General features: G+C 62.8%; 102 protein-coding genes and 2 pseudogenes (2 of these 104 running past the window's edge). 52 read left to right on the top strand and 52 right to left on the bottom strand.

Annotated features, from left to right (window positions below):
• The 8 genes from rnd to AC3IYG_RS15925 form a co-directional block, all read left to right on the top strand.
• A protein-coding gene (gene rnd / locus AC3IYG_RS15960; RefSeq protein ID WP_489309997.1) for a ribonuclease D crosses the window boundary here: on the top strand, positions 1–595 show its 3' portion. The gene continues 545 nt to the left of window position 1, outside the view; only the last 595 of its 1140 coding nucleotides appear in the window; the start codon falls outside the window, past its left edge; it ends in the stop codon at positions 593–595.
• Positions 592–885: a YcgL domain-containing protein gene (locus AC3IYG_RS15955; protein ID WP_489309995.1), complete on the top strand. Its 294-nt coding sequence runs from the start codon at positions 592–594 to the stop codon at positions 883–885. The genes rnd and AC3IYG_RS15955 overlap by 4 nt, the downstream gene beginning before the upstream one ends.
• A gap of 135 nt (positions 886–1020) precedes the next feature.
• Entirely contained in the window at positions 1021–1953 is a 933-nt protein-coding gene (locus AC3IYG_RS15950) for a D-2-hydroxyacid dehydrogenase (protein ID WP_489309993.1), read from the top strand.
• 116 nt (positions 1954–2069) lie between these two features.
• Complete coding sequence (locus AC3IYG_RS15945) at positions 2070–2519, top strand: YcgN family cysteine cluster protein (RefSeq protein WP_489309991.1); 450 nt, start codon at positions 2070–2072, stop codon at positions 2517–2519.
• A gap of 72 nt (positions 2520–2591) precedes the next feature.
• Positions 2592–3815 carry a hypothetical protein gene (locus AC3IYG_RS15940; protein WP_489309989.1) on the top strand — a complete coding sequence of 408 codons (1224 nt, stop codon included), beginning with the start codon at positions 2592–2594 and terminating at the stop codon, positions 3813–3815.
• Positions 3816–3889: 74 nt separating this feature from the next.
• The gene (locus AC3IYG_RS15935) at positions 3890–4777 is read left to right on the top strand and encodes a LysR substrate-binding domain-containing protein (RefSeq protein WP_489309987.1); all 888 of its coding nucleotides are present in this window, start codon (positions 3890–3892) and stop codon (positions 4775–4777) included.
• A 96-nt stretch (positions 4778–4873) separates the two neighbouring features.
• Positions 4874–6001, top strand: a complete 1128-nt coding sequence (gene aguA, locus AC3IYG_RS15930; protein ID WP_489309985.1) for an agmatine deiminase — start codon at positions 4874–4876, stop codon at positions 5999–6001.
• Between the two features lie 12 nt (positions 6002–6013).
• The gene (locus AC3IYG_RS15925) at positions 6014–7108 is read left to right on the top strand and encodes an extracellular solute-binding protein (RefSeq protein WP_489309983.1); all 1095 of its coding nucleotides are present in this window, start codon (positions 6014–6016) and stop codon (positions 7106–7108) included.
• Between the two features lie 359 nt (positions 7109–7467).
• On the opposite strand, the gene AC3IYG_RS15920 is transcribed toward AC3IYG_RS15925, so the two are convergent.
• The 3 genes from AC3IYG_RS15920 to AC3IYG_RS15910 all read right to left on the bottom strand — a co-directional run bounded on the left by AC3IYG_RS15920 (position 7468) and on the right by AC3IYG_RS15910 (position 9791).
• Positions 7468–7941: an RNA methyltransferase gene (locus AC3IYG_RS15920; protein WP_137818418.1), complete on the bottom strand. Its 474-nt coding sequence runs from the start codon at positions 7939–7941 to the stop codon at positions 7468–7470.
• A 131-nt stretch (positions 7942–8072) separates the two neighbouring features.
• Positions 8073–8444: a YajD family HNH nuclease gene (locus AC3IYG_RS15915; protein ID WP_489309981.1), complete on the bottom strand. Its 372-nt coding sequence runs from the start codon at positions 8442–8444 to the stop codon at positions 8073–8075.
• A gap of 172 nt (positions 8445–8616) precedes the next feature.
• Positions 8617–9791 (bottom strand): IS3 family transposase gene (locus AC3IYG_RS15910; RefSeq protein WP_489309979.1). Its coding sequence is split into 2 segments (ribosomal slippage): positions 8617–9524 and positions 9524–9791, totalling 1176 coding nucleotides; the frame shifts between segments, so codons are not numbered across the junction.
• A gap of 588 nt (positions 9792–10379) precedes the next feature.
• Here AC3IYG_RS15910 and AC3IYG_RS15905 point away from each other — a divergent pair.
• Positions 10380–11554 (top strand): IS3 family transposase gene (locus tag AC3IYG_RS15905; RefSeq protein ID WP_489309979.1). Its coding sequence is split into 2 segments (ribosomal slippage): positions 10380–10647 and positions 10647–11554, totalling 1176 coding nucleotides; the frame shifts between segments, so codons are not numbered across the junction.
• 294 nt (positions 11555–11848) lie between these two features.
• Here the strand turns inward: AC3IYG_RS15905 and AC3IYG_RS15900 are convergent.
• Positions 11849–12565, bottom strand: a complete 717-nt coding sequence (locus AC3IYG_RS15900) for a spermidine synthase (protein ID WP_489309977.1) — start codon at positions 12563–12565, stop codon at positions 11849–11851.
• A gap of 182 nt (positions 12566–12747) precedes the next feature.
• On the opposite strand from AC3IYG_RS15900, the gene AC3IYG_RS15895 reads away from it, so the two are divergent.
• Positions 12748–13062, top strand: a complete 315-nt coding sequence (locus tag AC3IYG_RS15895; protein WP_489309975.1) for a hypothetical protein — start codon at positions 12748–12750, stop codon at positions 13060–13062.
• A 150-nt stretch (positions 13063–13212) separates the two neighbouring features.
• Here AC3IYG_RS15895 and rpoS read toward each other — a convergent pair.
• Both rpoS and AC3IYG_RS15885 read right to left on the bottom strand, forming a co-directional pair.
• A pseudogene (gene rpoS / locus AC3IYG_RS15890) lies at positions 13213–14097 on the bottom strand (RNA polymerase sigma factor RpoS); the annotation flags it as partial.
• Positions 14098–14330: 233 nt separating this feature from the next.
• On the bottom strand, positions 14331–16364 hold the full coding sequence (locus tag AC3IYG_RS15885) for a S9 family peptidase (RefSeq protein WP_489309973.1): 2034 nt from the start codon (positions 16362–16364) through the stop codon (positions 14331–14333).
• 99 nt (positions 16365–16463) lie between these two features.
• Between AC3IYG_RS15885 and AC3IYG_RS15880 the strand changes: the two genes are divergently transcribed.
• The 4 genes from AC3IYG_RS15880 (at position 16464) to AC3IYG_RS15865 (ending at position 18810) form a co-directional block, all read left to right on the top strand.
• Positions 16464–16940: an MFS transporter gene (locus AC3IYG_RS15880; protein ID WP_489309971.1), complete on the top strand. Its 477-nt coding sequence runs from the start codon at positions 16464–16466 to the stop codon at positions 16938–16940.
• A gap of 76 nt (positions 16941–17016) precedes the next feature.
• Positions 17017–17490 (top strand): HIT family protein, encoded by a 474-nt coding sequence (locus AC3IYG_RS15875; protein ID WP_489309969.1) that lies wholly within the window; start codon positions 17017–17019, stop codon positions 17488–17490.
• 3 nt (positions 17491–17493) lie between these two features.
• Entirely contained in the window at positions 17494–18267 is a 774-nt protein-coding gene (locus AC3IYG_RS15870) for a class II glutamine amidotransferase (protein WP_489309967.1), read from the top strand.
• 9 nt (positions 18268–18276) lie between these two features.
• The gene (locus tag AC3IYG_RS15865) at positions 18277–18810 is read left to right on the top strand and encodes a DUF2937 family protein (protein ID WP_489309965.1); all 534 of its coding nucleotides are present in this window, start codon (positions 18277–18279) and stop codon (positions 18808–18810) included.
• A gap of 125 nt (positions 18811–18935) precedes the next feature.
• On the opposite strand, the gene AC3IYG_RS15860 is transcribed toward AC3IYG_RS15865, so the two are convergent.
• Both AC3IYG_RS15860 and AC3IYG_RS15855 read right to left on the bottom strand, forming a co-directional pair.
• Entirely contained in the window at positions 18936–20114 is a 1179-nt protein-coding gene (locus AC3IYG_RS15860) for a vWA domain-containing protein (protein WP_489309963.1), read from the bottom strand.
• Positions 20115–20294: 180 nt separating this feature from the next.
• Positions 20295–21140 (bottom strand): AAA family ATPase, encoded by an 846-nt coding sequence (locus AC3IYG_RS15855; protein ID WP_489309961.1) that lies wholly within the window; start codon positions 21138–21140, stop codon positions 20295–20297.
• A 276-nt stretch (positions 21141–21416) separates the two neighbouring features.
• Between AC3IYG_RS15855 and cysK the strand changes: the two genes are divergently transcribed.
• Positions 21417–22391 (top strand): cysteine synthase A, encoded by a 975-nt coding sequence (gene cysK / locus AC3IYG_RS15850; RefSeq protein WP_489309959.1) that lies wholly within the window; start codon positions 21417–21419, stop codon positions 22389–22391.
• Positions 22392–22427: 36 nt separating this feature from the next.
• Here cysK and AC3IYG_RS15845 read toward each other — a convergent pair whose 3' ends face one another.
• The 4 genes from AC3IYG_RS15845 to AC3IYG_RS15830 all read right to left on the bottom strand — a co-directional run bounded on the left by AC3IYG_RS15845 (position 22428) and on the right by AC3IYG_RS15830 (position 27844).
• The gene (locus AC3IYG_RS15845) at positions 22428–23336 is read right to left on the bottom strand and encodes a DMT family transporter (RefSeq protein WP_489309957.1); all 909 of its coding nucleotides are present in this window, start codon (positions 23334–23336) and stop codon (positions 22428–22430) included.
• A gap of 228 nt (positions 23337–23564) precedes the next feature.
• Positions 23565–24977: a purine-cytosine permease family protein gene (locus tag AC3IYG_RS15840; protein ID WP_489309955.1), complete on the bottom strand. Its 1413-nt coding sequence runs from the start codon at positions 24975–24977 to the stop codon at positions 23565–23567.
• Positions 24978–25215: 238 nt separating this feature from the next.
• On the bottom strand, positions 25216–25992 hold the full coding sequence (locus AC3IYG_RS15835) for a TorF family putative porin (RefSeq protein ID WP_489309953.1): 777 nt from the start codon (positions 25990–25992) through the stop codon (positions 25216–25218).
• A 109-nt stretch (positions 25993–26101) separates the two neighbouring features.
• Positions 26102–27844 carry an amidohydrolase gene (locus AC3IYG_RS15830; protein ID WP_489309951.1) on the bottom strand — a complete coding sequence of 581 codons (1743 nt, stop codon included), beginning with the start codon at positions 27842–27844 and terminating at the stop codon, positions 26102–26104.
• A gap of 108 nt (positions 27845–27952) precedes the next feature.
• On the opposite strand from AC3IYG_RS15830, the gene AC3IYG_RS15825 reads away from it, so the two are divergent.
• The 7 genes from AC3IYG_RS15825 (at position 27953) to AC3IYG_RS15795 (ending at position 35977) form a co-directional block, all read left to right on the top strand.
• Positions 27953–28867, top strand: coding sequence for a LysR family transcriptional regulator (locus tag AC3IYG_RS15825; RefSeq protein WP_489309949.1), 915 nt, complete (start codon positions 27953–27955; stop codon positions 28865–28867).
• A 60-nt stretch (positions 28868–28927) separates the two neighbouring features.
• On the top strand, positions 28928–30649 hold the full coding sequence (gene aceK / locus AC3IYG_RS15820; protein WP_489309947.1) for a bifunctional isocitrate dehydrogenase kinase/phosphatase: 1722 nt from the start codon (positions 28928–28930) through the stop codon (positions 30647–30649).
• Positions 30650–30691: 42 nt separating this feature from the next.
• The gene (locus tag AC3IYG_RS15815; RefSeq protein WP_489309945.1) at positions 30692–31711 is read left to right on the top strand and encodes an AraC family transcriptional regulator; all 1020 of its coding nucleotides are present in this window, start codon (positions 30692–30694) and stop codon (positions 31709–31711) included.
• Between the two features lie 472 nt (positions 31712–32183).
• Positions 32184–33254 carry a histone deacetylase family protein gene (locus AC3IYG_RS15810; protein ID WP_489309943.1) on the top strand — a complete coding sequence of 357 codons (1071 nt, stop codon included), beginning with the start codon at positions 32184–32186 and terminating at the stop codon, positions 33252–33254.
• Positions 33247–34344, top strand: a complete 1098-nt coding sequence (locus AC3IYG_RS15805; protein ID WP_489309941.1) for an extracellular solute-binding protein — start codon at positions 33247–33249, stop codon at positions 34342–34344. The genes AC3IYG_RS15810 and AC3IYG_RS15805 overlap by 8 nt, the downstream gene beginning before the upstream one ends.
• Before the next feature lie 274 nt (positions 34345–34618).
• Positions 34619–35533 (top strand): DMT family transporter, encoded by a 915-nt coding sequence (locus AC3IYG_RS15800; RefSeq protein WP_489309939.1) that lies wholly within the window; start codon positions 34619–34621, stop codon positions 35531–35533.
• A gap of 312 nt (positions 35534–35845) precedes the next feature.
• Positions 35846–35977 carry a PA1414 family protein gene (locus tag AC3IYG_RS15795; RefSeq protein ID WP_489309937.1) on the top strand — a complete coding sequence of 44 codons (132 nt, stop codon included), beginning with the start codon at positions 35846–35848 and terminating at the stop codon, positions 35975–35977.
• A gap of 98 nt (positions 35978–36075) precedes the next feature.
• Here AC3IYG_RS15795 and AC3IYG_RS15790 read toward each other — a convergent pair whose 3' ends face one another.
• From AC3IYG_RS15790 to speB, 8 genes are all read right to left on the bottom strand, one after another.
• Complete coding sequence (locus tag AC3IYG_RS15790; RefSeq protein WP_489309935.1) at positions 36076–37677, bottom strand: 5-guanidino-2-oxopentanoate decarboxylase; 1602 nt, start codon at positions 37675–37677, stop codon at positions 36076–36078.
• Positions 37678–37728: 51 nt separating this feature from the next.
• The gene (locus tag AC3IYG_RS15785) at positions 37729–38451 is read right to left on the bottom strand and encodes a class II aldolase/adducin family protein (protein ID WP_489309933.1); all 723 of its coding nucleotides are present in this window, start codon (positions 38449–38451) and stop codon (positions 37729–37731) included.
• 9 nt (positions 38452–38460) lie between these two features.
• Positions 38461–39192: an amino acid ABC transporter ATP-binding protein gene (locus AC3IYG_RS15780; protein ID WP_489309931.1), complete on the bottom strand. Its 732-nt coding sequence runs from the start codon at positions 39190–39192 to the stop codon at positions 38461–38463.
• Positions 39193–39202: 10 nt separating this feature from the next.
• Complete coding sequence (locus AC3IYG_RS15775; protein ID WP_489309929.1) at positions 39203–39943, bottom strand: amino acid ABC transporter permease; 741 nt, start codon at positions 39941–39943, stop codon at positions 39203–39205.
• A gap of 131 nt (positions 39944–40074) precedes the next feature.
• Entirely contained in the window at positions 40075–40899 is an 825-nt protein-coding gene (locus tag AC3IYG_RS15770; RefSeq protein ID WP_489309928.1) for an ABC transporter substrate-binding protein, read from the bottom strand.
• A 62-nt stretch (positions 40900–40961) separates the two neighbouring features.
• On the bottom strand, positions 40962–42485 hold the full coding sequence (locus AC3IYG_RS15765) for a purine-cytosine permease family protein (RefSeq protein WP_489309926.1): 1524 nt from the start codon (positions 42483–42485) through the stop codon (positions 40962–40964).
• 29 nt (positions 42486–42514) lie between these two features.
• Positions 42515–42922 carry a YybH family protein gene (locus tag AC3IYG_RS15760; RefSeq protein ID WP_489309924.1) on the bottom strand — a complete coding sequence of 136 codons (408 nt, stop codon included), beginning with the start codon at positions 42920–42922 and terminating at the stop codon, positions 42515–42517.
• On the bottom strand, positions 42919–43878 hold the full coding sequence (gene speB / locus AC3IYG_RS15755) for an agmatinase (protein WP_489309923.1): 960 nt from the start codon (positions 43876–43878) through the stop codon (positions 42919–42921). Before speB ends, AC3IYG_RS15760 begins: the two co-directional genes overlap by 4 nt.
• 222 nt (positions 43879–44100) lie before the next feature.
• Between speB and AC3IYG_RS15750 the strand changes: the two genes are divergently transcribed.
• A complete protein-coding gene (locus tag AC3IYG_RS15750; RefSeq protein ID WP_489309922.1) occupies positions 44101–44994 on the top strand; it encodes a LysR family transcriptional regulator in 894 nt (297 codons plus the stop codon).
• Positions 44995–45063: 69 nt separating this feature from the next.
• On the opposite strand, the gene AC3IYG_RS15745 is transcribed toward AC3IYG_RS15750, so the two are convergent.
• On the bottom strand, positions 45064–45735 hold the full coding sequence (locus tag AC3IYG_RS15745; RefSeq protein ID WP_489309921.1) for a glutathione S-transferase family protein: 672 nt from the start codon (positions 45733–45735) through the stop codon (positions 45064–45066).
• A 72-nt stretch (positions 45736–45807) separates the two neighbouring features.
• Positions 45808–46212 carry an SRPBCC family protein gene (locus tag AC3IYG_RS15740; protein ID WP_489309920.1) on the bottom strand — a complete coding sequence of 135 codons (405 nt, stop codon included), beginning with the start codon at positions 46210–46212 and terminating at the stop codon, positions 45808–45810.
• Between the two features lie 67 nt (positions 46213–46279).
• Between AC3IYG_RS15740 and AC3IYG_RS15735 the strand changes: the two genes are divergently transcribed.
• Positions 46280–46900: a tRNA-uridine aminocarboxypropyltransferase gene (locus AC3IYG_RS15735; RefSeq protein ID WP_489309918.1), complete on the top strand. Its 621-nt coding sequence runs from the start codon at positions 46280–46282 to the stop codon at positions 46898–46900.
• Here the strand turns inward: AC3IYG_RS15735 and AC3IYG_RS15730 are convergent.
• The 3 genes from AC3IYG_RS15730 to AC3IYG_RS15720 are packed head-to-tail and all read right to left on the bottom strand — an operon-like array spanning position 46897 to position 51822.
• Entirely contained in the window at positions 46897–48255 is a 1359-nt protein-coding gene (locus AC3IYG_RS15730; protein ID WP_489309916.1) for an HlyD family type I secretion periplasmic adaptor subunit, read from the bottom strand. The genes AC3IYG_RS15735 and AC3IYG_RS15730 overlap by 4 nt on opposite strands.
• Before the next feature lie 10 nt (positions 48256–48265).
• Positions 48266–50416: a type I secretion system permease/ATPase gene (locus AC3IYG_RS15725; protein ID WP_489313931.1), complete on the bottom strand. Its 2151-nt coding sequence runs from the start codon at positions 50414–50416 to the stop codon at positions 48266–48268.
• A 50-nt stretch (positions 50417–50466) separates the two neighbouring features.
• Positions 50467–51822 carry a TolC family outer membrane protein gene (locus AC3IYG_RS15720; RefSeq protein ID WP_489309915.1) on the bottom strand — a complete coding sequence of 452 codons (1356 nt, stop codon included), beginning with the start codon at positions 51820–51822 and terminating at the stop codon, positions 50467–50469.
• Between the two features lie 460 nt (positions 51823–52282).
• Here AC3IYG_RS15720 and AC3IYG_RS15715 point away from each other — a divergent pair, with 460 nt between their 5' ends.
• On the top strand, positions 52283–61702 hold the full coding sequence (locus AC3IYG_RS15715; protein ID WP_489309914.1) for a retention module-containing protein: 9420 nt from the start codon (positions 52283–52285) through the stop codon (positions 61700–61702).
• Between the two features lie 116 nt (positions 61703–61818).
• Here AC3IYG_RS15715 and lapD read toward each other — a convergent pair whose 3' ends face one another.
• The 4 genes from lapD to AC3IYG_RS15695 form a co-directional block, all read right to left on the bottom strand.
• Positions 61819–63768 carry a cyclic di-GMP receptor LapD gene (gene lapD, locus AC3IYG_RS15710; RefSeq protein WP_489309912.1) on the bottom strand — a complete coding sequence of 650 codons (1950 nt, stop codon included), beginning with the start codon at positions 63766–63768 and terminating at the stop codon, positions 61819–61821.
• A 9-nt stretch (positions 63769–63777) separates the two neighbouring features.
• Positions 63778–64479, bottom strand: a complete 702-nt coding sequence (gene lapG, locus AC3IYG_RS15705) for a cysteine protease LapG (RefSeq protein WP_489309910.1) — start codon at positions 64477–64479, stop codon at positions 63778–63780.
• A gap of 110 nt (positions 64480–64589) precedes the next feature.
• Positions 64590–64988, bottom strand: a complete 399-nt coding sequence (locus tag AC3IYG_RS15700) for a YbaN family protein (RefSeq protein ID WP_489309909.1) — start codon at positions 64986–64988, stop codon at positions 64590–64592.
• Between the two features lie 10 nt (positions 64989–64998).
• Entirely contained in the window at positions 64999–65586 is a 588-nt protein-coding gene (locus AC3IYG_RS15695; RefSeq protein WP_489309907.1) for a UPF0149 family protein, read from the bottom strand.
• Positions 65587–65907: 321 nt separating this feature from the next.
• Between AC3IYG_RS15695 and recQ the strand changes: the two genes are divergently transcribed.
• The 6 genes from recQ (at position 65908) to AC3IYG_RS15665 (ending at position 73915) form a co-directional block, all read left to right on the top strand.
• Positions 65908–68034, top strand: coding sequence for a DNA helicase RecQ (recQ, locus tag AC3IYG_RS15690; protein WP_489309905.1), 2127 nt, complete (start codon positions 65908–65910; stop codon positions 68032–68034).
• A gap of 127 nt (positions 68035–68161) precedes the next feature.
• On the top strand, positions 68162–69322 hold the full coding sequence (locus tag AC3IYG_RS15685) for a GGDEF domain-containing protein (protein ID WP_489309903.1): 1161 nt from the start codon (positions 68162–68164) through the stop codon (positions 69320–69322).
• 128 nt (positions 69323–69450) lie between these two features.
• Complete coding sequence (locus tag AC3IYG_RS15680) at positions 69451–70467, top strand: DUF2804 domain-containing protein (protein WP_489313930.1); 1017 nt, start codon at positions 69451–69453, stop codon at positions 70465–70467.
• 172 nt (positions 70468–70639) lie between these two features.
• Positions 70640–71074 (top strand): MarR family transcriptional regulator, encoded by a 435-nt coding sequence (locus AC3IYG_RS15675; RefSeq protein ID WP_489309901.1) that lies wholly within the window; start codon positions 70640–70642, stop codon positions 71072–71074.
• 294 nt (positions 71075–71368) lie between these two features.
• The gene (locus AC3IYG_RS15670) at positions 71369–73474 is read left to right on the top strand and encodes a motility hub landmark protein FimV (RefSeq protein WP_489309899.1); all 2106 of its coding nucleotides are present in this window, start codon (positions 71369–71371) and stop codon (positions 73472–73474) included.
• 141 nt (positions 73475–73615) lie between these two features.
• Positions 73616–73915: an Rdx family protein gene (locus AC3IYG_RS15665; protein WP_489309897.1), complete on the top strand. Its 300-nt coding sequence runs from the start codon at positions 73616–73618 to the stop codon at positions 73913–73915.
• A gap of 164 nt (positions 73916–74079) precedes the next feature.
• Here the strand turns inward: AC3IYG_RS15665 and AC3IYG_RS15660 are convergent, their stop codons facing one another.
• From AC3IYG_RS15660 to AC3IYG_RS15650, 3 genes are all read right to left on the bottom strand, one after another.
• A complete protein-coding gene (locus AC3IYG_RS15660) occupies positions 74080–74958 on the bottom strand; it encodes a DMT family transporter (protein WP_489309895.1) in 879 nt (292 codons plus the stop codon).
• A 13-nt stretch (positions 74959–74971) separates the two neighbouring features.
• Entirely contained in the window at positions 74972–75307 is a 336-nt protein-coding gene (locus AC3IYG_RS15655) for a tRNA-binding protein (protein ID WP_489309893.1), read from the bottom strand.
• A 69-nt stretch (positions 75308–75376) separates the two neighbouring features.
• Positions 75377–76141, bottom strand: a complete 765-nt coding sequence (locus AC3IYG_RS15650; RefSeq protein WP_489309891.1) for an AraC family transcriptional regulator — start codon at positions 76139–76141, stop codon at positions 75377–75379.
• A 136-nt stretch (positions 76142–76277) separates the two neighbouring features.
• Between AC3IYG_RS15650 and AC3IYG_RS15645 the strand changes: the two genes are divergently transcribed.
• Both AC3IYG_RS15645 and AC3IYG_RS15640 read left to right on the top strand, forming a co-directional pair.
• Positions 76278–77102: a UDP-2,3-diacylglucosamine diphosphatase gene (locus tag AC3IYG_RS15645; protein ID WP_489309889.1), complete on the top strand. Its 825-nt coding sequence runs from the start codon at positions 76278–76280 to the stop codon at positions 77100–77102.
• Positions 77099–78133: a glycosyltransferase family 4 protein gene (locus AC3IYG_RS15640; RefSeq protein ID WP_489309887.1), complete on the top strand. Its 1035-nt coding sequence runs from the start codon at positions 77099–77101 to the stop codon at positions 78131–78133. Before AC3IYG_RS15645 ends, AC3IYG_RS15640 begins: the two co-directional genes overlap by 4 nt.
• Positions 78134–78209: 76 nt before the next feature.
• Here the strand turns inward: AC3IYG_RS15640 and AC3IYG_RS15635 are convergent, their stop codons facing one another.
• From AC3IYG_RS15635 to AC3IYG_RS15620, 4 genes and pseudogenes are all read right to left on the bottom strand, one after another.
• The gene (locus tag AC3IYG_RS15635) at positions 78210–79601 is read right to left on the bottom strand and encodes an adenylate/guanylate cyclase domain-containing protein (protein WP_489309885.1); all 1392 of its coding nucleotides are present in this window, start codon (positions 79599–79601) and stop codon (positions 78210–78212) included.
• A 174-nt stretch (positions 79602–79775) separates the two neighbouring features.
• On the bottom strand, positions 79776–80357 hold the full coding sequence (locus AC3IYG_RS15630) for an HD domain-containing protein (protein WP_489309883.1): 582 nt from the start codon (positions 80355–80357) through the stop codon (positions 79776–79778).
• Between the two features lie 106 nt (positions 80358–80463).
• Positions 80464–80781, bottom strand: a complete 318-nt coding sequence (locus AC3IYG_RS15625; protein WP_489309881.1) for an Mpo1-like protein — start codon at positions 80779–80781, stop codon at positions 80464–80466.
• Between the two features lie 152 nt (positions 80782–80933).
• A pseudogene (locus tag AC3IYG_RS15620) lies at positions 80934–81245 on the bottom strand (site-specific integrase); the annotation flags it as partial.
• 281 nt (positions 81246–81526) lie between these two features.
• On the opposite strand from AC3IYG_RS15620, the gene AC3IYG_RS15615 reads away from it, so the two are divergent.
• Positions 81527–81760 (top strand): hypothetical protein, encoded by a 234-nt coding sequence (locus tag AC3IYG_RS15615; protein ID WP_489309879.1) that lies wholly within the window; start codon positions 81527–81529, stop codon positions 81758–81760.
• A 53-nt stretch (positions 81761–81813) separates the two neighbouring features.
• Here AC3IYG_RS15615 and AC3IYG_RS15610 read toward each other — a convergent pair whose 3' ends face one another.
• On the bottom strand, positions 81814–82182 hold the full coding sequence (locus AC3IYG_RS15610; RefSeq protein ID WP_489309877.1) for a hypothetical protein: 369 nt from the start codon (positions 82180–82182) through the stop codon (positions 81814–81816).
• 208 nt (positions 82183–82390) lie between these two features.
• Here AC3IYG_RS15610 and AC3IYG_RS15605 point away from each other — a divergent pair, with 208 nt between their 5' ends.
• The 3 genes from AC3IYG_RS15605 (at position 82391) to AC3IYG_RS15595 (ending at position 83940) form a co-directional block, all read left to right on the top strand.
• Complete coding sequence (locus AC3IYG_RS15605) at positions 82391–82825, top strand: anti-virulence regulator CigR family protein (protein ID WP_489313929.1); 435 nt, start codon at positions 82391–82393, stop codon at positions 82823–82825.
• 173 nt (positions 82826–82998) lie between these two features.
• Entirely contained in the window at positions 82999–83409 is a 411-nt protein-coding gene (locus tag AC3IYG_RS15600; protein ID WP_489309875.1) for a hypothetical protein, read from the top strand.
• Between the two features lie 75 nt (positions 83410–83484).
• Complete coding sequence (locus tag AC3IYG_RS15595) at positions 83485–83940, top strand: hypothetical protein (RefSeq protein WP_489332116.1); 456 nt, start codon at positions 83485–83487, stop codon at positions 83938–83940.
• Between the two features lie 348 nt (positions 83941–84288).
• Here AC3IYG_RS15595 and AC3IYG_RS15590 read toward each other — a convergent pair whose 3' ends face one another.
• The 3 genes from AC3IYG_RS15590 to AC3IYG_RS15580 all read right to left on the bottom strand — a co-directional run bounded on the left by AC3IYG_RS15590 (position 84289) and on the right by AC3IYG_RS15580 (position 85970).
• Positions 84289–84750 carry a MarR family winged helix-turn-helix transcriptional regulator gene (locus AC3IYG_RS15590; RefSeq protein WP_489309871.1) on the bottom strand — a complete coding sequence of 154 codons (462 nt, stop codon included), beginning with the start codon at positions 84748–84750 and terminating at the stop codon, positions 84289–84291.
• A gap of 151 nt (positions 84751–84901) precedes the next feature.
• Positions 84902–85354 carry an Ohr family peroxiredoxin gene (locus AC3IYG_RS15585; RefSeq protein ID WP_489309869.1) on the bottom strand — a complete coding sequence of 151 codons (453 nt, stop codon included), beginning with the start codon at positions 85352–85354 and terminating at the stop codon, positions 84902–84904.
• 463 nt (positions 85355–85817) lie between these two features.
• On the bottom strand, positions 85818–85970 hold the full coding sequence (locus AC3IYG_RS15580) for a hypothetical protein (protein ID WP_489309867.1): 153 nt from the start codon (positions 85968–85970) through the stop codon (positions 85818–85820).
• 150 nt (positions 85971–86120) lie between these two features.
• Here AC3IYG_RS15580 and AC3IYG_RS15575 point away from each other — a divergent pair, with 150 nt between their 5' ends.
• The 6 genes from AC3IYG_RS15575 (at position 86121) to AC3IYG_RS15550 (ending at position 93265) form a co-directional block, all read left to right on the top strand.
• Positions 86121–86471 (top strand): hypothetical protein, encoded by a 351-nt coding sequence (locus AC3IYG_RS15575; protein ID WP_489309865.1) that lies wholly within the window; start codon positions 86121–86123, stop codon positions 86469–86471.
• A gap of 21 nt (positions 86472–86492) precedes the next feature.
• Positions 86493–87674 carry an NO-inducible flavohemoprotein gene (gene hmpA / locus AC3IYG_RS15570; RefSeq protein WP_489309863.1) on the top strand — a complete coding sequence of 394 codons (1182 nt, stop codon included), beginning with the start codon at positions 86493–86495 and terminating at the stop codon, positions 87672–87674.
• A 161-nt stretch (positions 87675–87835) separates the two neighbouring features.
• A complete protein-coding gene (locus tag AC3IYG_RS15565; RefSeq protein ID WP_489309861.1) occupies positions 87836–88579 on the top strand; it encodes an SDR family NAD(P)-dependent oxidoreductase in 744 nt (247 codons plus the stop codon).
• Between the two features lie 466 nt (positions 88580–89045).
• Positions 89046–89714, top strand: coding sequence for an ABC transporter ATP-binding protein (locus tag AC3IYG_RS15560; RefSeq protein ID WP_489309859.1), 669 nt, complete (start codon positions 89046–89048; stop codon positions 89712–89714).
• Position 89715: 1 nt separating this feature from the next.
• Complete coding sequence (locus AC3IYG_RS15555) at positions 89716–92193, top strand: FtsX-like permease family protein (RefSeq protein ID WP_489309857.1); 2478 nt, start codon at positions 89716–89718, stop codon at positions 92191–92193.
• Positions 92183–93265 (top strand): lipocalin-like domain-containing protein, encoded by a 1083-nt coding sequence (locus tag AC3IYG_RS15550; RefSeq protein ID WP_489309855.1) that lies wholly within the window; start codon positions 92183–92185, stop codon positions 93263–93265. The genes AC3IYG_RS15555 and AC3IYG_RS15550 overlap by 11 nt, the downstream gene beginning before the upstream one ends.
• Positions 93266–93308: 43 nt before the next feature.
• Here the strand turns inward: AC3IYG_RS15550 and AC3IYG_RS15545 are convergent, their stop codons facing one another.
• From AC3IYG_RS15545 to norR, 3 genes are all read right to left on the bottom strand, one after another.
• A complete protein-coding gene (locus tag AC3IYG_RS15545; RefSeq protein ID WP_489309853.1) occupies positions 93309–95192 on the bottom strand; it encodes an ABCB family ABC transporter ATP-binding protein/permease in 1884 nt (627 codons plus the stop codon).
• Entirely contained in the window at positions 95189–95311 is a 123-nt protein-coding gene (locus AC3IYG_RS15540; protein ID WP_489309851.1) for a hypothetical protein, read from the bottom strand. Before AC3IYG_RS15540 ends, AC3IYG_RS15545 begins: the two co-directional genes overlap by 4 nt.
• A gap of 95 nt (positions 95312–95406) precedes the next feature.
• On the bottom strand, positions 95407–96957 hold the full coding sequence (gene norR / locus AC3IYG_RS15535) for a nitric oxide reductase transcriptional regulator NorR (RefSeq protein WP_489309849.1): 1551 nt from the start codon (positions 96955–96957) through the stop codon (positions 95407–95409).
• 150 nt (positions 96958–97107) lie between these two features.
• On the opposite strand from norR, the gene AC3IYG_RS15530 reads away from it, so the two are divergent.
• The 4 genes from AC3IYG_RS15530 to AC3IYG_RS15515 are packed head-to-tail and all read left to right on the top strand — an operon-like array spanning position 97108 to position 100136.
• Positions 97108–97470 (top strand): hypothetical protein, encoded by a 363-nt coding sequence (locus AC3IYG_RS15530; protein WP_489309847.1) that lies wholly within the window; start codon positions 97108–97110, stop codon positions 97468–97470.
• Positions 97471–97479: 9 nt separating this feature from the next.
• Positions 97480–98661, top strand: a complete 1182-nt coding sequence (gene hmpA / locus AC3IYG_RS15525) for an NO-inducible flavohemoprotein (protein ID WP_489309845.1) — start codon at positions 97480–97482, stop codon at positions 98659–98661.
• A 46-nt stretch (positions 98662–98707) separates the two neighbouring features.
• Positions 98708–98962 (top strand): transmembrane sensor/regulator PpyR, encoded by a 255-nt coding sequence (locus AC3IYG_RS15520; protein ID WP_489309843.1) that lies wholly within the window; start codon positions 98708–98710, stop codon positions 98960–98962.
• On the top strand, positions 98931–100136 hold the full coding sequence (locus AC3IYG_RS15515; RefSeq protein ID WP_489309841.1) for an NnrS family protein: 1206 nt from the start codon (positions 98931–98933) through the stop codon (positions 100134–100136). The genes AC3IYG_RS15520 and AC3IYG_RS15515 overlap by 32 nt, the downstream gene beginning before the upstream one ends.
• 199 nt (positions 100137–100335) lie before the next feature.
• On the opposite strand, the gene AC3IYG_RS15510 is transcribed toward AC3IYG_RS15515, so the two are convergent.
• Positions 100336–101262: a universal stress protein gene (locus AC3IYG_RS15510; protein ID WP_489309839.1), complete on the bottom strand. Its 927-nt coding sequence runs from the start codon at positions 101260–101262 to the stop codon at positions 100336–100338.
• A 984-nt stretch (positions 101263–102246) separates the two neighbouring features.
• On the opposite strand from AC3IYG_RS15510, the gene AC3IYG_RS15505 reads away from it, so the two are divergent.
• Complete coding sequence (locus AC3IYG_RS15505) at positions 102247–103278, top strand: AraC family transcriptional regulator (protein ID WP_489309837.1); 1032 nt, start codon at positions 102247–102249, stop codon at positions 103276–103278.
• Between the two features lie 68 nt (positions 103279–103346).
• Here the strand turns inward: AC3IYG_RS15505 and AC3IYG_RS15500 are convergent, their stop codons facing one another.
• Entirely contained in the window at positions 103347–104801 is a 1455-nt protein-coding gene (locus AC3IYG_RS15500) for a TrkH family potassium uptake protein (RefSeq protein WP_489309835.1), read from the bottom strand.
• 178 nt (positions 104802–104979) lie between these two features.
• On the bottom strand, positions 104980–106434 hold the full coding sequence (locus AC3IYG_RS15495) for a TrkH family potassium uptake protein (protein WP_489309833.1): 1455 nt from the start codon (positions 106432–106434) through the stop codon (positions 104980–104982).
• Positions 106435–106644: 210 nt separating this feature from the next.
• Between AC3IYG_RS15495 and AC3IYG_RS15490 the strand changes: the two genes are divergently transcribed.
• Entirely contained in the window at positions 106645–107202 is a 558-nt protein-coding gene (locus AC3IYG_RS15490) for a nitroreductase family protein (protein WP_489309831.1), read from the top strand.
• Positions 107203–107264: 62 nt separating this feature from the next.
• On the opposite strand, the gene AC3IYG_RS15485 is transcribed toward AC3IYG_RS15490, so the two are convergent.
• From AC3IYG_RS15485 to AC3IYG_RS15460, 6 genes are all read right to left on the bottom strand, one after another.
• Complete coding sequence (locus AC3IYG_RS15485; RefSeq protein WP_489309829.1) at positions 107265–108596, bottom strand: sensor histidine kinase; 1332 nt, start codon at positions 108594–108596, stop codon at positions 107265–107267.
• An 85-nt stretch (positions 108597–108681) separates the two neighbouring features.
• On the bottom strand, positions 108682–109095 hold the full coding sequence (locus AC3IYG_RS15480; RefSeq protein ID WP_489309827.1) for a Spy/CpxP family protein refolding chaperone: 414 nt from the start codon (positions 109093–109095) through the stop codon (positions 108682–108684).
• Positions 109096–109208: 113 nt separating this feature from the next.
• On the bottom strand, positions 109209–109886 hold the full coding sequence (locus tag AC3IYG_RS15475) for a response regulator transcription factor (RefSeq protein WP_489309825.1): 678 nt from the start codon (positions 109884–109886) through the stop codon (positions 109209–109211).
• 8 nt (positions 109887–109894) lie between these two features.
• Complete coding sequence (locus tag AC3IYG_RS15470; RefSeq protein WP_489309823.1) at positions 109895–110314, bottom strand: SH3 domain-containing protein; 420 nt, start codon at positions 110312–110314, stop codon at positions 109895–109897.
• A 37-nt stretch (positions 110315–110351) separates the two neighbouring features.
• Positions 110352–110651 (bottom strand): YciI family protein, encoded by a 300-nt coding sequence (locus tag AC3IYG_RS15465; protein WP_489309821.1) that lies wholly within the window; start codon positions 110649–110651, stop codon positions 110352–110354.
• Between the two features lies 1 nt (position 110652).
• Positions 110653–111255 (bottom strand): septation protein A, encoded by a 603-nt coding sequence (locus AC3IYG_RS15460; protein WP_489309819.1) that lies wholly within the window; start codon positions 111253–111255, stop codon positions 110653–110655.
• A 103-nt stretch (positions 111256–111358) separates the two neighbouring features.
• On the opposite strand from AC3IYG_RS15460, the gene AC3IYG_RS15455 reads away from it, so the two are divergent.
• The 3 genes in view from AC3IYG_RS15455 to AC3IYG_RS15445 are tightly spaced (at most 47 nt apart) and all read left to right on the top strand, a layout consistent with a single transcriptional unit that may run on beyond the window.
• Positions 111359–112222 carry a PHP domain-containing protein gene (locus AC3IYG_RS15455; RefSeq protein WP_489309818.1) on the top strand — a complete coding sequence of 288 codons (864 nt, stop codon included), beginning with the start codon at positions 111359–111361 and terminating at the stop codon, positions 112220–112222.
• Between the two features lie 13 nt (positions 112223–112235).
• On the top strand, positions 112236–112865 hold the full coding sequence (locus tag AC3IYG_RS15450) for an L-threonylcarbamoyladenylate synthase (protein WP_489309816.1): 630 nt from the start codon (positions 112236–112238) through the stop codon (positions 112863–112865).
• Positions 112866–112912: 47 nt separating this feature from the next.
• Positions 112913–112940: the start of a tryptophan--tRNA ligase gene (locus AC3IYG_RS15445; protein WP_489332112.1), read on the top strand. The gene runs 1187 nt beyond the window's last position; 28 of the gene's 1215 nt are visible here — the first part of the coding sequence; the start codon lies at positions 112913–112915; its stop codon lies beyond the right edge, outside the window.

Genomic DNA, 112940 nt, shown 5'->3' with positions numbered 1-112940 from the left:
GGACGGTGCCGAACTGGTGCTCAACCTGCGCCGCGAGATCGACCCGGACGAGGTCTACCGCGAAGCCAAGATGGCCTGGAAGCTGGCACCGGAAAAACTCGTGGTGCTGCGCGAGCTGTGCGCCTGGCGCGAGCGTGAGGCGTGGGCGCGCAATCAGCCGCGCAACCGGATCATCCGGGAAAACTCGCTGTGGCCGTTGGCCCGTACCCAGCCGGATAACCTGGTGGCGCTGGCGCGCATCGACGACATGCACCCCAAGACGGTGCGCCAGGATGGCGAGTTCATTCTCAAGCTGATCAAGCAAGCCGCCGCCACGCCAGCCGCCGAGTGGCCGCCGGCACTGCCCGAGCCATTGCCGATGGAAGCCGCGGCATTGCTCAAGGCACTGCGCGGCATTGGCCAGCGCGAAGCCGAGCGGCTGGACATGGCGCCGGAGCTGATGCTGCGTAAGAAAACCCTCGAAGCGCTGCTGAAAAGCGGCTACCCCAACGGCCCGTACCAGTTGCCCGACTCGTTGCGCGGCTGGCGGCGTGAATTGATGGGCCAGGCACTGCTCGACAGCCTGGCCGCGCAACCCCAGGAAGAACAGGCATGAAACGCATCTGCTCGATCTACAAGAGCCCGCGCAAGAACGAGATGTACCTCTATGTGCTCAAGGCGGATGCGCTGAAGCGGGTGCCGGAGTCGCTGCTGGTTGCGTTCGGCCCACCGAAGCACACCTTCGACCTGGTTTTGAGCCCTGATCGGCAATTGGCCCGCGAGGACATCCACAAGGTGCTGGAGAACCTCGAAAGCCAGGGCTATCACCTGCAAATGCCGCCGGCCGAAGACGAGTACATCGAGCATCTGCCGGAAGAGCTGCTGCGCCGCAACGACCCGATCTAGCGATACCGATACCGCGCGGGCAGCGCCAGCCAGCGCTGTTCGTCTGCCTGCGGGCCGCCCTCCAAGTACTGCAGCCACCGCCTGCCGGTTACCCGGCAGACGGTGGCTGGCTATTTTTTGCAAAGGTTTCAAGTCATGCGCGTTTTGATTGCCGAACACCAGCACGCCACCTATGCCGACCTGCTGCGTCGCACCATGCCTGCGCTGGAGGTGCGGGCCAGCGATGATCCCACCGAGCTGGCCAAGCTGGCCGCCGATTGCCCCCTCTGGCTGGGCCAGCCGGATCTGCTCGCGCCGTTGCTGCGCAAAGGCCACCAGCCGCAATGGCTGCAGTCGACCTGGGCCGGCATCACGCCGCTGTTGGCCGATGGCCTGCCGCGTGACTATCGCCTGACCCGCGCGGTCGGGATCTTCGGTCAGGTGATGGCCGAGTATGTACTCACCTATATGCTCGCCCACGAGCGCGAAGTGCTGGCGCGGCTGGCCAGTCAGATCGAGCGGCATTGGGACAGCCGCCCGCCGCACAGCCTCGCCGGGCGTCGCGTGCTGATCGTCGGCACCGGCGATATCGGCGTCAGCGTGGCGCAGTTCCTCGCACCGTTTGCCGTCGAGTTGTTCGGTGTGGCCCGCGAGCCCCGAGCCCTGGCGCCGTTCGTGGAAGTCGCCGGCCTGGATGAGCTCGGCCGGTTGGTGGAACAGGCCGACTACGTGATCAACCTGTTGCCGGATACTCCGGCCACTCAAGATATCTACACGGCCGCACTGTTCGCCCGATTCAAGCCCAGCGCGCTGTTCATCAATGCCGGGCGTGGCGCTGCGGTGGTCGATGCCGACCTCGTCGCGGCGCTGCGCGAGGGCCATCTGGCGGGCGCGGTGATCGATGTCTGCCGCCAGGAGCCGTTACCCAGTCGTCACCCGTTCTGGACCGCGTTCGGCCTGATCCTCACCGGCCATAGCTCGGCACCGACCCAGCCCGGCCTGATGGCGCAGCTGTTTGTCGATAACCTCGAACGCTACCAGGCCGACGCGGTTCTGCGCGGCGAAGTGGATTTCGTGCGCGGCTATTAAGAGTGGTTCGCAGTCAGCGGCGCAGCGCGCCAACCGTTCGGCATCGCGGCCTTGGCCGGCTCACGGGGCCACGCTAGACTGCCGGCCCTTTCGCCAGTCACCCCGTACCGATCGCCATGGCCGCCAAAGTCGAACCCTTCTGGAAACGCAAAACCCTCGACCAGCTCGATCAGGACGAGTGGGAGTCGCTGTGCGACGGCTGCGGTCTGTGCTGCCTGCAAAAGCTCGAGGACGAGGATGACGGTAGCGTTTACTACACGCGCATCGCCTGCAAGCTGCTCGACCTGAAAAGCTGCCGCTGCACCGATTACAGCAACCGGCGCCAGTTCGTGCCCGACTGCATCCAGCTCACGCCGGGGCAGGCCAACGAGTTCCAGTGGCTGCCGCCGACCTGCGGTTACCGCCTGGTGGCCGAAGGCAAGGATTTGCATCACTGGCATCCGCTGGTGTGTGGCGATCCGGAAATGGTCCACAACGCCGGCATCTCCCAGTCCGGTAACATGCTCAGCGAAAACAGCGTGGCTGAGGATGATTGGGAGGATTACATGATTTTCCGCTCCGGCTGAGTCAGGGCTGAATCAATCGGAGCCGGCCGAGTCATAGGGAATGAACCGCGCTGCGTTAGCCAAGGAACCGTGATGCCCATTCGCTTGAATCTGCTGTTGTCCGTCGTCTTGCTGGCCCTGAGTACGCCACTCTGGGCCGTGCAGAAGGTCGACCTGGATTACCATGTACGTTTTCTGCCCGCGAGCGATCAGGCCGAGGTGCGCCTGACCCTGGAAGAGGGGCAGGCAGTCAGAAGCCTGAGCTTCGACCTCGGTAAAAAGGGCTACTTCAGCGATTTCAAGGCCGACGGCAACTGGCAGCAGCAGGGTGCCGAGCGCGGCACCTGGCAGCCGGCGGCCGGCAAGGCCAGCTTGAGCTACCGCGTGCGCATCAGCCACCCGCGCAAGTCCGGCAGCTTCGATGCGCGGATGACCGAGGACTGGGCGTTGCTGCGTGGCGATGATCTGGTGCCCAGTGCGCGGTTGGAGCAGAAGCACGCCGTCGAATTGGTCTCGCGCCTCGAATTCGAACTGCCTGCAGGCTGGCAAAGCATCGAAACCGGCTGGCCGCGGATCGGCAAGAAGCGCTTTCGTATCGACAACCCCTCGCGGCATTTCGACCGCCCGACCGGCTGGATACTGGCCGGTAAAATCGGTACCCGGCGCAGCAAGCTGGGGGAGACCGAAGTCACCATCGCCGCGCCTATCGGCGCCGGCATGCGGCGGATGGACATCCTCACGCTGCTGACCTTCGTCTGGCCCGAAGTGCAGGCGGTGTTCCCGCGTGACCCGGCCAAGCTGCTGGTGGTCGGCGCCGCTAATCCGATGTGGCGCGGCGGCTTGTCGGCCTCCAACTCCTTATTCATGCACGCCGACCGGCCGCTGGTCAGCGAGAACGGCACCAGCTCCCTGGTGCATGAGCTGGTGCATGTGTTCAGCCGCATCCGCGACACCGACAGAAGCGACTGGATCAGCGAAGGCCTGGCCGAGTATTACGCCATCGAACTGGTGCGCCGTGCCGGTGGCATGAGCGAGGAGCGCTATCAGGCGGTGCGCGCCAACCTGAAGACATGGAGCAGCAAAGTCGGCAGCCTGCGCGGCGAGAGCGTCAGCGGCGCGACCACCGCCCGTGCGGTATTGCTGTTGCAGGAGCTGGACCGGGAAATCCGTCAGCGCACCGAGAACCAACGCTCGCTGGACGATGTCAGCCGTGGCCTGATGCGCCTGGACGTGGTCAGCACCAAGGACTTCATCGAAGTCACCAATGAGCTGATGGCCGAGCCCTCCGAGGTGCTGGATACTGCACTGCTACGTTAAGCGTCGCCGCTTAAGCCTGGACGTCAACGCCGCGCTGGGCGAGGATTCGGCGCACTCCGTCTTCGAGGCTTTCCATGCGTCGTCTACCCTCGCTCACCGCCCTGCGCACGTTCGAGTGCGCCGCCCGCCACGCGCATTTCGGTCGCGCTGCCGCTGAACTCTGCGTGACCGACAGCGCCGTCAGCCACCAGATTCGTCAGCTTGAGGAGCAACTGGGTACCAGCCTGTTCGTCCGCGATGGCCGTCAGGTCAACCCGACGCCGGCGGCACAGCGGTTGTTGCATAGCCTGCAGCAAGCCTTTGAGCTGATTGGCGAGGCCTGCGATGAGCTGCGCGACCCCGGTTCGCAAGCGCAACTGCGTGTCGCGGTTACCGCCGAGCTGGCGCAGAAATGGCTGGTCAGCCGCTTGGCCGACTTCAGCGCACGCTTCCCGCATATCACCCTGCACCTACATGAGCAGGCGCTGGAAGGGCGCGTGCCGGGTAACGATATCGACCTGGCGATCACCTATGGCACCGGCCCGGAAGATGCCAGTGCCTATTTCGTGCGGCCGCTGCCGACCCTGCAGTTCTTCCCCGTGTGCAGCCCCGGCCTGTTCAACCAGGGCGGCTTGAAACAGCCGCGCGACCTGGCGCGGCATTGCCTGCTGCATGACGACCAGGACGGCAAGACCTGGATGGCCTGGCTGACGACCCATGCCGGTGATATCCAGGCCAGTCGCCAGCTCTACTTCCCGCATGCCGGGCTGGCGCTGGAGGCCGCCGCGCAGGGGCAGGGCGTGGCCATGGGCGACAACCTGACGGCCACCGAAGACCTGGCCAGCGGTCGCCTGGTCAGGCCTTTCGCCGCCAGCGTGACCTCGCTTGGGCAGTACGCCCTGGTTTGCGAGCGCATTCGCCTGGAGAAACCGGCGGTATTGCAGTTCGTCGATTGGCTAAGCGATCACCTGGCAAACTCATGAATTGAATTCAAGAGTTCCGCGATAATCGTCATTGGCAGCCCGCCCTGAGCGGCGCGTACTGTCTGGGCATCTCTCCACAACAATAAGAGGTGTTCCATGGCGCGTTCCCTGGCTTCCACTCCCAAGGCCGATGGCTTCCGTCTACCCGGCGAGTTCGAGCGCAAGGCCGGTTGCTGGCTGGGTTGGCCGGAGCGCCCGGATGTCTGGCGCAATGGCGGCAAGCCGGCGCAGCAGGTCTGGGTGCAGATCGCCAGTGCGATTGCCGAGAGCGAGCCGGTGACCATCTGCGCTTCCAGCAGCCAGTACGCCAACGCCCGCCGCCTGCTGCCGGCGCACATCCGCGTGGTGGAAATGAGCTGCAACGACACCTGGTTCCGCGACAGCGGCCCGTGCTTCGTGGTCAACGACGCGACGGGCGAGGTGCGCGGCGTGGACTTCGAGTTCAACGCCTATGGTGGCCTCGACGGCGGCCTCTACTACCCGTGGGACAAGGACGACCAGATCGCGCAGAAGATCCTCGAAATCGAGCGCTTCGACCGCTACCGTGCACCGCTGATCGCCGAGCTCGGCGGCATCCAGGCGGATGGCCAGGGCAGCATCCTCACCACCGAGCAATGCCTGCTCAACCGCAACCGCAATGCCGAGCTGGGCAAGAGCGAGGTGACCAAGCGGCTGACCGACTACCTCGGCGCCGAACAGGTGATCTGGCTGCCGCGCGGCTGCAAGTTCGACGAGACCGACGGCCATGTCGACGACCTGGCCTGCTTCGTGCGCCCTGGCGAGGTGGTGCTGCAGTGGACCGACGAGCGCGACGACCCGCAGTGGGAAATCTACCAGGAGGCCTATGACATCCTGCGCAGTACCCGCGACGCCCGTGGTCGCGAATTGATCGTGCATAAACTGCCGCAACCGCGGGTGCTGGAGTGGACGGCCGAGGAGGCCGCCGGTCTGGACCAGAACGATGGCACCCACCTGCGCCAGGCCGGCACCAAAATTTGTGCCTCCTACATCAACTACTACGCCGGCAACTCGGTGATCGTGTTGCCGCTGTTCGGCGATGCCAACGATCGCGTGGCGCAGGCGACCCTGGCCGAGCTGTTCCCCAAGCACCGGATCGTCGGCATCGACAACTCGCGGGAAATCCTCCTCGGCGGCGGCAACGTCGCCTGCATCACCATGCCGCAGTACGCGGCGGCCACCCACGACTCTGCCACCAACAGCTAGAGGAGCACGGCGATGAACCTTCGTACTTTGCTCACCAGCGCCTGCCTCGGCCTTGCCGCGGCAGGCGCGCAGGCGGCCAGCGACAAGCCCCAGGTCAATCTGTACATCTGGAGTGAATACCTGGCGCCGGACACCCTGGCTACGTTCGAAGCCAAGACCGGCATCCATGTGGTGGCCGATCACTTCGACTCGCTGGAAACCGTCGAGACCAAGCTGCTCACCGGCCACAGTGGCTATGACCTGGTGCTGACCGCGGGCCAGCACCTGACCCGTGCCATCACCAGCGGCGCCCTGCAGCCGTTGGACAAGTCGCAGTTGCCGCACTTCTCCGGGCTCGATCCAGAGTTCGCCAGGCACATGGCGAGCTTCGATCCGGGCAACCGCTACGCCGGGCTGTACGTCTGGGGCACGACCGGCATCGGCTATCAGCAGCAGGCGATCCAGGCGCGGATGGCGGATGCACCCGTGGACAGCTGGTCGATGTTGTTGGACCCGCAAGTGGTGGCGCGTTTCGCCGACTGCGGGGTGAGCTACCTCAACGACCCGAATGAAGTATTCGCCGCCGCCATGCGTTACCTGGGCCTGGACATCAACCGGCAGAATCTGGACGACCTCAAAGCCGCCGAGGCGCATTTGGCGAAGATCCGCCCTTATATCCGCTATTTCGATAACGATCGCAACATCAACGACCTGGCTAACGGCAACACCTGTCTGGCGATGTCCTGGAACGGCAACGTCGCAATAGCCGCCTCCCAGGCCGAACAGGCCGGCAAGCCGTTCAACCTGAAATACCAGATCCCCAAGGAAGGCACCTTGCTCTGGTTCGATGCCATGGTCATTCCCAAGGATGCCCCGCACCCGGAAGCCGCCCTGGCGCTGATGGATCACCTGATGACTCCGGAAATCATCGGCGCTATCACCAACACCATCTATTACGCCAACGCCGTGCCGGCGGCGGCCAAGACGGTCGATGCGGCGATCCTCCACGACCCCGGCACTTACCCGCCACAAGCGGTGCGCGCCGCGCTCTATACCAAGAACGACAATGCTCGCGAGTTCAATCGCGCGCTGACCCGGGCTTTCAGCCGGTTGAAGTCGGGGCTATGAAGGCGGACGGGCGGGGCCGGGTGGGCTGCTCGCCCGTAGGGTGGATTAGCCGCGCAGCGGCGTAATCCAGCGTGTCGCGAAAAAACCAACAACCCGCACAAGGCGAGGGTTCAAGCAAAACCGGAGCATGTCGATCAGGCGGTTCGCGGTGGAAGCCCCTTCGGGGATTCCACCCTACGATCTGACCCGGGCTTTCAGTAGGGTGGATTAGCCGCGCAGCGGCGTAATCCAGCGTGTCGCGAAAAAACCAACAACCCGCACAAGGCGAGGGATTTAAGCAAAACCGGAGCATGTCGATCCGTCATACGGCCATCTTGAACGCTTCGCCAGCAAGCCGGCTCCTGCGGACCTGCGCCAACCTAGCGTGAAAACTGCGGGCCGGACTTGGTGTTCAGGCCCTTGGCCAGGCGGTCGTAGAGCACCACATTGACCGTCGCCGCGAGGTTCATGCAGCCGGTGGTGGGGATGTAGATCACTTCTTCGCACCAGGCCAGTACGTCCTTGCCCAGAGAGCCGTCTTCCGGGCCGAAGATGTAGATGGCGCGATCCGGGTGGGTGTATTCGGGTAAGGGTTTGGCCCCTTCGACCATCTCGACCGCGACCGGCGTGCAGCCGAGCGGGATGATCTTCTGCAGATCGTCGATGCCGATCAGCGGAATATCCTGGTGGATCTTCTTGGTGTCGGTGATGAAGTCTTGCGCGCGGGCATAGCGGGTGCCGGTGTAGAACACCGAATTGACCGCGTAGCAACCCGCCGCGCGCATCACCGAGCCAACGTTTTCCGGGGACTTGGGGTTGAATAACCCGATGCAGCTGTACCTTCTGTTCGCCACGTGCGCGTGCTCTTGAAGAAAGCCGCGATTATACGGGCTTTGACGCGACAACGCGGCGCGCGCGCAGGTCGGTAGCCGGGTGGTCGGGCAGGTGATGCGTGCAGGTGGGCGCGGCCTGCACGCAGCGGCAGCTATTCCTTGCTTTTCAGCAGGGCGGCGAGGTCGGCGAAGGCCTTGTGGGTCGATTTCGGCCCTTGCGGGCTGGCGGTGGAGCCTTCGGCGAAATACTGCTGGTCGGTGTAGCGCGAGTGCTCATTGTCGTGACAGAAGAGGCACAGCAACTCCCAGTTGGAGCCATCCTGCGGGTTGTTATCGTGGTTGTGGTCGCGGTGGTGAACGGTCAGTTCGCTCAGGCGCTTGCCGGAAAATTCACGGCTGCAGCGGCCGCAGACATGGGGGTACATTTTCAGGGCTTTGTCCCGGTAGCCGGCTTCACGGCTTCGCTGGGCTTCGGCGATGATGCGGTCGGTCTTGAGGGTTGCCGCCGATTTTTCTGTGCTCATACTGTCACCTGTTAAATCGTCTAATCGCTTGGGTAAAGCTTAACGCTTTCTTTCTTAACGCTGTAGCCCGTAGGGTGGATTAGCCGCGCAGCGGCGTAATCCACCGTTCCGCGAAAAAACCAACGTCCCGCACAGGGCGAGGGGTTCATTCAAAGCCGGAGCATTGTAGTGGTCAAATAATTTCGGACACTGCGATAGGTTGTTTTGCCTGTTCCTGCTCGTAAGCCGTTGGCGGCTGGTAGCCAAGACTCGAGTGCAGACGCACGTTGTTGTAAAAGCCGACGATGTAGTCGGCGATATCTGTCATCGCCTCGGCGTGATTGGCGTAGTCACGCTGCCAGATCCGCTCCATTTTCAGGTTCAGAAAGAAGCGCTCCATCACCGCATTGTCCCAACAGTTACCCTTGCGGCTCATGCTCATCACCAAGCCATGCCGCTCAAGCACGGCCCGATGGGCTGCGCTGGCGTACTGGCTGCCCCGATCCGAATGAACGACCAGTCCCGCAGCGGGCTGGCGTTGCGCAATCGCCATCTGTAACGCCGAGCAGACCAGTTCTGCTGGCATGTTCGGCGCCATCGCCCAACCGACGATCTTGCGCGAGTACAAGTCCATTACCGCGGCCAGATACAGCCAGCCGCTGCGTGTGCGGATATAGGTGATATCGGCGACCCAGGCCAGATTGACCGCTTCAGGATTGAACTGCCGATTCAGAATATTGCCCGCTATCGGCAGGTCATGCTTGCTGTCTGTTGTATGGACAAACTTGCGCTTCCAGGTTGGACGGAGTTGGTGTTGAGCCATCATTCGCCTGACCCGATAGCGCCCCACGTAGACGCCCTGGGCCTTGAGCGCTGCCTGCAAGCGACGGCTGCCGTAAGCCCTACCATTCGCCATGAACAGGGCTTTTAGGGATACGACCACCGGACACGCCTTGATCGGCCGCAGCTGGCGGCTCCGTGCGGCGTAATACCCCGAACGGCTGACCCCGAGCAGCCGGCAGAGCCTTGTGGTCATGGCCTTCTGTTGCTCCTGAGCGATCACGCGATGGATCACTTCATTTCCCGGGCAAAGAAGGCCGATGCTTTTTTTAACAGATCGTTATCCTGTTTCAGCTGACGATTCTCGGCTTCGAGCTGGCGGATCCGCTGCTGCTCGGGTGTCAGCGGTTTACCTATCCCAGGTTGCCCGGATAGCTCTGCTTCGTACTGTTGAACCCAACGACGAACTGCCGTCTCACCAAGATCCATATCCTGGCAGATCTGAGGAATGCTCAGGCCTTGTTCCTTAACCATCTGAACGACTTGCAGCTTGAAGCTGGCGTCGAACCCTCTGCGTTTACGGCTCATACATGACTCCTCTGTCGGTGGATTTTCCACCTATCGAGGTGTCCAGGGAAATTAGACCACCACACATGCCGATCAGGCGATTCGCGGTGGAAGCCCCTTCGGGGATTCCACCCTACAACCCTGGGTCGAGCCAGCCCGTAGGGTGGATTAGCCGCGCAGCGGCGTAATCCACCGTTCCGCGAAAAAACCAACGTCCCGCACAGGGCGAGGGGTTCATTCAAAGCCGGAGCATGCCGATCAGGCGATTCGCGGTGGAAGCCCCTTCGGGGATTCCACCCTACAACCCTGGGTCGAGCCAGCCCGTAGGGTGGATTAGCCGCGCGGCGGCGTAATCCACCGTTCCGCGAAAAAACCAACGTCCCGCACAGGGCGAGGGGTTCATTCAAAGCCGGAGCATGCCGATCAGGCGGTTCGCGGTGGAAGCCCCTTCGGGGATTCCACCCTACAACCCTGGGTCGAGCCAGCCCGTAGGGTGGATTAGCCGCGCAGCGGCGTAATCCACCGTTCCGCGAAAAAACCAACGTTGTGGTGGTCTAATTTCCCTGGACACCTCGATAGGTGGAAAATCCACCGACAGAGGAGTCATGTATGAGCCGTAAACGCAGAGGGTTCGACGCCAGCTTCAAGCTGCAAGTCGTTCAGATGGTTAAGGAACAAGGCCTGAGCATTCCTCAGATCTGCCAGGATATGGATCTTGGTGAGACGGCAGTTCGTCGTTGGGTTCAACAGTACGAAGCAGAGCTATCCGGGCAACCTGGGATAGGTAAACCGCTGACACCCGAGCAGCAGCGGATCCGCCAGCTCGAAGCCGAGAATCGTCAGCTGAAACAGGATAACGATCTGTTAAAAAAAGCATCGGCCTTCTTTGCCCGGGAAATGAAGTGATCCATCGCGTGATCGCTCAGGAGCAACAGAAGGCCATGACCACAAGGCTCTGCCGGCTGCTCGGGGTCAGCCGTTCGGGGTATTACGCCGCACGGAGCCGCCAGCTGCGGCCGATCAAGGCGTGTCCGGTGGTCGTATCCCTAAAAGCCCTGTTCATGGCGAATGGTAGGGCTTACGGCAGCCGTCGCTTGCAGGCAGCGCTCAAGGCCCAGGGCGTCTACGTGGGGCGCTATCGGGTCAGGCGAATGATGGCTCAACACCAACTCCGTCCAACCTGGAAGCGCAAGTTTGTCCATACAACAGACAGCAAGCATGACCTGCCGATAGCGGGCAATATTCTGAATCGGCAGTTCAATCCTGAAGCGGTCAATCTGGCCTGGGTCGCCGATATCACCTATATCCGCACACGCAGCGGCTGGCTGTATCTGGCCGCGGTAATGGACTTGTACTCGCGCAAGATCGTCGGTTGGGCGATGGCGCCGAACATGCCAGCAGAACTGGTCTGCTCGGCGTTACAGATGGCGATTGCGCAACGCCAGCCCGCTGCGGGACTGGTCGTTCATTCGGATCGGGGCAGCCAGTACGCCAGCGCAGCCCATCGGGCCGTGCTTGAGCGGCATGGCTTGGTGATGAGCATGAGCCGCAAGGGTAACTGTTGGGACAATGCGGTGATGGAGCGCTTCTTTCTGAACCTGAAAATGGAGCGGATCTGGCAGCGTGACTACGCCAATCACGCCGAGGCGATGACAGATATCGCCGACTACATCGTCGGCTTTTACAACAACGTGCGTCTGCACTCGAGTCTTGGCTACCAGCCGCCAACGGCTTACGAGCAGGAACAGGCAAAACAACCTATCGCAGTGTCCGAAATTATTTGACCACTACACGTCCCGCACGGGGCGAGGGGTTCATTCAAAGCCGGAGCATGCCGATCAGGCGATTCGCGGTGGAAGCCCCTTCGGGGATTCCACCCTACAACCCTGGGTCGAGCCAGCCCGTAGGGTGGATTAGCCGCGCAGCGGCGTAATCCACCGTTCCGCGAAAAAACCAACGTCCCGCACAGGGCGAGGGGTTCATTCAAAGCCGGAGCATGCCGATCAGGCGATTCGCGGTGGAAGCCCCTTCGGGGATTCCACCCTACAACCCTGGGTCGAGCCAGCCCGTAGGGGGGATTAGCCGCGCAGCGGCGTAATCCACCGTTCCGTGGTTTGGAGTTTTTCCGCAATCCAGATGGTATGTCGGGTGCCTTTATTGCCGTGGGCATAGACCTGGACTTCCTCGACCTTGAAGCCGGCCTTGCGCACTTTTTCCGAGAACTTGCGGTCGGCACTGGCCGACCACACTGCCAGGATGCCGGCAGGGCGCAGCGCTTTGTGGCAGGCATTCAGCCCGTCCAGCGAGTAGAGCCAGCTATTGCCCTTCTGGGTCAGGCCTTCGGGGCCGTTGTCGACATCCAGCATGATCGCATCGAAGCCCTGCGGCTCGGCCTGCAGCACCTGGGCTACGTCGATGGCGCGCACTTCGGCGCGTTTATCCAGAATCGGCAGGCCGGCCTTGGCGCCGAGCGGCCCGCGATTCCACTCGATCACCCCCGGCACCAGTTCGGCCACCAGCACCTGCGCGTTGTCGCCGAGGTGCTTGAGTGCCGAGGCGAGGGTGAAGCCCATGCCCAGCCCGCCGATCAGCACGCGTGGCGCGGGGCGGTGGGCGACTTTCTTGCAGGGGATCTCGGCCAGGGCATCTTCCGAGCCGTGCATGCGGGTGTTCATCAACTGGCCGCCGTCGCCACCCTTGATCTTGATCACGAAGTCCTCGCCGTATTCGAACAGGCACAGCGCGCCGCCGTTATTGGGGATCTCTGCGGTGTCGAGCAATACATAGCGCTTCATGGCGGTCTCGGGATTGGCGGTTGGTCGCTGGGGTGGAGCGAAGGGATGCGGGCAATGCGTCGCGGGTGCATAGTCTAACGTGCCTGCTCGGCCGGCGATGCAGGGCATCGTCGACGTCCGGCACTCTGTTGTTTGGCCACTGTCCAACGCCAGCGCCGCTTCGGCGCGTTAGGAGGCCCGTGATGCGAACCCGGATTCTCGCGACCGTCAGCTTCGCCATGGTCTGCATGACGGGCGCTTATGCCCAGGCGCCCCCGTGCAGTCCGGCACCCGGTTCACCGGGTACGGCCACGCCCAACCCGTACCAGCAAGTGGTACCGCGCAATGTGCCAAACATGGCGCCCAGTCGCCCGCCACTGCTGAACAACGACAGCCGTCGCCTGCCGCGAGCCGATTCGGTCAACCCGCGGGATAAGCCTATCCCGCTGTTGGAGGAGCAGGTGCAGCGCAATAGTAAGGGGGTACCGGTTGAGCGAAATCCTGAAAGGGACGACTGAGGCCCGGTATTGCAAAAAAGCGCGGCGGTGCCAAGGGTTGAACGGGCAGCGTACGCTCGCCGCGCGATCCCTGAGCGTTAAGCCGCGGTGCATTGTGGGTGGCGTAAATCGTGCCTACCCCTTCAGGTTCCCCATTGGTGCGTTGAGCGGTTACTTGAACAGGACGTGACTGGACAGACCCTGCTGTTCCAGAATCTTGCGCAGATGCTTGAGTGCCTTGACTTGGATCTGTCGTACTCGCTCACGGGTCAAGCCTATTCTCTGGCCGATCTGCTCCAGGGTGCAGCTTTCATGGCCGCGCAGGCCAAAGCGTTGCACCACCACCTCGCACTGTTTGTCAGTCAGCTCCGACAGCCACTGGTCGATGCTCTGCAATAGATCATCGTCCTGCAGAAGTTCGCAGGGATCCGTCGGTCGGTCGTAGGTCAGGGTGTCGAGCAGGGTGTCTTCGCTATCCGGGCCCAGGCACGCATCGGTGGAGGTTACCTGCTGATTCAGGCCTAGCATGTGCCTGACCTTGTCCACCGGCTTCTCCAGCAGCTTGGCGATCTCCTCGGCCGAGGGTGCGTGGTTGAGTGTGATGGTCAGTTCGCGGGCGGCATGCAGGTAGCGGTTGAGCTCTTTGACCCGATGAATGGGCAAACGGATGCTGCGGGTTTGCTTCATCAGCGCACACTCGATGGTTTGGCGAATCCACCAGACGGCATAAGTCGAGAAGCGGCGGCCAAACTCCGGGTCGAACTTCTCCACGGCATGGATCAGACCAAGGTTGCCCTCTTCGATCAGGTCGAGCAGGGGCAAGCCACGGTTGACATAGCGACGAGCGACCTTCACCACCAGGCGCAGGTTGCTTTCGATCAGGCGCCGGCGTCCGGCCGGATCACCCTTCTGTGCCAGGCGCGCGCAGCGCACTTCCTCTTCCGGGCTAAGCAAGGGCGAGAAACCGATCTCCTTGAGATACAGCTGAGTGGCGTCGAGCGCATGGGTACAATCCAGGCACTTGTGTTGCCGCACAGGGCCTAAGTGCTTGGTTTGGTCCTGGGTCCGTTTGTCCTTTTCGGTGAGGTTCGGCAGTAACAGGTGCATGACGACCACGCTTCGATAGCAGTTGGTAAGCGCAGCCTAAGTGGGCACCGGTATGCCGAGGTTGATTTGCGTCAAGGAAAGGTCTTTGATTTGATCAATTTTTGATCAGGTGGAAAGGCGTGGCGTCAGCCATGCAACCCGGGGGAGACCCGGATTACATGGATGGCAGCCCTGAGTTGCGTTCAGCTTAAGTCCAACACCTTCAGCAAGAACCCATACTCCAGCGCCACATCCTTCAAGCCCTGGTAGCGCCCGCTCATGCCACCATGCCCGGCGCCGAGGTCGGTCTTGAGCAGCAGCAGGTTGCGGTCGGTCTTGCTGGCGCGCAGTTTCGCCACCCACTTGGCCGCTTCCCAGTACTGCACGCGGCTGTCGTTGTAGCCGGCGACGGCGAGAATGGCCGGGTAGGGTTGGGTCGCGACGTTTTCGTAGGGCGCATAGCCTTTGATCCGCGCGTACACCGTGGGCTCGCGGGGGTCGCCCCATTCGTCGTATTCGGTGACGGTCAGCGGCAGGTCGGGGTTCTGCATGGTGTTGAGCACATCGACGAAGGGCACTTCGGCAATTGCCGCAGCGAACAGTTCCGGGCGCTGGTTGAGCACCGCACCGATCAGCAGGCCACCGGCGCTGCCGCCGCTGATCGCCAGCTGCTGCGGGCGGGTATAGCCCATGGCGATCAGGTGTTCGGCGCAGGCGATGAAGTCGCTGAAGGTGTTGGTTTTGTGTTCCAGTTTGCCGGCGCGGTACCAGGCTTCGCCCAGTTCGCCACCGCCGCGCACATGGGCGATGGCGAAGACGAAACCGCGCTCCAGCAGGCTCAGGCGGGCGTGGGAGAACCAGGGGTCGAGGCTTTCGCCGTAGGCGCCGTAGCCGTAGAGATACAGTGGCGCGGGTCGGCCGAGGACTTCACGCCGGGCCACCAGGCTGATGGGCACCTGGGTGCCGTCGGCGGCGGTGGCCCACAGGCGTTGGCTGACATAAGCATCGGCGTCGAACGGGCCTTCCACCGGGGTTTCTTTCAGTACTTTTTGTTCACCGCTGCGCAGGTGTAACTGGCGTACCTGGGCTGGGCGATTCAGCGCCTCGTAGCGCAGGCGGATGACCGCGCTGTCGAACTCCAGGCTGTCCTGCACATGCAGGCTGTAGGCGGCGTCCGGAAGTTGCACGCGTGCCGGTGCCTGGCCTTGGGCGTGGACTTCGATGATCGGCAGGCCGCCTTCGCGCAGGCTGAGGATGATGGCATTGGCGTTCAGGCTGACGCCTTCGAGCATCACCGCCTCGTCGTGGGCGATCAGCGCTTGCCAGTCGGCGCGCTGCGGCGTACTGGCGCTGCTGGCCCGGTACAGGGCGAAGTTGATGCCGGTCTGGTTGCTGCGGATCAGCCAGGCCCAGTCGCCCTCATGCTTGCCGTGGTCGACGTAATATTCGTGCCCCTCTTCGCGGGGGGCCAGGCAGCTGAAGTCGGCGTGTGGCGTATCGGCGTCGAGCACCCAGGTTTCGCTGGTGGTCTTGCTGTTGAGCAGCAGCACCAACTGGCGCTCGGAGCTGCTGCGGTAGCAGTTGAGGAAGAAGCGCCCGTCCGGCTCATCGAACACCAGTTCGGCGCTGACGTTGCCCAGGGTGTGTCGATAGAGCTTGTGCGGGCGATGGGTGTCGTCCAGTTCGCCGAAGAACAGGGTCTGGCTGTCGTTGGCCCAGGTCAGGCTGCCGTCGCAATCGGCGAAGGGCAGGGCGCTGATCTGGCCGCTGGCGAGTTCCTTGACGTACAACTGGTAGATTTCGTCGCCGCTGGTGTCCAGGCTGTAGGCCAGGCGCGCGTGATCCGGGCTGATGGCGAAAGCGCCGAGGGAGAGAAAGCCGCCATCGGCCAGCGCGTTGGGGTCGAGCAGCAGCTCTTCCTGGCTTTCGTCGACCTGATTCGAGTCGTCCGCCGGTCGCGGGCAGCGGTAATGCCGCGAATACTCGTCGCCGGCAGTGGTGCGGGTGTAATACAGGTAGGGACCCCAAGGCGAGGGCAGCGACAGGTCGGTTTCGCGGATGCGCCCTTTGATTTCCTGAAACAGCATCTCGCGCAGCTCGCTCTGATCCGCCAGTTGCGCGTCCAGGTAGGCGTTTTCGGCCTTGAGGTGCTCGAGCACTTGCTCCGTGTCGCGGTTTTCCAGCCAGCGGTAGGGGTCGTTGCCGTTCTCTATTCGGGCGATGGGGGCTTGCGACATGCTGTCACTCCAGAGCGGATGCGGCCGACGGCGAGCGCGCCTGGCCGGCGAAAAGCCGTTATCATAAGCGCCCCTTTGTCAGCCCCGCCACGAACACTCATGACCGAGAACGACTATCTGCTCGCTTGGGCCGCCTACGCAATCGCAGCGCTGGGCTGTCTGTTGGTCTGGTTCCGCCTGACCAGCTGGATGTGGCGCTACCTGCGCGAGCCGCTGCGGCTGGTGGTCGCGGTGCTGCTGCTGACGCCGACCATCATCGAGCCGACCAAGGAGCTGTTCGCTCCGGCCATCGCCATCACCGCCCTCGACCTGCTGTTCAAGGTCGGTAACAACGCCTGGCGGGCGGTGGCGGATCTGGCGATGTATGGCTTGATCGCCCTTACCCTCTACCTGCTGTTTGCGGCTGTGCGCTGGCCCATCGAACGCTGGTGGAAGGCGCGTAACAGCCAACCGGCGCCGATCGCCGAGGACGAGCCGACCCTGCGTGAGGTGATGGAGCACGATCAGGCGCCGCAAGTGGATACCCGTCTGGATCAGAGCGGCGCCCGCCGCTTTCGCATCGAGCCACGGCTGTAAGCTTGCGTAGGGCCGATAGCGTCTAGCGTTATCCGCCCTGCATTCGATCTTGCGCCTACCCGCCGAGCCGTTCAGCATGGCTCACCTGCGATTAGGAGAGCCCATGGATTGCGTGTTCTGCGCCATCGCGGCCGGTCAGCTACCGGCCCATCAGCTATTTGAGGACGAGCACTTTCTCGTCATCCTCGACATCTACCCCTTGCGCCCGGCCCATGTGCTGATCGTAAGCCGTGAGCACGCGCCTTATTTGAGCGATCTGTCTGGCGCCGCCCGCGAGCATTTACTGGCCCTGGCTGAGCGTATGACGCGTGCGTTGCGTGGCGCGGGCTATGGCAGTGAAGGGATTAATCTACTGATCAATGACGGACCGGCGGCCAATCAGCATGTGCCGCACCTGCATGTGCATTTGATTCCGCGCCGTTCGGGTGATCTGCCCGGCGGAGTCTGGCGAGCGCTGACCCGTTTTCTGCCGTTGGGGCGCCAGTCGCTGCAGGCCCGTTTGGATGCGGAAGCTGGGTTATTGCGTAACGCCTTGAAGCGGGAATTTTGAGCCATGTGTGAATTACTGGGCATGAGTGCCAATGTGCCTACCGATATCGTCTTCAGCTTTACCGGGCTGATGCAGCGTGGCGGCGGTACCGGCCCGCACCGCGACGGTTGGGGCATCGCTTTCTACGAAGGCCGTGGTTTGCGGCTGTTCCAGGACCCCGCGGCGAGCGTCGACTCGGAAGTGGCCAAGCTGGTGCAGCGCTACCCGATCAAGAGCGAAGTGGTGATCGGTCATATCCGCCAGGCCAATGTCGGCAAGGTCTGCTTGTCCAATACCCATCCGTTCGTCCGTGAGTTGTGGGGACGCAATTGGTGTTTTGCCCATAACGGCCAGCTGGCGGACTTTCGGCCGACCCCGAGCTTCTACCAGCCGGTTGGCGATACCGATAGCGAGGCGGCCTTTTGCGATCTGCTCAACCAGATCCGCACGGCCTTTCCGGTGCCGGTCGAGGTGGAGATGCTGTTGCCGGCCTTGGTGCGTGCCTGCGCCGACTACCGCAGCCAGGGGGTGTTCAACTGCCTGCTGAGCGACGGCGACTGGTTGTTCGCTTTCTGTTCGAGCAAGTTGGCGCAGATTACCCGGCGTGCGCCTTTCGGCCCGGCGCGGTTGAAAGATGTCGATGTGATCGTGGATTTTCAGGCGGAAACCACGCCAAATGATGTGGTTACGGTGCTGGCCACCGAGCCATTGACCGAAAACGAGAGCTGGACGCTGTACCAGCCGGGTGAGTGGAGCCTGTGGCGACGCGGCGAATGCGTGGCCCAGGGGCGCAGTTAAGGAGACGCAATGTTTAGAAGTTATCTGCGGTTGGTGGTGTTTGCCCTGGGTTTATTGGTGGGCGTGCAGGTACCGGGCTTTATCAACGCTTACGGCCAGCGCATCGAGGCCCATCGCCTGGAGTCGGAGCAGGGCCTGACCGGCTTTCGCGAGACCGCCAGGAACTTCTTCAAGGGCGATCTGGACGCGTTGGTGGCGCATTACCGTGCCAGCGACGACCCGGTTTTCGCCAGCGATGCCAACAGCCTGAGCCTGCTGCTCAGCCGCGCCCGCCTGCTCGATAATGAGTGGCTGGCCATGCAGGGCCCCTGGTACGCCAAGGCCTGGCATGTGGTCTTTGCCGCCAATCCCGAACTGTTCGATGAGACTTACCAGGGCTACAGCTACCAGGTGATGCTGGCGCCGGAGGTGATCGCCTGGGGCATCGCCTGCGCCTTGCTACTGGCCTGGCTGGTGGAATGCCTGGCGTTGGGCGCCGGCTGGACCCTGGGCGTCAATCGCAAGCACAAAATCATCCAGCATGAGCAGCGGCACTGGCGCTGAGCGCTCGACCGGCTCTTGTGGGAGCGGCTTCAGCCGCGATTGCCGATAGAAGTTTCGCGGCTGAAGTCGCTCCCACGAATAAAAAAACGGGCCTTTGAGGGGCCCGTTTTGGGTGCGGCGGGGGGTTACTTGGACAGAAACTTCATCCCGTCTTCCAGTCCGCGCAAGCTCAGGGGGTACATCTGGTCCTCCAGCAGGTCGCGGACGATGTTGGTCGAGGCGGTGTAGTTCCAGGTGTCCTTGGGGTAGGGGTTGATCCAGATAAGTTTCTTGTACTTCTCGCGAAAACGCTGCAGCCAGACGTAGCCCGGCTCCTCGTTCCAGTGCTCGACGCTGCCACCGGCCTGGGTGATCTCGTAGGGCGCCATGGCGGCGTCGCCGACGAACACCACCTTGTAGTCGGCACCGTACTTGTGCAGCAGGTCCTGGGTGGAGAAGCGCTCCGAGGTGCGCCGCAGGTTGTTCTTCCACACCGACTCGTAGACGAAGTTGTGGAAGTAGAAGTACTCCAAATGCTTGAACTCGGTCTTGCAGGCCGAGAACAGCTCTTCGCAGACTTTGACGTGGGCATCCATCGAGCCGCCGATGTCGAACAGGATCAGCAGCTTTACGTTGTTGCGCCGCTCCGGGCGCATCTGGATGTTCAGCAGGCCGCCATCGCGGGCGGTGAAGTCGATGGTGCCGTCCAGATCCAGCTCGTCCTGCGCGCCCTGGCGGGCGAACTTGCGCAGGCGGCGCAGGGCGACCTTGATATTGCGGGTGCCGAGCTCGACCTGGTCGTCGAGGTTCTTGTACTCGCGCTGATCCCAGACCTTGACCGCCTTGCCTTGGCGCTTGCCGGCGTCGCCGACGCGGATGCCTTCCGGGTTGAAACCGCCGGAGCCAAACGGGCTGGTGCCGCCGGTGCCGATCCATTTGTTGCCGCCTTCGTGGCGTTCCTTCTGTTCTTCGAGGCGTTTCTTGAATTCTTCGATCAGCTTGTCGAGGCCGCCGAGGGATTCGATCTTGGCGCGCTCCTCATCGGTCAGCGAGCGTTCGAATTCCTTGCGCAGCCACTCATCGGGGATCAGGGCCTCGATGTGCTGATTGAGGTTTTCCAGGCCTTTGAAGTAGGCGCCGAACGCCCGGTCGAACTTGTCGAAATGCCGCTCGTCCTTGACCAGGATGGTGCGCGACAGGAAGTAGAACTCGTCCATGTCGGCGAACACCACGTTGTGTTTCAACGCGTTGATCAGGTCCAGCAGCTCGCGCACCGAGACCGGAACCTTGGCGGCGCGCATTTCATTGAACAGGTTGAGCAGCATGGCGATGCTCCAATGGATATTCCGTAGGGTGGATTAGCGCAGCGTAATCCACCAATGCCGCCGCAGGCGGCACCTGGCGGTGCCTGGCGGTGCCGGTGGTGGATTACGCCGCTACGCGGCTAATCCACCCTACGGGTCTTGCGAATGACATGTCCTCTCCGAAGGGGAGAGGGGAGAAAATCAGCGACTGGCGCGGCGGCTCATGAAGGCCAGGCGCTCCAGCAACTGCACGTCCTGTTCGTTCTTCACCAGGGCGCCAGCCAGCGGCGGGATGGCTTTGGTCGGATCGCGTTCGCGCAGCACGGCTTCGCCGATGTTGTCGGCCATCAGCAGTTTCAGCCAGTCGACCAGTTCCGAGGTCGAGGGCTTTTTCTTCAGGCCCGGCACCTTGCGCACGTCGAAGAACACATCCAGCGCCTCGGCCACCAGGTCCTTCTTGATGTTCGGGTAATGCACGTCGACGATCTTCTGCAGCGTGGTGCGATCCGGGAAGGCGATGTAGTGGAAGAAGCAGCGACGCAAGAAGGCGTCCGGCAGCTCTTTTTCGTTGTTCGAGGTAATGATGATGATCGGGCGCTTTTTCGCCTTGATCGTCTCGTTGGTCTCGTAAACGTAGAACTCCATCTTGTCGAGTTCTTGCAGCAGGTCGTTGGGGAACTCGATGTCGGCCTTGTCGATTTCGTCGATCAGCAGGATCACCCGCTCCTCGCTCTCGAACGCTTCCCAGAGCTTGCCCTTCTTGATGTAGTTGCGAACGTCGTGAACCTTGTCGCTATCGAGCTGTGAATCACGCAAGCGACTGACCGCGTCGTACTCGTACAGACCCTGGTGCGCCTTGGTGGTGGACTTGATGTGCCAGGTGATCAGCTTGGCACCGAAGGATTCGGCCAGCTGCTCGGCGAGCATGGTCTTGCCGGTGCCGGGCTCACCCTTGACCAGCAGCGGGCGTTCCAGGGTGATGGCGGCATTCACCGCGAGTTTTAGATCGTCGGTGGCGACGTAAGCCTGGGTGCCTTCGAACTTCATCGGAAAATCCTCGAACGGTAACGCCTGGGCCGAAACCCGGCGGTTCAGTATTGGTAGATAGCGACTATAACGCGCAGGCCGCCTGACTGTGAACGCAGACGGGGCATTCAGTCACTGAATGGGCAGTCATCCGGTCGCTGCTCAGCGGGATCGGGGTGCTGCCGTGGCGCTGCGCTCGCAACGGCTATCGAACGCCTGGATGTGGCTTGCGGCTGGACGGTGATCGCCTCGCAGCTTAGGCTGGAGAGCTCGCGCACCGACAAGAGACACAGGATCATGAGCCGCATTTTCGCAGACAACGCCCAGTCAATCGGTAATACACCGTTGGTGCTGATCAACCGTCTCGGCCCGAAGGGCGTGACTATCCTGGCCAAGATCGAGGGCCGCAACCCGGCCTATTCGGTCAAGTGCCGGATTGGCGCCAGCATGGTCTGGGATGCCGAAGAGCGTGGCGTGCTCAAGCCGGGCATGACCATCGTCGAGCCCACCTCCGGCAACACCGGCATCGGCCTGGCCTTCGTCGCCGCGGCGCGGGGCTATAAGTTGCTGTTGACCATGCCGGCGTCCATGAGCCTGGAACGGCGCAAGGTATTGAAAGCCCTCGGCGCCGAGCTGGTCCTGACCGAGCCGGCCAAGGGCATGAAGGGCGCCATCGACAAGGCCGCGGAAATCGCCGCTTCCGATAGCGGCAAATACTTCCTGCCGCAGCAGTTCGAGAACCCGGCCAACCCCTCTATCCACGAGAAAACCACCGGTCCGGAAATCTGGAACGACACCGACGGCGCGATCGATGTGCTGGTGGCTGGCGTCGGCACCGGTGGCACCATCACCGGGGTGTCGCGCTATATCAAGAATACCTGCGGCAAACCGATCCTATCGGTGGCGGTGGAGCCGATCGGCTCTCCGGTGATCACCCAGGCGCTGGCGGGTGAAGAGATCAAGCCGAGCCCGCACAAGATCCAGGGCATTGGCGCCGGTTTCGTGCCGAAGAACCTCGATCTGGCGATGGTCGACCGGGTCGAGTTGGTCAGCGACGACGAGGCCAAGGCCATGGCGCTGCGGTTGATGCGCGAGGAAGGCATCCTCTGTGGCATTTCCTGCGGTGCGGCGATGGCGGCCGCGGTGCGCCTGGCCGAACGCCCGGAAATGCAGAGCAAGACCATCGTGGTGATCCTGCCCGACTCTGGCGAGCGTTACCTGACCAGCATGCTGTTCAGCGATATGTTCAGCGAGCAGGAACTGGTGCAGTAAGGCCGGGTGCGGGCTGGACCGCGCTCGCTGTTCGGCTCACGCCTTGGCGGGGTTCGCCTCCACCTTCGGCGTGCTCGGCCGCACGACCAGCCACAGCGCCAGCCCGATCAGTACGCCACCGTAGACGTAGGCCCAGGACAGTTGTTCGTCGAGCAATAGCACACCCCAGAACACCCCGAAAGGCGGAATCAGAAAGGTCACGGTGGTCGACTTGACCGGGCCGATGTCGCTGATCAGACGGAAATACAGCACATAGGCGTAAGCGGTGCAGACCAGCCCCAGGCCCGCCAGTGACAGCCACACCGTGCTGCCGCCCCAGCTGGCCGGCGGCTGGCTGATGCTGGAGTAGGCGAACAGCGGCAGCAGGCACAGGGTTGCGCCGAACATGCTGCCGCAGGCGGCCAGACGGTTATCCAGGCCATTCGGACCGAGCCAGCGACGGGTGAGAAAGCCGGCAAACCCGTAGCAGGTGGTGGCGATCAAGCAGGCCGCGGCGCCCCACAGCAGTTGCGCATCGAACGCCACGGGCCCGGTCCGGGTCAGCAGACCGACGCCCAGCAGCCCTAGCAACACGCCACCGGCTTTGCTCGGGGTCAGGCCCTCGGCGAAAAACAGCGCGCCGATCATCACGCCCATCAGTGGCGTGGTCGCGTTGAAAATCGCCGAGTAGCCGGCCGGTAGCACCTGGGCCGCGGCGCAATAGAGGGCGGCGGGAATTCCCGAGTTGATCACCCCGAGCAGCAGGCAGTATTTGAACTTGCCGCGGAAATCCCAGCTCACCCGCAGCACCAGCAGGATCGCCACCAGGCCGACAGCCGCCAGCGAGACACGGAAAAAGGCGCTCGGCAGTGGGCCGAGCACCGGCACGATGATCCGCATGAACAGGAAGCTGGCGCCCCAGATGGCGGCGAGTAGCAATAAGCGGACGTAATCGACGGGTCTCACGGCAATCTCCAGGCCTGCAACGGAGGCGAGAGTGTTGCCGGGTCACCGGGTTAAGGCAATCCGAAAAACGCTTTCAAACTCGCGGCCGATGCGGCTTATCAGAGGGCTGCTCCCCTCATCCGGCTTTACCCCAGGCATCGACGCCCACGCTGCTGGCGCTTATCGCCAGGCGCACGGCCTTCCTCGATGGTCCAGCAACGCCCGCCGGCTACGCCGGCGGAGTTTCACTCAGGCCTCTTGGGTACGTTCAGGCGGCACGGCAAGGGCGGAGGTCTTGGCCACCAGGTAATAGTGGATGCCTGGCACCAGCAGACCGACGATCCAGGAAATATCGATACCGCCGAATTGCGCGACCATCGGCCCGGTGTAGAAGTGGGTGTCGACGAAGGGCAGTTGGACCAATACACCGGTGACATACACGCTGATCCCCAGCACGTTCCAGCGCCCGTAGCGGCCATTGGGGTCCGACAGCGCCTGCACGTCATAACGCTCCTTGTTGATGAAGTAGTAGTCAACCAGGTTGATCGCACTCCAGGGCGTGAAGAAGGTCAGCAGGAACAGGATGAAGAACTTGAACGCACTCAGAAACGAGTTCTGGCCGAGCAGAGCGAGAGCGGTGGACGCGCCGACTATCGCCAGCACGAACAACATGCGCTGCACGGCGGAGATCTGCAGGCGGCCGCGGAAGCCACTGATGACGGTGGCCATGCACATGAAGCTGCCATAGGCGTTGAGGGTGGAAACCGTGACCTTGCCGAGCACCACGCTCAGATACAGCAGAGCGGCCATCACCCCGGTGCTGCCCAGCCCGACTATGGTGGCCACTTCATGGCCGCGAAAATTCGTGCCGGCCAACGCCGCCGCGAACACCCCCAGCACCATCGAGGCCTGGGCGCCCAGCACGGTGCCGAGGCCGACGGCGGTGAAGGTCTTCCAGGATGAGGTCTTGCTTGGCAGGTAACGCGAATAGTCGGCCACATAGGGGCCGAAGGCGATCTGCCAGGATGCCGAGAGGGACACCGCCAGCAGGAAGGAACGCCAGTCGAAGTGGCGGTTCTCCAGCAGCAGGCCGATATCGTTGAGCGTCATCAGGCGGGTGAACAGGTAAGCGAAGGCAAGGATGCCGAGCACACTGGTGACCTTGCCGACCAGATGGATGACCCGATAACCGAACATGGTCAGGAACGCGATGCAGGAGGCGAAGATCAGGATGCCGACGCTGTCGCTGACCTCGATCAACTGGGCGATGGCCTGTCCCGACAATACCGCGCCGGTGGCGCTGAAGCCGAGGTACATCAGGCACACCAGCACAATCGGGATGGCCGCGCCGTAGACCCCGAACTGCACGCGGCTGGAGATCATCTGCGGCAGCCCGAGCTTGGGCCCCTGCGCGGCATGCAGGGCCACCACCGCGCCGCCGAACAGCTGGCCGACCAGCAAGCCGATCAGCGACCAGAACACGTCGCCGCCCAGCACCACGGCCAGGGCGCCGGTGACTATCGCAGTGATCTGCAGGTTGGCGCCGAGCCAAAGGGTGAACTGGCTATAGAGGCTGCCATGGCGCTCGGCCTCGGGGATGTAATCGATCGAGCGGGTCTCGATCAGAGGGTTTCGCTGCGGACTGTCGTTGACCTGGGTCATTGCGGTGTGCTCCTCGGGAGGCAGGCTGATGTTCTTGTTTTTGTCGTGTGGGCTTGCGAACCACTGGCCAGTCGGCCTTGCGCGCCTGCCGCCGATGGCTACGCCTGCGCGATCCAACGTCGCCGCGCAACGGATCTCGAATGTGGCGCTGGCGCGCGGAGTGCTGGGGGGAATGCGTATCCGCGGCGGACTTCAACGCCGCCTGGCGCACGTCGCGCACAGTGGTGCTGTCGCCCGGTTAGAAGGTCTTGCTGGCGCTGGCCACCAACGTCGCGCCGCACAGGTCGTCGAAACCCATAAAGCTTTGGCACTCGGTTTTCGACAGGTCGGTGTCGATGTAGCTCAGGCCCCAGGTCACGCCGATCAGGTCGCGGCTCAGTTTGATTTCCCAGTTGCGATAGTCGGGGCGGCTGCTGCCGTCGTCGCTGAAAAATACGTCGTCCTTGTAGTCGACGTATTCGTAGCGGGCTTCGAAGCCGATGTCGGCCGGCAGCTGGGTGCGGTAGCCAATAAAGGCCGAGGCCAAGTCCTCGTCCTGATCGCCCGTGTGAAAATTGCCGTCCTCGTCCTCGTAGTCCGGGCCTTTTACGTTGCTGACGTATTTGCCGCCGAGCAGCACGCCGTAGATATCCAACGTGGCCTGCACATCGCTCTGGTTGAACTGGCTTTCGCGTGGGAATTCATACTGGGTGTAGAAGGTGTCGAGGCTGATGTCATCCGTCATTTGCCAGTAGTAACCGGCGTAGTACTCGATTTCCTGGCGGGTCTTGGACTCATAACCGAAGTCGACGTTGGAGGTCCACACGCCGGCATACAGACCGCTGACATGGCTGAGCACGATATTCAATTGGCCGGCCGGGTCGCCTTGGGTTTGCGAAAGGCCGCTGGCACGGTAATCGCTGATGATCGTGGGGGTGATGCTGAGGGTGAACTGATCATTCAGTTCGATCGCCTGGGTGCTGCACAGCGGTGCCAGAGCCAAAGTGGCAAGGGCGAGAGTCGGTAGCGCTTTCATGCAAATTTCCCTGTTGTTGTGAGTATGTGGGCAGATTCGGGCAAGGCTTTGCCGAGCCCCTCGCAGAGCGAGGAGCCGGGCTGTTCAGGCGCAGCGAGTGGGGTGATGGTCAGGACGCGGGGGCGTAGACCTGCTTGCCGGCGAAAAAGGTGCGCAGCACTTGGGTGTCGAACAGGTCCTTTTCGCTGACGTTGAAGACATCGCGGTCGAGGACGATCAGGTCGGCCTGTTTGCCGGGCGCCAGGGAGCCGATCTGCTGCTCCAGACGCAGGGCCTTGGCCGCGTTGAGGGTGTAGGCGTAGAACATGCTTTCGCGGTCAATGCTCTCGGCGCTATTGAGCACCCCGAGCGGGCCCTTGCGGGTGCTGGCCTGGGCGATGGCGTTCCACGGGTTGGGGCTGGACACCGGCCAGTCGCTGGCGCCGGCAATGATCGCACCGGCCTGGTGCAGCGAGCGCGCCGGATACTGGTACTGGTAGGCGAAGGCGCTGATATAGGGTTTGACCAACTCTTCCGTGTAGGTCTCGGCGGTGGCCCAGAGCAGTTGCATGGAGGCGATCACACCGAGCTGCTTGAAGCGTGGAAACTCCTTGGGGTTGACCAGTTGCAGGTGGCTGATGCTGTGCGCCACCGGGGTTGGGTTGAGCTTGCGGGCATACTCGAAGCCGTTCAGCGATTCACGCACCGCACGGTCACCAACCGCATGCATGTGCATGATCCAGCCCTGTTTTTCGGCGGCCACCACCAGTTCGCCAAAGTGCGCCGGGTCGATCAGCAGTTCCCCTTGCTTGAGGCTGTTTTTGAATGGGTCGATAACCGCGGCGGTCTGTCCTGGGAACTCCAGAATGCCGTCGGCGAACACCTTGATGCCGGGGAAGCTCAGGTTCGGCACGCCTTGAAACTGCTGCATGACCTTGGCCAGCACGGCTAGATCGGCTGGTTTGCTTTGTGGATGGGTGATCAGCAGGGCGGCGACGTGGGCGCTGAGTTCGCCATCTTCCGCGAGCTTGCGGTAGAGCGGCAGAACACCGAGATCCTGTTCGGTGGGGCGCAACTCGAACAGCGAGTCGCCGTTGCCTGCGTTGGCCGCCGCATCCATCCAGGCGGTGACGCCGTACTGGTTGTTGACCTTCACGGCCTCGCGGGCGGCGTTCAGCATGACCTCTTCGGTGGGCTCGGGGAGCTGGCTACGGACCCGATCCCAGCCGTTTTCAGCTAAATAACCATTGGGTGTGAAGTCGGCTGCGTGACCGATATAGTTGCGCTCTTTCTCCGGCAGGCTTTTTACCAGCGCGGCGTCGATCTTCACGCGCTTGAGCATGGCGTTATTGGCCCAGCCGGTATGGCCGTCAATGCCGTTCAGCACCACGGGTTGCTTGGCCCAGCGGCCCTGGTTGAAGACCTTGCCGAGTTCACGGCTTTGCTCCCAATAGGCTGAGCTGACCCCGGCAATGCTGATCACGTCGGCCCGGCGCGCGTGACCGGCCTGATCCTCGGCGAGGATCCATTGCTCAAGCTCGGGGAGCGGTTTTACTTCGTCATACAGGTTGGAGCCCAGGCTGTCGTAGGCGGCTATCACCGGATGGCTATGGGTATCGATCATGCCCGGCATGAGTACTTTGCCGGCGAGATCGATCTGTTGCGTATCGGCATCGGCCAGGGCCTTGATCTCGGCATCGCTACCGACCTTGAGGATCTTGCCGTTCTCCACGGCCACCGCTTGGGCCAATGGCTGGCCGGGTTCGGCGGTGAAGACCTTGCCGTTGAACAGCAGCAAATCGGCGGCGGCCATGGTTTCCATCGAGGAAAAAGCCAGTGCGACGGCCAACAGGTTTGGAATAAAGCGTTGCATCGGGGCACTCTCTTGTTTTTATTGAGATGTCCGCGAGACTAGCGCCTGGCGCAGGCTGGCAGAACACCGCTGCTGCGCAAAACTTTTTTGCCAAATAGGAAAAGCAACATGGACAAGCTCGGCGCCATGAGCATGTTTGTCGCCACCGCCGAACACGGCAGCTTCAGCCGTGCGGCCGAACAGCTGGGCAAGACACCCTCGGCCCTGACCAAGGCCGTCAGCCACTTGGAGGCCGACCTGGGTGCGCAACTGTTCGAACGCAGCACCCGGCATACGACACTGACCGAAGCTGGCCGGCTCTATCTGGAAACCGTGCGCCAGGTGCTGCAGCGCCTGCATGATGCCGGCGAGGAGATCGGCCAGTTGCAGCACAGCCTGCATGGCAATTTGAAGGTGACCGCACCGCTGGCCTTCGGGCGGGCATTTCTCGATGAGGCCTGTGCCGGTTTCCTCGCCGCCCATCCGCAGATCAAGCTGCGGGTGGACCTGTCCGATGCGTTCGTCGATCTGGTCGAGAGCGGTTATGACCTGGCCTTGCGCGAGGGTCGCAGCGACCTGCCGGGGCTGATCGCCAAGCCGTTGGGGCAGAACCGTATCGTGCTGTGCGCCAGCCCGGCATACCTGGCGGCAAATCCGGCAGCGGTCAGCCCGGAAAACTTCGACCGCCACCAATGGCTGATCTACCGCCATTCGGCACTCGACCAGAGCTACTGGTGGCTCTCCCAGGCCGGGGTGCGCCTGCGTGTGTCCCAGCCGGTGGCGCGCCTGCAGAGCGACAACTATGACCTGCTGCTGGCCAATACCCTGATGGGGGTTGGCCTGTACAGCTGCCCGTTATGGAGTGTGAAGCCTTATCTGGAGCGTGGTCAGTTGCTGCAGGTGATGACGGAGTACGACTTCGACCCGGACGCTTTCGGGCCGTTGATTCTGGCGGTTTACCCCAGCCATCGGCGGGCGACGCGCAAGGTGCAGGCCTTTATCGACTTTCTCGAGCATTTTCTGCGGGCGCAAGGCATCGCCTGACTTTCTCTTGGCGCGGCATCTGGCTAAGCTCGGCGTTCGTTTCCCTGCAGAGACTCTCCTATGCCACAGCAATGGCCAGCCGCCGATATCGCCCGTTTGATCCTCGACGGCTTCGACGACTATCGGGAGCACTTTCGCCAGATCACCGACGGCGCGCGGGCGCGTTTCGAGCAGGCGCAGTGGCAGGAAACCCAGAACGCCTCGGCCGCGCGGATCAATCTGTACGAGGAAAAGGTCAGCGAAGTCGGCGCGCGCCTGCACCAGGCGATCAACGCCGAGGTGCTGCTGGATGTACAGCTCTGGCCCCTGGTGAAAAGCGCCTATATCAACCTGATCGACAGCCGCTTCGACGACGAACTGGCGGAAACCTGGTTCAACTCGATCTTCTGCGGGCTGTTCAGCCACGACTGCATCAGCGATGGCTGCATGTTCATCCACACCACGCGGCCCTCGTTGCGCAGCCATGAGCGTGCCGCGCAAACCCGCAGTTACCAGCCGCAGGTCAACCTGAGCAGCATGCTCGAACAGGTGTTCGCCGATTACCGTTTCAGCGTGCCGTATGAAGACCTGCCGCGCGACCTGCGGCGTCTGGAAACGCAATTGCGCACCAACCTGCCGGACTGGGTGTGCAAGGACCCGGAGCTGTGCATCGAGTTGTTCTCCTCGGTGCTGTATCGCAACAAGGGCGCCTACCTGGTCGGACGCATCTACACCCGCGATGAACAGTGGCCGCTGGTGATCCCGCTGTTGCACCGCGAGGGGCAGGGCGTGCAGATCGATGCGCTGATCACCGACGAGGCGGAGGTGTCGATCATCTTCTCCTTCACCCGTTCCTATTTCATGGTCGATGTGGCGATTCCGGCGGAGTTCGTCGGCTTCCTCAAGCGTATCCTGCCGGGCAAGCACATTGCCGAGCTGTACACCTCGATCGGTTTCTACAAGCACGGCAAGTCGGAGTTCTACCGGGCGTTGATCAACCACCTGGCCAGCACCGACGACCGCTTCATCATGGCCCCCGGCGTACGTGGCATGGTGATGAGCGTGTTTACCCTGCCGGGCTTCAATACCGTGTTCAAGATCATCAAGGACCGTTTCTCGCCGTCGAAGAACGTCGACCGCGCCACGGTGATCGAGAAATACCGCATGGTCAAAAGCGTCGACCGCGTCGGACGCATGGCCGATACCCAGGAGTTCGCCGACTTCCGCTTCCCGAAAGCCAAGTTCGAGCCGGAATGCCTGGCCGAACTGCTGGAAGTGGCGCCGTCCACGGTGGTGCTGGAAGGCGACATCGTGCTGATTCGCCACTGCTGGACGGAGCGGCGCATGACCCCGCTGAACATCTACCTGGAACACGCCAACGAAGCGCAGGTGCTCGAGGCGCTGGAGGATTACGGGCTGGCGATCAAACAGCTGGCGGCGGCGAACATCTTCCCTGGCGACATGTTGCTGAAGAACTTCGGCGTCACCCGCCATGGCCGCGTGGTGTTCTACGACTACGACGAGATCTGCCACCTGACCGAGGCGAACTTCCGCCGTATTCCGCCACCGCGCTACCCGGAGGATGAAATGGCCTCCGAGCCCTGGTATTCGATCGGCCCGCTGGATGTGTTCCCGGAGGAGTTCCCGCCGTTCCTGTTCGCAGACAGTGGCCAGCGCCGGCTGTTCAGCCAGCTGCACGGCGATCTCTATCAGGCCGAATACTGGCAGGGGCTGCAGGAGGCGATCCGCGCCGGCAAGGTGATCGATGTATTCCCCTACCGGCGCAAGGAGCAGTTGAATTGAGTCGTCAGGACCAGGCGCCGTTTTCGCTGAGCTGAGCACACCATGCCCGATCCGCTTTTTTCCCGCTCGTCCTGGCTCAACTCGCTGCACATGTCGGCGCTGACCGTGGCGCTGCTGCAAGGCGAGGGCCAGTCGGCCGGGGCGCTGCTCGAGGGCAGCGGCATTTCCGAGGCCGACCTGCGCGGGCTGAAGCGGCTGATCAGCCCCCTGCAGGAGCAGCAGGTGTTCGCCAATGCCTTGCGCTTGAGCCCGCAGCCGGCGCTGGGCATGCGCCTCGGCCTGCGCACGCGGATCTCCGCCTATGGTCTGCTCGGCTATGCCTTGCTGTCCGCACCAACCCTTGGCGAGGCATTGCGCATCGGCCTGAGCTACCCGGTGTTGCTCGGCACCTATTTCCACTTGAGCCTGCAACTCGAAGGGGAGCGTGCCTGGCTGGTGGCCACCGGTTATGGCGAGGATGAGGCCTTGCGCCCGTTCAATACCGAGCTGTGCCTGGGCTCGCTGAAGGTGATTTGCGCCGACCTGCTCGGGCAGCCGCTGCCGCTGCTGGCCACACAACTGGACTACCCCGAATCCGCCGGTCTGCGCGAGGCGTATGGGCAAGGTTTTGCCTGCGCGTTGCAGTTCCGGCAGCCGCGCAGCGCCATCGGCTTCGCGGCGAGTTGGCTGCAGCAGCCCTTGCCATTGGCCGACCCGGTCACCCACCTGGAAATGCTCGAACAATGCCGCCGGCAGAATGTCGAGTTCGCCGCCAAGCGCGCCTGGCTCGAGCGTGTGCGTGGCTTGCTGGCGCAGCGCCTGCAGCAGCCACCGGGGCTGGAAGAGTTGGCGCGGCAAATGAACTGCTCGGCCCGCAGCCTGCGCCGCTACCTGCAACAGCAACAGACCAGCTACCAGCAACTGCTCGACGAGCTGCGCTTCACCCGCGCCAAGGAGCTGTTGCAACAGGGCGAACTGCCGATCTACCGCATCGCCGAAGAACTCGGCTTCAGCGAAACCGCCAGCCTGCGGCATGCCTTCCTGCGCTGGAGCGGGCAGCCGCCGAGTTATTTTCGGGTGTAGTGGCCAAGCACTGATTACGTACTAAGGTCAGCCACATCGCAGATCAGATCAATAGGGTGGGTTAGCCACATGTGTCCGGGCCAAACACACAGGCGTAACCCACCATCCGGAGCGCAAGCAGCGGTGCCTGTCGGCACCCTTGGCGGGTTACGTCGCTACGCGGCTAACCCACCCTACGGACCTGCCAATTTATCCCGGGTAGTAGTGCGCCTTCGCGGGAATGACGGGATGGATCAACAGTATCGGTTAAAACCTCCGTCATTCCGGCCGCGGAGCCGGAATCCAGGCGCGCGGACGCATGGCTCACGGAGATGGAAATGGTTTGTCAGGCGCATCATGCGGCCATAGATTTTGGCCGTATAGATCCCCTTTTGGCCATGCACAGCGTTCTGATCGCGGCCCCCGTGTGTACAGAATGTACCCAGGCCGGCAACTCCGGCAGCCCAACGACAAGCACAATGCGAGGTTTCCTATGTTGACCGTCTACAGCGACGATCACCGTCTCCACCATGGCCAGTCGGAACTGGTCGATGGTCAGCTGCAACCCTGTTTTGAAATGCCCAGTCGCGCCGATCAGGTGTTGGCGCGGGTGCGTCAACAAGCGTTGGGCGAAGTCATCGAGCCGCAAGACTTTGGCCTGGCGCCGATCCAACGTATTCACGACACGGCTTACCTTGAGTTTCTCCAGGGCGCCTGGGCGCGCTGGGCGGCGCAGGGGCATAGCGGCGATCTGCTGCCCTCGACCTTTCCCGCCCGCCGGCTGCGGCGTGACGGGCCGGTGCCGAGCGCCCTGATCGGCCAGTTGGGCCACTATTGCTTCGATACCGAGGCGCCGATCACCGCCGGCACCTGGCAGGCGATCTACAGCTCGGCGCAGGTCGCACTGACCGCCCAGGACCAGATGCGCCGGGGCGCCCAGACGGCGTTCGCCCTGTGCCGGCCACCGGGCCATCACGCCGGTAGCGACTTCATGGGCGGCTACTGCTTCCTCAATAACGTCGCCATCGCCGCCCAGGCCTTCCTCGATCAGGGCGCCAAGCGCGTGGCGATCCTCGATGTCGATTACCACCACGGCAATGGCACTCAGGAGTTGTTCTATCCGCGCAGCGACGTGCTGTTCGCGTCGATTCACGGCGATCCGCTGGAGGAGTACCCGTATTTCCTCGGCCACGCCGATGAGCGCGGCGAGGGTGCCGGCGCAGGCTGCAACCACAATTACCCGCTGCCGCTGGGCAGTGGCTGGCTCGCCTGGAGCGCCGCGCTGGACGACGCCTGCGGCAAGATCGCGGCGTATGCCCCGGATGCGTTGCTGATCTCCCTCGGTGTGGATACCTACAAGGACGATCCGATCTCCCAGTTCAAGCTCGATTCCCCCGACTACCTGGCGATGGGCGCGCGCATCGCCGCCTTGGGGCTGCCGACCCTGTTCATCATGGAAGGCGGTTATGCGGTCGAAGCCATCGGCATCAACGCGGTCAATGTGCTGCAAGGTTATGAGGCCGCTGCCCAGCAGGGCGGTGCCGGAGGAGCGAGAAATGCTTAAGAAAGACCTGATTCGCCATGCCCTGGCTGTCGCCTTGCTGGGGACGTCGCTGGGCGCCGCCGCCGAGCCGGTGGTGCGCATTTACAACTGGTTCGACTACATCGGCCCGGACACCCTGCAAAACTTCCAGAAGGAAGCCGGTATCCAGCCGAAATACGATGTCTACGACAGCAACGAAGTGCTGGAGGCCAAGCTGCTGTCCGGGCATTCCGGCTACGACCTGGTGGTACCGAGCGACAGCTTTCTGCCCAACTACATGAAGGCCGAAGTGTTCCAACCGCTGGACAAGAGCAAGCTGCCGAACTGGAAGAACCTCAACCCGGAACTACTCAAGGTGCTGGCGGCCAAGGACCCGGGCAACCAGTACGTGATGCCCTACATGTGGGGCACCAACGGCATCGCCTACAACGTCGACAAGGTCAAAGCGATTTTCGGTGAGGAGGCGCCGCTGGATTCCTGGGAACTGATCTTCAAACCGGAAAACCTGGCCAAGCTCAAGCAGTGCGGCGTGGCCTTCCTCGACTCGCCGACCGAAGTGATCCCGGAAGTGTTGCAGTACCTCGGTTTGTCGCCCAACAGCCGCAACCCGGAAGACTACAAAAAGGCCGAGGAGCATCTGAACAAACTGCGCCCCTACGTGACCTACTTCAGCTCGTCGAAGTTCGTCAGCGACCTGGCCAATGGCGAAATCTGCGTGGCCCTGGCCTGGTCCGGCGGCGCCATGCAGGCGGCCAATCGGGCGAAGGAAGCCGGCAACGGCGTGAAGGTCGAGTACCGCATCCCGAAGGAAGGCACCGCCGCCTGGTTCGATGTGCTGGCCATCCCGCGGGATGCGAAAAATATCGACGAGGCCCACGCCTTCCTCAACTACCTGCTGCGCCCGGAAGTGGTGGCGCCGATCTCCGACTATGTGGCCTATGCCAACCCCAATCAGGCGGCGGACCCACTGATCTCGGCGGATCTGCGCGATAACCCCAACGTTTACCCACCGGCCGAGATGCGCGCCAAGCTGTACTCGGTGGAAATGCTGCCGCCGAGCTTGGAGCGCCTGCGTACGCGAACCTGGACGCGGATCAAGACCGGCAAGTGACGGGCGTTGGCGGGGCGGGTTGCTCAGTGGACCTGCCCCGGTTGTTTCCCGTGCGGCGAGTCGGTGTTGACTGAGGCCGGCGCCTTTGTGGCCCTTGGTGTCGGTTTCTGCCTGGCAACCTCGGCCGGCTTGGGCGGATAATCGCGCCATCATTTTTTTTGCGCCGCTGCTGCCTGTGCAGCAGCTTGGCCTTTTCGCCAGCCTGCCGAGGCCCTTCAATGACGCGTTGTTTTTGCGCAGCAGTCCTGCAGCTATCCAGCCGTTGCGGCCAGCCATGATTGCCCCACGGCGCGGCGCCGATGCCTTCGCTTTCCAGTTGATGTTGGTCCTCTGCGTGATCTGGGGCATGCAGCAGGTGGCGATCAAGTCGGCGGCGGCGGACATAGTGCCGATCATGCAGGCCTCCAGCCGTTCCGGGATCGCCGCACTGCTGGTGGGCTTGCTGATGTATTGGCGCGGCCACTGGGCCGCGCTCACGCACGAAAACCTCGGTGCCGGCTCGCTGGCCGGCGGCTTGTTCGCCCTGGAGTTCCTGCTGATCGCCGTGGGCCTGGAATACACCACGGCCTCGCACATGGCGGTGTTCCTCTACACTGCACCGATTTTCTCGGCACTGGGCCTGCACTTCCTGCTGCCGAGCGAGCGTTTGCGCGGCTTGCAATGGCTGGGTATCGGTTTGTGCTTTATCGGCGTCGCCGTGGCTTTCGGAGCAGGCCTGTTGGCGGCTGAGTTCGACAGCCGAATCCTCATCGGCGATGCGCTCGGCGTGCTCGCCGGGATGGCCTGGGGCGCCACCACGGTGGTGGTGCGCACCTCGAAATTGTCCGAGGCGCCGCCGACCCTGACCTTGTTCTACCAGCTGTTCATTGGCTTCGTCGTGCTGCTGGCAATTGCTGCCGCCACCGGTCAGGTCGGGATGGTCAAGCTGACGCCGATCAGCCTCGGCAGCCTGCTGTTCCAGGCCGTGCTGGTGTCCTTCATCAGCTATTTCGCCTGGTTCTGGTTGTTGCGTCGTTACCACGCCTCGAACCTGGCGGTGTTCTCGTTCATGACCCCGCTGTTTGGCGTCACCTTCGGCGCGCTGCTGCTGGATGAGCCGCTGACCCCCAGCTTTCTGGTCGGCGCTGTGCTGGTGCTGCTTGGCATTCTCCTGGCCAGCGGCACGCCTTGGCTGCGGCGCTGGTTCTGAGTGGCAAGGCCAGGCAAGCCGCGCAGGTGACCGTATATCGGCTGCCAGGGCATTTGGCCAGTGCCGGGGCTTGGCGGATGTGGCGCAAGGGCGGGGTTGATGCCACTCTGAGGGTGTGGGTCGGGGTGCCGATCCGCGAATAAAGCTCTGGATTGCTCCAGATCAGCCTGAGGTGTCACTGCAGGACTACTCTTTCAATCGAGGGAAGATTCCTCAGCGACCCAGGTCAATGCACTGGATCAGTGGTTCCAAGGGGCGGGCGCAGCAACATTCGACGGCCCGGCCCGCTTGCTGTTTACAGAGGGACTCAAGATGAAAACCTGGCTACATACCTTGGCGTGGAAACTATCAGTCGCCCTTGGCCTGATCGAGGCGCCACGTCTGCAACCCATCCCGATTCCCAGTGACGAGCAGCGCCGTCTGGCCGAGCAGCGTCGGCGTTGAGCGCCTAGCGTCGATGACCACGCAAGTTGCCTGCAGGCATGTGCCGGCCTGCAGGGCTGCGTACAACTGAAATTCCCCGGTGCCAAGCCCGATGGCCTTCAGGGGTGGAAGGGCGCTTCCTCGCGCACTTCGATCAACAGCGGGCGATCGTTCGGCGCAGCTTGCAGCAGCTCTGCCAGGTGCGCCTGATCGCGCGCGTGTTCGGCCAGGCAGCCAAAGCCACGGGCGATGGCCAGGAAGTCCGGGGTGTAGATGTCGACGCCAAGCGGCGTGATGTCGCGGCGCTCCATGTAGCGCTTGATCTCGCCATAGCCATGGTTATTCCACAGTAAGACGACGATGCCGACTTTGGCCTCCACTGCGCTGGCCAGTTCCGGCAGGCTGAACTGCAGGCCGCCGTCGCCGATCAGGCAGATCACCGGCCGCGTCGGTTCTGCCAGCTTGGCACCGATGGCGGCTGGCAGGCCATAGCCCAGGGTGCCGTAGCCGGTGGAGGAGTTGAACCAGCGGCGTGGGCCGTCGAGGTCGACCAGGTGGTTGCCGCTGTACACGGTCTGGGTCGAGTCGCCGACAAAGCGCGCCTCGGGCAGTGCCGTCAACAGCGTGTCGAACAGCTGGCGGTAATGCTCCCAGCCGCTGAAGTCTTCCGCCAGTTGCCGGCGCACGGCCGCGGTGCGTTGGGCGCCGGGGCTGTTGGCATTCAGTTCGCCGGCCGGCAGTTCGGCCAGCAGTACGCGCATGGCCAGCCGCGCATCGCTGTGAATGGCCAGGCTGGGGAGGATATTGCGCACCAACTGCTGCGGGTCGATATCGATGCGGATCAGCTCGCCGTTGAGCGCGAAGCCGCCATCGAAGACCACGTCGTAATCGGTTTCACCCAACTCGGTGCCGATGGCCAGGATCACGTCGGCAGCCGCCGCCAGTTCGCGTACCGGCACCAGCGATTGATTACTGCCCAGTAGCAGCGGGTGTTCGGGCGGCAGCAGGCCTTTGGCGTTGATGGTCAGCGCTGTCGGTGCGTCCAGGGCGATGGCCAGGGCGCGGGCCTCTTGCTGGGTGTCCAGGCAACCACCGCCGAGCAGCAGTAACGGCCGTTTGGCGGCGCGCAGTTTGCTGGCCGCCTCGCGCAGTTGCGCCATGGCACCGGCCGGCCGGGCGATTTTCGGGCGCGGTTGCACGCGCATGTGCTCGGCCGAGGCGGTGATGATGTCCAGCGGCAGCTCGATGTGCACCGGCCGTGGTCGCTCGCTGTCGAACACCGCAAAGGCGCGTGCCAGTACCGCAGGCAACTGGTCGACGTCGAGCAGGGTGTGGCTGAAGGCCGTGACGCCGGCCGTCAGCGCGCGTTGGTCGGGCAGTTCGTGCAGGTAGCCGTTGCCACTGCCCAGGCGTGAGCGTTCGTTGACGCTGGAAATCACCAGCATCGGGATCGAGTCGGCGTAAGCCTGGGCCATGGCGGTGATGATATTGGTCATCCCCGGGCCGGTGATGATGAAGCAAACCCCCGGCTTGCCGCTGACCCGCGCATAACCATCGGCCATGAAGCCGGCACCTTGCTCGTGCCGTGGCGTGATGTGCCGGATCGAACTGTGCGGCAGGCCGCGATACAGCTCCACGGTATGCACGCCGGGAATGCCGAATACGGTATCGACGCCCCAGGCTTCGAGTTGCTTGACCAGAAATTCGCCGCAGGTCGTCATCGGCACTCCTTAACTGTTAGTGACAGGGTCGGCCGCCGGGGCGGCGGACCTTCAATTCTTGTAGTGCGGGTCGAGGCGGTCGAGTTTGCGCAGCCAGGCCTCCCAGAGCAGTTGGCGTTGCCATTCGCTGCCCTGGAATTGCTCGCAGGCATGTTGGCTGAGTTTACCGGGCATCTCGCGTATGCCTTGCAACGCGGCGGCGTGCAGCTGAATCTCGCAGGCCTTGTTCAGGTAATACATGACATAGAAGGCGTCGGCGACGCTGGCGCCGACGCTGAGCAGGCCGTGGTGGCGCAGGATCAGGGCGATGTTGTCGCCCAGCGAGGCGACCAGGCGCTCGCGCTCGCCGAGGTCGAGGGCAATGCCTTCGTAGTCGTGGTAGCCGACGCGCTGGTAGAACTCGGCGCTGATCTGGTTCAACTGCGCCAGACCGGCATCCGTCGCGGCGACCGCCATGCCGGCGAGCGTGTGGGTGTGGATCACGCAGTGCGCATCCTCACGCGCCATGTGCATGGCGCTGTGGATGGTGAAGCCGGCGACGTTGTAGTCCGCGTTACCGTCGAGCACCTGACCGTGCATATCGACGACGATCAGGTCGCTGGCGCGCACCTCTTCGAACAGCAGGCCGAAGGGGTTGATCAGAAAGCGCGGCTCGAGGCCCGGCAGGCGCACCGAGAAATGCGTGTAGAGCGTGTCGTCCCAGCCGAACAGGGCGGCCAGACGGTAGGCGGCGGCCAGGTCGCGGCGCAGAGTGGCTTCGGTCGGTGTGTGCATGGTGGGCCGTCAGTGGCTGATCTGTGAGAGAAAGGCGCGGGTGCGCGCATGTTTCGGGTGATCGAAGAATTCGGCCGGGGTGGCGGTTTCGACGATCTGCCCGGCGTCCATGAACACCACGCGGTCGGCGACTTTGCGAGCGAAGCCCATCTCGTGGGTGACGCAGAGCATGGTCATGCCTTCCAGGGCCAGTTCGGTCATCACATCCAGCACTTCGCCGACCATTTCCGGGTCGAGTGCCGAGGTCGGCTCGTCGAACAGCATCACTTTCGGGTTCATGCACAGCGCGCGGGCGATGGCCACACGCTGCTGCTGGCCACCGGAGAGCTGGCCGGGTTTCTTGTGCGCCTGGGAGCCGATATGCACCCGGTTCAGGTAGCGCAGAGCCTGTTCCTCGGCCTGCGCGTGGGACACCCCGCGCACCTTCATCGGCGCCAGGGTGCAGTTTTCCAGTACGGTCAGGTGCGGGAACAGGTTGAAGTTCTGGAACACCATGCCGACTTCACGGCGCACATTGGCGCTGCCGCGCTTGCTGGAAACATCCTGGTTTTCCACGGTGATGGTGCCGGTGTCGTGGGGCGACAGGCGGTTGATGCAGCGGATCAGGGTCGATTTGCCGGAGCCGGACGGGCCGCAGATGACGATTTTCTCGCCCTGGCTGACCGAGAGGTTGATGCCTTGCAGCACTTGAAAGTCGTCGTAGCGTTTGCCGACGTTTTCCAGACGGATGATTTCGTTCATGGCCAGCTCCTCAGATGCGCCGCATACGGGCAAGGGTGCGTTGCAACAGACCGACACTCTTCGCGCCGTCGCTCACATGGTCCCAGGACAGTCGGCGTTCCAGGCGGTGTTGCAGCCAGGTCAGGGTGTAGACCATGACCAAGTAGTAAACCAAGGCCACCGCGTAGTATTCGGAGAACTGGAAGGTGGTGGAGACCGTTTGCGAGGTCACGGCCATCAGTTCCTGCAGGGAAATCACCGAGGCCAGCGAGGTGATCTTGAGCAGGGTGATGAATTCGTTGGCGGTCGGTGGAATCGCGATGCGCGCCGCTTGCGGCAGGGTGATGTAGCGGAAGATCTGCCAGCGCGACAGACCCAGCGCATGACCGGCGGCGTGCTGGCCCTTGTCCAGGGCTTTCAGCGCACCGCGGTTGATCTCGACCTGATAGGCCGCCTCGTTGATGCTGAGGGCGATCCAGGCGGCGAAGAATGGGGTGAACCAGGCTTCGCGGAAAACCGGGAAGAATTGCGGCAGGGCGTTCCAGACGAACAGCAACTGCAGCAGGGTCGGGGCGCCACGGAATACGCTGAGTACGCCGCGCAACAGCATGCGCGCCGGGTTGTTCGGGCCATCCAGGGCCAGGGCGGCGGGTATCGACAGGGCGATGCCGACCGAGTGCGAGAGCAGCGCCAGCAGCAGGGTGATGCAGGCGCCCTTGAAGAACGGATAGGACGTCAGGGCGTCCCAGAAGACGGCTACATCGAATTGCATGAGCGTGTCCTTTGGCGAGAGAAGCGATTTGCAGGGCGTTGCGCAGTGGGCAACGGCCTGTCCGACGCGCTACCCGCTACGCCGCCAGTCGGGGCTGGCGCAGCGGGCAGCGCTTTGGGGTCAAGCAGGCATCATTGCCCGGTGATTTCCACGTTGGCCGGATCGAGCTTCCATTTCTCGCTGATGGCCTTCAGCGTGCCGTCGGTCTTGAGCGCCGTGATGGCATCGTGGACGGCCTGCTTGTCCGCTGCGTTGGGCAGCATGTAGGCACCGAAGATATCCTTTTCCGGGAAGCTGTAGAGGGTCTTGAACTGGCCCGGTGTCTGCAACTCGCGGTAGGCGATTTCGGTGTCCTGGGACAGCCCGGCGGCGGCCCGGCCGACCAGTACCTGCTGGGCCACATCGCTGCCCTTGGGGTAGGTCTGCAGGGTGGCCGGGGTCTTGCCGGCGGCGGTCAGCTGCGCGTTGAGCTTCTCCATGATCGCCACATAACGGGTGCCGGACTGCACCGCGACGACTTTGCCGGACAGATCGTCCAGGGTGTTCAGCTTGAGGTCACTCTTGCCGCTGCCGAACACGATGGTGGCGCTGGCCAGGTAAGGCACGGCGTTGAGCTTCTGGGTGCGCTCGGGGGTGATCAGGGTGCCGCTGATCACCACATCGCAGCGCTTGGATTCCAGACCCGGCAGCAGGCCGGTGAATTCGGTGACGATGAAGCGCGCCGGCACCCCCCAGTGTTTGCCCAGGGCACGGATCAGATCGGCATCGAAGCCGCTGGGCTCGCGGTCGCCGGATTTCTCGAAGAACTCCAGCGGCGGGAAAGTCGGATCGGAGCAGACATTGAGGCTGCCACCGCTGACGAAGGACGGTTTGCTATCGGCCGCCTGCAGAGTTGGGCACAGGGCTGCGGTGAGCAGGCCGAGCAGGGCAACCAGGTGAGTCGAACGTGTGCGCATCGGTAACTCCTTATAAGGCTTGGTGCATCGGTTATTGGCAGTGAAGTTAAAGCCGTTTGTTGTTATGCGATTTTTGCGGAGCCTTTGGAATTCTGTGGCGTGCCGGCCTTGCGGCTACCGACCCAGCGTGGTCCCTGGGGGCCATACACCTCGGCGGGTTCGGGGAACAGGATCAGCAACACCAGGTAGAGGATGGAGGCCAGGCCGAGGGTGACGGGCAGGCTGATATCGATACCGCCTGCCAGGTCGCCCAATGGGCCGACGAACTGCCCCGGCAGGTTGACGAAGCACAGGCCGATCAGCGCGCTGGGAACCCAGGCGCCCATGCCGCGCCAGTTCCAACCGTGGGTGAACCAGTAGCGACCACCGGTTTCGCCACGGGTGAAGACTTGCAGGTCATCCGGGCAGTAGAAGCCACGGCGAATGATCAGCCCGAGGATCATGATCACCATCCACGGGCTGGTGCAAGTGATGATCAGCACGGCGAAGGTCGACACGCTCTGCACCAGGTTGAAGGCGAAACGGCCGATGAAGATGAAGGCAATCGACAGTACGCCGATCAGCAGCGTGGCCTTGACCCGGCTGAGAACCCGCGGGAACACGCTGGACATGTCCAGCCCGGTGCCATACAGCGCGGTGGTGCCGGTGGACATGCCGCCGATTACCGCGATCAGGCACACCGGCAGGAAGAACCAGGCCGGCGACACGGCGAGCAGGCCGCCGACGTAGTTGTTCGCGGCGATGTAGTCTGGCGCATTGGCGGCAACGATGGTGGCGGTGACCAGGCCGAAGAAGAACGGGATCAGGGTGGCGATCTGTGCGGCGACCACGGCCAGCATGATCCGGCCCTTGGAGGTGTCACGCGGGATATAGCGCGACCAGTCGCCGAGGAATGCGCCGAACGAAACCGGGTTGCTCATCGCCAGCAAGGTGGCACCGATGAAGGCGGCCCAGAAGCCTTCGGCACCCAGGTTCACGCTACCGGCGAAGCTGGCGTCGAACGGCCCGGCGAAGGCGAAGATGCCGAGCAGGAACAGCAGGCTGGCGGCCCATACCGCAATCTTGTTGACCCAGAGCATGAAACGGAAGCCGTAGATGCACACGGTCAACACCAGCAGGGCGAACAGGCCGTAGGCCAGGCCGAGGCTGAGGTCGGTTTCCGGCAGGCCGAACAGGCGCTTGGCGCCACCGACCAGGGCATCGCCCGAGCTCCACACCGACAGCGAGAAGAAGGCGATGGCGGTGAGCAACGACAGGAAGGAGCCGACGATACGCCCGTGTACGCCGAAGTGCGCACCGGAGGAAACCGCGTTATTGGTGCCGTTCAGCGGCCCGAACAGGCCCATCGGCGCGAGGATGATCGAGCCGACCAGTACGCCGAGCAGAATTGCCCACACCCCGGCCTGGAACGACAGGCCGAAGAGCACCGGGAAACTGCCGAGTACGGCGGTGGCGAAGGTGTTGGCGCCGCCGAAGATCAGGCGAAACAGGTCGATCGGTTTGGCGTTGCGCGCGGCGTCCGGTATCTGTTCGACACCGAAGGTTTCAATCTGGGTAATGGCGTGCTGCTTATTGTTGTTATGCATGATTTCCCTCCCGGGAATGACTCAGCTGATCAGGTCGATGGCCGCTGCTCCGGCATTGGCGACAAGTGTTCGTGGCAGGCCAGCCAGCGGCCTCCCTCTTGGGGTTGCTGGCGGAAAACGATGGTCTCGCGCTCCTGGCTCAGGCTCTCACTGCCCTGGATGCTCAGCCGGGTGGTGACGTCGTGGATGAAGATGGCGACATCGCCCTGCAGGCTGACGAACTGATTGCTCGAGGTGCAGGCCAGCACCTGGAAACCCTCGCGCTGCCAGCTGTCCCACAGTTCGCGGTAAGCGCTGCGCGAGAGCAGCGGCTGCTCGCAGGTATGGAAGACGAAGCTGGCGTCCGCGCTGAAGGCGGCGAAGTAGGCTTCGGTGTCATTGCTGGCGAAGGCCGCCACCAGTTGCCGGGCGGCTTCGAGTACCTGTTGGCTGCTCATCGTTTTTCCACGCCCGGCAGCACGCAGAGCATTTCGTAGAGCAGGTTGGCGCCGAGCAGCGAGGTGTTGCCGCTGGTGTCGTAAGGTGGGGAGACTTCCACCACGTCGCAACCGATCAGGTCCAGGCCCTGGCAGCCACGGATGATTTCAATCGCCTGGATGGTGGTCAAACCACCGATTTCCGGGGTGCCGGTGCCAGGCGCCCAGGCCGGGTCGATGCCGTCGATATCGAAACTCAGATAAACCGGGCCGCCGCCGACTTTCTCGCGCACTTCGGCCATCAGCGGTGCCAGCGACTTGTGCCAGCACTCTTCGGCTTGCACTACGCGAAAGCCCTGTTTGCGGCTCCAGTTGAAGTCTTCGCTGGTGTAGCCCTGTGCACGCAGGCCGATCTGCACCACACGGTCGCAGTCCAGCAGGCCTTCTTCCACCGCGCGGCGGAAAGTGGTGCCGTGGGCGATCTTCTCGCCGAACATGTGATCGTTGACATCGGCGTGGGCGTCGATGTGTACCAGGCCGACCTTGCCGTGCTTCTTCTTGATCGCACGCAGGATTGGCAGGGTGATGGTGTGGTCGCCACCGAGGGTCAGCGGCAGGATGCCGTGACCGAGGATACGGTCGTATTCCTCCTCGATGATGCGTACGGCATCGAGCAGGTTGAAGGTGTTGATCGCCACGTCGCCGATATCGGCCACGTTCAGCGAATCGAACGGGGCGGCGCCGGTGGCCATGTTGTATGGGCGGATCATCACCGACTCGACGCGGATTTCGCGTGGACCGAAGCGGGTGCCGGGGCGCAGGGAGGTGCCGATGTCCAGTGGCACGCCGATAAAGGCGGCGTCCAGTGCGTCGAGTTCGGCGGGGGTCTGAATGTGCGGCAGGCGCATCATGGTAGCGATGCCGCCGAAACGGGGCATTTCGTTACCGCCCAGGGGCTGATGGAGGATCTTGTCCACGGGATGGCCTCATGCTTGTTGTGGTTGTAAGAGTGGGGCCGATTCTGCGCAGCATGGGCAGCGGGAAAAATCGCTGGCGGCAAATACTTAGTTCAGAGATTTCTAAACTAATGGCCTGCGGATAGACTGGCTTTTGTAGGCGCGGGCCATGCCCGCGAAGATCGAGCATCGCGGGCATGGCCCGCGCCTACGGTATCCAGTCATCCTTGCCGTGGAACCCCGATGAGCCAAGTCCTACCCGACCTGAAATTGTTGCGGATCTTCGTCAGCGTGGTGCGCCACCAGGGGTTCGCGGCGGCGCAACAGGAGCTGAACCTGTCCACGTCGGCGATCAGCACCTACATGAGTCAGCTGGAAGGTCAGCTCGGGCTGAGCCTGTGCCATCGCGGTCGCGGCGGTTTCAGCCTGACCAGCAAGGGCGAGCTGTTCTTCCAGGAAACCCTGCGCCTGCTCGGCGAGATGGAAGGGTTCGAACGCTATGCGGCGGCGCTCAAGGGCGAGTTGCGCGGCACGCTCAACCTGGGGGTGATCGACTCGACGGTCAGCGACCGGGCCTTGCCGTTTGCCGAGGCCATCGGCGCCTACAGCCAGGAACACCCGGCGGTCCACCTGCATCTATCGGTGATGAGCCCTTACGAGTTGCAGTTGGGGGTGCTGGATAACCGCCTGGACCTGGCCATCGGCGCCTTTTCGACGCGCATGAACGGGCTGGTTTATCAGGCGCTTTATCGTGAGCAGCATTGGCTGTACTGCAGCGATCGCCATTCCTTGTTCACCGAGCGGCGGATACCGGCCGAGCTGATCACCCAGCAACGCATGGTCGGGCGTGGGTATTGGAGCCAGGCCGAGCTGGCGCGGCACGGCTTCAAGCACAGCGCGGCGACCGTGGAGAGTATGGAGGCGCAGTTGATCCTGGTGCTGTCCGGCGCCTACATCGGTTATCTGCCCGAGCATTACGCGCAGCCTTGGGTCGACCAGGGCCGCTTGCGCCCCTTGCTGCCGACGACATTCGGCTACCAGGCGCCGTTCTCGCTGACCTTGCGCCGCGGCCGCTCCCGCGAGCCGTTGATCCAGACTTTTCGCGATCTGCTCAAAGCCCAGCTCAACCAGGGCTGAGGTGCCGGCTGACAGCCCGCTATCGCCCTGGCGAGGGGGCTACTGCGTCAGCCCCTTTTGAGCCCGGCCTCAACTGAGCAACTGATACGGACCGCCGTTCGCCAGCGCCCGCTGGTAGGCCGGGCGGGCGTGGATGCGCTGGAGAAACGCGCTCAGCCGCGGTCGGCTGGCGTTCAGCCCACCACGGGTCTGGGCCACCTCCAGCGGGAAGCTCATCTGAATGTCGGCGGCACTGAAGCTGTCGCCGGCGAACCACGGACTCTTGCCCAGTTCGCTCTCCAGATAATCGAGGTGTTTGTCGATCTGCGGCTGGATGAATGTGCGTTTCGCCTTGCCGGCGATGGCCTTGGCAATCGGACGGATGAAGAACGGTGTCGGCCCGTGCTCGATCCGGTCGAACACCAGCTTGAGTAGTAGCGGCGGCATGGCCGAGCCCTCCGCATAGTGCAGCCAGTAGCGATAGCGCAGCCGTTCGGGGCTGCCGACAGCTGGTTGCAGTTGGCCGTTAGCATAACGCTCCACCAGGTATTCGAGGATGGCGCCGGACTCGGCCAGGGTCAGTTCGCCGTCGCTGATCACCGGCGACTTGCCCAGCGGATGCACGGCACGCAGCGCGGCCGGTGCCAGCATGGTCTGTGGGTCGCGCTGGTAGTGCTTGATCTCGTAGGGCAGGCCGAGTTCTTCCAGCAGCCAGAGCACGCGCTGCGAGCGGGAGTTATTCAAGTGGTGGACGGTGATCATCGTGCGGCTCCTTGGTGATGGACTCAGGTTGTGTTCAATATCTGCTGCGCTCGCGACGATCTTGTGCAGTTCTCAGGGGTTTTCCAGCAACTGCTTGAGGCTTTCGAGGTCGCGTCTGACCCAGTCGGCATCGGCGGCGAACTGGACGTCGTCCATCCCTGGCTGGCGAAACAGGGTGAACACCAGGTCGCAGCCACTGCCGTTGGCGATCACCCGCAGGGGTATATAGATCTCGACGCCGGGCTCGGGGCTGACATAGTGGTCGAGCACGCCGAAGGCATTGGTTTCACTGAAGCGGATACGGACGCGGCCCTGGGCGGTGTCGGCGACCCATTCGCCATCGACCTGCCGCAGGCTGCCGCCGAGCCCGGAGGCCCAGAGTGGGAAGTTGCCCGGTATCGAGGCGAATCGATAAACCGTCTGCGCATCGCGGTGAATATGCACACTGATGGTTTGTGCCGCCATTGGCTCGTTCATAAGGCTCCTCGCCTGCTCGGAGTGGCTGCAATGCTTATGGCACACTGCATGGCCTGGGAGAACTCGTATGTCACGCCTGCATTGCCTTCGTTGTACCCGCCCGCTCAAGCATTGTTTGTGCGCGCTGATTCCGCAATTGGATAGCCGCACGCGGTTGTTGATTCTGCAGCATCCGAGCGAGGTCCGGCATGCCTTGAACACCGCGCGGCTGGCGGCCTTGGGGTTGAACAATGCCGAACTGCTGGTGGGTGAGGTTTTTGCCGATCTGGCGCAGCGCCTGGCCCGGCCGGGTTACCGGCCCTGTCTGCTGTTTCCCGGCGCCCAGGCGTTGCCGCTGCATGATTATGTCGCCGTCGAGGCTGAGCCTTTGTTGCTGGTGGTGCCGGATGGCACCTGGCGCAAGGTACGTAAACTGCTGCACCTCAATCCGCTGCTGGTCGCTTTGCCACGGGCGAGCCTGCCCGAGGGGCTGAGCTCGCGCTACCGCCTGCGCAAGGCGCCGATGCCCGGCGCGCTGTCGACCCTGGAAGCGATTGTCGTGGCGTTGGACATCAGCGAGGCACCGCAGCGTTTCGATGCCTTGTTGCGGCCTTTCGAGGCCCTGATCGAGGGGCAGATCGCGGCGATGGGCGTCGAGACTTTCCAGCGCAACCATGGGGGCAAGGTCGATTGTGGCAGGGTCGATTAGCGCTCGTGCAAGGCTTCGGCGCGGGCTTTGAGCACGGGTTTGAGCAGGTAATCCAGTACGCTTTTCTCGCCGGTGATGATGCCGACGTTGGCAATCATGCCGGGGATGATCAGCAGCGGATGCGCATCCGTACCCAGGTGGTTCTTATCGGTGCGCACCTGGATCAGGTAGAAGCTGTTGCCCTTGTCGTCGGTCACGGTGTCGGCGCTGATCAGCTCCAGTTTGGCCTTCATCCCGCCGTAGATGGTGTAGTCGTAGGCGGTGAACTTGACCATGGCGCTCTGGCCCGGGTGGAGGAAGGCCACGTCCTGCGGGCGCACACGGGCTTCGATCAACAGGTTGTCTTCCAGCGGGACGATTTCCAGCATGTCGCTGCCGGGCTGCACCACGCCGCCGATGGTGTTGATCTTCAGTTGCTTGATGATGCCGCGTACTGGGGAGAGCACCGTGGTGCGGCTGACCCGATCCTGAATGGCGACGCTGGTGGCGGTGATCTTTTGCAGCTCGGTGCGCTTTTCGTTCAGCTCTTTGGCGGCGTCGGAGCGGAACGCCAGTTCGGATTCTTCGATCTTGCTTTTGATTTCGTTGATCGCCGACTCGGCGCGTGGAATCGCCAGGGTGGTGGCGTCCATCGAACCGCGGATCTCGACCGCGCTGCGCCGTAGCCGGAGAATCTCCACCGGGGAAATGGCACCGGTGGCCACCAGCGGTTCGGACATGTTCAGTTCCTGCTGCAGCAGGCCCAGGCTCGAGCGGTACTGCTGCTGTTTCGAGCGGAACTCGGCCAGCTCCTGGGTTTTCTGCCGCAGCTGTTCGCCCAGGGTGCGTTGTTCGCTGTCCAGGCGCCTTTGCCGCGAGCTGTAGAGGGCCAGTTCGTCTTCGGCGAGTTGCGGCGCACTGCGGGTGATTTCTTCCGAGAGGGCGATAGGCCGGCCCTCGGCTTCGGCGGACAAGCGCTCGACGCGGGCCACCAGGGCCATGCGGTCGGCCTCGGTTTCGCCTTTGTTGGAGAGAAAGCGGGTGTCGTCCAGGCGCAGCAATTTGTCGCCCTTGTTCACCACCTGGCCTTCGCGGACGAAGATTTCGGTGACGATGCCGCCTTCCAGGTTCTGGATCACCTGGACCTTGCTCGAAGGGATGGCTTTGCCTTCGCCATTGGTGACTTCGTCGAGCACGGCGAAATGGGCCCACAGCACTGCCGTGATGAGCAGGGCGCAGGTCACCCAGAGCGTCAGCCGTGCCAGCCACGGCGAGTCTTCCAGCGCGGCGCCGTCGACCTCCGGCATGAATTCGGTGTCCTGCCTGTGTTGGCGCAGGCTGGCGAAGTAACCGCGAAGCGGTTGTGTGAGTGCCATGCGCGGTCTCCTACACGGGGGCCGGGCCGACGCGGCCCTTGCGCAAGGCTTCGATCACCGTCTCTTTCGGCCCGTCGGCGACGATATGGCCGTTGTCCAATACGATCAGCCGGTCCACCAGACTGAGCATCGAGGATCGGTGGGTGATCAGCAGCAACGTTTTGCCTTGTGCCCAGGTTTGCAGGCGGTTGCGGAGGATTTCCTCACTGGTGTTATCCATGGCGCTGGTCGGTTCGTCGAGCAGCAGAATCGGTGGGTCGAGCAGCAGGGCGCGGGCCAGCAGCACCGCTTGCCGCTGGCCGCCGGAGAGCAGTTGGCCGCGCTCCCCGACCGGGCGCTCGAAGCCTTGCGGATGTTGCCGGGCCAGCTCGCTGACGCCGGTCATTTCGGCGACTTCGAGCATGCGCGCATCGCTGACATAACGGGCGCCGAGGGTCAGGTTGTCGCGCAGGCTGCCAGAGAGCAGGGGCAGGTCATGGGCCACATAGCCGATTTGATGGCGCAGGTCGGCGACGTCGAGCTGGCGCAGGTCGAGGCCATCCAGCAGCAGTTGGCCTTCATCCGGGGTATAGAACCCCATCACCAGCCGCGCCAGGGTGCTTTTGCCGGAACCGCTGCGGCCGATGATGCCGATGCGCTCGCCAGCCGCCATGCGCAGGCTGACATTGGCCAGCGCCGGGGTGCTTTGTCCCGGGTAGCGGAAATTCACCTGATGCAGGTCCAGCGCACCTTTGAGTTGGGTGCGCTCCAGCGGCCGTTGCTTGGCCTGGCGCTCCTGGGGTAGGGCCATCAGCGCATTGGTGCTTTTCATGGTGATTTGCGCTTGCTGATAGCGGGTGATCAGCCCGGCGATCTGCCCCAGCGGCGCCATGACCCGGCTGCCGAGCATGTAGGAGGCCACCAGCGCGCCGACACTCAGGTTACCGGCAATGATGCTGTAGACGCCGGCGACTATGGTGGCCATGCCGGAGAGTTGCTGGAGGAACAGGGTGCCGTTGGTGGCCAGCGCGCAAAGGTGGCGCGCGTGCGCGTCCAGGCGGGTCAGCGCGCCATGGGTGGTTTCCCATTTGTGCTGGCGTTCGCTTTCGGCACTGCAGGCTTTCAGCGTTTCCAGCCCGCCCAGGGTTTCGATCAGCAGGGCCTGGCGCTCGGCGCCGAGGGCCAGGCTTTTCTGGACGGTATCGCGCAGGCGCGACTGGATGATAAAGGCGAAGAGGATGGTGATCGGAAACGCCAGAAGCGGAATCACCACGATCCAGCCACCGAGCAAGCCGATTACCACGACCATCAGCAGCGCAAAAGGCAGGTCGATGATGCTGGTCAGGGTCACGGCGGTGAGAAACTCACGCAGGCCCTGGAAGTCATGGATGCTTTGGGCGAAGCCGCCGACGCTGGCCGGTCGGGCCTTCATCGACATGCCGGTGATGCGCTCGAACAGGGTGGCGGAGAGCACCACGTCGGTTTTCTTGCCGGCAACATCCAGCAGGTGGGCGCGCAGCACGCGCAGCAGCAGTTCGAACACGGTGCCCAGCAACAGGCCGATGGACAGCACCCAGAGGGTCGAGGTGGCCTGGTTGGGCACGACGCGGTCGTAAGTCTGCATCACGAACAGCGGGACCATCAGGCCCAGCACGTTGATCAGCAGGCTGGCCAGGATCGCGTCGGTATACAGCCAACGGGAAAGCTTGAGGGTGTCGCGGAACCAGGCCTCGACCCTTGGTACCAAGGGCTTGCGGGCATCTTCCAGTTCATGCCGTGGGCGGGCGAACAGGGCCTGGCCGCTGTACTCGGCGGCGAGTTGTTCGCGGCTGACCCATTGCTCGCCACCTTCCGCTTCGCTGGGCAGAATCAGCGCCTGGTCTTTTGCTCCCCATTGGCGCAGCACCGCGCTGCGGCCGCCTTTGAGCAGCAGTAGAACGGGCAGGTTGAGTGCGGAAATGGCGCTCAGGTCGCGGCGCAACAGTCGGCCTTGCAAGCCTGCCCGCGCCGCGGCCCGTGGTAGCAGTGCGGCACTCAGCCGTTGCTCGGGCATGGGCAGGCCTGCACTCAGGCTGCCACGGCTGGCAGAACAATTGTGCAAGTTGCAGAGGATCAACAAACCATCCAGCAATGGATCGTCGTGGCTAAGCCGCGGATCTCCGGATGGCCCTGCCCGCTCCATGGTCGTCACTGTCTACTACTCCTGAGCCGGTACTGCTTCACTAGCCGGTGCTATTTCATTTCCGGGAGCTGCGCCTCGCTCTTCACGTCGTTCAGCGCCGTGGCTTCAGCCGGAAGCACGATGCCTTGGGTGCGCAGCAACTCGCCCATGGCCGACATCACCCGATACATGGAAAACTCTTCGATGTATCGCACTTCGGTGTAACGCCGATTGGCGGTGAACAGTTCGTTCTCGCTGTCGAGCAAGTCGAGCAGGGTGCGTTGCCCGAGGCCGAACTGTTGTTGATAGGCCTCGCGAACCCGCGCGGTGTTGTCCGCATAGTTGCGCGCTATGGGGGTTTGCAGGCGGGCGTTTTCCATCGCGTTCCAGGCCAGCGAAATGTTTTCGTTGATCACCCGCAGCGCATTGTTGCGGATATCCATCGCCTGGTTGATCTGGTAAGCCGAGGACTGCAGTCGCGCCTTGTCGCGCATGCCATTGAACAAGTTGTAGTTCATCACCACCCCGGCGCGCCAGGAGTTGTCGTGGCCTTCGTCGCCTTGGGTGTTGTTGTTGGCGGTTGTCGCCAGTTCCGCATCGAGGCGCGGATAAAACGGCGCCTTGGCCACCTCATACTGCTTCTCGGCAGCCGTCACGTCGGATTGCGCGGATTTGAGGAAAGGGTTGTTCGCCATCACCGCTTGCCGTGCGGTAGGCAGGTCTGGGGGGAGTTGGCCCTTGATCGTGGTCGGGGACTCCAGTTCATCCGGCAGACGCCCTACGGCACTGAAGAAGCTGGCCTCGGCATCGGCCAGGTTGACCTGTTCGGTGTAGAGGTTGTTTTCCGCCAGGGCCAGACGCGCGCTGGACTGGTCGAGGTCCGCCGTGCTGCCCACGCCACGCTCGCTGCGCAGGCTAATTTGGTCGCCTACGCGTTGGTGCGCTTGCAGGTTGTTCTTGGCCAGCACGACCATCTCCCGGCGTTTCAGCACATCCAGATAAACCTCGACGGTGCGCAGCGCCAGGCTTTCCGAGGTGCCCAGCACGTAATAGGCCCGCGAGTTGACCACGGCTTGGGTGCGTGCGACTTCGTTCGGGGTGTTGAACCCGTCGAACAGCATTTGCCGCAGGCGCAGTTCGGAGGTGCCGTACGTCAAGGTTTCTTCGTTGTGACCGCTCAGCCCGCGGGTGCTCGGGTTGTCAGAGTGCTCGCGGCCATAACCGGCAAGCGCATCGACCGTCGGCAGGTAGCCGCCTTTCGCAACTTTCACGTTTTCATCCGAAGAGAGCCGGTCGTTCATGCTGGCCTGGATTTCCGGATGGTTATCCACCGTACTCTGAATCGCCTGCGACAGCGTCATCGCCTGGGTATGAGCGCAGGTCATGGCCAGTAGCATGCCGCTCCACAGGGGGGTCAAAACGCGCATGAGATGTTTCTCCATGTTTAGATATTGCATTCCTGGTGCCAATTATTTGGCTGATTTTTAGCTCTAACCGTTTCAGCCTTGTAACATCAAAGCTAAGGACATCTTTTGGCGAAACTAAGAAAAAATCTTCACAAGGGTTATGTCGAAAAAATCTTATGCGCTCTGCCAAAACGGGCACATTGTTTTTCCATGAGGGCCACGTTATTCGGGGCATCTATATTTTTTTTGTGACTAAAAGCAACGGTCAAATTCGGTTTAGGGCGTAAGGGATGGGGATGTATCTGGTGGAGTTGTACGAGGCTGGCTAGGGCGATATATTTTTGACGTCATGGCATTTTGATGTGTCAGCAGCGTTCTGTCTTCTCAGTTGATTTCTTCGCACTCCCTCAGTTTTGAAAGGTTTTTGACCTTTTTGAGATACGTGTCGGCGGTTGTCGACAGCTGTAGTGAGGAAGGAATCATGGCTGCTCTAATTGGTGTCGTCAGTCAGGTGGTCGGCGAGGTCTACGCGGTAGCTGGCGATGGAACGCGTCGACTTCTTACCGAAGGTGATCGAGTCTTTGCCGGCGAGCAGTTGGTGACGGGCGCGGCAGGCGCTGTCGCGGTAAGCCTGCAAAATGGTCAGGTGCTGACGCTCGGACGCGATAGCAGCCTGGCGCTGAACGAGCAGCTGCTCGCCGGCAACGACACCCGGACGCCTGACGAAGCCAGCGCTCCGACAGCGCCCACTGAGCAACAACTCACCGATGTAGAAAAACTGCAGGCGGCCATCGAGGCGGGCGTCGACCCGACTCAAGCGGCTGAAGCCACTGCCGCGGGCCCTGGCAGCGGTGGCGGAGCTGGCAATGCAGGAGGTGGCCATTCCTTCGTGTTGCTGGATGCCGTGGGCGGTTCGGTCGACCCGGTGATTGGCTTCCCCACCAGCCCCCTCGGCAGCGCGCCGGAATTTCCGAACCCTGATCCGGTTGCGGCGGCGGATGCCATACCCGCACCTGCAGACGTGCCGAACTCCACGCCTGAAATTGAAATAATTAGCGAGGGTGGCAGCGCTCAGAGCTTTGAAGCGGCTCTCGCCACCGGCTCGAACGCCGCCGGCACCGGCGAGTTCACCAGCGGCAGCTTCCGCCTCAGCGATGCCGACGGCCTCGACGACCTGCAAAGCGTCACCCTCAACGGCGTCACCGTGGCGCTGGGCAGCCTGGCCGGCAGCGTGTTCGCCGGTGCCAACGGCACCTTGACCATCACCGCCTACAACGCACTGACCGGAGTGGCCAGCTACAGCTATGAACTGACCCGCCCGACCGTCGATGGCCCACTGCTCGAAACCGACAGTTTCAGCCTGAGCGTCTCGGACGGCACCGCTTCGTCGACCCCGACCAGCATCGTCATCGAGATCATCGACGACGTGGCGAATGCCGAGGATGACAGCCACAGCATCGCCGAAGGCACGCTCGCCGCCATCAGCGGCAACGTGCTGGGCAACGACCTGCACGGCAACGGCCAACCGGGCGCCGACAGCCCGACCAGCTTCGTGGCCTGGAACAGCAGCGCGGCCAGCTTTGGCACCTTTACGAACACCGGCAACGGCACCTACAGCTACGTCCTGAACAACGCCAACCCGGCGGTGCAGGCGTTGGACAGCGGTGAGCGCCTGACGGAAACCTTCAGCTACACGATGCAGGACGCCGATGGCGATCTTGATACCGCGACCCTGACCCTCACCATCACCGGCAGCAACGACGGGCCACAGGTCAGCGTCGACCCGGGCAACGAGGGCGGCAACCAGCAGGTCTTCGAAGCCGGCCTGGCGACCGGCTCGAACGCCGCCGGCACTGGCGAGTTCACCAGCGGCAGCTTCCGCCTCAGCGATGCCGACGGCCTCGACGACCTGCAAAGCGTCACCCTCAACGGCGTCACCGTGGCGCTGGGCAGCCTGGCCGGCAGCGTGTTCGCCGGTGCCAACGGCACCTTGACCATCACCGCCTACAACGCACTGACCGGAGTGGCCAGCTACAGCTATGAACTGACCCGCCCGACCACCGACGGCGCTGGAATCGAAACCGACAGTTTCAGCCTGAGTGTTTCGGACGGCACCGCTTCGTCGACCCCGACCAGCATCGTCATCGAGATCATCGACGACGTGGCGAATGCCGAGGATGACAGCCACAGCATCGCCGAAGGCACGCTCGCCGCCATCAGCGGCAACGTGCTGGGCAACGACCTGCACGGCAACGGCCAACCGGGCGCCGACAGCCCGACCAGCTTCGTGGCCTGGAACAGCAGCGCGGCCAGCTTTGGCACCTTTACGAACACCGGCAACGGCACCTACAGCTACGTCCTGAACAACGCCAACCCGGCGGTGCAGGCGTTGGACAGCGGTGAGCGCCTGACGGAAACCTTCAGCTACACGATGCAGGACGCCGATGGCGATCTTGATACCGCGACCCTGACCCTCACCATCACCGGCAGCAACGACGGGCCACAGGTCAGCGTCGACCCGGGCAACGAGGGCGGCAACCAGCAGGTCTTCGAAGCCGGCCTGGCGACCGGCTCGAACGCCGCCGGCACTGGCGAGTTCACCAGCGGCAGCTTCCGCCTCAGCGATGCCGACGGCCTCGACGACCTGCAAAGCGTCACCCTCAACGGCGTCACCGTGGCGCTGGGCAGCCTGGCCGGCAGCGTGTTCGCCGGTGCCAACGGCACCTTGACCATCACCGCCTACAACGCACTGACCGGAGTGGCCAGCTACAGCTATGAACTGACCCGCCCGACCACCGACGGCGCTGGAATCGAAACCGACAGTTTCAGCCTGAGTGTTTCGGACGGCACCGCTTCGTCGACCCCGACCAGCATCGTCATCGAGATCATCGACGACGTGGCGAATGCCGAGGATGACAGCCACAGCATCGCCGAAGGCACGCTCGCCGCCATCAGCGGCAACGTGCTGGGCAACGACCTGCACGGCAACGGCCAACCGGGCGCCGACAGCCCGACCAGCTTCGTGGCCTGGAACAGCAGCGCGGCCAGCTTTGGCACCTTTACGAACACCGGCAACGGCACCTACAGCTACGTCCTGAACAACGCCAACCCGGCGGTGCAGGCGTTGGACAGCGGTGAGCGCCTGACGGAAACCTTCAGCTACACGATGCAGGACGCCGATGGCGATCTTGATACCGCGACCCTGACCCTCACCATCACCGGCAGCAACGACGGGCCACAGGTCAGCGTCGACCCGGGCAACGAGGGCGGCAACCAGCAGGTCTTCGAAGCCGGCCTGGCGACCGGCTCGAACGCCGCCGGCACTGGCGAGTTCACCAGCGGCAGCTTCCGCCTCAGCGATGCCGACGGCCTCGACGACCTGCAAAGCGTCACCCTCAACGGCGTCACCGTGGCGCTGGGCAGCCTGGCCGGCAGCGTGTTCGCCGGTGCCAACGGCACCTTGACCATCACCGCCTACAACGCACTGACCGGAGTGGCCAGCTACAGCTATGAACTGACCCGCCCGACCACCGACGGCGCTGGAATCGAAACCGACAGTTTCAGCCTGAGTGTTTCGGACGGCACCGCTTCGTCGACCCCGACCAGCATCGTCATCGAGATCATCGACGACGTGGCGAATGCCGAGGATGACAGCCACAGCATCGCCGAAGGCACGCTCGCCGCCATCAGCGGCAACGTGCTGGGCAACGACCTGCACGGCAACGGCCAACCGGGCGCCGACAGCCCGACCAGCTTCGTGGCCTGGAACAGCAGCGCGGCCAGCTTTGGCACCTTTACGAACACCGGCAACGGCACCTACAGCTACGTCCTGAACAACGCCAACCCGGCGGTGCAGGCGTTGGACAGCGGTGAGCGCCTGACGGAAACCTTCAGCTACACGATGCAGGACGCCGATGGCGATCTTGATACCGCGACCCTGACCCTCACCATCACCGGCAGCAACGACGGGCCACAGGTCAGCGTCGACCCGGGCAACGAGGGCGGCAACCAGCAGGTCTTCGAAGCCGGCCTGGCGACCGGCTCGAACGCCGCCGGCACTGGCGAGTTCACCAGCGGCAGCTTCCGCCTCAGCGATGCCGACGGCCTCGACGACCTGCAAAGCGTCACCCTCAACGGCGTCACCGTGGCGCTGGGCAGCCTGGCCGGCAGCGTGTTCGCCGGTGCCAACGGCACCTTGACCATCACCGCCTACAACGCACTGACCGGAGTGGCCAGCTACAGCTATGAACTGACCCGCCCGACCACCGACGGCGCTGGAATCGAAACCGACAGTTTCAGCCTGAGTGTTTCGGACGGCACCGCTTCGTCGACCCCGACCAGCATCGTCATCGAGATCATCGACGACGTGGCGAATGCCGAGGATGACAGCCACAGCATCGCCGAAGGCACGCTCGCCGCCATCAGCGGCAACGTGCTGGGCAACGACCTGCACGGCAACGGCCAGCCGGGCGCCGACAGCCCGACCAGCTTCGTGGCCTGGAACAGCAGCGCGGCCAGCTTTGGCACCTTTACGAACACCGGCAACGGCACCTACAGCTACGTCCTGAACAACGCCAACCCGGCGGTGCAGGCGTTGGACAGCGGTGAGCGCCTGACGGAAACCTTCAGCTACACGATGCAGGACGCCGATGGCGATCTTGATACCGCGACCCTGACCCTCACCATCACCGGCAGCAACGACGGGCCACAGGTCAGCGTCGACCCGGGCAACGAGGGCGGCAACCAGCAGGTCTTCGAAGCCGGCCTGGCGACCGGCTCGAACGCCGCCGGCACCGGCGAGTTCACCAGCGGCAGCTTCCGCCTCAGCGATGCCGACGGCCTCGACGACCTGCAAAGCGTCACCCTCAACGGCGTCACCGTGGCGCTGGGCAGCCTGGCCGGCAGCGTGTTCGCCGGTGCCAACGGCACCTTGACCATCACCGCCTACAACGCACTGACCGGAGTGGCCAGCTACAGCTATGAACTGACCCGCCCGACCGTCGATGGCCCACTGCTCGAAACCGACAGTTTCAGCCTGAGCGTCTCGGACGGCACCGCTTCGTCGACCCCGACCAGCATCGTCATCGAGATCATCGACGACGTGGCGAATGCCGAGGATGACAGCCACAGCATCGCCGAAGGCACGCTCGCCGCCATCAGCGGCAACGTGCTGGGCAACGACCTGCACGGCAACGGCCAACCGGGCGCCGACAGCCCGACCAGCTTCGTGGCCTGGAACAGCAGCGCGGCCAGCTTTGGCACCTTTACGAACACCGGCAACGGCACCTACAGCTACGTCCTGAACAACGCCAACCCGGCGGTGCAGGCGTTGGACAGCGGTGAGCGCCTGACGGAAACCTTCAGCTACACGATGCAGGACGCCGATGGCGATCTTGATACCGCGACCCTGACCCTCACCATCACCGGCAGCAACGACGGGCCACAGGTCAGCGTCGACCCGGGCAACGAGGGCGGCAACCAGCAGGTCTTCGAAGCCGGCCTGGCGACCGGCTCGAACGCCGCCGGCACTGGCGAGTTCACCAGCGGCAGCTTCCGCCTCAGCGATGCCGACGGCCTCGACGACCTGCAAAGCGTCACCCTCAACGGCGTCACCGTGGCGCTGGGCAGCCTGGCCGGCAGCGTGTTCGCCGGTGCCAACGGCACCTTGACCATCACCGCCTACAACGCACTGACCGGAGTGGCCAGCTACAGCTATGAACTGACCCGCCCGACCGTCGATGGCCCACTGCTCGAAACCGACAGTTTCAGCCTGAGCGTTTCGGACGGCACGGCCTCGTCGACCCCGACCAGCATCGTCATCGAGATCATCGACGATCTTCCGGACGCGATGGACGACGGCAATGCCATGTTCGCTTCGGAGACCAATCCGATCCTGAATGGCAACGTGCTCGATAACGATGTGCAGGGCGCCGATCGGCTGCCTGGCGGCCCCATACAACCGGCGGTGCTACAGGGCACCTATGGCACCCTGACGCTGAATGACGACGGTTCCTACGACTATCAACTGGACCCGACCGATGCGGACTTCCTCGCCCTGGGTGGTGGCGGCAGCACGACCGAGACCTTCAGCTATACCCTCGATGATGCCGATGGCGACAGCGACACAGCCGATCTGGTGCTGCAGATCAGGAACAAGGACGATGACGTTCAAATCAAGGACCTGGACGTCAAGGGCGGCGAGCAGAGCGTCGACGAAGACGATCTGCTGAACGGCTCGGATCCGAGCAAGGAGTCCACCACGGTCAGCGGCACCTTCAAGGTGGAGGGCCCGGATGGGTTGCTGAACCTGACCGTGCACGGCATCAGCGTGATTACGAACGGCGTGGTCAACACGTTCCCGCAGTCGGTGACGACCCCGCTGGGCAATATCCTGACCATCACCGGCTATGACGCGGATGATGGCGACGAGGGCATCGTCAGCTACAGCTATACCCTGCTGGACAACGCCCAGCACGCACCGGGTGCCAACGAGAACCTGGTGAGCGAGCACTTCGAGGTGGTGCTCGAAGACGTGGACCATGACACGGAAATCGCGTCCCTCGACATCAACATCATCGATGACGTGCCGACGGCGCATACCGACAGCGACAGTGTGACGGAAGGGGGCGTGGTCAGCGGCAATGTGCTGACTGATGGCCTCGGTGACGTGTTCGGTGCGGACGGCCCGACGGCGAGTGGAGGCGTGGTCGGCGTGAAGGCCGGCAACGATACAGCGACCCCAGCCAGTGGTAGTTTGGGCCTCGCCCTAGCGGGCAGCTTTGGTACGCTGACGCTGCATGCCAACGGCAGCTACACCTACGACGGCGCGCCGAATGTGGTGCTGCCGCTCGGTGCCACGGATGTCTTCACCTACACCATTCAGGACGGTGACGGCGACCTGTCGACCACCACGCTGACCATCAACCTGAGCGACAGCGGGCTGGTAGCGCCCGCCGACAATGATGCGCTGGTCTACGAGAACGCCTTGGATACGGATGTCGATGGTAACGACCTGGCGGCCGGTACGGTGACCGGCAGCCTGCCGGGCAGCAACGGCGAGACGGATGCGAGCAACCAGCTGAATGCCTCGGGTGGCATCGGGACACTGAGCTATGCCGTGGTGGGCAGCGGAGTTGGTGCCTTCGGCACGATCGAGATCCACAGCAATGGCAGCTATGTCTACACGCTGACGTCGCCGGTCAGCAGCAATCCGACCAGCGCTGACGGAGCCAACACAGAGGACAACCGCGACAGCTTCAGCTACACGGTGACGGATGCCAACGGCAACACCAGCACCGGCACCATCACCGTCGATATCGTCGACGATCTGCCGACCGCCGTGGACGACATGGCGGCGAGTGTGGCCGAGGATGCAATCGCAAGCATCGGTGGCAATGTCCTGAGTAACGACACGCAGGGTGCGGATGGTGCGACGTTGACCTCGGTCAGCATCGGCGGGTCGAGTGTCGCGGTGGCGGCCATCGGTACGACCACTGTGGCGACAGTCAATGGTGTTTACACCTTCACGGCGGCCGGTGTTTGGACGTTCGATCCGGCGACTGGACTGAACAATGCGGCCGGGCTGTCTGCTGACTTCAGCTACACGCTCACCGATGGCGATGGAGATACGGACACGGCGGTGCAGCCGATAACGGTGACCGATGGTGCAGGTCCGGTTGCGGGGGTGCCGATCACCTTGACGGTGGATGACCAGAACCTTGCGGACGGTTCGACACCGGCGGGCGCGGACTCGATTGCAGGCTCCATCACCTTCACAGGGGGCGCGGATGCGATCACCTCGATCGTGTTCGGCTCTACGGCGGGCCTGGGTGGCGGACTGACCTGGACGCGGGAGTCGGATACGCAGATCGTCGGCAAGGACGGCGGGGTCACGATCGTGACGCTGAACCTTGGCGTTGCCGGCGCGGTTGCCACAGTCACCGCGACCTTGGCGAATAACTATGACCGCCACCCCGGGCTCGACGTGGACGATTTGCAGGCCTTGGGCTCGGTGGGCGTGATCGCGACCGACACGGATGGCGACACTGCAACCGGGACGGTCACTGTCCAGGTATCCGACGATGTGCCGACGGCAATGGCTGATACCGATTCGGTTACTGAAGACCTCGATACAACTGCGACAGGCAACGTGGTGGTCGCCAGTGATAGTTACGGTGCCGATGGCGGTACTGTGGTGGGTGTCAAGGCCGGCTTGGATGTAGCAAACCCGGTCACCACCGGGGTAAATACAGTGATAAATGGTGTTTACGGCACACTGCTGCTAAATGCTGGTGGCTCCTATACCTATACCCTCAATAACAACAGTCTTGCGGTCCAGCAGCTTAACCTCGGCTCAAATGTGAGTGATGAGTTCACCTATACCATTAGTGACGGGGATGGCGATCAGGCAACCACTACGCTCATCATCGACGTTAACGGTATTAATGACCTCATGCAGGGTGAATTTGCTAAGGAAGTCTGGATGCCGGCGGATGTGGCACAGATGACGAACCCGTATGAGCAGGGTTATCCGCTGCAAATTAAAGTACCAACGGATAGTGATGGCGCTCTAAGTCTCACCATTACCGAGTTGCCTTTGTCGGGGCAGATTGGTTACTACGATGCAACGAATGCCTTTTTGCCAATCAACCTTGGCGTGCTTGACGTGAGTTTGATTGGCGATCTGATCTACATCCCGGAGGCAGGCGCGGCGGACGGTGATTTCTTATTCAAGTTCACTGTCGATTCTAGTGATGGGGAACGTGTGGATGGCAATTTTGTTATTCACACCGTGCCTGCCAATAGCGAGCCGGCGCAGGAGGTGGTAATTGGCGATGGCAAGACCCCCCTTACTTCAGGTAATGATCAGAACAAAGATATTCAATTGTCTCAGCAGTTCGTCAACGGGCTCACCAATAATTTGGCGGCAGCGACTCTGGTGCTGTTTACAGACTATCAAAGGGCACCCTTCGATATCCCTATTTCTGTAGGTGAACGGGATATAGGAACCGAAGCAGGCCAGCATCGGGAAACGGAAGTATCGGTTTCAATTACTGTGGATGGGATTGAGTTCAGTGTGCTTGAAGCCGACCCGGCAGGCAGCATAGATCAGGATTGGTTCTTCGATCCGGCAACAGGATTGATGCGCGCAGAAGTCGGATTTAGCCAAGTTGTGCAGGTTGCCAATCCATCAGTCTCTCTGGATGACTACTTGCTCGCCCATCCGGCGGAGGCTGGTGATACATGGACATTGACTTATTTCGATAACGATGGCGGGAGTTTTCAGGCGCGTTACGTGAAAGGCGAGTTCTTCTACAACAGTCCAGGTGACCCTGGCATCATGGTTGTTGGCGATCCTGGTGTGCCGAACTTGATATTCGGTACTACCTCGGGCGATAGCTTGACGGGTGGCAATGTTGACGATGTCATCAATGGTCGTGACGGTAACGATCAGTTGTATGGACTCGGTGGTAACGACCAAATTGCTGGCGGCGCGGGTCTGGATTTTCTTGTCGGAGGTCATGGCGACGATCTCTTGACGGGAGGAGATGGAAAAGACACCTATGCATGGAATTCCGGCGATACGGGGGTCGATCACATCACTGACTTCTTTATCGACGGGCCCGGTGCGCCAGGAGGCAACTCAGATGCGTTGGATCTGTCGCAGGTGTTGGCCGGCGAGGCTGCGAGCGGGAATGTGTTGGATGATTACCTGAGCTTCACGTTCGCAACGACCAGCACCACCATCGATGTACGGGCGACACCCGGCGGAGCAGTAATGCAGCAGGTCGTGATGGATGGCGTGGACCTATCCGACGGCGCTTACTACGGCAGTACCAATGCAGCGACAGTGATCGATGGCATGCTCAGCGACAACGCGCTCAAGGTAGATACCGTCTAGTCTCGAGCAAGCAGTCAAGCTCGCCACCTTCACGGGTGGCGGGCTTTTTGGGCTTCAAACGCTATCGCGGGCATGACCCCCTCCAATGAGTTGGCATTGTCGCTACAGGTTTGCAGCTATCGCTCCTGCCACGGCATCGGTACGCCGATCAGGCGGCCCATGGCGCCGTGGATGCCGAGTTCGTTGAGTACGGCGAGCTCGCCTTCGGTTTCCACCATCTCCGCCATCAGTGGCAAGTCGATACTGTTGGTGGCGCGGAACATGGCTTCGATGAACAGGCGCTTGTCGCTTTCCTGGTCGATGGCACGAATGTAGGTGCCGTCGACTTTCAGGTACGCGAGGCCAAGGTGGGTCAGGTTGCCGATCAGGCTGAAGCGCCCGCCGAAGTGTTGCAGACCCAGGCTGAAGCCGGCGTCATGCACGGCCTGGCTCAGGCGCTCCAACTCGGCCGGTGGTGGCAGGTGGCGTTCGTCGACCTCCAGGGTCATCAGCTTGGCCTGCTGCGGATGCTCCTTGAGGAGGGCGACCATCCGCGCCTGGCTGTCCGGCTCGCGCAGGGTCGCGGCCGACAGGCTGAGCGCGACCGGGTAGGGGTGTTGCGCCAGATGGGCCAGGCTGTGCTCCAGCATCGCCAGGTCGAAGCGCGCGGCCCAGCCCAGACGCTCGATCCAGGGCAGGAAGCGCCCGGCCGCCACGGCTTCACCTTGCGGGTCGAGCAGGCGCGCGAGAACCTTATGATGCAGCACCTTGCGGATATCCGCGCATTCCACCACCGGTTGGAAGTACAGCTGCAGCTTGCCGTGGTTCAGCGCTTCGTCGATCCAGTTGCGCCAGTCGTTCAAGCCCTGGCTGGGCAGGGCGTTGAAGTCATCCAGCCGCTCCCAGGGTCTGCTCGGGTTGTTCTGCGCCTGGGCCAGCGCCTGGTCGGCCCGGCTGATGACGCTGCTGACCTCCTCGCCGGGGCGGAAGGCGGCGATGCCCAGGTGCGCGACGGGGGTGCAGTCGCTGGCACCGGTTTGCCGCAGGCTTTCCAGGCCATCGCTGAGCTCCAGTGCCAGCCGGTCGGCATCCTCGCCGGCCAGCCCCGGCGCGAGCAGGGTGAACTCGCCACCCCGGCTGCGCGAGGCCAGCCAGTTGCTGCGGCTTGGCTGGTCGAGCAGGCGCTTGAGCAGCTCGCCGATGGCACTGATCAGGGCATCGGTGCGTTGCCCGCCGAGGCGTTTGTTCAAACCGCCCAGGTCATTGACCCGCAGCAGCACTAGGTAGCCCTCGGCGTTCTGTTCGTGGACAGCCAGCTGGTTGGCCAGGTTGATGTCGAACAAACGACGGTTGGCCAGGCCCGTGAGACTGTCCTGGTAGGCTTCCTCACGCAGTTTTTCGCTGCGCGCGGCTTCTTCGGCAAACAGGTTCTTCAGCTTCTCGACCATCTGGTTCATGGCCAGCACCACCCGTTTCAGTTCCGGCGTGCGGGGTACATGCGGCAAGGTGAAGAACTCGCGGCGGGTGATGGCCTGAGCCTGCTGCACCATGTTGTCCAGCGGCTTCAGCTGGGTACGCAGCAGCCAGCCGCCGAGAATCGCGCTGAGCAATCCGCACAGCAGCAGCCAGAGCAGGCTGCCGATGGCGCTGTCCCAGAGCTTGGCAATGGCGAATTGCGGATGGCTGAGCACCTCGATCCGCGCGGCCTGATCCCAGCCACGCATGATCAGGGCATCGCCGCCTTGGGGCTTGAGGTTGACCAGTTTGACGAACCAGGCGGGCACTTTGTCCGACGTGGTGGTGGTGCGGCGCTCGACAATCACCTGGTCATCGGGAATGCGCACCACGCGGATGGTGGCGAAGTAGCCGCTATCGAAAATCGAGCTGACCATCAACTCGATCATCGCCGGGTCGTCCGCATGCGGGGTCATCGACAACCCCAGCGCGGTGGCCGCGTCCTGCGCGTGGGAGCGCAGTTGGCTGAGCAGTTGGGCGCGCGAGCTTTCCACGCCGGCGATAAAGCTGCCGGTAAAGGCCACCACCAGGAACAGGCAGATGGCGAGAAATAGCTGCTTGAGTAGCGACATTGCGTTCTCCTAACCCTCACCAACGGCGAAGCCTTCGACGTGCATTTTTTTCAATAGGTCCTGCCAGCGCGACAGCTTCTTGGTGTCGCCGCGTTTGCCGGCGGAGCCAGGCAGATAGAGGCCTTCGGCGTTGAAGGCGTAAACCGGTAACAAGTCTTTGCGTTGCGAGGCGGGGCGGATGTCGCCGATCAGGTTATCCAGCACCAACGGCTGTGCCGTGGGGCTGGCGTAATAGGTCAGCACCATGTGGGCCACGTTGTAGTTCAGGGCTTTGACGTAGGTGATGCGCAGCTTTTCGCTGGGGATGCCGAGGCGGCGCAAGGTGAAGTACTTGGCGATGGAGTAGTCCTCGCAATCGCCGGCACCTTTGACCAACGCTTCGATCGGCGTGGCCCAATAGTCGTTCTGTCGCCAGTTGCGGCTGTCATCGACGAAGCGCAGTTGGCGATTGAAGAAGCGATTGACCGCGCTGAGCTTTTCGCTCTCGGGCAGCTCGCCGCTGCTGTCGATCAGCGCATTCCATTCCTCGATCCGGCCCTTGGCCGCGCCCAGGCTGCCGTAACGGGTTTCGGCATTCTGGATGATGACGCCGAAGTCCCAGTTGGCCCAGACGTTGGCGACGCCAACGATCAGACCATACAGCAGGCACAGAGCCAGGCAGAGCGCCAGCGGGCACTGTTGCCGTCCATGGGTGCGCTGCCGACGCCGCATATGCCGCATCTCCGCCGAAGATGAAAACAGTCTAGGCAGTACGTTGGGTTTTTGCCGGGCGTAGAGGCTTCAACAGCCGGTCAATAGTGGCTTACTGTGCCTGCGGGCACTCAACGACTGGGCAGGGTTTTTTGCTTGAGGATGTAGATGCTGACCAGAACCGCGCTGCTGAGCATGAACCCGCGGGCCCAGGGCAGTGGTACCAGGTAGCAGGAAATGCCGATGCTGAGCCACATCAGGCCGATGGCGTAGACCTTGCCCTTGAGCGGGATACCGTTGCCGTCGAGGTAATCGCGAATCCACGGGCCGAGCCTGGGATGGCTGACCAGCCAGAGGTAGAAGCGCTCTGAGCTGCGGGCGAAGCAGGCGGCAGCCAGCAGCAGGAAGGGCGTGGTCGGCAGCACCGGAACGAAGATGCCGATCACGCCGAGCACTACGCTCAACCAACCGATGGTCAGCAGGGCGTAGCGTACGGCGGGGTGACGACTTATGTGGACATCGCGGTTCATCCGCGAATCCTTAGTGGTGGCGCGGCTTGAGCAGCGCGGGCTTCTCGTCTGGGGCATTGCAGAGCAGGAACAGCGCAGTCAGCAGTTCGGGGATTTGCTCGACCATGTCGTCCATCAGGTCGCGGTCACGGGCGATATCGACGAACTCGGGTTGTTCATCGAACAGGCCGGAGCCGACCATGATCGGCAGCAGCAGCTCGCTGACTTCATCTTCGGCATTTTCAAACCAGGCGGCTTCGCGCAGGAACACGCCTTCCATGAAGCCGATGCACCAGCCGCGAATGTCGGAGTCGTCCGGCACTTCACCGAGGTCGAGTTCGCAGGGCAGTTCCAGGTCGTCATCGGCGGCCAGCATGCGGGTGATGTGGGCTTTGAGCTGGATCAGGGTGGCCTCGATCTCTTCCCGTTCGGCATCGCTGCGGTAGTGCGGTGGTTCGGCGAACAGGGCGTCGATCCATTCACGCTCCGGCGCTTGCTCGGCGCAGATCGACAAAGCGGTCAGGTAGCCATGTGCGGCCACGTAGTCCAAGGCCTCGTCGTGCAGCTCGTCGGCGTCGAGGAAGGCTTGCAGGCGGGACAGTTGCTCAGCGAAGGACATCGTGGGACTACCTTAGAAAGACGTATAAGGCTGGATTTTAGCCCGGATAGCCCTGCAAAGCGGTTGTGATCTGAGTTTTTTTTCGATTTAACCCCCGTTCACCCCTCGCGCTGGCGCCCACGGCTGCCATCAAAGAGGAATTGGCCTGCCCATGACCGATGGGCGTCGACCTCTGGCGCGGGCGGCTGGCGTATACTGCGCGGCTTTGTGACGGCGCTCGGGCGCCACCCGCCGAGCGCGGGCATCCTCGGCAAACGCTCGTGCAGCCTGTTGCGGCGGGCGTTTTCGGGGACTCTTCTTTTGCAACTGCTTGGGGTTTATATGCTCGAACCGGCTTTGCGCATTCTCAAAGACATCTTCGGCTATGACAGTTTCCGTGGGCGTCAGGGTGCGATCATCGAGCGCGTCGCCAGTGGCGGCGATGCCCTGGTGTTGATGCCGACCGGTGGCGGTAAGTCGCTGTGCTTCCAGGTGCCGGCACTGTTGCGCGAAGGCCTGGCGGTGGTGGTGTCGCCGCTGATCGCGCTGATGGACGATCAGGTCGCCACGCTCGACGAGCTGGGGGTGGCGGCGGTCGCGTTGAATTCCACCCTGAGTGCCGATGAGCAGCGCGAAATCGCCGAGCGGATCAAGCGTGGCGAGATCAAACTGCTGTACCTGGCCCCCGAGCGCCTGGTGCAGCCGCGCATGCTGGCCTTCCTGGAAAACCTCGATATCGCCTTGTTCGCCATCGATGAAGCGCATTGCGTGTCGCAATGGGGCCATGATTTCCGCCCGGAATACCTGCAACTGGGCCAGTTGGCCGAACTGTTCCCGAATGTGCCACGGATCGCCCTGACGGCCACCGCCGACATGCGCACCCGCGAGGAGATCGTCACCCGCCTGCACCTGCAGAATGCCGAGCGCTTTCTCTCCAGTTTCGACCGCCCCAATATCTTCTACCGCATCGTGCCGAAAGAGCAGCCGCGCAAGCAGCTGCTGGCCTTCCTCGCCGAACGCAAGGGCGATGCCGGGATCGTCTACTGCCTGTCCCGCAAGAAAGTCGAAGAAGTCGCGGCCTTTCTCAGCGCCGAGGGTTACCCGGCGTTGCCTTACCATGCTGGGCTGCCCCATGAGTTGCGCGCCTATCACCAAAAGCGCTTCCTCAACGAGGAAGGCCTGATCATGGTCGCGACCATCGCCTTCGGCATGGGCATCGACAAGCCCAACGTGCGTTTCGTGGCGCACCTGGACCTGCCGAAATCCCTCGAGGCTTATTACCAGGAAACCGGCCGGGCAGGGCGCGACGGCTTGCCGGCGGATGCCTGGATGGCCTACGGCCTGCAGGATGTCGTGCAGCTCAAGCAGATGCTGCAGAACTCCGAAGGCGATGAGCGCCACAAACGCCTCGAACAGCACAAACTCGATGCCATGCTGGCGCTGTGCGAGCAGATTCGTTGCCGCCGCCAGGCGCTGCTGGCCTATTTCGATGAAGACCTGCCGCAACCGTGCGGGCATTGCGATAACTGCGTCGACGGTGTTCAGACCTGGGACGCCACCGAGCCGGCGCGGCAGGCGCTCTCGGCGATCTTTCGCAGCGGTCAGCGCTATGGCGTCGGGCATCTGGTCGATCTGCTGCTGGGTCGCGATAACGACAAAGTGCGCAGCCTCGGCCATCAGCACCTGTCGGTATTCGGGGTCGGCAAGGCGCTCAGCGAAGGCGAGTGGCGTTCGCTGTTCCGCCAATTGGTGGCCCGCGGCTTGGCCGATGTCGACCTCGAGGGCTACGGCGGGCTACGCCTGAGCGACAGTTGCCGGCCGTTGCTGCGTGGCGAGGTGGCCTTGCAGTTGCGCCGCGACCTCAAACCGCAGCACAGCGCCAAACCTTCGGCCAGCGCCGCCAGCCAACTGGTGCGTGGCGAGGAACGCGAGCAGTGGGAGGCCCTGCGTGCGCTACGGCGCAAGCTGGCCGAGGAGCATGCGGTGCCGCCCTATGTGATCTTCCCCGATGCGACCTTGCTGGAGATGTTGCGCAGCAAGCCGGGCTCGATGACCGAAATGGCCCGCGTCAGCGGCGTCGGCGCACGCAAGTTGGAGCGCTATGGCGCGGCCTTCCTCGAGGTGCTGAGCGGCTCGGCCGAGGCGCCGCAGGTGGTGGTCGATCTGCGACACGAGCTGATCAGCCTGGCGCGCGCGGGCATGACGCCGCAGCAGATCGCCGGGCAGCTCAAATGCAGCGAAAAGAACGTCTATACCCTGCTGGCCGAAGCCATCGGCCGGCAACAGCTGTCGTTGGAGCAGGCGCTGGACCTACCTCCTGAGCTGCTGGGCGAGGTTCAGGACGCATTCCTCGATGGTGAAGGCGAGTTGCCGCCGGTGACGGCGTTATCCGGACAGTTTGCCGGGCGGGTGGCGGACGGGGTGCTCTACTGTGTGCGGGCGGCGCTGCAGTCGGAGTTCGAGGTCTGAGCAGAGCTGGCCGGGCCGAGGGCTGATTTCGCCAAAACCTTGGCGCATTAAAATGACAAACTTGTGACGCGTATCACGAAAGGCTAAGGTGGTTCGAAAGCCTCCCCCCAATGAGAAGAGGTCGAAAGTGCCGTTTCATCATGCCTGGCTAGACGACGTCCGCTCCAACCCCTATGCCGATCAGCTGGCGCTTGGCTTTCGCCTGCTGCGCTTCGTGCGCCCGTTGGAGCGTGAGTACCGCGCCTACATGCGAGATGACGGCTTCGACCTCAAGCGCATCGTGCTCAGTGTCGGCATGCTGCTCTGGCTGGCGTTCGCCGGTCTCGATTCATTCCTGATCCAGCCCCCGCAACTCTGGTGGATACTCGCCGTGCGTCTGGGCGTGCTCCTGTTGTTGCTGGGCTGCGGCGCACTGGTCGTGCAGCGCCGGCACACACAGCTGTTGGTGCCCATGAGCCTGACCTGTATCGGGGCGCTCGGCCTGGGCGCGGCGGCGGTTGTGGCGATCGCTCACACGGCTGACCAGACCTACCCCTATGAAGGGCTGTTGCTGGTCTGCATGGCGGCTTACTTCCTGGTCGGCCTGCGGCTTTCCGAAGCGCTAGGCAGCTCCCTGGCGGTGCTGCTGGCCTATGTCGGTTTCGAGTTGCTGGCCGGTCTGCCGATCCCGCGGCTGGTCAACAATGTGCTGTTTCTGTTGTTTGGCAACCTGATGGGCGCTGTGGGCTGTTACCTGCTGGAGTTCAAGTCGCGGGAGCATTTCCTGGTCAGCCGCTTGATGCGCGTACTGGCCGAACACGACAGCCTCACCGGGCTGCACAACCGGCGCAGCTTCAATCGCCAACTGGAGCGGCTGTGGCGCCAGGCGCAGCGGGAAAAACAGCCCCTGGCGCTGCTGCTCTGCGATATCGACCACTTCAAGGCCTATAACGACCGCTACGGTCACCAGGCCGGGGATAATGTGCTGCAACGGGTCGGTACGGTGCTCAGCGAGGCCGCACGCCGGCCGTTGGACATGTCGGTGCGCCTCGGTGGCGAGGAATTCGCGGTGCTGCTGTATGACATCACCGAAGAGCAGGCCTGTCAGCGGGCCGAAGACTTGCGCGCGGCGTTGGAACACTTGGGCATCCGCCATGAGCGTTCGGAAACCGCCAGCATGGTCACCATGTCGATTGGCGTGGCCTGCCTGCGACCGGCGGAAGGCGGCGAGATCGCCCAACTCTACGAGCACGCGGATCGCGCGTTGTATGAAGCCAAGGCTTTCGGCCGCAATCAGGTCGTGGTCTGAGTGCCCGACCGTTCGGGTGCCGGTGGGCTTGGCCGATTTTGTCCTGGCACTTGGCGCCGGCGGTGACTGCCTAGCCTGGCGCGCACTGTTAGCATCGCCGCGACCACTCGCCGCGAGTATGCCCCTTGATTGATCGACTGATTCAGGCCAATGGCCAGCCGCACTACGGCATCTTCCCAGCCGCGCCCGGCGTGATCAATTACCGCGATTTCGACTTCCGCTCGCCCATGGGCCAGCGCCTGGGGCGGCTGGCCAAGTGGCGGCGGTTTCATCAATTCCAGTATTTCGGCCTGATCAGCGAGGCGCTGATCGGAGGTTGCGCGCTGGCCAACCTCAGCCTGGCGGGGATCGGTTTTGTCTACCTGTTCCACCCCGCCAGTGGGCGGATGATCGAGCGCCAGTTCAAGTTGCCGCTGGGTTTTGGCACGCGCTTTTCACAGCAGCCGAATGACGGCGTCTGCGAACTGCGCAGCGGGCGCAATCTGCTGCGCCTGGAAAATCATGGCGCCGCGCAGGAGAAGCGCCTGCTGGTGGAGCTGGACGACGGCACGCGCATCGATGCCTGCTTCAGTGAGGCCACGCCGGCGTTTCAGCCAATGTGCATCAATACGCCGACTGCGGTGAATGGTTGGGTCTATGCGCAAAAAGTCGCCGGCGTACGCTGCAGCGGGCAGGTCAAAAGTGCCCTGGGTGACTTCGATCTGGGCGCGATCGAGGCTTTCGCCCATCACGACTGGTCGGCCGGCTATATGCGCCCGGAGACCTGCTGGAACTGGGCCTGCTTGTCGGGCCAGGCCGGTGCGCAACGGGTGGGCTTGAACCTGTCCTGCGGGGTCAATGAAACCAGCTTCACCGAGAACTGCTTCTGGCTCGACGGCGAACTGCTCAAGGTCGATACGGTGCGCTTCGAGTATGACCGCCAGCAGCCGTTGCAGCCCTGGCGGATCGAGTCTCACGACGGTCAGGTGGAGCTGCGGTTCGAAGCCCGTGGCCTGCACCAGGAGCGGATGAACATCGGCGTGCTGGCCAGTAACTTCAAGCAGATCTTCGGTCAGTTCCGTGGTGTGTTGCGACCCCACGGGCGGCCGGCAATAGCCATCGACAACCTCTGGGGCTTTGTCGAAGACCAATACGTGAAATGGTAGAAACCTGTTCCCAGTGAGTTGCGCTCAGCCCGACTGGATTGATAACAGGCTCGACAGGTGCTCGCGACGGGCCTGAATGGGTGCCATGGGCGTGTCAAGATCTTGCTCGGTGGCTGAGGTTATGATTAGCTGGCTAATAATTAGCTTTGGCGGCAATCAAGAGCCTTCATTTATGTCACACACCGATCAACATCGTTTTGGTATGCAGCTCGCTCAACTCTCCCGTTCCTGGCGCGCCGAGCTGGACCGGCGCCTGGCCGGACTGGGCCTGTCTCAGGCGCGCTGGCTGGTGCTATTGCACCTGGCGCGCTTCAGCGAATTGCCGACCCAGCGTGAGCTGGCGCAGAGCGTCGGGGTTGAAGGCCCGACCCTGGCACGTTTGCTCGACAGTCTGGAAGCCCAGGGCTTGGTCAGCCGCCACGCGGTAGTGGAGGATCGGCGGGCGAAGAAGATCGCTTTGAACCCCTCGGCGCGGCCCCTGATCGAGCAGATCGAAGCCATTTCCACGCAGCTGCGCCTGGAACTCTTCGATGGCATTGGTGAAGAGGAGCTGCGCCATTGCCAGCAGGTGCATGCGCGGATTCTGAGCAACCTGGAAAAACGCTGAGCAACGGCTGCGCCGGCCGCTGGCTCGATCAGGCTGAGTGGCAGGGCGCTATTTTCTCACGCGGTTTAGTGACTGCTTTTCCATGCTTTTGCGTATCATGGCGGTATGCCTTATTGCTGCGCGTTACAAAAACGCGAAAATCCGCAAAACATAGCCATAATCAGCCGGGTTTGACAGGGACGTTTGGCCCCGACGCAAGAATTTGCTGCACCGTTTGTTTGCACCACCAACGGATGCTCACGCTAAGGCGTGCAGTGGTGCACTTATCCGGAGTGGAGTACAGGGAGAGGTCGCATGACTACTCGGGTTCGACAACTGTTGATTGGCTTGGCGTCAGGCTCGGCGTTCTACTCAGGGTTGGTGCCGGCATTGGGGCTGGGCGAGATCACCCTGCATTCGGCTTTGAACCAGCCATTAGAGGCCGAAATCGAATTACTCGAAGTCGCCGACCTCAGCGCTAGCGACATGCGCGTGCGGCTCGCGCCTGCCGAGGTGTTCACCCGTTCTGGCGTCGATCGCCTGGTTTTTCTCAACGACCTGCGCTTCACCCCGTTGCTGCGCGGTGGCAAGAGCGTGATTCGCGTCGTCTCGAGCCAGCCGGTGCATGAGCCTTACCTGAATTTCATTGTCGAAGTGGCGCGGCCCAATGGTCAGTTGTTCCGCGAATACACCGTATTGCTCGATCCGCCCGGCTCCTCCGCCTACCGCAGCGTGGCCCAAGCGCCAGTCGCTCAGGCACCGGCCAGCCGGCCGGCGGCCAAGGCGCCTGTTGCCGCGCCCCGCGTCATGCCGAGCGCCCACTTCGGGCAGCGTTATCAGGTCGCCAGCGGCGATAGCCTGTGGACCATTGCCGCGCGCTTGCGCAGCGCGGGTAGCCCGGCTTCGCAACAGCGCCTGATGGGCGATATCCAGGCCCTCAATCCGCAGGCCTTCGCCAACGGCGATATCAATCGCCTGCGCGCCGGGGCTTATCTGTTATTGCCGGATACGGCCGTCAGCGCTGCGCCAGCAAGCCAAGCGCCGGAGGCTGTTGCCACTGCGCAGCCACTGACACCGCAACCGCCGCCCGTTGACCCGCAGGCCGAATTGATCGCGCAAGTGCAGCGGCAGGTCGAGGAGGAGTTGGCCGGCCACGCCGCAGAAAACCTGCAGTTGCAACAGAGCATGGCCGACCTGCAGCTGCAGTTCCAGCAGTTGCAGGCGCAGTTGAACAGCAAGGACCAGCAAGTGGCGGCCTTGCAGGCCGAATTGGCCGCCCGCCAGACGCCCGCCGAACCCGTTCCCGCGCCCGTTGTGGCGGTAGACGCTCAACTGCCTGCGGTAGCGGCGAGCGAGCCGGCCGGGTCGGCTGCAAACAACTGGATCGGCGCCGCTGTAGCGCTGTTGATGGTGTTGCTCGCCGGCTGCATCGGCTTGTTCTGGCGCAACAGCCGTCAGGTCGTGGTCCAGCCCGAGTCCGACGATCAGGCAATGCCTGAGTCCGCTGAGGTCATTCCGCAGGTGCTGGTGCAACCGCCCAAGGCCACCGCTGTACGGGCCGAGGCGCCGGTGCCGGTGGCCGCCAGTCGTTCATCCGGTGCTAACGACACGCTTGAAGGCGCGAATATCTACATTGCTTACGGGCGTTTCAACGAAGCCGCCGCCACCTTGCGCAACGCCTTGGCTGCCGAGCCGCAGCGCAGCGATATCCGCTTCCGTCTGCTGGAGGTGCTGGCGCAGATGGGCGATGCGCGGGGATTCAGCCAGGAAGAGGCAATCTTGCGCGACTCCGGTTTTGCCGCCGCGCCCATAGACCAGCTCAAGGTTCGCCACCCTGATCTGCTTGTGGCTGCACCGGTGGATGCCTTGGACGACGTGCTGGACCTGGAGCTGAGCCTGGACGAAACGCCGCCGCCACAGCCGTTGCTGGATGAGCTGACGGATGACGACTTCCAGCTCAACCTGGACAACTTCTCCCTGGACCCGGACTGGGACCTGGTCAGCCCGTTCTCACCGCCGACGCGCAACAAAGCTGTTGCTGCTGCTGTGGCGCCCGGCCAGGCGACGATCGATTCGAGCCGCAACCCGCGCGCGGAAAACTTCGGGCTCGCGGGGGAGCGCGATGCGCGCAGTCCTTTCGCCAACTCGATGCTGGTCGAAGAAACAGCCGACGAAGGCTGGTTTGAAGATGAATTGCAGGATGCCTTCATCAGCCAGCCGCTGGCCGAAGACAGCGCGTTGTTGAGCGACCTCGATCACCTGGCGGCGCGCCGCGATAACCTGGCCAGGTTCAATCAGGCCCTGGCCTATATCGAGCAAGGTGATCTGGAAAGTGCCTGCAGCATCCTCAATCAGCTGATCAATGATGGTGATGAGGAGCAAAAACGCGAAGCTTCCGAGCTGCTGGCAAAGATCGCTTAACCCATAGAAGCCAGCCACGTTCGTGCAGAAGCGGGCCATGCCCGCGACAAGCTGGATGTCTCGCGGGCATGGCCCGCTCCTACACATCGTCCTTTTGCGGGTCGGCGTTATCATGACGACCCGCGCACTCGGGTACATGCCATGTCCAATCCAAAAGCCGAAGTCGTCATTACCTATTGCACGCAATGCCAGTGGTTGCTGCGCGCCGCCTGGTTGGCCCAGGAACTGTTGTCGACCTTTGCCGACGACCTGGGCAAAGTCAGCCTGGAACCGGCTACCGGCGGGGTGTTTCGCATCACCTGCGATGGCGTGCAGATCTGGGAGCGCAAGGCCGATGGCGGCTTTCCCGAGGCCAAGGTGCTCAAGCAGCGCGTCCGCGATCAGATCGACCCGGCGCGCGACTTGGGGCACAGCGATCGGGTTGCGCCGGCAGGGGATTGAATGTCCGCGTCCCGGCCCTTGTCGGGGCTTGCGCATACCGAACGTTTATCGATTTTGCGCTTGTGCGGCCATGACGAAGGCTGCGGCGTAGGGCGCACAACCTTACCTGTCTCGCTGATCCCGGGTGCCGGGGTAGCGGGTGTGGTTACAGTGTCAACTGGCCCTCAGGCGAGCACTTCCAGCGGTTTGCTGGCGCCGCCCATCCGGGCCGAAAGGAAGATGGCGAAGATGATCAGCGCGCCGCCGCCGATCATCCACAGCGTCGGCGTTTCGGCGAAGATCAGCCAGGCGAAGGTGATCCCATACACCGGCTCCAGGGCGAAAACCACGGCGGCGGTGCGTGCCTTGAGCACGTCCAGGCTGGCGACGAACAGGCTGTGGGCCACGCCGGTACAGAGCACGCCGAGCAGTGCGAGCCAGAGCCAGTCGAGCGCCGATACGCTGGGCAAAGTGGGCACGGCGAAGGGCAGCAGGCACAGCGCGACGACCAGGTTCTGACAGAGGGCGGCCTGCACCGGTGCGACCTTGCCGGAGCCGGCGCGGTTGATCAGCGACAGCAAGGCGAAGAGTAGACCGGAAAGTATGCCCCAGAGCAGCCCGACCGTGGCGCCGCTGGCCAGGTTGAAGTCCGGCGTGACCAGTACCAGGCCAATGCTCACCAGCGCCACCAGAATGACTTCATGGCGGCGAATGCGTTCGCGGAAGATCAACCCTTCGAGTATCACCGTCAAGGCCGGGAAGCTGGTGAAGCCCAGGGTGGCGATGGCGACCCCGGCGACTTTCACCGAAATGAAAAAACTCACCCAGTGCCCGGCCAGCAGCAGGCCGCCGAGGGTCAAACGCGCCCAGTCGCTGACGCGCAGGCGTTGCCAGGAGGTGCGTGTGACCAGCCCGGCGAATACCGCCAGTGCCAGCACGGCGAACGCGGCGCGGCCGAAGACGATCATCGCCGGCGTGGTGGCTGCGAGCTTGCCGAGTACGCCGGTAAAGCCGAACAGCAGGGCGCCACAGTGCAGGGCGGTGAGGGCGGAGCGGTGATTCATGGGTGTCCTTGGTTCAGGCCAGGCGGCTGCCGTTGGCCAGGGGGTGGTCGAAGCTGGCCAGGACCACGCGATTCTCCACGTCATAGGCTCCGGTGACGAGGACCTCCGAGCGTACACCGGCAATCGACTTCGGCGCGAAGTTGCACACGCAGAGCACTTGCCGGCCGACCAGACTGTCGGCGGCATACAGGGCGGTGAGTTGGGCGCTGGAGGTTTTCAGGCCCAGCGGGCCGAGGTCGACTTCCAGCACATAGGCCGGTTTGCGCGCTTTTTCGTTGGCTTTGACGCTGCGGATGGTGCCGACGCGCAGTTCCACGCGCTCGAAATCCTGCCACTCGATCGTTTCCATGCTGCCTGCACCGTGACTGATGTAATGGCGCCAGTCTAGGGGCTGCGGGTGGGGCTGTCTGTCGCGCGGCTAGCGGGAATTGTCGCGCGACTCGCGGCGCAGGCCGCGGGGTGTGGCGCCAAACTGGCGGGCGAGGGCCGCAGTGAAGGCGCTTTGTGAGTTATAGCCAACCTGGGCGGCAATCTCACCGACCGCCAGTTGCGTACTGCGCAACAGTTCCAGCCCCCGTTGCAGGCGACGGCTACGCACATGCTCCATCGGTGTTTGTCCGGTTTCAGCCAGGAAGCGGGCGTGGAAGCGCGCGCTGGACAAACCGCTCAGGCGTGCCAGGTCGGCGACCTGCAGCGGGTGCGCGGCGTGCTGGTCGATGTAACTGTCCAGTGCGGCTAACGGCAATCCCGGGGTTGCTGCGGCGCCGTGGTCCTCGGTCGCCAGGCTGGCCAGGAGCAGGGCCGCGCCTTGCCGGGCGATGACCGGGTCATCGATCGGGCTGGCGGCCAGCCAGTTGACCAGTTGATTCTGCGCCGGGCTCAGGCATCGGGCGGCGGGTTTTTCCAGCAGGCGCAGGCTGCTGTCCGCATGGGGGCCGAGGGTGTTGCGCAACCACTCGCGGGGCGGTACGTCGAGCACCAGGCACTGGCTGCCACTGGGGCTGTCGCAGGCGTGGTGGGTTGCGCCGGGAACCACTACCAGGCGTTGGCGGGTGACCTGGCTGCCATGCCCGCCGACCTCGAAGTCCAATTGGCCGCTGAGGCCGAACACCAGTTGGGCGTGCTCGTGGCTGTGAGCGATCAGGTCATGGCTGTAGTGGCGCAGGGAGAGAATCGAGCGCATCGCGGTTTCCTCGGCTGAGGCGCTCAGTCTACCCGCAGTTGCCGGCGTTGGCGCTGTCATCAGATTGTCGTTTGCTTGTCATGCGGCTTTCACCGCCAGCGCTCAAGCTCGGAAAAACCCTGCCGGAGGCCGCCCCATGAGCAGTGCTCAGCTCGTCAAACCCAGCCGCAAGCAACGCGTCCGTACCCTCTGGATCTCGGATGTGCACCTGGGCACCCGCGATTGCCAGGCCGAACATCTGTCGCAATTCCTCAAGCGCTATCAGGCGGACAAGGTCTACCTGGTCGGCGACATCATCGACGGTTGGCGGCTGCGCAGCGGCATCTTCTGGCCGCAGGCGCACACCAATGTGATTCGCCGCTTGCTGACCATGAGCAAGCGCGGCACCGAAGTGGTCTACGTCACCGGCAACCATGATGAGTTTCTGCGCCGTTACTCCAAGCTGATTCTCGGCAATATTCAACTGGTCGACGAAGCCGAGCACATCACCGCCGACGGCCGCAAGCTGTTGGTGATCCATGGCGACCAGTTCGACGTGATCACCCGCTACCACCGCTGGCTGGCCTTCCTCGGCGACTCGGCCTACGAATTCACCCTGACCCTCAACCGCTGGCTCAATCACTGGCGCCGCCGTTACGGCTACGGCTACTGGTCGCTCTCGGCGTACCTCAAGCACAAGGTCAAGAGCGCGGTGAACTTCATCAGCGACTTCGAGGAAGCCATTGCCCACGAATGCGTCAAGCGCGGTTTCAATGGCGTGGTCTGCGGGCATATCCACCATGCCGAGATCCGCCAGATGGGCGAGGTCGAGTACATGAACTGCGGCGACTGGGTCGAGTCCTGCACGGCGTTGATCGAACACCTGGACGGCAGCATCGAGCTGTATCGGCTGGCCGACGATCAGGCGCGCCAGGCGCAGCAGGCGGCCCAGCAGGTGTTGGCGGTCGAGCCGGCGGCATGAGAATCCTGATCGTCAGCGATGCCTGGCTGCCACAGGTCAATGGCGTGGTGACCAGCCTGCAAGCGCTGGTCGCCGAGCTGCGCGGGCTGGGGCATCTGGTCAAACTGTTGTCGCCGCAGGATTTTCGCCACCGGCCCTGCCCGACCTATCCGGAGATTCCGTTGGTGTGGGACGTGTGGAAAGTCGGTGCGGCGATCCGCGACTTCCACCCGGATTGCGTGCACCTGGCCACCGAAGGCCCGCTCGGCTGGACGGCTCGGCGTTGGTTGGTCAAGCGCGGCCTGGCTTTTTCCACGGCGATCCATACGCGCTTCCCGGAGTATGTACACACGCGCTGGCCACGAATTCCGCTGGCTTGGGGCTATGCCTACCTGCGCGCCTTTCACCGCCCGAGCCAGGCGGTGCTGGTGACGACCGAACGCTTGCGCAGCGAGTTCGCCGGCTGGGGGCTGCAGCGCTTGGGGCTGTGGCGCAAGGGTGTGGATCTGCGCCAGTTCCAGGCGTCGCCGAGCTGTACGCAGCCGGCTCAGCCAGTATTCCTGTATGTCGGGCGGATTGCTCCGGAGAAGAACCTGGAGGCCTTTCTGCGTCTCGATTTGCCTGGCGAAAAGCGCGTGGTCGGCGACGGTCCGCAGCGTGCCGAGTTGCAGGCGCGCTATCCGCAGGTGCGCTTTCTCGGTTACCAGCATGGCCAGGCGCTGGCCCAGGCCTATGGCGAGGCCAGCGTGCTGGTGTTTCCTTCGCGTACCGACACCTATGGCTTGGTGATGCTGGAGGCGTTGGCCTGCGGCACGCCGGTCGCGGCCTTTCCGGTCGCCGGACCGTTGGACGTGCTGGAGGCGGGCGTTACCGGCGCGCTGGATGAGGATCTGGCCAGGGCCTGCCTGGCAGCGCTGGCGTTGGATCGCAGCGTTTGTGCCGAACGGGCGGGGCGACAGTCCTGGCGAGCTTCGGCGCTGGAGTTTCTGGCGCAACAGCCGCTGCTCGATGGCGAACCGTGCGAAGTCGCAGAAGCCTTCGCCAAACCGTAGCAGTGGCAAGTCGGGCGGCGCTGTCGGAGGTTTCCCCGGCCGGGTTACGCCGGTTTTTCGGCGCCACCCGGCGGGTTTAGAGAATCACCTTGTCGCGCAGCTTCTCGGCTGCGACGTTGAGCGCCTGGATCACCCGTTCCTTGTCGAAGTTCTGGATGCCGTTGGTGTCCAGGTACATGGAGAAACCGGGTAGCTCGTGTTCGACATAGCTGGAGCTGGCGCCGAGGTCGCGGCGGAAATCCACCACCTGGTAGATCTGCACCGGGCGGGTGAAGCCCTTGACGTTGATCTGGCCTTTGTCGCGGCACATGATCACGTCCTTGACCAACGAGTAGGTCTCGTGGGAGATCAGGATTTCGCCGGACTCGGCGGCGTTTTCCAGGCGGCTGGCGAGGTTCACGTCGCGGCCGATGATGGTGTAGTCCATCCGTGTGTCGGCGCCGAAGTTGCCGACGGTGCAGTAGCCGGTGTTCAGGCCCATGCGGATTTCCAGCGGCTTGGTGATGCCCTGGGCCCGCCACTGTTGGCGCAGCACCTTCATGTGTTTGCGCATGGCGATGGCCATGGACACCGCGTTCACCGCATCCTTCTTCGCACCTTGGCTGGCCGGATCGCCGAAGAACACCATCACGCAGTCACCGATGAACTTGTCGATGGTGCCGCCGTATTTCAGGGTGATCTTCGACATCTCGTTCAGGTAGGTGTTGAGCAGGTCGGTCAAGGCCTCGGCTTCCAGCTCCTCGGACAGTTCGGTGAAGCCCTTGATATCGGAGAAGAACACCGTGAGTTTCTTGCGCTGGGTTTCCAGGCGCACGCTCTTCTTGCCGCTGAAGATCGACTCCCAGACCTGCGGCGACAGGTATTTGGCCAGGTTGCGCGCCAGCCGCGCGGCCTTTTCCTGCTCGCGTTTGATTTCGCCGCGGGCAATGCTCAGGCGGATGCCCTGCTGGTGCATGAAGTAGGCGGTAATGCTGATGTACAGCGTGGTGAACAGCGTGCTGACCAGCGCCACCAGGGTCGGCGTGGTGGCTTTCAGTTCGGGTTGCACGATGACGCTGGTCAGCACCAGCCCGCTGACCGCGATCAACAACGACAACCCGAGGTAGCGCAGGCCGCCAATGATCAGCGCGCTGAAGCTCAGGGTGAGCAGGAACATCAGGCTCGGGACCACCGAGAAACCCAGCAAGGTCACGCCGGCACCGGCGTGCAGGGCATCGATGAAGAGCAGTACCAGGTCGGTCTGTTGTGGGTGCTCGCGCTTGAAACGCTGGCTGAGGTGATGCGCCAGGTGCGGGTAAAGCAGGGCGTAGGGCACCAGCCAGAGGATTTCATAGCCGAAATACTGCACATAAGTGCCTGCCGCGATGCTGGCGGCCGTGGCGATATAGGCCAGTACGCGGGAGTAGTACTCGCGCAGAGGCAGCGACGGTAGGTCGGTATGGCGGCGCTCGAGATGGACTGGCTTCATGGTGGTGACACGGTCCCTGCTGGTTTTCTGACGTCTCTGACGGACGTCTATGCGCTCTGCAAGACAGAGGCCAAGCTTTTGATCGGTCGAGGATCATAACCAGCAAAGGTTCGGCAGCCAAGCATGGCTGCCGAAAGGCGGCGCAAGGGGAGTCAGTGGTTACAGGTCTTGGCTTTAGGCCTGTTCCATCGCGGCCGTGTAAATCGAGTTTTTCGGTTGAGCGAAGACTCGGCGCAGCATCGGCTCGAAGAACGCCAGCGGCAAGCTGGGATACTCGGGGTCGAAGGCTGCCGCATCATACTTGGCGCAGAACTCGATGGTCGGCAGGTACTGCGGGTGATCCTTGAACTGCTCGCGCAGGAGCCGATCCATGCCCAGGTGATGGAAAAAGTAGTAACCCTGGAAGATCCCGTGCTTCTCGACCATCCAGAGGTTTTCCGGGCTGACGAAGGGCTTGAGGATAGCGGCGGCGATATCGGGGTGGTTGTAGGAGCCAAGCGTGTCGCCAATATCGTGCAGCAACGCGCAGACCACGTACTCCTCGTCGCGCCCGTCCTGGTGGGCGCGGGTCGCGGTTTGCAGGGAGTGGCTCAGGCGATCGACCGGGAAGCCGCCGAAGTCGCCATCGAGCAGCTTGAGGTGGGTGAGGATGCGGTCAGGCAATTGTTTGGCGTAGGCGGCGAAGTTCTGGGCGATGATGCCCCAGTCTTCGGCGGTTCCGTCTTCCATGTGGGTGAAGCGGGCATGGGCGTTCATCAGGCGTCCTCTCGTTGGATGTTGTCGGACATTTCCAGGCGCGTCTGTGCTGTGTCTGGCGCAACCTGGCGGGGTCTGCAGTGGCCTGCGCGTGCAGGCCACTGATTCAGAACTTGATTCGCCCGGTGAAGGCATCCTTGAGCATCACCCAGTCGCCCATCAGGCTGTAGAACGGATAGTCGAAGGTCGCGGGGCGGTTTTTTTCGAAGACGAAGTGGCCGACCCAGGCGAAGCCATAACCGGCCAGCGGTAGCGCCAGCAGCCAGAGCCACTGTTGGGTGAACAGGGCATAGCCGAGGATGCTCAGCACCAGCAGGCTGCCAACGTAGTGCAGGCGGCGGCAGACCGAGTTGCTGTGTTCCTGCAGGTAGTAGGGGTAGAACTCGGCGAAACTGGTGAAACGTTCGGCGGTTTGCGTGCCCATGGCACACCTCCTGTTTTTGTTTGGTCGCTGAATCACGGCGGCGGGGCGGGCCTGGGTTTTGCTCTCCAGGCTGTGGCTTCAGTGTAGATCGAGTGTCTTCGTGGGCCAGTGACATTGGGCGCCAGTTTAGTATCCTTGCGCGCAGGCCGGGATCACGATACTTCCAGGGCGGAAGTTGGCATTAAGCTGTCATTAGCGGCGAAAAGCTGTTCTGCGCGAGCTCCGGCACCGGCGTCCGCTGATGGCATCCAGCGTCCGTAGATTCTGGCAATCATAGCCCAGTCCTTGTGTCCCATCTGCTGGGCCACCCACATCGGATACTCACCGGCCGACAGCATCATCGAGGCGTAGGCGTGGCGGGTCTGGTATGGCCAGCGGTAGCGAACGCCCGCCTTCTTGGTCGCCGGCATCCAGAGCACTTTTCGGATTTCATCGGAGTGCGCCCAGGGTTCGCCGCTTACTGGGTGACTGAACACGACCCCGCCAACAAAGTCGACCCAGCGATTGCGGGATAATCTCTTCGAATCCCCTCCCGGCCATCGCATCGTGCAAGGATGCTGGCCGGGTAGGGTGGGTGGCATCAAGATCGTCACTCTCTTTCGACCTGACTGATGAGTCCGTGATCTACTCTGCTTACGCCACCCACTCGGCCTGCGCATCGGGCATGGAAGTAAGGCCGAGGAGGGTGGCGCGCTGCATGATGCTGTGCCTAACTCTCTTGACCCAATTCTTGGAGGGTCTGAGCATGGCAAAGGAAAACTATTGGCAGATAGCCGACCGGCTCGCACGCGAGGCTGCCAAAGCGTTCAACGCAGTTGGGGATTTCCTCAGTTCTGGACCAGACTTGAGCGACGAGGATGTGAGGCTCGACTACTGGGAGGTCCAAAGCGCTGCAATTGTGGCTGCGGAGGCTTTCAAAGAACACTACGAGCATTCTCTGACTGGTGGCAGCAGCGGAGGGTTGGACGCTGACGACTAGCGGACAAGCTGCTTCTTGGTCAGTGGCCCGATCCAGCGAACTTGAGCTGTCTGCTAGTCCGCCTGATGTTCAGCGCAATAGGCGAGGGTGGGGCAGGCGGCTGATTCAGCCGGCGCCCGCACGAACTCGCAGAGTCCCACCCGCGGCGCCTTGGTCTTTTTGTTCAGCACTGGATTGCCTTTCTCGTCAGTGATTACCCGAATAGCCTCGCGCGTTGCGTCTCGCAGATTATCCAGGTCGCGCTCGGCCTCATCGAGCGCAACGTTGGCGTTCGACAGCTCCTCTTTCAGCTCGGCGACGGTGTCGTTCTTGATGAACTGCCCGCTGGCAATTCGCGCGGCAAGCTCTTGCGCGGCTTCGGGGTGAAGGCCGGCATAATCCTCGAGTTCTTCATCGCTAAGCCCGGTAATGGGTAGGGACATGGTTTTCTCCAGGCAAAGCGCCGCCGTGCCGCAGCAGGGGGGCGGAAAAGTTTTTCCAGAAAGGGGTAAGGTTTTCCGGGTCGGGTATGCACTTCCCCACGTCGAGCGATGCCGGGCCGCTGGTGCGGCTGGCGGGCGGTGTGGGGATGGAACTTCGGCAGTGCGCCTGATCTAATCCGGTATCCGGACAAACCGAGGGATCGATGTGATCACTAAGCTCAGATCTGCAGCTGTTGTTCTCACTGGTGTTGTCGTGCTGCTTGGCACGCCGCTGGCACTTGCCGATCCCGGCAACGGCAAAGGGCAGGGCAAGAAGGATCACCACGGCGATAATGGAGCTGCGTCCTTCGATTACGGCGGCAAAGGTGACGGCCCCCGGATCCACATCGGCGGCATCCAGGTGATCCTGGGTGACAATCGCAACTACTGGTCTTCCGGCTCCTCGCTACCTCCGGGTATCCAGAAGAACCTGGCCCGAGGCAAGCCGCTACCTCCTGGCATCGCCAAGAAGCTGGATGGCCGGTTGCTGCAGCGCCTCCCGCACTATGACGGTTACGACTGGGTGCAGGCAGGTACGGACCTGATACTGGTCGCCGTGGCCACCGGTATCATTTACGAAGTCCTCAACAATGTTCTCGATTGACGGTTGGGTGATGAACGCCATTGGCATCACCTTCATGCAGTTCTCGCTGGAGTCTCACTTGCCAGTGTGTCTATTTGGCAAGTGCACACTGCCTTCCGTTTGTCGCAGGACTTGAACTGTCAGAGGCTGAACGCGTCAAAAGACACGCGATATCAACCCTCACGGAAGCAACCATGCTTTTAAAAAACAAGAGTCTCGTTGCTGTAATGTCATGCGCCATGATGCTTGCAGCCGCCCCGTTACTCCCTGCTGATCTGTCCATCATGAACGCTGCGTACGCCAAGGAAGGTGGTGGCCACGGCGGTTCAGGTCACTCCGGCGGCTCTAGCAGCAACGGCCACGGTAACGGACTGAGCAGCGATCATTCCGGCAAGTCTGTTCGCGACCATGGTACAAGCGGCAACCACTACGGCAGTGATCGCAATGATGATCGCGGCCATGGTTCTACGACCTCTGGAATCGCACATTCCAAAGATGCGCGGGGCGTAACTAAAGCCACTGCTATTTCAACGTCTACTCCGGGAGATCACAACACGAAAGGGTTGAGTAATGCCGGAACGTCGAAATCAAAAAAAGCGCGCTGAACAAGAGACTGCTAAGCCAGCCACTCCCTAGGGGCCTGGCTTTTGCATCCATGCCAGCAATGCGTTATCGACTGAATGAGCATGCAGGTCACCCGGATCTCGCCTGACTTCCTTCATGCTTCCTTCTATGAAAATGCGCGACACCTTTTCAGTAATTTCAAAAGGTGTCGTGACACAGCTAAGCATCCAAGCAGCAGTTTCGAAGTCGGCGGCGATCACGTTTCGCAGCAGGTTCTGGTGCACTGCCTGCTGGTTGTTGAAACCGTGTTCTTTCATCAGCCGCCTGAGGTCTGGCATGAAAACGCCAGCGACCTCGACATTAAATCGGCCGATACCCTTTGTGGCATCGTCCGCAGCCTTCTTCTAGCGCTTCTCGCGCTGCTTTATGGCTTCCGCCGTCGGTTGCTGCTCATCAGCCATTACCGCTTCCTCTTTTTCTTCGATGTCCCACGGCCATGCGCCAGCCACCCCGCGCCGATCAACTGGTCTCCGCATTCGGCGATCAATTCGCTGACGCGCTCGTTCACATAAGGCACGAGGTTAACTACTGCTGCATCATGAGAGGGTGAGCACTTCAGCGGGCCGCCTAACCGGCTCGAAACGGCCTGTAGCTGTCGGACGGTAGCCACGAAAGCAGTCCGTCCGGTACGCACGCCTAGCAGGCGTTCGTCAGCCAGTAGCGACCTGTCAAGCAGGGCTTTATGGCGGGTTCCGAAGCTGAGCTGAGGGACTTTGAATCCCGATGCGCCGAGAGGCACCCGCGACGGTCAGGCAATCCGCACTTGCCTTCGCTACCGCGTGTCCGGCGCGGATCATTGCGGCGCGCTCTCGACGCGCCGCGGTGTGAAACGGGATTGCGTCAATCCAGCCGGTAAGCACTCATTCCCCGGCTTTCGTCGAACGGATGAGATTGTTGCGCAGCGTCACGATCGCCTTCTGTATTAGCACGAACTCGTCCGGCGCCAGGCCAGTCGCGTCGGCGAGGCTCATTTCCGGGCGTCCTTCGCGCAGCCGTCGACCGCTTTTCGTCAGGCTGACCCGCACCTGGCGCTCGTCCTCGGGATCGCGCCGCCTCTCCAGATAGCCCATCGCCTCCAGCTTCTTCAGGATCGGCGTGAGCGTGTTCGATTCGAGAAACAGCTTTTCGCCCAAGCTGCCGACGGTCTGGTTGTCTTCCTCCCATAGCGCAACGATGGTGATGAATTGCGTATAGGTAAGGCCAAGCTGCTCGAGCATCGGCTTGTATGCCTTGCCGAAGGCCAGGTTCGCAGAATAGGTCGCAAAACACAGGAAATCGGAGAGCTTAAGGTTCTCGGGGGCTGCCTTGTCGGTGGATTTCATGTGCATCCTCATTAGCCGAAGACTGATGTCTCACAAGAGCCAAACTATACATCGTGTGCGATCGTATCAGCATTGCTCTAACTTTCGGTTGCGGTGGAGGCGGGCGGCCGGTTCGACGAGCATGGCAAAGTCGAACCGGCCGCGCGGTGCGTCACGCCGTGAGGACGTTCAGGGCTACGTCGATGTTGCCGCGTGTCGCCTTCGAGTACGGGCAGATTTGGTCTGCAGCGTGCGCCAGCTCCGTCGCGACGTCGTGCGCCAAGCCCGGCACGCGGAGATTCAAGCGGGCCTGGAGGAAGTAGGCTTGACCGGTCTGACCCAGATCGACCTCGATGTCGACGGACAGATCGGCTGGCAGCGCCACCTTCATCTCCTTGGCCACGAGCCCGACCGCAGCGATGTAACAGGCCGACCATGCCCCTGCGAACAACTGCTCGGCGGTCGGGTGCGGCTGAGTGGCTGCGAAGACGTGCGCCGGTTTAGCGTTTCCAGGCGATGAGAGCTGGATGTCGAGGCTGCCATCATGGCCGCGCGAAGTGTTGCCAGCGCTGCTGACGGTGGTGTGGGTTTTGCCGGTGACCAGGACTTTTTCGATCTTGCTCATGGGTGATTCCTCAATGTTTTGATAGGTTAGGTTTATGTATCGTATACGCTTAAATCGTATGCGATGTATGTAATCCTACGCAGAAACCAATCGATGTCAAGGGCGGTGCCATGCCTCGGAGACGAATGGTAGGGTCAGCGCAGAGTCGGCTGCCAGGTGCGACTTTTGCACGTGGAGACGTAGTGGGGTGGCGAGTTCAGCGTGGGCGGAGGGCGGCCATGGGGTGTTGTGCCCGCGGCCTCACGCCACGGGCCAAAATGGCCCGTGGAAGGTCAACTGCCTTGTCAAATATGGTCGCGAAAACGGCTGAACCCTGCGTCGTCGGGGACAGCCCCTCTAATGCCCTCAATGAACACAGGTCCAGGCTCACTGGCTCTGTGGAGGGTGTTGAGCGTCCGCTTTGGGCGTCGGCGTTCGGATGACAGCTTTTGGCTGAAGCTGACATTCGGAGTAATAAAATAAATCAGCCCGCTTTTCCGCCCCCTTTTCCCGCATCGCAGGGAAAGAGCTTGCGCACCGTGGTGAGGAGGCGCCGGTAGCGCTCTTCGTTGCTGAGGTCGCGGGACAGGTCGGCAACCAGTGAAATCAGGGCCTGCAACAACGCGCTTGCGGTCACTATGACTACATTAGAAGTCTTTATGACAGCGCACAGATGTAGTCAATGTGACACTTAATTTTTTATCTTATTGATTTTAAACGCTAAATTTATTGGCACAGTTCCTGATACGTCATTAGCACCCAAAGCTACCACGTAAGGGAAACCGCCATGAAGAGAGTCACCCTCTGCAGCCTGGTCGCCGTCCTCGGCCTGTCCAGCACCCTCCACGCCGCCCAGATCGAGAAGGCCGTCGACGACAACCGCACCGGCCAGGTCTTCGGTGGCCTCTCCGGCGTGATCGTCGGCGGCCTCGGCGGCCCGATCGGCGCGCTGGCCGGAGGCGTCGTCGGCGCCTGGCTCGGCGGCACCACCCAGGAGGCCAGCGGGCTCAGCCAGCGTGCCTACGAGGTGCGCACCGACGCTGGCCTGGTGCACACCATTCGCACACCCCATCAACAGTTCTCGGTCGGCGACCAGGTCACCCTGGAACGCGGCCGTATCCACGAATCCCGTCACTGACAATCCTGCGAGGAGATCAGCATGTTGTCTACCCACCAAACCGCGATCATCAAGGCCACCGTTCCGCTGCTGGAAAGCGGCGGCGAAGCGCTCACCCGGCACTTCTACCAGATAATGCTTGCCGAGTACCCCGAAGTGCGTCCGCTGTTCAACCAGGCGCATCAGGCCAGCGGCGACCAGCAGCGCGCCCTCGCCAACGGCGTGCTGATGTATGCCCGGCATATCGACCAGCTCGAACAACTGGGGCCATTGGTCAGCCAAATCGTCAACAAGCACGCGGCGTTGCAAATTCTGCCGGAGCATTACCCGATCGTCGGGACCTGCCTGCTGCGGGCCATTCGCGAAGTGCTGGGCGCGGAGGTCGCCACCGATGAGGTGATCGAAGCCTGGAAGGTCGCCTACGGCCAAATGGCGGACATTCTGATTGGTGCCGAAGAGCAGACCTACGCGACCAATGAGCAGGCCATCGGTGGCTGGCGCGGTGGTCGTCAGTTCCGCGTGATCGCCAAAGTGGTGGAGAGCGAAGAAATCAGCTCCTTCCACCTGGCGCCGGTGGACGGCGGTGCGATCGTGGCCCACGCCCCAGGCCAGTACATCGGCCTGCGCCTGGTGATCGATGGCGAGGAAATGCGCCGCAACTACTCGCTTTCCGCCAGCAGCAATGGCCGCGAATACCGCATCAGCGTCAAGCGCGAACCCAAGGGCAAGGTCTCCAACTACCTGCATGACCAGGTGCAAGTCGGCTCCACCCTGGAACTGTTTCCGCCGGCCGGTGACTTCGTGCTGCGCGAATCCACCAAGCCCTTGGCGCTGATTACCGCGGGCGTCGGCATCACCCCGGCCCTGGCCATGCTGGATATCGCCCGCCAGAGCGGTCGCCCGGTTCACTTCATCCACTGTGCGCGGCACGGCGGCCTGCATGCCTTCCGCGACTGGATCGAGGCACAGGTCGAGCAGCATCCGCAGATTCGCCGCTTCTTCTGCTACAGCGAGCCACGCGAAGGCGACCAGGCCGACGCCATGGGCTATCTCAGCCATGAGCTGCTGGACCGCTGGCTACCCGCCGAGCGCGATCTGGACGCCTACTTCCTCGGGCCCAAGCCGTTCATGGCCCAGGTGAAGAAGCTGCTACGCGACCTGGGCGTGCCCGAGCACCAATCCCGCTACGAGTTCTTTGGCCCGGCCAGCGAACTGGAGGTCTGACCGCGCAGAGAGGCATCTCAACCGATTGGGGCGACTCGCGCCTTATCGGCCATGCCCGCGGCGCTACGGCGGCGGGCTTCTTGTTTAAGTGCCCCGCGGCAAAATGGTTCTGCAGCCTCTGCAGCACCGACACGCTCTCGGTACTCAGAAAGGAAGACATCGTGACTGATTTATTTGAAGATCGTTTCACTGTAGTGACTGGTGCTAGCTCTGGCATAGGCCTGGCAACCACTCGGGCATTGCTAAATCGCGGGGCCAGGGTGCTGACGATGAGTCGCCACCCCGGTGAATTGGATGGGTTGCATGTGATTTATGGCGACAAGCTGATGTGGTTGCAGGGCGATGTCACCAGCAGTGCCGACCTCTGTGCCCTCGCCGAGTGCGCGCGCCAGTACGGAGACATCGACTACCTACTACCTAATGCAGGCATCGCCCAGCTTGCGGAAGGCCTGGACGGCGCGGCATTCGAGCGACAATGGGCGGTCAACGGCGCCGGCGCGCTGAACACCCTGGCCGTACTGCGCGATCAACTTGCAAACCCGGCCTCGGTGGTGTTCATCGGAACTTTCCTGTCCGCGCTGAGCTTTCCTGGGCTGGCGGCATACATTGCCTCGAAGAGCGCACTCAAAGCCCAGGTGCGAACCCTGACTGTAGAGATGGCAGCGCAGGGCGTCCGGATCAACCTTGTATCCCCTGGGCCGACTGCCACCCCTATCTGGTCAACCTTGGGTTTACCCGAAGATCAGCTAGCAGAAGTCGCCGGCAGTGTTAACCAACGACTGCTTGGCGGGACATTCCTTGAGCCAGATGCGGTGGCCGACAGCATCCTCTTTCTGTTGTCGTCGGCATCACGTGGCATCTATGGTCAGGACCTTGTAGTCGACAACGGCTATACCTTGCGCTGAAAAAACGAAGGCTGGGCGTATCGATTACGCCCAGTAGAGAAAAGGAGAAAAGGGGACGGATCTATTTTAGGACTAGACACCTTATAGGTGGGGGGAAAGGTCAGGCGCTGACAATCGCCACGGGAGCCAGGCAGTTGCAGCGCCCGTAAGGTTGAATCGTCAAGAAACGATTCGTTTGCGTCATCTAGGCCGCTGTTCATTCATCTCTCATTCAAAGAAGTAGCGGGTTTGATTGCTCATTGGATTCCCGCGAAGGCGGGGGGGCGGTGGGGGAACCTACAATTCAGGTTCATAGGATCAACCGGGCGCGCTGCTGTTTGCTGGATTCCCGCCTGCGCGAGTGAGGCGAGGGGCTAGCGCCGTGCCTGTGCCCCGTAGGCCTCTCCCTTGCGCGGTCGTGCCACTGGGCGTAGTTGTTCGTTTGAAAAAAACATCGCCGGCGCACCCTCCAAGAGGTCGCACACTGATGCTGAAAATCCAGGGCTTATGCAAAAGCTACCCGACTCCCCAGGGACCGCTGGCGGTGTTGCGGGGCATCGACCTTGAGTTAGAGGAGGGCGGCAGCCTGGCGCTGATGGGCGAATCTGGCAGCGGTAAAAGCACTCTGTTGCACCTGGTGGCCGGCCTCGATCGCTTTGATGCCGGTAGCATCTGCATTGCCGGGCGCTCTCTGGCAACGCTGGATGAAAGCCAGTTGGCGGCTTGGCGGCGCACAGGGGTCGGCCTGATCTTCCAGCAGTTCAACCTGATTTCCAGCCTGCGCGTCGAGGACAATCTGGCCTTTCAGGCCCGTCTGGCGGGGCGCCATGACCCAAACTGGCAGGCGGAGCTGATCCAGCGGCTGGACCTTGGCCAACTGCTCAAACGCTATCCTGAACAACTCTCCTGTGGGCAACAGCAACGGGTGGCGTTGGGTCGTGCGCTGGCTGCCAGACCGCCTTTATTGCTAGCTGACGAACCCACCGGCAGCCTGGATGAGGCGACCAGTGACGAGGTGCTGGACCTGCTGCTGCAACTGCTCGCCGTCAGTACGACCAGCCTGCTGATGGTGACCCATAGCCCTCGTATGGCTGCACGCCTGGAGCGGTGCGCGACCTTGCATGGCGGCCGTCTGTTGGACCGAGGCGAAGCCTGAAATGTGGATTTTCTACTGGACGCTGAGCGCCTTGCTTAGCCATTGGCGGCGACATCCTGTGCAGTTTTTCAGTGTGTTGACCGGTTTGTGGCTGGCAACCAGCCTGTGGACTGGCGTGCAGGCACTGAACAGCCAGGCTCGGGAAAGTTATGCACGGGCCAGCCAACTGATTGCCGGCGACAACCAATACGCGCTCAGCGCCCACAACGGCGGGTTATTTGCGCAGCAGTACTTTATTGAGCTGCGGCGTGCTGGCTGGCCAGTATCGCCACTCTTGCAGGGCCGTTTGCGCCTGCAGGGGCAGCCCGAGCAACGCCTGCAGCTGGTCGGTATCGAACCGCTGACATTGCCAACCGGTACGTCACTGGCCGGGCAAGCTGTGGACACCTTGGACCTGACAACCTTTCTCGGCCAGCCCGGGCGTACCTGGATTGCGCCCGATACCCTCAAGGCCCTCGACCTTGAAACCGGGGCTCAACCGCTGAGTGAGGCTGGGCAAGCTTTACCGCCGCTGGAGGTGCGGCCACAGTTGGCGCCCAGCGTGCTGCTGGTGGATATCGGAGTCGCACAACGATTACTCAATGCACCGCAGCAGTTATCCCGACTTCTAGTGGCCGACGATTTTGCCCGGGACAACCCGAGCCTCCCACCTCAGTTGGCCGAACAACTCGTACTGAACCGCCGCAGCGAAGCGGCTGATTTAGGACGACTTACCGACAGCTTCCATCTCAATCTCACGGCCCTCGGTTTGCTGGCTTTTGTCGTCGGGCTGTTTATCGTGCGCGCCGCTATTGGCTTGGCGCTGGAGCAGCGCCGCGCGCTGTTGCGCACCCTGCGGGCCTGTGGAGTGAGCGCCCGTACCCTGCTTGGCGCCCTGGCCCTGGAGCTCTGTGGCCTGGCCTTGCTTGGCGGTTTGGCTGGCGTGGTCAGCGGTTATTGGCTGGCCAGTCTGCTCTTGCCGGATGTTGTGGCCAGCTTGCGTGGCCTGTATGGCGCAGAGGTTGCCGGTCAGCTCAGCCTCAGCCCGCTGTGGTGGCTGACCGGGTTGGCCATCAGCCTGCTCGGTGCCTTGTTCGCCGGTGCCAGCAGCTTGCTCAGGGCCGCGCGGTTACCGCTGCTGGCCTTGGCCCAGCCCGAGGCGTGGCAGCAGGCGCAAGCTCTATGGTTGCGGCGCCAAGCCCTGTTGGCTGGAGCGCTCGGGTTGCTGGCGCTAGCTGCGCTGATTGGCGGCAACAGCCTGATTGCAGGGTTTGTCCTGCTCGCCGGTTTGCTGCTGTCTGCGGCCCTGAGTTTGCCGCTGTGCCTGAACAGGCTGCTGGAGGTTCTGCTACCACGCTGCCGCTCGCCGCTGTCGCAGTGGTTTATCGCCGACAGCCGGCAGCAGTTGCCGGGCCTGGCATTGGCGCTGATGGCCCTGTTGCTGGCGCTAGCGGCGAATATCGGCGTCGGCAGCATGACCGAGGGCTTTCGTAAAACTTTTGATGGCTGGCTCGACCAGCGTCTGGCCGCCGAGCTTTACCTCACTCCGCAAACCCCTCGGCAAGCACTTGCTATAGGCGGCTGGTTGGCCCGCCAGCCACAGGTCAGCGCAGTACTGCCAAGTTGGCGGGTCGACCTGCAGTTGCAGGGCTGGCCGGCGCAGCTCACCGGCATACTCGATCACCCGAACTACCGTGTGCATTGGCCCTTGCTGAGCGCCAGCCCCAAAGCCTGGGAGCAACTGGCCAGGCAAGAGGCTGTGTTCCTCAGCGAGCAATTGGCGCGACGCTTGAGCCTGGACTTGGGCGAGCACCTGAGCCTGGCTACCCCCAAGGGTGAGTGGAGGCTGGTGGTCGCCGGCATCTATGCCGATTACGGCAATCCGAAAGGCCATCTGCTGGTCAATGTTGCGGGCTTGCAGCGCTTCTGGCCGGGGCTGAGCCCGAGCAGTTACAGCGTGCACCTGCCGGCCGCCGAGGTCCCCGAGCTGATGCAGGCTTTGCAGAAGGCATTTACCCTGGATAGCAGTCGGATCATTGATCAGAGCGAACTCAAGGCCTGGTCGACCCGCGTGTTCGAGCGCACCTTTGCCGCCACCGCCGCGCTCAACAGTCTGACCTTGGGGGTTGCCGGCGCGGCGCTGTTCATCAGCCTGTTGACCCTCGGCCAGTCTCGCCTGAGCCAACTGGCGCCGCTCTGGGCGCTGGGGGTCAGTCGTCGGCAGTTGGCTTTGCTCAACCTCGGCCAGACCCTGCTGCTGGCCCTGATCACGCTGCTGCTGGCGATTCCGCTGGGCCTGTTGCTGACCTGGTGCCTGGTCGCGGTGATCAATGTTCAGGCGTTTGGCTGGCGCCTGCCGCTGCATGTTTTTCCCTGGCAGCTCTTGCAGCTATTGGCCATGGCGTTACTGGCCACGCTCCTGGCCGCCGCCTGGCCGCTGTGGAAGCTCGACCGGACAACCCCCGCCGAGCTGCTGAGGACTTTCGCTGATGAACGTTAGGGTTCAGCAGGCGCTGCTCTCGATCCCGCTGCTACTTATCGGCGCCTGCGATGCCGAGTCACCCACTGGCGAGGGTTTTGCCGGGCTCGGCAGCGAAGCCGTGAGCTTCGCCAGCGTCAGCCCGGGTTGGGCTTTCAGCTTCCCGGTGGACCACGGCGCGCACCCGGATTACCGCATCGAATGGTGGTATGTGACGGCCAATCTGGAAGATGAGCAGGGCCGAGCCTGGGGTGTGCAATGGACCCTGTTTCGCAATGCCTTGCAGCCCGGCTCTGTGATTGAAGGCTGGGGCAACCAGAATCTGTGGATGGGCCATGCTGGGCTGACCGGCCCTTACGGCCATCGCCACGCAGAAACTTTCGCCCGAGGCGGCATCGGCCAGGCTGGCGTCAACAGTTCACCTTTCAGGGCTTGGATCGACGATTGGCACTTCAGCGACCAGATACCGGCGAACGCAGAGCTGGGGGCGATGGATCTGCATGCCAATGGTCGCGCCTTCAGCTATCGGCTGCGTCTGCACAATAGCCACCTGCCAGTCCTGCACGGTGAGCAGGGTTTCAGCCAGAAGTCCGGACAGGGGCAGGCGTCCTACTACTACAGCCAGCCGTTCTTTCAGGCACAAGGTGCGATCCAGTTGGAGGGTAAAACCTATCGGGTCAAAGGCCCGGCCTGGTTGGATCGCGAATGGAGCAGCCAGCCATTGGCGCCCGGCCAGCAAGGCTGGGACTGGTTCTCCTTGCACCTGAGCACGGGCGAAAAGCTCATGCTCTTCCAGCTGCGCCATGCCGACGGCGCACACTACCGCGCCGGTACCTGGATCAGCGCCACAGGCCAGACCCGCGCGCTGAGTAATGAGGACATCGTCATGACCCCCTTGCAGCAAAGCCTTGTTGCGGGTCGTCAGGTACCGACCCGCTGGTCGCTGCGCATAGCCAGCAAGGGCTTCGAGATCACCAGCACCGCGCTGCAGGAAAACTCCTGGATGGATACCCGGCTCCCTTACTGGGAAGGGCCCATTCGTTTTAGCGGCAGCCATCAAGGGGTGGGTTACCTGGAGATGACTGGTTACTGAGACGGCTGGCACGTGGCGAGCGAAGCGGCATCCACCCTGCGGGCTACGGGAGCAAGGACTGCGGCGATCCCTCGACAGCCGGCTCTTGCTGCTGCAGCGTCCACATTTGCGCGTAGCTGCCGCCGGCCTCCAGCAGCTCGCGGTGGCTGCCGCTTTCGATGATGCGGCCGGCGTCCAGCACCAGGATCCGGTCGGCATCCATCACCGTGGAAAGCCGATGGGCGATGACCAGGGTGGTGCGACCGACCTGGATACGTTCGAGCGCGGCCTGGATGGCCTTCTCCGACTTGGAATCCAGCGCCGAGGTGGCTTCGTCGAAGATCAGGATGGCCGGGTTTTTCAGCAGGGCACGGGCGATTGCCACGCGCTGCTTCTCGCCGCCGGAAAGCTTGAGGCCGCGTTCGCCGACTTCCGTCGCGTAGCCATCCGGTAGACGCACGATAAAGTCGTGGATATGGGCCGCGCGCGCGGCGGCCTCGATCTCCTCGCGGTTGGCCTCCGGGCGGCCGTAGCGGATGTTGTAGTAGATGCTGTCATTGAATAGCACGGTGTCCTGCGGGACTATCGCGATGGCGCCGCGCACCGAGGCTTGGGTCAGCTCGCGCAGATCCTGACCGTCGATGCGGATGTGCCCGGCATCGACGTCGTAGAAACGGTACAGCAGGCGGGCGAGGGTGGACTTGCCCGAGCCTGAGTGACCGACTACCGCCACCGTGCCGCCGGGCGGGATTTCGAAATCCACTCCATGCAGGATCTCCCGGCGCGGGTCGTAGCCGAAGTACACGTTCTCGAAGCGCACCCGTGGCCGGCTGGGCGCGAGCGGCCTGGCGGTGGGGGAGTCCTGCACGTCCTGGCGTTGATCGAGGAGGCCGAACAGCCGCTCCATATTGGTCAGCGCCTGTTTCACCTCGCGGTACATCATGCCCAACACGAATAGCGGCGCCGACAGCTGTAGCAGGTAGGCGTTGACCAGCACCAGGTCACCGATGGTGAGTTCGCCGGCTACCACGCCGGCGGCGGCCCGCCACATCATGGCGGTGACGCCAAGGGCGACCACCACGGTCTGGCCGAGGTTGAGCAGGGCCAGCGACTTGGTTGCTTTGACTCGGGCGTTCTCCAGGTGCCGCAGATTCTCGTCGTAGCGCGCGGCTTCATGTTCCTCGTTGTTGAAATACTTGACCGTCTCATAGTTGAGCAGCGAGTCCACCGCGCGCTCGTTGGCGCGGGTATCGGCCTCCACGGCGGCGCGGTAGAAGCGGGTGCGCCACTCGGTCACGGCGAAGGTCAACAGGCCGTAGGCCAACAGCGTGCCCAGGGTGATAAAGGCGAAGCCCCAGTCGTAAGCCCAGACCAGCACGGCCGTCACCAGCAGCACCTCGAGGAGGGTCGGCACTATGGTGTAGAGCGTCCAGTCCAGCAGTTCGGAGATCGCGCTGCCACCGCGCTCGACGTCGCGGGCCACGCCACCGGTGCGACGACCGAGGTGGAACTTCAGGCTCAGGCCGTGCAGATGGCGGAACACTTTCAGGGTGATCTGCCGCGAGGCTCGCGCCATGACGCGGGCGAACACCACCTGACGGAGTTCGCTGAACAGGGTGACACCGATGCGCGACGCGCCATAAGCGAGGAGCAGGCCGACCGGCAGCATCAGCAGGCTGGGCTCGATGTTGAGCCCATCGACAATCTGTTTGAGGGCTATCGGGATGTACAGGTTGACCAGCTTGGCAGCGACGATCAGCGCCAGCGCCAGCGCGATGCGCCCGGCGTAAGGTCGCAGATAGGGCAGCAGCGCGGCGACCACCGCGAGGTCACCACGGGCATTCGGCGCGCGCTCGACCGGTGCGGCGCCGGACGCGTTGTCCTCGGCAGCGGTATCTCTGGAGGGGTGGGCGGGCTGCGCTGCCGGCTTGTCGTCGAGCGTTGTCATATGACCGCCTGCCCCTCTACTCGGCGATAGATCAGGCAGACGTTCACCACGGGCCTGCTGAATTGCGCCTGGCAAAGTGCCAAGGTGATCTGCGCCTCAGTGAAACTCGACTTTTTCATCGCCACTCTCCTACCGGGAAAGTAGCCCTTGTCGCGGCCTTACTCCAGTTATGAGTTGTGCTGGAATTCCGGGTCGGCATCACATCAACCCCTAATCAGCGAATCCCCAGGCGCTTGGCCAGACGCGAGAGATTGGCCCGGTCCACGCCCAGTTCACGTGCTACTTCCACCCACTTGCCTCGATGGCGTTCCAGCGCTTCGTTGATCAGGGTCTTCTGGTAGATATCCAGTGACTCCTTGAGGTCGGCGCCACGTTTGGTTGGCTCGCTGGTTGGCAGCGCCTGTTGTTGCTCGTCCTTAGTCTCATGATCCAGATCCAGCACGTTTTCTTCGATGGTCAGGATGCGGGGGCGTTCAGGTTGCGCGGACAAGGCCTTGAGCGCCGCACGGCCGATCAGGTGTTCCAGTTCGCGCACGTTGCCCGGCCAGTGGTAGTCAAGCAGTGCCTTTTGCGTGCCAGGGCTCATGCGCAGGCTGCGCAAGCCGAGGCGGGCGCGGTTGTCCTCAAGGAAATATCCGGCCAGCAAGAGAATGTCGCGCCCTCGTTCCCGCAACGGTGGTACCACCAGCGGATAGACACTCAAGCGGTGGTAGAGGTCGGCGCGGAAACGCCCGGCGCGTACTTCCTCGGCGAGGTTGCGGTTGGTGGCGGCGATGATCCGCACATCGACCCGGTGTTCACGGTCGGAGCCGACCCGTTGCAATTGGCCGCTCTGCAATACCCGTAGCAACTTGGCCTGCACTGGCAGCGGCAGTTCGCCGACCTCATCGAGGAAGATCGAACCGCCTTCCGCCAGTTCGAACTTGCCGCTGCGCTCGCCCACGGCGCCGGAGAACGCGCCTTTCACATGGCCGAACAGTTCGCTCTCCACCAGCATTTCCGGTAGCGCCGCGCAGTTGAGGCTTATCAATGGCTTCTGTGCCCTGGGCGAGTTGAGGTGGATGGCTTCGGCCACCAGCTCCTTGCCGACTCCGGTTTCGCCGGTGATCAGCACGGTGAGGGCGCTGTTGCCCACCAGCAGAATTTCTTCATACAGGCGTTTATGGCTGGCGCTCTGGCCGATCAATTCCCGTGGTCGACGCCCGCCGGCGGCGCGTTTGTACACCTCGGTCAGTTGTCGCTGGTCCTCGACGTTGCGTGCCAGCAGGTTGATCCGTTCGCTGGCCATCACGGTGGCGGCGGCCAGGCTGGCAAAGGCTTCGAGGTTGTCCAGGTCGACGCTGCCGAAGCTCGACGGGTCAAGGGAGTCGAGGGTGATCAGACCCCAGGGCTTGTCCTGCAGGTAGAGCGGGCAGCCGAGGCAATCGTGCACTTCCAGATGACCCGGGTGGCCATCTACCAGACCGTCATAGGGGTCGGGCAAACCGCAGTCGGTGGCGAAGCGGGTCGGTCCTTTGTTTTCCAGCAGCAGCTTCAGGCGCGGGTGTTCCTCGACCTTGAAGCGCCGGCCCAGGGTGTCGGGGCTCAGGCCTTCGACGGACAGCGGGATCAGCACATCGCCTTCCAGCTTCAGCAGCGCCACTGCTTCGCAGGGCAGCAGCTGCCGCAGGGCGTGCAGCAGGCGGCGATAACGTTCTTCATCGGGCAGTTCGCGAGATAAATCGGCCACCAGGGGAATCAGTGCGAGCAGCAACGGGGAAGTCATAACGACTCCTTTTTGGTCTTAATGACATCTATTTCTTGTTGTCTAATAGACACATTGAAATTTCATGTCATTGATATTTAACAAAATTAATTGTGGCACGATTAATGGAATAACCCTTGCGAAACAACGCTACCACGCAAGGAGAACCTAATGAAATCGCTACCCGCAGTTTTCCTCCTGCTGTTGGCCGCGCTGTTCCAGTCGGTGCAGGCCGCCGAGGTGCTGGCCGTGCAGAGCGACCACAAGGTCGGTCAGGTGTTCGACGGCCTCGCTGGCGTGATGGCCGGTGCCGTCGCCGATGGCCCGCTGGGCGCCATTGCCGGTGCAGCCCTCGGCGCCTTGTTGGGTGGCGAAGCGCAAGAAAGCGCCGGCCTCGGCGAAGCGTCCTATCGGGTCAAGACCGACAGTGGCACCGGGCAGGTCGTGCGTAGCCCCGGCACTGATTTTCAGCCTGGCGATCGGGTGCTGTTGCGCGCCAATCGCCTCATTCACCCCGAACAGCAAATCCACTAGGAGATACCCATGATCACGTCCCAACAACGCGCCCTGGTTAAAGCCACCGTCCCCCTGCTGGAAACCGGCGGCGAAGCGCTGACCAGGCACTTCTACGCCATGATGCTCAGCGAATACCCCGAGGTCCGTCCGCTGTTCAACCAGGCTCACCAGGCCAGCGGCGACCAGCAACGGGCGCTGGCCAATGGCATCCTAATGTACGCCAAACACCTGGATCACCTGGAAGCGCTCGGCCCGCTGGCGGGCAAGATCGTCAACAAACACGTGTCCCTGCAGATCCTGCCGGAACACTACCCGATCGTCGGCACCTGCCTGCTACGCGCCATCCGTGAAGTGCTGGGCGCCGACATCGCCACCGACGAGGTGCTGGAGGCCTGGGGCGTCGCTTACGGCATTCTCGCCGACCTGCTGATCAACGCCGAGGAGGGCATGTACGCCGCCAACGCCGAGGCTCCGGGTGGCTGGCGCGGGTCGCGGACCTTTGTGCTGGTGCGCAAGGTTGCAGAGAGTGAGGAAATCGTCTCGTTCCACTTCGCCCCAGCCGACGGCAAGCCGGTCCTGGCCTACCAACCGGGCCAGTACATCACCTTGCTGCTGGACTTGGATGGCGAGCAGGCGCGTCGCAACTATTCGTTGTCGGCGTCCAGCAACGGCATCGAATACCGCATTAGCGTCAAACGCGAGCCTGAGGGGCGGGTGTCCAACTTCTTGCACGACAAGCTGCAAGAGGGCGGTCGTATCGAGATGTTCGCCCCGGCCGGTGACTTCGTTCTGCGCGAGTCGAGCAAACCCCTGGCGCTGATCACCGCCGGCGTTGGCATCACGCCGACCCTGGCGATGCTCGAAGCGGCCCAGGCCTGCGGCCGGACGATCACCTTCATCCACTGTGCGCGCAATGGCGCCGTGCATGCTTTCCGCGACTGGATCGAAGAACGCGTCAGCAGAGACCCGGCGCTTAAACGCTTTTTCTGCTACAGCGAGCCGCGCGAGGCGGATCAGGGCGATGCCACCGGCTTCCTCACTCGCGAGCGTCTGGGCGAATGGCTGCCCCAGGACCGCGACCTGGATGTCTATTTCCTCGGCCCGAAACCCTTCATGGCGCAAGTGAAGAAACACTTGGGCGATCTGGGGGTGCCGGCCAGCCAATGCCATTACGAGTTCTTCGGCCCAGCCAGCGCGCTGGAGGCCTAATCCGCGCTTCAAGACGGGCGCTTACGAGCAAAAAGAGGTGATCAAGATGCTGCGTTATTTCGCTTCGCCACTGCGGGTGCTGAGCCTGGGCAATAGCCTGTTGCTGCTCGGTTTGGGGATGTTGCTGCTGGGCATTCTGCTGGCGTACTGGCTCGACCAGCGCCTGCCTTTGCTCGTGCTTGTCCTGGCACACGGCATGACCATTCTCGGTCCGACACTGATCAAGATTGGCTATGTGATGCGCCTGTTGTCCCAATACAACCTTGGCAATGATCGCCGGGTACTCGCCCGTGCGTTCTGAAGTGCCTCGCGTCGGTTCCGGCCTACCGCTCTGGCGGCTGGCCTTCCGGCCCTTCTTTCTCGCCGGCGCGCTGTTCGCCGTCGCCACGATCACGCTCTGGGCCGCCTACCTGTACGGTTGGTTGCCGAGTTGGACTCCGGCTGGAGGGGGCTTGTCCTGGCACCGCCATGAGATGCCATTCGGCTTCGCCAGCGCCATCGTCGCCGGTTTTCTGCTGACCGCGGTGCAAACCTGGACGGGTAGGCCGGGCCTCTCGGGCAAGCCGCTGGTGGGGTTGTTCCTGCTCTGGCTGGTGGCGCGACTGGCCTGGTTCGTCGCCATGCCGGTGCCGTTGCTGGCACTGTTGCAACTGCCATTTCTGCCGGTGCTGGCCTGGCTGCTGGGCCGTCAGTTAATCGCGGTACGACAACGCCACAATTACCCGTTGATCCTGGTGCTGGCGCTGCTCTCCGTCTGCCAGCTGCTCAGCCTGTACGGCGTGGTCGGCGATAACGACGAGTTGCAGCGCCGTGGCGCCCTGGCCGCCCTGTGGATGATCGCGGCGTTGGTGGGGGTGATCGGTGGGCGAGTGATTCCGTTCTTCACCCAGCGTGGCCTGCAACGGCCCCAGGCCTTTGCCGCGCATCCACGCAAGGATCGTCTGGGCCTGTTGGCTTCGATCGCTATCGCGGCGCTGACCGCCTCCGGTTTTAATCAAAGCCCGTCGCCCTGGCTGGTGCCGCTGTTCCTGTTGGTGGCGTTTCTGCACGGCTGGCGCCTGTGGCGCTGGCGCGATCGGCGGATCTGGGCGGTGCCGCTGCTCTGGTCCCTGCACTTGGCCTATGCCTGGTTGCTGCTGGCGGCCTCGGGCATGGCGCTCTGGCACCTGGGCTGGTTGCCGCAGGCCAGCCTGGCCAGCCACGCGCTGGCGGTCGGGGCTGTGGGCGGGTTGATTCTGGCGATGCTGGCGCGGGTCAGCCTCGCTCACACAGGTCGCCCACTGCAGCCGCCGGCGGCAATTAATCTGGCGTTAATCGCCTTGCATGCCGGGGCGTTCTGCCGTGTGGTGCTGACACCGCTGTGCAGCGCCGGCCTCTGGCTCTCGGCGTTGCTCTGGGTGCTCGCGTTTTCGATTTTCCTCTGGCATTACGCGCTGTTCTTTCTGCGGCCACGGGTGGATGGGCTGCCGGGCTGAAGCAGTACGGCCAACCGGCCGTCAAACGATCGCTGCGTATAGATATTCGAATGGCTGCGCCTGGCCGAATGAGGTCACCCCGGTTCGGAACGCCCCAAAGCCCGCCCTCACGAAAACCACTTGGGGCGGGTGCAACCCGCGCAGCAATCCCAGCCAACACGGCAATTCCAACCCGCAGTGGCTGGCGAAATGCCTGAGGCTACAGGTTGTGGTTATGGTGGTTGTAGGGCCAGGTGGCTAGCGCGACCTGCGTCGTGGGGCTTTGCGCTGGAGCGGCCAGTTCCTCCAGATGGGTGATGATGTCATCCGGTTTGAGTACCAGAACGTCGCTCTCCAGGGTGTCGAGAATCATCTCGGCGGTGTTGCCGATCAAAACGCCGGAGAGACCGGTGCGGGCTACGTTGCCGATCACCGTCAACGCGGCGTTGAGCCTGTGCGCGATTTGCGGGATCAGCAAATCGGCCGAACCTTCCTCTATATGCAGGCGTTCGTCGTCGATGTTGAACTCGCTCTGCAAGGTTTTGCATTGCGTGCGATAGAAATCCTCGATGCTCTCCTTGAGCTGGAAGACCGGATCGTGTGACCCGAGCATGGGGTAGGGGTGGGCGCTCATCATGTGCAGGGTGCCGCCGGCCAGTTGGGCGATGTCGTAGCCGTGGCTGACGATGCCGGCATGCAGCACGCGGTGTCCGATATCGTCGTTGCCCACGTCTACAGCCGCGAGAATGGTGCCACCGGTCCAGGGTATGGCGGTTTTCACAATCAGCACCGGGCTGGGGCAATAGCGCAGCAGCTTCCAGTCCTCGGGGGTGAGCAGGGTCTTGGCCAGCGGATTGTCAGGCAGGTGCTGCTTGATCACTAGGCCGCAGCCCTCCGCCTGCTGTGCGGCGATGATGGTTTTGTGCGGGCTTTCATGCCAGGCCTGTTGGGCGCTGACGCTAAAACCCTCCTTTGCTAGGGCACCTCGCATGTCGTCCAGGTAAGCGGAATGCTTGAGTCGCTTGTCGCAGGCCAGCAGGTGCAGGTGCGACTGGGTGGCGCTGGCAATCATCCTGGCTCTGTTCAGAATCAGATCCTCAGGCTGCTGCGAATCCATCACCACCAAGGTGTTACGGATGGTATGCATGGGTATTCTCCCGCGTGAATACGGTTTTCAGGTGAACAGAGGCACAAGTGTTCTTGGCTAATGTTCCAGCGGGCGGGTTTGGTGCGCTGGTTGCCTAACCTTGCCGCTCTGTCCGTCAGTCGGAAGCTCACCCACAAACATCATGCACGCGACAGCCGAAGTCGAAGTTCGCCCCCTCAGTCAGATTGTTGCTGCCTGAATCGAACGGGCGTTGATGGTCACGGAACGAGGGCTGATCGCTCATGCAACTGCAAAAAGCTGCTTCCACAGCGCTGGTGCTGTTGTTCCACTGCATCTACATCGAGAAGGCCGAGTTTGAACACGCCCCCATGCCCGAGACCGAAGGGGCGCCTGGCTCCCTTCGACGTCGCTCATGCACGCGCCGACCCTCCTGTTCGAGTAGCACTCCCGGCTGTCCCACTCATTGGCGGATGCTCCGGGGCGTGCTGCGGCAGGCGTTACTACACAGGTAGACGCGAGGATCCCGTCTTGCTCGCTCAACGGTTTAGTGTGGGAGCCAGCAGGCTTGACAGCGAGGTAACTGGTCGGCTGGGCAAGTCGATTTATGCCTAAGAAATCCCCGCAAAGGTGCCGTCTGCTCTATGCATCAACCCAAGCCCTGAGCTATGGGCAGAGTCAAAGCTGTAGATGGCCCGCCGGCATTTACCGGCGGGCGCAGGGGAACCGCTCGGTCAGAATGGGCACTAATGAGGGGCTGTTTTTGGTCGTTTTCTGCCTGTCACGCCGCTCGCTGAAGCAAGAGAAGAGAAGGCGAGTAGCCCAGGGCGGGCAAGGAAGGAATGCCAATGTTGGCATTAAGCTGTCATTCTCTGGCCCATCTCAGCCACGCCACGCCCAATACGGTTTGCTGATACTGCCGTATAGCGCGTGGTGGCTGGTCTGGAAATCCCCCGGTAAGGGTTAGTATCCTTGCGCCGCCAGGCCGCGCTCTTGTGGCCACCATGGATAGAACAAGAAGGCGTCATGAGCGAGCGTACGACTTCCTCAAGCTGGGCCCTGGGCATCGTGCAGGCGCTGGAAATGGGCGGTGTCGACTGCCGTCGTTTGTTTTCCGAGTTGGGTCTGGACTACGCCGCCCTGGATGACCCCGATGCTCGTTTCCCTCAGGACGGCATGACTCGGCTATGGCAGCGGGCGGTGCAGGTTTCGGGCAATCCGGCGATTGGCCTGAACATGGCCAAGGTGGTACGCCCGGCGTCTTTCCATGTGGTCGGCTATGCGCTGATGTCCAGCCGCACCCTTAAAGAAGGGTTTGCCCGGCTGGTGCGCTATCAGCGGATCATCGGCGAAGGGGCGGACCTGAGTTTTCGGCCGACCCCCGAGGGCTACGCGCTGATGCTGACGATCCATGGCGACCGCCTGGCTCCCGCGCGGCAGAGCCCCGAGGCATCACTGGCCTACGCCCTGGCGTTCTGTCGCTGGATGACCGGCAAACCTATCCGGCCGCTGCTGGTCAGCTTCCAAGGCGAGCCGCCGACGGATCTGGAGCCATACAAGCAGGTCTTTCAGGCTCCCTTCCAGTTCAATGCCGAGCATTACGCGCTGTTGTTCGAGCGTGCCGACATGGAGTCGTCACTGCCAACGGCCAATGCGTCGCTGGCGCAGTTGCATGATCGCTTCGCCGGTGAATACCTGGCGCGCTTCTCCGAAAGCCGGGTGACCCATCAGGCGCGTCAGGTGCTCTGCCGGTTGCTGCCCCAGGGCGAGCCCAAGCGCGATACGGTGGCGCAGGCGCTGCACCTGTCGCAGCGCACCTTGCAGCGGCGTTTGCAGGATGAAGGCACCAGCTTCCAGCAATTGCTCGACGATACCCGCCGCGAACTGGCCGTGCAGTACCTGGCCCAGCCTAATCTGACGCTGCTGGAAACCGCCTACCTGCTGGGCTTTGCCGACCCGAGCAACTTCTTCCGGGCCTTCCGTCGTTGGTTCGATGCCACGCCTGGCGAATACCGCGCGGAGAATCTGCGCGCCGGCGCGCCGCCTGCGAAAGAGTGAGGCAGTTGGGGTTGACGAGGGGGTGATTTCAAGCGGCGTCCTCGCGGGCACCGGCCTCGGTAGTTCTGTCAGTGCCGCCAGAAGGCCGGGATGCACAGCACCAGCACGGTGATGATCTCCAGTCGCCCCAGCAGCATGCCCAGCGCCAGTAGCCACTTGGCGGCATCCGGCAGCCCGGCGAAGTTGCCGGCCGGGCCTATCACCTCGCCCAAGCCGGGGCCGACACCGGATACCGAACTGGCGGCGCCGGTCAGTGCGGTCATCCAGTCTAGGCCCAGCAGCGACAAACCGAGGGCGATCACGCAGATGGTGATGGTGAAGAAAAACGAGAAGGTCAGAATCGAGCGGACCACGTCTTCGTCCAGGCGGTGGCCGTTGTACTTCTGCTTGATCACCGCGCGAGGGTGAATCAGTTGGTGCAGGTTGGCCCTGAGCAGGATGTAGGCGACCTGAAAGCGGAAAATCTTGATCCCGCCGGCGGTCGAGCCCGAGCAGCCACCGATGAAGCCGAGGTAGAAAAAAATCATCAGCGAGAAGGTGCCCCACAGGCTGTAATCGCCCAGGGCGAAGCCGGTGGTGGTCAGCACCGAGGTGACGTTGACCGCTACATGCCGCAGCGCCTCCAGCCAGGGCAGGTCGGTGGTCAGCCAGTACCAGGTGCTCATCACCAGCCAGGTGAACAGCAGCAGGCCAAAAAAGCCGCGCACCTGCTCGTCCTTGATCAGCGCCCGGCGGTTGCCGCGCAGCGTGGCCACATACAGGGCGAAGGGCAGGCTGCCGAGGATCATCACCACCACCGCGACCCAGTGCACCGCCGGTTGCTGCCACTTGGCAAGCGATTGGTCGGAGGTCGAGAAGCCGCCGGTGGAGATGGCCGACATGGCATGGTTGATGGCATCGAACAGGGTCATGCCAGCCAGCCAGAACGCCAGGGTGCCGAACAGGGTGAAGCCGACGTAGGTCAGCACGATGAACTTGGCGACCATGTGCGAGCGCGGCATGACCTTTTCCGAACGGTCCGACGACTCGGTCTGGAACAGGCGCATGCCACCGATGCGCAGCAGCGGCAGGATCGCCACGGCCATACCGATAAACCCGATACCGCCCAACCAGTGCAGCAGCGAGCGCCAGATCAGGATGCCCGGAGACATGCTGTCCAGCCCGCTGAGTACCGTGGAACCGGTGGCGGTAATGCCGGACATGCTCTCGAAGAACGAGTCGGTGTAACTGATGTGCTGGGTCAGCAGAAAAGGCAAGGCGGCGAAGATGCTCACCGCGACCCAACTGCTGACAGTGAGCATGTACATGTCGCGCGGGCGCAACTGCACGTGCTCGGGTTTACCGGGTAGCACCAGGGCCAGGCCGGCGACAAAGGTGATCAGGCTCGACCAGAGAAAGGTATTGATCTCGGCGGCGCGCTCGAAAAGCAGCAGCGTCAGCATCGGCACGACCATGCTGATGGCCAGGGTAATCAGGAAAATGCCGATGATGAAACCGATGGTGCGCAGCGTCGGTGTGGCCATGCAGGGGGGCTCGGAAGGTGACAGGGCGCCATTCTAGCGGACGGCGTCGTGAGTTCGTTTAGCTATTGCGCAATCTGCAGGCAGGAGCGCGCGTGAGCGCTGAACATGCCACGCCGGCACTCCTGGCGCAGTACCTGAGTGCCGGGCGATAGCGTCGGCTCAGGCGCTGCGCTGGGGTTCAGTGCTTCCAGAACGCGGGAATGAAGAGCACCAGCACGGTGAGAATTTCCAGGCGACCGAGCAACATACCGATGGTCAGCAGCCACTTGGCCGCGTCCGGCAGGCTGGAGAAGTTGCCCGCCGGGCCGATGATCGGACCCAGCCCCGGGCCGACGTTGCACACAGCCGTGGCGGCGCCCGTCAGCGCGGTGACCCAGTCCAGGCCGATCACCGCCAGGCCGAGGGCGATGACGCCGATGGTGATGGTGAAGAAGAACGAGAAGGTGATCAGCGAACGAACGATGTCTTCATCGAGGTTGTGGTTGTTGTACTTCTGTTTGATCACCGCGCGCGGGTGCACCAGCTGCTGCAGGTTGGCCCTGAGCAGCACGTAGGCGACCTGAAAACGGAATATTTTCAGGCCGCCGGCGGTGGAGCCCGAGCAGCCGCCGATGAAGGTCAGGTAGAAGAACAGCAACACCGAAAAGCTGCCCCACAGGGTGTAGTCGCCGAGCGCCACGCCGGTGGTGGTGACCACTGAGGTGACGTTGACCGCGACGATACGGAAGGCGTCCAGCCAGCTGTGCTCGGAGTTGAGCCACAGCCAGGTGCCGAAAATCAGCCAGGTGAGCACCAGGAAGCCGACGAAGCCACGCACCTGGTGATCCTTGATCAGCGCTTTGCGATGCCCGCGCAGGGTCGCAACGTACAGGGTGAAGGGCAGGCTGCCGAGCATCATGAACACCACGGCAACCCAATGCACCGCCGGTTGCGGCCAATGCGCCAGGGATGAGTCGGAGGTGGAGAAACCACCGGTGGAGATCATCGACATCGAATGATTGACGGCCTCGAAACCGGTCATGCCGGCCAGCCAGAAGCACAGGGTGCCCAGTGCGGTAATGCCCACGTAGACCAGCAGAATGTACTTGGCGGCCATGTGCGAGCGTGGCATGACCTTCTCGCCCCAATCCGAGGACTCGGTCTGGAACAGGCGCATGCCGCCGACCCGCAGCAGCGGCAGGATCGCCACCGCCATGCCGATAAAGCCGATGCCGCCCAGCCAGTGCAGCATCGAGCGCCAGATCAGCAGGCCCGGCGAGGCGCTGTCCAACCCGGTGATTACGGTCGATCCGGTGGTGGTGATGCCGGACATGGTTTCGAAAAAGGCATCGGTGTAGCTGATGTGCTGAATGATCACCATCGGCAGCGCGGCAAAGCAGCAGACCACAACCCAGCTGGCCGTGGTCAGGAAGTACATGTCGCGGGGCCGTAGATGTGCATTCTCCGGGCGGCCGGGGGCCATTAGAGCGAAGCCGGTGAGCGCGGTGATCAGGCTTGACCAGAGAAAGGCATTGAGGTCGTCGGTGCGTTCGAACAACAGCAGCGTCAGCATGGGGATCACCATGCTGAGGGCCAGGGTGAGCAGAAATGTGCCGAGGATGAAACCGATGATGCGCAGGGTCGGCAGGGCCATATAGTCAGGCTCGGAGGTGGCAGGGCGCCATTCTACTCGCGCCGCAGGGCCTGTAAATCAGCCTTTTTGCAGATTGGCTGGAGTTTTCCATCTTGCGCGTTTGCCGGCGTGCAGCGCGTGGTCATTGTTACTCCGGCGGGAGCGTTATCGCGGCGGCTGCAGTGACCGGATCGGCTAGAATGCGCCCTGTCTTTCTTTTGGAGGTGGCCGATGGAGGCTCTCGACGCTCTGCTCAACCGTGTTTCCGCGCCGCGCCTGGTCGAACCCGCACCCGATGCGGCGCAGCGCGAGCTGCTGTTTCGTGCGGCCTTGCGGGCGCCGGATCATGGTCAACTACGACCCTGGCGTTTTCTCACGGTCGAGGGCGCCGCGCGCGTGCAACTCGGCGAGTTGCTGGCCACGGCGCTTAGCGCGAACTCGGAGGCGGTCACCCCAGAGGCCTTGAGCAAAGCGCGAGCGATGCCGCTGCGCGCACCGCTGCTGATCGTGGTGATCGCCCGTTTGCAGGAGCACTTCAAGGTTCCGCGGCAGGAACAACTGCTGGCGGCTGGCTGCGCGGCCCATGGCATTCTGCTCGCCGCCCACGCCCAGGGGGTCGGCGCGGTCTGGCGCACTGGCGAGCTGTCCTACAACGCCAGGGTGGCCGAAGGCCTGGGCTTGAGTGCGAACGAGCAGATCATCGCCTTTCTTTATCTCGGCACACCAGAGCGTGAGTTGCGTACCCCGCCAGAGCTGGCGGTCAGCGACTTCGTCAGCGCCTGGCCGTAACAGCCGTCAATGGGCGTAGGTTGGGCGGCGTTCCGCAAAGCCCAACATTCTTCCCGTCCCGCTTAGATTTCGCCTGCCGTCAGCGGCAGTTCCAGCGTGGCCACGAAACCGCCGTCCGGATGGTTGGCCAGGTTCAGGCTGCCGCCATGGCGTTCGGCGGCCCGGCGCGCAATTGCCAGCCCCAGGCCATGCCCGGCCGCGCTTTGCTCCGGTGCGCGGAAGAACGGTTCGCCGAGTCGCGGCAAATGCGCGCTCAGCACGCCGGGGCCATGGTCGCGCACGCTGAGCAGCAAGCGCTCGCCCTGGCGCTGCGCCCGTAGCTCGATCGGCTGACCGGCTGGGTTGAAGCGCAGGGCATTGCGCAGCAGGTTGTCCAGCGCGCGTGCCAGCATGTCCGGCCAGCCTTGCAAGCTCAGCCCAGGTTCTATATCGATGCGAATTTCCTGCTCCGGGGCACTCAGTTGCGCCTCCTGCTGCTGACCCTCGAGCAGGCTCGGCAGGTCGATCGGTTGGGCCGCGCCCGGTTCGGCATCCAGGCGGGCGAGGGCGAGGATCTCGCTGATCAGGGCTTCCAGGCGATCGCACTCGCGTGCCAGGCGTGGCCACAGCTGTTCGCGTTCGGCCGACTCGGCGCGTTCGGCCAGGGCCAGGGCGATGCGCAAGCGCGCCAGCGGCGAACGCAGTTCGTGGGAAACATCGCGCAGCAGTTGCCGCTGGCTGCCGATCAGGCCTTGCAGGCGCGCGCCCATGCGGTTGAAGTCGCTGGCCAGCACGCCGAACTCATCGCGGCGGTTGGCCAGACGCGCCAGGCTGTGCTGCTGGTAGGTGGTCTGCCCGAGGTCATGCACGGCGCCGCGCAGGCGGCTGAGCGGGCGAGTGAAGGACAGCGTCAGCAGCAGGCTGAACAGGCTCAGGACCACCAGCGTGATACCCAGGGCGCTCAGCGGCCAGAGCAGGCTGCCGCGGTGCCAGGCATCCAGTTCCGGGTGCGGAATGCGGTAGATCAGCAGGTAGGTTTCGCCACTTGTAGGGCTGGTGTATTCACTGGTCAGGCGGCGCCAGGGCAGGCGTCGCTCGTCATCATGTCGCCGCGCTTCGAGGGCGGCCGCACGACGTGGGAAGGTGCCGTGGATGACCGCCTGGCCGTTCTCGTCGAGCACCTGGGTGTCGATGTGGTGATTGCGTTTGCGCTGCTCAAGAAAGTCCTGCGCGGCTTGCCTGCCTTGCGTTTCATAGATCTGCGTCCAGCGTTCGGCAAAATCCTGCAGGCCCGGGTGCTGGCTGAGAATCCAGGCGTCCTGGTTCAGCGCCCGACCAAGCAGCATGGACAAGCCGGCAACCAGGGCGATGGCCAGCCAGAAACTGGCGAAGATGCGCCAAAACAGTGAACGCACAGGAGCTCCTCAAACGAACAAAGCCCATCCAGCAGCAGTGTGTTGGATGGGCGGGTAGCTTACGGCTTTGCGGGCCGTGGCCAGATTACTGGGCTTTTTGCGCTTTCTCGGCTTTCCAGGCTTCGAATTCAGCGCGTTCGGCACGGCGTTCCTGCTGCTGCTTCTGCAGTTCGTCGAAGGCTTTCTGTTGTTCCGGCTTGAGCAGGGCGCGGATCTCGCTCTGGGTTTTGTCGTGCTTGGTTTTGAGCTCGTCCTGCATGGCTTTCTGCTCGGCTGCGGGCAGCTTGTCCAGGTAGCGTTTGGTGATCTCCTGGCGGCTGCGCATTTGCTCGCCCATCAGCTTGCCGACGGCATGCCGCTGCTCTTTGCTCAGGTCCAGCCGTTTGAACATCATCTGCGAGCCGTGCTCGCCGCCGTGGCGTGGGCCGCCTTCGGGCATGGCCATGGCGAAAGTCGGCAGGGCTGCAGCGAACAGGACGGCGATAAGGGTCTTGCGCATGGTGTATCTCCTTGTCTCGATTCCGGCCAGTTGCCGGATGTGCCCAGTCTAGGGAAGGCAAGGTCAAGGGCGGTCAGGCAAGGGTAAAGCTTAGGTAAAGGCCGAACAGGGCTTCAGGCGCTGTAATAGTAACCACGGCTGCGCAGAGCAAGGATGCGCGGCTGGCCGTCTGGGTGTGGGCCGATTTTTTTGCGCAGGTTGCTGACGTGCATGTCCAGGCTGCGGTCGTACAGGGTCAGTTTGCGCCCGAGCGCCAGTTGCGCCAGCTCCTGTTTGTCCAGTGGCTCGCCCGGCTGGCGCAGCAGGGCTTCGAGCAGGCGGCTTTCGGAAACGGTCAGGATCACTTCGTGGCCGCCTATGGTGGCCACGCCACGGGCCGGGCTGAAGCTCAAGTCGCCCAGTTCCAGAAGGCTGGAGGTGGCCACCGGCAGGCTGCGGCGCAGTACGGCGCGCAGCCTTGCGGTCAGCTCGCGCGGATCGCAAGGTTTGGCCAGGTAATCGTCGGCGCCGAGCTCCAGGCCGAGGATGCGATCCAGTGGCTCGCCACGGGCCGAGAGCATCAGCACCGGAAGTTCAGGGTGGTCGCTGCGCAGCTGCTTGAGCAGCTCCAGGCCGCTACCGTCGGGCAGCATCACATCCAGCACGACAACCGCTGGCGCCTGTGCGGCGAGTGCCGCGCGGGCGCTATTGCCGTCATGACAGGCGCTGACTTGAAAGCCTTCCTGGCTCAGCCAGCTGGCGAGCAGTTCGCAGAGTTCACGGTCATCGTCGATCAGCAGTAGGTTGGGCATGGCTGGGCTTAGTTGATCCATTCACGGCGGGTTTTACGGCTACCACGTAGCAGCGCGCCGCAGAGCATTGCAGCGAGTGCTACGCCGGCGCCAATCACGAACCACTGCTGTTGTTCGCTCAACAGGCTCGGCGGTTGCTGCGCCTGGGCTTCCTTGAGTTGCAGCTTGAGGCGCTGGTTGTCCTGGCGCAGCCGCGTCAGTTGTGCGTTCTCGCGTTCGCCGCTGGAGCTTTGCAGCTGTGCGTTCAGCTCACCGCGCTGCTGTTCGCTTTCCGCCAGGCGTTGTTCCAGGGTGTCGATTTGCATTTGCGCCGCCGAAGCAGCGGCCAAGGTTGGGTCGTTGCCTGCTGCGGCCGTTACTTCTTCGGCGTGCAATGGGCCAGTCATCAGTAACACAGCGAACAGCAGGGAAAGCGGGCCTTGGCGCATCGGAACTCCTATTTCCTGGTTGGTCGGGCGGGTACTGCTAGGGGAGCACGAGCTTGAAGGGTTTTACCAGTACGCTGGCGTAGACCCCGGCCGCCCGGTAGGGATCGGCGTCGGCCCAGCCTTGGGCGGCGCTGAGGGATTCGAACTCGGCGACGATCAGGCTGCCAGTGAAGCCGGCGGCGCCAGGATCATTACTGTCGACTGCCGGGTGCGGGCCGGCAAGTACCAGGCGGCCTTCGTTCTTCAGCTGTTCCAACCGTGCCACGTGGGCGGGGCGGGCGGCCAGGCGGTTTTCCAGCGAGTTGGCTACATCGGTGGCTATGATCGCGTAGAGCATGTCAGTCCTTGGTTTTGGTGGCAGACGGGCCGGGTTCGACATCATGGATGTGGCGTGCGAGGAACAGGCCTTGGCCGATCAGGAACAGCAGGGTCATGCCCAGGCTGCCGAATACCTTGAAGTCGACCCAGATGCTCTGGAAAGTGAATGCGACGAACAGGTTGGCGGCGCCGCTGACGATGAAGAATACGATCCAGGCGATGTTCAGGCGGGTCCAGATCACATCGGGCAGGCTGATGGCATGGCCCATGATGCGCTGGATCAGCAAACGCTCACCGATGAAGTGGCTGCCGGCAAATGCCAGGGCGAACAGCCAGCTGACCACGGGGGCCTTCCATTTGAGGAACGTCTCGTTGTGGAAGGCCAGTGTCAGGCTGCCGAACACCAGGCAGGCGACCAGGGTCAGCCACTGGCTTTTCTCCAGCTTGCGCTGCATGAGGAAAATAGTGCCGTAGACCACCGCCGAGCTGACGATCAACATCGCCGTGGCACTGAAAATACCGCCTAGCATGTAAGTATTGCCGGCCAGTTCAACCGCCCGGGGATCGAGCTTGTAAACGATGAAAAACAGGATAAGCGGGATGAAGTCGATGAATTGTTTCACAGTGGCAGCCAGAAGCAGGATGTGCCGGCATAATAACAAACCAGACCAGTAGGGAAACGCTGAACGCATCAGAGTTTCCCGCGGTTATAGAGAGAAGCACTCAATGAACGTCGATCTGCACTGCCACAGCACAGCCTCCGATGGCGCCCTAGCGCCTGCCGTGGTTGTCGCGCGCGCCCATGAACGGGGTGTGCGGATGTTGGCGCTGACCGATCATGACACTCTGGAAGGCCTCGAAGAGGCGCGTGCCGCCGCCGCTGCGCTGGATATGCAACTGATCAACGGTGTGGAGTTGTCCTGTACCTGGGGCGGGGCGACCATCCATGTGCTCGGCTATGGCTTTGCCGCCAATGCGCCGGCGCTGCTGCAGGCGATTGCCGACCTGCGCGATGGCCGCTGGTTGCGCGCCGAAGAAATCGACAAACGCCTGGAAGCCAAGGGTATGCCGGGGGCGCTCGAAGGCGCGCGGGCTTACCAGCAGGAGTTGGGCGACAGCGGCAATGCGCCGGCGCGGCCGCACTTCGCTGAGTTCATGGTGCGGGCCGGGCATGTGCGCGATCGCGGCGAGGCATTTCGCAAGTGGTTGGGCTCCGGCAAGCTGGGCGATGTCAAACAACACTGGCCGACCCTCGAAGAAGCGGTCGGTACGCTACGCGAGGCCGGCGCCTGGGTCAGCCTGGCGCATGCCTGGCAATACGACTTCACCCGCAGCAAGCGGCGCAAACTGATCGCCGATTTCATCCAGGCCGGCGGCCATGCGCTAGAAGTGGTCAATGGCATGCAGCCGGCCGAGCAAGTCGGTAGCCTGGCGATTCTGGCCCGTGAATTTGGTCTGCTGGCGAGTGTCGGCAGTGATTTCCACGCCCCGGGAGACTGGTCCGAGTTGGGCATGTACCGCCCGTTGCCCGACGATCTTCCGCCACTCTGGTTACGTTTCGAGCATGTCCAGCAGCCTGCTGCCCTCTGAACAGGGAGTTCCCATGAGTCAATTCTTCCAGGTGCACCCGGAAAACCCGCAGGCGCGCCTGATTAAGCAGGCGGTGGAAATTATCAAGGCCGGCGGGGTGATCGTCTACCCGACGGACTCTTCCTACGCACTGGGCTGCCACATTGGCGAGAAAAGCGCGGTGGAGCGGATTCGCCGCCTGCGCCAACTGGACGATAAACACAACTTCACCCTGGTCTGCCGCGACTTGTCGCAACTGGGGCTGTTCGCCAAGGTCGATACCGGCGCGTTTCGCCTGCTCAAAGCCCATACACCGGGGCCTTACACCTTCATTCTGAGTGCCACCCGCGAAGTGCCGCGCATGCTGCTGCACCCCAAGCGTCGGACCATCGGCCTGCGGGTGCCAAGCCATCCGATCGCCCAGGCCCTGCTGGCGGAGCTCGGCGAGCCGCTGATGAGCGTCAGCCTGATTCTGCCTGGCGAGGAGGTGCCGATGAGTGATCCTTACGAGATGCGCCAGATGCTGGAGCATCAGGTCGACCTGATCCTGGATGGCGGTTTTGGCGGCCTGGAAGCGTCGACCGTGATCAGCCTGGTCGACGATGAAGCCGAAATTATCCGTGTCGGTTGCGGTGATCCGTCGCCATTTGCGGGCGGCGCCTAGGTGCTGGCTATAATCGGCTTTCTGTCTGTTCGCTAAAGGAACTCTGCTTGAGCCTTGTCGATTCCCAGCGGCGCG

This window comes from Pseudomonas sp. KH_027 (assembly GCF_057838565.1).
Note: the sequence above shows the minus strand (reverse complement) of the source record. Positions and strands in the feature narration are given on the sequence as shown.

Excerpts from the sequence above, each read along its gene's own strand:
- AC3IYG_RS15955 (WP_489309995.1), top strand. The coding sequence starts at position 592 with ATGAAACGCATCTGCTCGATCTACAAGAGCCCGCGCAAGAACGAGATG.
- AC3IYG_RS15950 (WP_489309993.1), top strand. The coding sequence starts at position 1,021 with ATGCGCGTTTTGATTGCCGAACACCAGCACGCCACCTATGCCGACCTG.
- AC3IYG_RS15945 (WP_489309991.1), top strand. The coding sequence starts at position 2,070 with ATGGCCGCCAAAGTCGAACCCTTCTGGAAACGCAAAACCCTCGACCAG.
- AC3IYG_RS15940 (WP_489309989.1), top strand. The coding sequence starts at position 2,592 with ATGCCCATTCGCTTGAATCTGCTGTTGTCCGTCGTCTTGCTGGCCCTG.
- AC3IYG_RS15935 (WP_489309987.1), top strand. The coding sequence starts at position 3,890 with ATGCGTCGTCTACCCTCGCTCACCGCCCTGCGCACGTTCGAGTGCGCC.
- aguA (WP_489309985.1), top strand. The coding sequence starts at position 4,874 with ATGGCGCGTTCCCTGGCTTCCACTCCCAAGGCCGATGGCTTCCGTCTA.
- AC3IYG_RS15925 (WP_489309983.1), top strand. The coding sequence starts at position 6,014 with ATGAACCTTCGTACTTTGCTCACCAGCGCCTGCCTCGGCCTTGCCGCG.
- AC3IYG_RS15915 (WP_489309981.1), bottom strand. The coding sequence starts at position 8,444 with ATGAGCACAGAAAAATCGGCGGCAACCCTCAAGACCGACCGCATCATC.
- AC3IYG_RS15900 (WP_489309977.1), bottom strand. The coding sequence starts at position 12,565 with ATGAAGCGCTATGTATTGCTCGACACCGCAGAGATCCCCAATAACGGC.
- AC3IYG_RS15895 (WP_489309975.1), top strand. The coding sequence starts at position 12,748 with ATGCGAACCCGGATTCTCGCGACCGTCAGCTTCGCCATGGTCTGCATG.
- AC3IYG_RS15885 (WP_489309973.1), bottom strand. The coding sequence starts at position 16,364 with ATGTCGCAAGCCCCCATCGCCCGAATAGAGAACGGCAACGACCCCTAC.
- AC3IYG_RS15880 (WP_489309971.1), top strand. The coding sequence starts at position 16,464 with ATGACCGAGAACGACTATCTGCTCGCTTGGGCCGCCTACGCAATCGCA.
- AC3IYG_RS15875 (WP_489309969.1), top strand. The coding sequence starts at position 17,017 with ATGGCTCACCTGCGATTAGGAGAGCCCATGGATTGCGTGTTCTGCGCC.
- AC3IYG_RS15870 (WP_489309967.1), top strand. The coding sequence starts at position 17,494 with ATGTGTGAATTACTGGGCATGAGTGCCAATGTGCCTACCGATATCGTC.
- AC3IYG_RS15865 (WP_489309965.1), top strand. The coding sequence starts at position 18,277 with ATGTTTAGAAGTTATCTGCGGTTGGTGGTGTTTGCCCTGGGTTTATTG.
- AC3IYG_RS15860 (WP_489309963.1), bottom strand. The coding sequence starts at position 20,114 with ATGCTGCTCAACCTGTTCAATGAAATGCGCGCCGCCAAGGTTCCGGTC.
- AC3IYG_RS15855 (WP_489309961.1), bottom strand. The coding sequence starts at position 21,140 with ATGAAGTTCGAAGGCACCCAGGCTTACGTCGCCACCGACGATCTAAAA.
- cysK (WP_489309959.1), top strand. The coding sequence starts at position 21,417 with ATGAGCCGCATTTTCGCAGACAACGCCCAGTCAATCGGTAATACACCG.
- AC3IYG_RS15840 (WP_489309955.1), bottom strand. The coding sequence starts at position 24,977 with ATGACCCAGGTCAACGACAGTCCGCAGCGAAACCCTCTGATCGAGACC.
- AC3IYG_RS15835 (WP_489309953.1), bottom strand. The coding sequence starts at position 25,992 with ATGAAAGCGCTACCGACTCTCGCCCTTGCCACTTTGGCTCTGGCACCG.
- AC3IYG_RS15830 (WP_489309951.1), bottom strand. The coding sequence starts at position 27,844 with ATGCAACGCTTTATTCCAAACCTGTTGGCCGTCGCACTGGCTTTTTCC.
- AC3IYG_RS15825 (WP_489309949.1), top strand. The coding sequence starts at position 27,953 with ATGGACAAGCTCGGCGCCATGAGCATGTTTGTCGCCACCGCCGAACAC.
- aceK (WP_489309947.1), top strand. The coding sequence starts at position 28,928 with ATGCCACAGCAATGGCCAGCCGCCGATATCGCCCGTTTGATCCTCGAC.
- AC3IYG_RS15815 (WP_489309945.1), top strand. The coding sequence starts at position 30,692 with ATGCCCGATCCGCTTTTTTCCCGCTCGTCCTGGCTCAACTCGCTGCAC.
- AC3IYG_RS15810 (WP_489309943.1), top strand. The coding sequence starts at position 32,184 with ATGTTGACCGTCTACAGCGACGATCACCGTCTCCACCATGGCCAGTCG.
- AC3IYG_RS15805 (WP_489309941.1), top strand. The coding sequence starts at position 33,247 with ATGCTTAAGAAAGACCTGATTCGCCATGCCCTGGCTGTCGCCTTGCTG.
- AC3IYG_RS15800 (WP_489309939.1), top strand. The coding sequence starts at position 34,619 with ATGATTGCCCCACGGCGCGGCGCCGATGCCTTCGCTTTCCAGTTGATG.
- AC3IYG_RS15795 (WP_489309937.1), top strand. The coding sequence starts at position 35,846 with ATGAAAACCTGGCTACATACCTTGGCGTGGAAACTATCAGTCGCCCTT.
- AC3IYG_RS15790 (WP_489309935.1), bottom strand. The coding sequence starts at position 37,677 with ATGACGACCTGCGGCGAATTTCTGGTCAAGCAACTCGAAGCCTGGGGC.
- AC3IYG_RS15785 (WP_489309933.1), bottom strand. The coding sequence starts at position 38,451 with ATGCACACACCGACCGAAGCCACTCTGCGCCGCGACCTGGCCGCCGCC.
- AC3IYG_RS15780 (WP_489309931.1), bottom strand. The coding sequence starts at position 39,192 with ATGAACGAAATCATCCGTCTGGAAAACGTCGGCAAACGCTACGACGAC.
- AC3IYG_RS15775 (WP_489309929.1), bottom strand. The coding sequence starts at position 39,943 with ATGCAATTCGATGTAGCCGTCTTCTGGGACGCCCTGACGTCCTATCCG.
- AC3IYG_RS15770 (WP_489309928.1), bottom strand. The coding sequence starts at position 40,899 with ATGCGCACACGTTCGACTCACCTGGTTGCCCTGCTCGGCCTGCTCACC.
- AC3IYG_RS15765 (WP_489309926.1), bottom strand. The coding sequence starts at position 42,485 with ATGCATAACAACAATAAGCAGCACGCCATTACCCAGATTGAAACCTTC.
- AC3IYG_RS15760 (WP_489309924.1), bottom strand. The coding sequence starts at position 42,922 with ATGAGCAGCCAACAGGTACTCGAAGCCGCCCGGCAACTGGTGGCGGCC.
- AC3IYG_RS15750 (WP_489309922.1), top strand. The coding sequence starts at position 44,101 with ATGAGCCAAGTCCTACCCGACCTGAAATTGTTGCGGATCTTCGTCAGC.
- AC3IYG_RS15745 (WP_489309921.1), bottom strand. The coding sequence starts at position 45,735 with ATGATCACCGTCCACCACTTGAATAACTCCCGCTCGCAGCGCGTGCTC.
- AC3IYG_RS15740 (WP_489309920.1), bottom strand. The coding sequence starts at position 46,212 with ATGAACGAGCCAATGGCGGCACAAACCATCAGTGTGCATATTCACCGC.
- AC3IYG_RS15735 (WP_489309918.1), top strand. The coding sequence starts at position 46,280 with ATGTCACGCCTGCATTGCCTTCGTTGTACCCGCCCGCTCAAGCATTGT.
- AC3IYG_RS15730 (WP_489309916.1), bottom strand. The coding sequence starts at position 48,255 with ATGGCACTCACACAACCGCTTCGCGGTTACTTCGCCAGCCTGCGCCAA.
- AC3IYG_RS15725 (WP_489313931.1), bottom strand. The coding sequence starts at position 50,416 with ATGGAGCGGGCAGGGCCATCCGGAGATCCGCGGCTTAGCCACGACGAT.
- AC3IYG_RS15720 (WP_489309915.1), bottom strand. The coding sequence starts at position 51,822 with ATGCGCGTTTTGACCCCCCTGTGGAGCGGCATGCTACTGGCCATGACC.
- AC3IYG_RS15715 (WP_489309914.1), top strand. The coding sequence starts at position 52,283 with ATGGCTGCTCTAATTGGTGTCGTCAGTCAGGTGGTCGGCGAGGTCTAC.
- lapD (WP_489309912.1), bottom strand. The coding sequence starts at position 63,768 with ATGTCGCTACTCAAGCAGCTATTTCTCGCCATCTGCCTGTTCCTGGTG.
- lapG (WP_489309910.1), bottom strand. The coding sequence starts at position 64,479 with ATGCGGCGTCGGCAGCGCACCCATGGACGGCAACAGTGCCCGCTGGCG.
- AC3IYG_RS15700 (WP_489309909.1), bottom strand. The coding sequence starts at position 64,988 with ATGAACCGCGATGTCCACATAAGTCGTCACCCCGCCGTACGCTACGCC.
- AC3IYG_RS15695 (WP_489309907.1), bottom strand. The coding sequence starts at position 65,586 with ATGTCCTTCGCTGAGCAACTGTCCCGCCTGCAAGCCTTCCTCGACGCC.
- recQ (WP_489309905.1), top strand. The coding sequence starts at position 65,908 with ATGCTCGAACCGGCTTTGCGCATTCTCAAAGACATCTTCGGCTATGAC.
- AC3IYG_RS15675 (WP_489309901.1), top strand. The coding sequence starts at position 70,640 with ATGTCACACACCGATCAACATCGTTTTGGTATGCAGCTCGCTCAACTC.
- AC3IYG_RS15670 (WP_489309899.1), top strand. The coding sequence starts at position 71,369 with ATGACTACTCGGGTTCGACAACTGTTGATTGGCTTGGCGTCAGGCTCG.
- AC3IYG_RS15665 (WP_489309897.1), top strand. The coding sequence starts at position 73,616 with ATGTCCAATCCAAAAGCCGAAGTCGTCATTACCTATTGCACGCAATGC.
- AC3IYG_RS15660 (WP_489309895.1), bottom strand. The coding sequence starts at position 74,958 with ATGAATCACCGCTCCGCCCTCACCGCCCTGCACTGTGGCGCCCTGCTG.
- AC3IYG_RS15655 (WP_489309893.1), bottom strand. The coding sequence starts at position 75,307 with ATGGAAACGATCGAGTGGCAGGATTTCGAGCGCGTGGAACTGCGCGTC.
- AC3IYG_RS15650 (WP_489309891.1), bottom strand. The coding sequence starts at position 76,141 with ATGCGCTCGATTCTCTCCCTGCGCCACTACAGCCATGACCTGATCGCT.
- AC3IYG_RS15645 (WP_489309889.1), top strand. The coding sequence starts at position 76,278 with ATGAGCAGTGCTCAGCTCGTCAAACCCAGCCGCAAGCAACGCGTCCGT.
- AC3IYG_RS15640 (WP_489309887.1), top strand. The coding sequence starts at position 77,099 with ATGAGAATCCTGATCGTCAGCGATGCCTGGCTGCCACAGGTCAATGGC.
- AC3IYG_RS15635 (WP_489309885.1), bottom strand. The coding sequence starts at position 79,601 with ATGAAGCCAGTCCATCTCGAGCGCCGCCATACCGACCTACCGTCGCTG.
- AC3IYG_RS15630 (WP_489309883.1), bottom strand. The coding sequence starts at position 80,357 with ATGAACGCCCATGCCCGCTTCACCCACATGGAAGACGGAACCGCCGAA.
- AC3IYG_RS15625 (WP_489309881.1), bottom strand. The coding sequence starts at position 80,781 with ATGGGCACGCAAACCGCCGAACGTTTCACCAGTTTCGCCGAGTTCTAC.
- AC3IYG_RS15615 (WP_489309879.1), top strand. The coding sequence starts at position 81,527 with ATGGCAAAGGAAAACTATTGGCAGATAGCCGACCGGCTCGCACGCGAG.
- AC3IYG_RS15610 (WP_489309877.1), bottom strand. The coding sequence starts at position 82,182 with ATGTCCCTACCCATTACCGGGCTTAGCGATGAAGAACTCGAGGATTAT.
- AC3IYG_RS15600 (WP_489309875.1), top strand. The coding sequence starts at position 82,999 with ATGCTTTTAAAAAACAAGAGTCTCGTTGCTGTAATGTCATGCGCCATG.
- AC3IYG_RS15595 (WP_489332116.1), top strand. The coding sequence starts at position 83,485 with ATGAGCATGCAGGTCACCCGGATCTCGCCTGACTTCCTTCATGCTTCC.
- AC3IYG_RS15590 (WP_489309871.1), bottom strand. The coding sequence starts at position 84,750 with ATGAAATCCACCGACAAGGCAGCCCCCGAGAACCTTAAGCTCTCCGAT.
- AC3IYG_RS15585 (WP_489309869.1), bottom strand. The coding sequence starts at position 85,354 with ATGAGCAAGATCGAAAAAGTCCTGGTCACCGGCAAAACCCACACCACC.
- AC3IYG_RS15575 (WP_489309865.1), top strand. The coding sequence starts at position 86,121 with ATGAAGAGAGTCACCCTCTGCAGCCTGGTCGCCGTCCTCGGCCTGTCC.
- hmpA (WP_489309863.1), top strand. The coding sequence starts at position 86,493 with ATGTTGTCTACCCACCAAACCGCGATCATCAAGGCCACCGTTCCGCTG.
- AC3IYG_RS15560 (WP_489309859.1), top strand. The coding sequence starts at position 89,046 with ATGCTGAAAATCCAGGGCTTATGCAAAAGCTACCCGACTCCCCAGGGA.
- AC3IYG_RS15555 (WP_489309857.1), top strand. The coding sequence starts at position 89,716 with ATGTGGATTTTCTACTGGACGCTGAGCGCCTTGCTTAGCCATTGGCGG.
- AC3IYG_RS15550 (WP_489309855.1), top strand. The coding sequence starts at position 92,183 with ATGAACGTTAGGGTTCAGCAGGCGCTGCTCTCGATCCCGCTGCTACTT.
- AC3IYG_RS15545 (WP_489309853.1), bottom strand. The coding sequence starts at position 95,192 with ATGACAACGCTCGACGACAAGCCGGCAGCGCAGCCCGCCCACCCCTCC.
- AC3IYG_RS15540 (WP_489309851.1), bottom strand. The coding sequence starts at position 95,311 with ATGAAAAAGTCGAGTTTCACTGAGGCGCAGATCACCTTGGCACTTTGC.
- norR (WP_489309849.1), bottom strand. The coding sequence starts at position 96,957 with ATGACTTCCCCGTTGCTGCTCGCACTGATTCCCCTGGTGGCCGATTTA.
- AC3IYG_RS15530 (WP_489309847.1), top strand. The coding sequence starts at position 97,108 with ATGAAATCGCTACCCGCAGTTTTCCTCCTGCTGTTGGCCGCGCTGTTC.
- hmpA (WP_489309845.1), top strand. The coding sequence starts at position 97,480 with ATGATCACGTCCCAACAACGCGCCCTGGTTAAAGCCACCGTCCCCCTG.
- AC3IYG_RS15520 (WP_489309843.1), top strand. The coding sequence starts at position 98,708 with ATGCTGCGTTATTTCGCTTCGCCACTGCGGGTGCTGAGCCTGGGCAAT.
- AC3IYG_RS15515 (WP_489309841.1), top strand. The coding sequence starts at position 98,931 with ATGATCGCCGGGTACTCGCCCGTGCGTTCTGAAGTGCCTCGCGTCGGT.
- AC3IYG_RS15510 (WP_489309839.1), bottom strand. The coding sequence starts at position 101,262 with ATGCATACCATCCGTAACACCTTGGTGGTGATGGATTCGCAGCAGCCT.
- AC3IYG_RS15505 (WP_489309837.1), top strand. The coding sequence starts at position 102,247 with ATGAGCGAGCGTACGACTTCCTCAAGCTGGGCCCTGGGCATCGTGCAG.
- AC3IYG_RS15500 (WP_489309835.1), bottom strand. The coding sequence starts at position 104,801 with ATGGCCACACCGACGCTGCGCACCATCGGTTTCATCATCGGCATTTTC.
- AC3IYG_RS15495 (WP_489309833.1), bottom strand. The coding sequence starts at position 106,434 with ATGGCCCTGCCGACCCTGCGCATCATCGGTTTCATCCTCGGCACATTT.
- AC3IYG_RS15490 (WP_489309831.1), top strand. The coding sequence starts at position 106,645 with ATGGAGGCTCTCGACGCTCTGCTCAACCGTGTTTCCGCGCCGCGCCTG.
- AC3IYG_RS15480 (WP_489309827.1), bottom strand. The coding sequence starts at position 109,095 with ATGCGCAAGACCCTTATCGCCGTCCTGTTCGCTGCAGCCCTGCCGACT.
- AC3IYG_RS15475 (WP_489309825.1), bottom strand. The coding sequence starts at position 109,886 with ATGCCCAACCTACTGCTGATCGACGATGACCGTGAACTCTGCGAACTG.
- AC3IYG_RS15470 (WP_489309823.1), bottom strand. The coding sequence starts at position 110,314 with ATGCGCCAAGGCCCGCTTTCCCTGCTGTTCGCTGTGTTACTGATGACT.
- AC3IYG_RS15465 (WP_489309821.1), bottom strand. The coding sequence starts at position 110,651 with ATGCTCTACGCGATCATAGCCACCGATGTAGCCAACTCGCTGGAAAAC.
- AC3IYG_RS15455 (WP_489309818.1), top strand. The coding sequence starts at position 111,359 with ATGAACGTCGATCTGCACTGCCACAGCACAGCCTCCGATGGCGCCCTA.
- AC3IYG_RS15450 (WP_489309816.1), top strand. The coding sequence starts at position 112,236 with ATGAGTCAATTCTTCCAGGTGCACCCGGAAAACCCGCAGGCGCGCCTG.